The sequence below is a fragment of the Kribbella sp. NPDC023972 genome, assembly GCF_040639075.1.
In the GTDB taxonomy this organism is placed as follows: Bacteria; Actinomycetota; Actinomycetes; order Propionibacteriales; family Kribbellaceae; genus Kribbella.
The window spans coordinates 506,491-602,914 of sequence record NZ_JBEZZH010000005.1; the positions used below are offsets into that span (position 1 = coordinate 506,491).

Genomic DNA, 96,424 nt, shown 5'->3' on the forward strand with positions numbered 1-96,424 from the left:
TGCACACCACGGATCCTCGACACCCAGTCCTGCAGCGACCGTACGCCGATGTCCCCGGCCTGCTGGGCCTCGATCCCCTGGACGGCGGCCGCCAGCCCCTGCACCGTGGTGATGCACGGGATGTTGCGCGCCACCGCCGCACTGCGGATCTCGTACCCGTCGAGGCGCGGCGATCCGCCCTGGGTGATCCCGATCGGGGTGTTGACGATGAGGTTGAGCTCGCCGTCCTGGACCATCTGCACGATCGTCGGCTCACCGTTCGGGCCCGGCCCCTGGCTGCTCTTGCGCACCGTGACCGCCTCGACCCCGTTGCGCCGCAGGACGTCCGCCGTACCTTCGGTCGCGTAGATCTGGAAGCCCAGGTCCGCCAGCCGCTTCACCGGGAAGATCATGTGCCGCTTGTCCCGGTTCGCGACCGACACGAACACCTTGCCGGACCCTGGCAGCGGCTGTGACGCTCCCGCCTGCGACTTCGCGAACGCCGTACCGAAGGTGTCGTCGATGCCCATCACCTCACCGGTCGAGCGCATCTCCGGGCCGAGCACGGTGTCCACCGACCGGCCGTCGATGGTGCGGAACCGGTTGAACGGCATCACGGCCTCCTTGACCGCGATCGGTGTCGAGGCCGGCAGCGTGCCACCGTCGCCCTCGGCCGGCAGCATCCCCTCGGCCCGCAGCTCGGAGATCGTGGCCCCGAGCATCACCCGGGCCGCCGCCTTGGCCAGCGGGGTCGCGGTCGCCTTGGACACGAACGGCACCGTCCGGGACGCGCGCGGGTTCGCCTCCAGGACGTAGAGCACGTCACCGGCGAGCGCGTACTGCACGTTCAGCAGACCGCGTACGCCGACGCCGCGAGCGATCGCCTCGGTCGATACCCGGATCTTCTCGATGTCCGCGTTGCCGAGCGTGATCGGCGGCAGCGCACACGACGAGTCGCCGGAGTGCACCCCCGCCTCCTCGATGTGCTCCATCACGCCGCCGAGGAAAAGCTCGTCCCCGTCGAACAACCCGTCCACGTCGATCTCGACCGCGTCGTCCAGGAACCGGTCGATCAGCACCGGGTGCTCGAAGGCGGCACCGCTACCCAGCCGCTCCAGGGCCGCGTCCAGCTCGGCGGAGCTGTAGACGATCTCCATCCCGCGACCACCCAGCACGTACGACGGCCGCACCAGCACCGGGAAGCCGATCTCCTCGGCGATCCGCTGTGCTTCCCCGGCCGACATCGCCGTACCGTGCTTCGGGGCCGGCAGCGCCGCGTCCGCGAGCACCTTCCCGAACGCACCCCGCTCCTCGGCCAGGTGGATCGCCTCCGGCGAGGTCCCGACGATCGGTACGCCGGCATCCGCGAGCCGCTGCGCCAGACCCAGCGGTGTCTGGCCGCCGAGCTGCACGATCACCCCGGCCACCGGCCCGGCCTGCAGCTCGGCGTACACGATCTCGAGCACGTCCTCACAGGTGAGCGGCTCGAAGTACAGCCGATCGGAGGTGTCGTAGTCGGTCGAGACCGTCTCCGGGTTGCAGTTGACCATCACCGTGCAGTAGCCGGCCTCGCGCAGCGCCAGCGACGCGTGCACACAGGAGTAGTCGAACTCGATCCCCTGCCCGATCCGGTTCGGCCCGGAGCCGAGGATCAGCACCGCCGGGGTCTCGCGCTGCGCGACTTCCGTCTCCTCGTCGTACGACGAGTAGTGGTACGGCGTCTCGGCCTTGAACTCGGCCGCACAGGTGTCGACCGTCTTGTAGACCGGCCGGATCCCGAGCGCCTGACGGACACCCCGGACGACGTCCTCGGTCAGCCCGCGGATCTCGGCCAGCTGCAGGTCGGAGAACCCGTGCCGCTTGGCCAGCCGCAGCACCTCGGGAGTGAGCCGCGGCGCGGCCGCGACCTGCAGCGCGGTCTCGTGGATCAGGTACAGCTGGTCCACGAACCACGGGTCGATCCGGGTGTTCTCGAAGATCTGCTCCGGGGTCGCCCCCGCCCGGATCGCGTCCATGATCGTCCGCAACCGCCCGTCGTGCGGCGTCTTGATTGCCTCCAGCAACGGTTCCAGCTCGGTCGCCGGCGAGCCGGCCCAGGAGAACCTGGCCTCCGGCTTCTCCAGCGAGCGGAGCGCCTTCTGCAGCGCCTCGGTGTAGTTCCGGCCGATCGCCATCGCCTCGCCGACACTTTTCATGTGCGTGGTCAGCGTCGCGTCCGCGGCCGGGAACTTCTCGAACGCGAACCGCGGCACCTTCACCACCACGTAGTCCAGCGTCGGCTCGAAGCTGGCCGGCGTCTGCCGGGTGATGTCGTTCGGGATCTCGTCCAGGGTGTAGCCGATGGCCACCTTGGCGGCGATCTTCGCGATCGGGAAGCCGGTCGCCTTCGACGCCAGCGCGGACGACCGCGACACCCGCGGGTTCATCTCGATCACGATCAGCCGGCCGTCCACCGGGTTGACCGCGAACTGGATGTTGCAGCCGCCGGTGTCGACGCCGACCTCGCGGATGATGCCGATCGCCAGATCCCGCATCACCTGGTACTCGCGGTCGGTCAGCGTCATCGCCGGCGCGACCGTGACCGAGTCGCCGGTGTGCACGCCCATCGGGTCGACGTTCTCGATCGAGCAGATGATGACGACGTTGTCGGCCTTGTCGCGCATCACCTCCAGCTCGTACTCCTTCCAGCCGAGGATCGACTCCTCGATCAGCACCTCGGTGGTCGGGCTGGCCTGCAGGCCGGCGCCGGCGATCCGGCGCAGGTCGGCCTCGTCGTACGCCATCCCGGAGCCGACGCCGCCCATCGTGAACGACGGCCGCACGACCAGCGGGTAGCCGAGTTCGTCCGCGGCGCCGAGGACGTCGTCGATCGAGTGGCAGATCCGCGACCGGGCGACCTCCGCGCCGAGCTTCTCCACGATCTGCTTGAACGACTCCCGGTTCTCGCCGCGCTGGATCGCGTCGACGGACGCGCCGATCAGCTCGACGCCGTACTTCTCCAGTACGCCGTTGTCGTGCAGCGAGATCGCCGCGTTCAGCGCGGTCTGGCCGCCGAGGGTGGCGAGCAGCGCGTTCGGCCGCTCCTTCTCGATCACCTTCTCGACGTACTCCGGGGTGATCGGCTCGACGTAGGTGGCGTCGGCGAACTCCGGGTCGGTCATGATCGTGGCCGGGTTCGAGTTCACCAGGACGACCCGGAAACCCTCCTCCTTGAGCACCCGGCAGGCCTGGGTGCCCGAGTAGTCGAACTCACAGGCCTGGCCGATCACGATCGGACCGGAGCCGATCACCAGCACCGACTCGATATCTGTACGACGTGGCATCAGCTGCGACCTTCCATCAGTTCCACAAAGCGGTCGAAGAGGTACGCCGAGTCGTGGGGACCAGCCGCCGCCTCGGGGTGGTACTGCACCGAGAAGGCCAGCACGCGACCGTCCCGCCCGGTCAGGCGCAGTCCCTCGACCACGTTGTCGTTCAGCGAGACATGGCTGACCTCCGCGGTCCCGTACGGCGTCTGCACCGTCTCCTCGATCGGCGCGTCCACGGCGAACCCGTGGTTCTGCGCGGTGATCTCCACCTTCCCGGTGGCCCGGTCGAGGACCGGCTGGTTGATGCCGCGGTGCCCGTACTTCAGCTTGAACGTGCCCAGTCCGAGCGCCCGGCCGAACACCTGGTTGCCGAAGCAGATGCCGAAGTACGGCTTGTTCCGCTCCAGCAGCTGCTTGAGCAGCGTGGTCGGGTGCTCGGTGGTCTCCGGGTCGCCCGGGCCGTTGCTCATGAAGATGCCGTCGGGATTCACCGCGAGGACCTCGTCCAGTGACGCGGTGGCCGGCAGCACGTGCACCTCGATGCCGCGCTCGGCCATCCGCTTCGGCGTCATCGACTTGATCCCGAGGTCGAGCGCGACCACGGTGAACCGCTTCTCGCCCTCCGCCGGTACGACGTACGGCTCGAAGGTGGTCACCTCGGAGGCGAGGTCGGCGCCGACCATCGGCGGCTGCTCGAGCACCTTCGCCAGCAGCGCGGCCGGGTCGAGGATCTCGGTGGAGATCCCGGACCGCATCGCACCACGCTCGCGCAGGTGCCGGGTCAGCGCCCGGGTGTCGATACCGGAGATCCCGACGATGCCCTGGGCGCGCAGCTGGTCGTCCAGCGAGCGCGTGGCGCGCCAGTTCGACGGCACCCGGGCGGGGTCGCGGACGACGTACCCGGCGACCCAGATCTTCTGCGACTCGTCGTCCTCGTCGTTGACGCCGGTGTTGCCGATGTGTGGTGCGGTCTGGGTGACGATCTGCCGGTGGTACGACGGGTCGGTCAGCGTCTCCTGGTAGCCGGTCATCCCGGTGGTGAACACCGCCTCGCCGAACGTCTCGCCGGTCGCTCCGTACGACGTACCGGCGAACGACCGGCCGTCCTCCAGGACCAGCAGTGCTGGATTATGGGCGGGCTGGCTCATCTTTGCTCGGCTCCGATCAGGGTCGAGATGGATTCGGTCAGGGGGGCGGTGTCTGCCTTCCGGCGGGGCCGGAACCCGGTGTCGAGCTCACGGCCGTCGTGGTTCCAGGTGACCACCACCAGGCCGGACTTCTCCGCGGTCACCTTGCCGGCGATACCGCGGTCGGTCCGGACGCCGGTCAGGTGGTCCGCGGGGATGAACACATCCGCCGCGCCTTGCCGGTGGAAGATCAGGCCGGCCTCGCTGACGGCCAGGTCCGCGGTACTGCGGACGCCCAGTTCGTGCACGGCGATCCGGTCCATCCAGTCGCCTGCTGCCGTGGTGGCGACGTACACGCCCTCCACGCCGTGGGACTTGTCGTCCCCAGGCACCGGTGGGAGCGGCGCCAGGTCGGTCTGCCGGGCCTGGCGGTTCCGCCAGCCCCGGTACATGCCGTAGTAGCCCGCCGCGATCACCAGCAGCGTGCCGAGAATGCCGAGGAACGCCTTCACCGGGCGAGCTTCCCGCCCAGGACGGTCGGCGTACCTCTCAGGAACGTCGCCACCACCTTGCCCGGCAGCGTCATCCCGTCGAACGGCGTGTTCCGTGACAGCGACGCCGACTCCTGTGACACGACCGTCCGCTCCGCCGACGGATCGACGAGCACCAGATTGGCCGGGGCACCGGCTTCGAGCGGCTGCCCGTGCTCCGGCGCCTGACCGATCACGGCCGGGCGGTAGCTCATCCGGTCGGCCACCTCCGCCCAGGTCATCAGCTTGGTGTCGATCATCGCGTGCTGGACCACGCTCAGCGCCGTCTCCAGGCCGAGCATGCCGAACGCGGCCGCGCTCCACTCGCAGTCCTTGTCCTCGACCGGGTGCGGCGCGTGGTCGGTGGCGACGATGTCGATGGTGCCGTCGGCCAGGCCCTCACGGACCGCCTCGACATCCTCCTTGGTCCGCAGCGGCGGGTTCACCTTGTAGACCGGGTTGTAGGAGGCGGCCAGATCCTCGGTCAGCAGCAGGTGGTGCGGGGTGACCTCGGCGGTCACCTCGAAGCCCCGCTTCTTCGCCGCCCGGACGATCTCCACCGAGCCCTTGGTGGACAGGTGGCAGATGTGCAACTTCGAGCCGACGTGGGCGTTCAGCAGGATGTCGCGGGCGATGATCGCCTCCTCCGCGACACTCGGCCAGCCGGTCAGGCCAAGGACGCCGGACAGCGCACCCTCGTTCATCTGTGCGCCCTGGGTGAGCCGCGGCTCCTGCGCGTGCTGGGCGATCACGCCGCCGAACGCCTTCACGTACTCCAGCGCGCGGCGCATCAGGGCCGCGTCCCAGACGCAGTCGCCGTCGTCGGAGAACACCCGCACTCGCGCCGCCGAGTCCGCCATCGCGCCCAGCTCAGCGAGCTGAGTCCCCTGCCGGCCGACCGTGACCGCGCCGATCGGATAGACATCGGCGTACCCGCTTTCGCGGCCGAGGCGCCAGACCTGCTCGACCACGCCGGCGGTGTCGGCGACCGGGTCGGTGTTGGCCATCGCGAACACGGCGGTGAAACCACCCATCGCCGCGGCCCGGGTACCGGTGCGGACGGTCTCGGCGTCCTCGCGACCGGGCTCGCGCAGGTGCGTGTGCAGGTCGACCAGGCCCGGCAACGCGATCAGGCCGTCGGCGTCGATCGTCTCGACCTCGGCTGGAGTGTCGAGGTTGGTGCCGACAGCAACGATCTCCCCGTTATCGACCAGCAGGTCCGCCACCTCACCGCCGACGATGCTCGCTCCGGTGATCAGATACGCGGTCATGCGGTCTGCTCCTCAGTGTTCTCGTTGCTGCCGGACAGAAGTAGGTAGAGGACGGCCATCCGGATGGCGACGCCGTTGGTGACCTGTTCGACGATCACCGAGCGGGTGGAGTCGGCCACGTCGGCGCTGATCTCCATCCCGCGGTTCATCGGGCCGGGGTGCAGCACGATCGCCTCATCCGGCAGCTGGGCCATCCGGTGCACGTCGAGGCCGTAGCGGCGGGTGTACTCGCGGGCGCTCGGGAAGTACGCGTCGTTCATCCGCTCGCGCTGGACCCGCAGCATCATCACCGCGTCACTCTTGGCCAGGCTCGCATCCAGGTCATACGACGTGGCACACGGCCACTTGCTCATGTCGACCGGGAGCAGGGTCGGCGGCGCGACCACGGTCACGTCGGCGCCCAGCGTCGACAGCAGCAGCACGTTCGACCGGGCCACCCGCGAGTGCAGGACGTCGCCGACGATGGTGATCCGGCGGCCCTCCAGCGAGCCGAGGTGCCTGCGCATGGTGAACGCGTCGAGCAGCGCCTGGGTCGGGTGCTCGTGCGTCCCGTCACCGGCGTTGACCACCGAGCCGGTCATCCAGCCCGAGGTGGCGAGCAGGTGCGGCGCGCCGGACGAGCCGTGCCGGCAGACCACACCGTCGGCCCCCATCGCCTGCAGTGTCAGCGCGGTGTCCTTCAGACTCTCGCCCTTGCTGACGCTCGAGCCCTTGGCAGAGAAGTTGATCACGTCGGCGGACAGCCGCTTGGCGGCCGCCTCGAACGAGATCCGGGTCCGGGTGGAGTCCTCGAAGAACAGGTTCACCACGGTCCGGCCGCGTAGCGCCGGCAGCTTCTTGATCGGCCGGTCGGCCAGCGACCGCATCTCCTCGGCCGTGTCGAGGATCAGGTTCGCCTCGTCGCGGGACAGGTCCCCCGCACTCAGCAGGTGCCTCATCACGCCTTCGCCCCCTTCACAACCTCAGTCTGGTCGGCACCGTTGCCCGGGCCCGGAGTGGCCTTGTCGGCGATCAGGACGGCGTCCTCGCCGTCGTACTCGGTCAGGTGGACGGTGACGCGCTCGACCAGGGAGGTGGGCAGGTTCTTGCCCACGTAGTCGGCGCGGATCGGCAGTTCGCGGTGACCACGGTCGACCAGGACCGCCAGTTGGACCGCGCGCGGCCGGCCGATGTCGCCGATCGCGTCGAGCGCGGCCCGGATCGTGCGGCCGGAGAACAGCACGTCGTCGACCAGGACGACGACCTTGCCGTCGATTCCGCCCGGCGGGATGTCGGTGTGCTCCAGGCCGCGGGGTGGTTTGAGACCGATGTCGTCGCGATACATCGTCACATCGAGTGATCCGGTCGGCACGCTCTGCCCCTCGACGGCCGCGATCCGGGCCGAGATGCGGGCGGCCAGGCCGACGCCGCGGGTGGGAATGCCGAGCAGGACGACCGGGTCGGCACCGCGGTTGCGCTCGAGGATCTCGTGCGCGATCCGGGTCAGTGCCCGGGATATGTCGGAAGCGTCCAGGACCGTGCGGCTGCCGCGCTTCGGCGCACCGCTCTGGGCATGGTTCATCGCTACCGTTCCTCCTTTCCCGCCTCACTGGACGGGTCTTTAAAGGACGTTCGGACCACTTGACATGGTATCGGAAGTGACACGCCGTCTTGACGCTGGCCTTTTAGCCGGAATATTGTTACTCTGTGTAATCGAGGGGGGTTTTGCCGGCCGGGCCGTTCCGGCGGTCCGGATCATGAACGACACTAGTCGGAGGGAAGAACCAGCGTGCCTAGCGAATACGCGAAGACACTGGGTGGCAAGTTGCGTGCCATCCGCCAGCAGCAAGGACTGTCGCTGCACGGCGTGGAAGAGAAGTCCAAGGGTCGCTGGAAGGCGGTCGTCGTCGGCTCGTACGAGCGTGGCGATCGAGCCGTCACCGTCCAGAAGCTCGCAGAGCTCGCCGATTTCTACGGCGTGCCGATCCGTGAACTGCTGCCCGGTTCCGCCAGCGCGGCCGCCGCGGCTGCCGCTCCTCCCCGGTTGATCCTCGACCTGGAGGCTCTGCAACACCTCGACGCGAGTGAGGCCGGTCCGCTGACGCGGTACGCGGCCACGATCCAGGCTCAGCGTGGGGACTACAACGGCAAGGTGCTGTCGATCCGGCAGGACGATATGCGCACCCTGGCCGTGATCTACGACGAGTCGCCGACGACTCTGACCGAGCGCTTCATCTCCTGGGGTGTGCTGAACCCGGAGGCCAAGGGCGACGTCGGGGAGTCCGAGGCAGCCGGCGCCTGATCGAAGAAGGCAGCAGAGACGGTCGGGGCTCGTAGCAGCTGGCCCGCGGCCGCCCGCCTTCCACCCAGCGCCGAAGTCCAACGCAGTACGACGAACAGAGCACTACGACGCACGACATGCGCCAGGTATCACCTCACCTGACGCGCCAGGCCGGGTCCGTTCTCCCGCGCCGACACCACCGGGGACGCAGAACCGGCCCGGGACCGTACCGAGACGGTCACCGGGCCTGATCACCAGGATCGTCCTGCTGAGCATCCCGAGAGGGCTCGCCCCCTCGTCCCCGTCCCTAGAACGGACTCAGACCCTCCGGAGTGGGCTCAGACTCCCAGCGTGGGCTTGAGCTGCAGCAGTCTGGCCAGCAGCCCGTTCACGAACGCCGGCGACTCGTCGGTGGACAGATCCCGCGCCAGCGCGACCGCCTCGCTCACCGCGACCACGTCCGGCACCTGGTCGTCGAACAGCAGCTCGTAGCTTCCGATCCGCAGGATGTTGCGATCCACGGCCGGCATCCGGTCCAGGGACCAGCCGACCGAGTGGGTCTCCAGCAACTCGTCGATCACGTCGATGTGCTTCGCGACACCTTCGACCAGCGCCACGGTGAACTCGTTCACCGGCGGGTCGTTGTCGGCCACCCGGTCGGCCAGGGTGCCGCCCACCGGCAGGCCCCTGACCTCCGACTCGAACAGCACGTCCAGTGCGCGCTTGCGGGCCTTGCTACGGGCAGACATGTTCTGTTGTCAGCTCTCCGTGTCAGCTCTTGGCGATCAGGAGGTGACGCGACCGAGGTAGTCACCCGTACGGGTGTCGACCTTGACCTTCTCACCCGTGGTCAGGAACAGCGGCACCTGAATGGTGTAGCCGGTTTCCAGCTTGGCCGGCTTGGTGCCACCGGTGGAGCGGTCGCCCTGCAGGCCGGGCTCGGTGTACTCCACCACGAGCTCGACCGAGGCCGGGAGCTCGACGTACAGCGGCAGGTCGTCGTGCACCGCGACGATGGCGTCCTGGTTCTCCAGCAGGAAGTGGGCGGCGTCGCCGACCACGTCGGGCTGGATCTGCAGCTGGTCGTAGGTGGACTTGTCCATGAACACGTACGACGTGCCGTCGTTGTAGAGATAGGTCATGTCGCGCTTGTCGACGGTTGCGACCTCGACCTTGACGTCCGCGTTGAAGGTCTTGTCGACCACCTTGCCGGAGAGCACGTTCTTCAGCTTGGTCCGGACGACCGCGCCGCCCTTGCCGGGCTTGTGGTGCTGGAACCAGACGACGGACCACAGCTGCCCGTCCAGGTCGAGCACCATGCCGTTCTTGAGGTCGTTCGTCGTTGCCACGCGGATATGCCCTTCGAAATTGATCAGCGGTAACACCGGATTGTAGCGGTCACCTGCCCTTTCCTCCGATTCCGCGGCTCCCGGCCCTGCGGGGGCTTAGGCTGGCAGTCCCGGAGGGCGAGCGTGACGACGGAGGTTGCCGATGCTGGAGTTCGCGATCTTCATCATCGTCCTGATCGTGGCGAGTGTGGCCGGCAAGCTGAAACAGCAGGGGTCCGGGACCGGCAAGCACCCGAATGCTCGCGTGCAGAAGCTGATCGAGCAGGCCCAGGGGCAGTACGTCGGCCAGCCGGTCCAGATCCAGGGGCAGTTCACCCAGCCCGCGCCCAACCAGTACGCCACTCCCCCGCCGAACCAGCCGCCCGCGCAGTACCAGCCGGCCACGCAGTACCAACCGCCCGCGCAGTGGCTGCCGTCGTACGGGCCACCCCAGGGTCACCGCCCGCCGCAGCACAACCTGCCGACCCCGAGGCAGGAGACCGACAAGCGGGTGCGGGAGTTGATGAAGTCCGGCAACGAGGTCGGCGCGATCCGGTTGCTGTGCGACGAGCAGGACATGGGCATCCTCGAGGCGCAGGAGTACGCCCGCGGCCTGGTCGCTCCGGCCGGTTCCACACCGCCTCGGTCAAAGAGGCCGTCCAAGCCGGCCGCCGTACCGGCGCCGGAGCCGGAGCAGGAGGAGGCCCGGTACGTCGGCTCGGCCGCCTTCGCCGAGTCGATCTTCGACCTCGACCGCGAGGAGCACACCTGGGCCAGCGGCTGGGTCGACACCGCCGAGCCCGAAGATCGCTCCGACATCGACGAGCTCTGGCAAACAGTCCGCAACCCACCGCGTCCGGGGACTACCCAGTCCAGTTGACGCCCGGGCGTCGTGTCAGTCCCTTTTGTCACCGAGGGACTCGAGCAGTGTCCGCAACGTGTCCGCGAGCCGCTCCTGCTCCTCCGCCGACAGCCCCGCCAGCAACCGGTTCTCGGTCTCGAGATGGGTCGGCAGTACGTCGTCGATGAGCCGCAGACCCTCCTCGGTCAGGGTCACCTGGACTCCGCGACCGTCGGTCTCGCTGGGCGCCCGTTTGACCAGGCCGCGTGCCTCCAGCCGGTCCAGCCGCTGGGTGATCGCGCCGGACGTCACCATCGACGACCGCATCAGGCCGGCCGGGGTCAGGCTGTGCTCGGCGTTGCTCCGGCGCAGCGTCGCCAGTACGTCGAACGACGCGGAGTCGAGGTCGTGGCGCGCGAAGTTGCGGCGCAACTCGGTGTCGACCAGCAGGGCCAGCCGCTTCAGCCGCCCGAGCACCGCCATCGGCGAGGCATCCAGGTCCGGCCGCTGCTCACCCCATTGCTCGAGCACCAGGTCGACGTGATCAGCCATGCTGCCCAGCCTAATCCAGATTGCTTAGCGGTGAGGGATTGAAGATTGCTTAGTGCTGAGATACTTTATCTTAGTGCTAAGCAATCGACTCTCCCTCATCCTGGTCACTGCGATCACGCCGCTGCTGTGGGGCACCACCTACCTGGTCACCACCGAACTACTCCCACCCGGCCGACCCCTGCTGGCCGCGGTGATCCGCGCGCTCCCGGCCGGGCTGCTGCTCATCGCGATCACCCGGACGCTGCCGCGCGGAAGTTGGTGGTGGCGTTCGCTTGTCCTCGGCACGCTCAACATCGGCGCGTTCTTCGCGCTGCTGTTCATCGGTGCGTACCGGCTGCCTGGTGGTGTCGCCGCGACAGTCGGCGCGATCCAGCCGCTGCTGGTCGCCGTACTGTCGACCGGTCTGCTGCGTGAGCGGCTGTCGACGCGGACGGTCCTGGCGGCGATTGCCGGGGTGTTCGGGGTCAGCCTGCTCGTGCTGCGGGCCGATGCGCGGCTCGACACAGTCGGCGTCGTTGCCGCGCTGGGTGGAGCCGTAGTGATGGCCTTCGGCGTCGTACTGAGCAAGCGATGGACGTCGCCCGCCCCTCTGCTCGCCACCACCGGTTGGCAGCTCGTCGCCGGCGGCCTGGTCCTGCTGCCCGTCGCCTACCTCGTCGAGGGCGCACCGCCGGCAGCGTTGACCGCTGCAAACCTGGCCGGTTACGCGTACCTGACCATCATCGGCTCAGCGCTGGCCTACGCCTTGTGGTTCCGCGGCCTGCGCGGCCTCTCCCCCACCGACGTCACCTTCCTCGGTCTGCTCAGCCCGGTGATGGCCACCCTCCTCGGCTGGCTGGTCCTCGACCAGCGCCTGACCACCGCCCAGGTGGTTGGCGGCCTCATCGTCCTCGCTGCCCTCATCACCGCCCAACTCAAGCGAAAGGTCATCACGTGCGCATCCTCGTCTTCGGAGCCTCCGGTGCTGTTGGCAGCCGCGTCGTCCGGGAAGCAGTTGCCCGCGGCCACCAGGTGACCGGCGTCAGCCGCGCACCGGCGTCCAGCGACCTCCGGCGTGGTGACGCCGGCGATCCGGACGACGTCGCCGTACTGAGCCGGGACCACGACGTCGTCATCAGCGCGACGCGGCCGCGGCCCGGTCACGAGGACGAACTCGTCCAGGCGGCCAAGGGATTGCTCATCGGCCTGAGATCCAGCGGCGTACGACTCATCCTGGTCGGCGGCGCGGGCAGCCTGATGGTCCCCGGCACCGGCCTGACCGTGGTGGAGTCGCCGGACTTCCCACCCGATTGGCGCCCGATCGCCCACGCCTGCAACGAGCAACTCGACCTTGTCCGCGCTGCCACCGACGTGAGCTGGACCTACGTCAGTCCACCCGCTCTCCTTGAACCGGGCACTCGTACCGGCGACTACCGGCTGGGCACTGACCGCCTCGTGACTGCAGCAGACGGTACGTCGTCCATCTCGATGGAGGACTTCGCGGTCGCGCTCGTCGACGAGGCCGAGCAGGCACGTCACGTCGGCACCCGATTCACCGTGGGTTACTGAGGCACCTCGCGGGAAGCGAGCCGGGTTTGCGTTGCGCTAGATCAGGCCCTCGCGGAGGGCGTAGGCGACGGCGTGGGAGCGGTTCCTCAGTTGCAGGCGGCTGGTCACGTCGTGCAGGACGTTCTTGACCGTGCGCTCCGAGTAGGACAGCTCCCGGGCGATCTCCTGAGTGTCCTTGCCGTCGGCCACCAACTGCAGGACCTGCGTCTCGCGGTCGGACAGCCCGGTGTGGGACAGCCCGCGCGGTGCCAGCACGTGCCGCTGCACCCGCGACACCTGGCCGAGCAACCGACCCAGCAGATCTGGCGGCAGGCTGGCGTCACCCGCAGCGGCGGACTTGAGCAAGTGCACGATCCGGTCGGCCGTCGCCTCGGTACGCCGAAGCACCCCGGACACCCCCAGCTCGACCGCGGCCATCAACGCGTCGTCGTCGATCGTGCTGCCGATCAGCACGGCCCGGCGACAGCCGCGTTGCGTTGCCGACCGGAGCACCTGGACCGCTGCCGAGTCGAGCGAGTCGACGGCGATCAACGCGATCACTGGCGGCGCGGTGTGCTGATCGGTCGACTGGCCCTGTCGCGCCGCCAGGTCGGCGTCGGTGAGCAGCGCGATCTCCGGCCGCTGCCTCAGCGCGTGCACCAACCCGACCTGCGACAGCGGGTCGAGGGACTTCACCCAGACAGGAATACGTTGCTGCGTCGGCATACTTGTCACTCCCCCAGAGCGTTGATGAACGGAACGGTCCGAATCCGTAGTCACACGAGCCCCCAAATCGTCGATTCCGATCGTGCACCCGACCCTTCAGCCAGGCTTAAGACCGGTGACGGCCGGATCACGACCCAACGCCAAGCGTGATGCATCGGCGTTCACCGCGATCCCGGGGCCGCATGCGGCCCGGTCGGCCTGCCCTCACCTGCTAGATGCCCGAAAGGGCAGATTGGTTATCAGTCCGCCAGCGAGCTGATCGCGCGCAGGGCCAGCCGGTAGGAGTCGACGCCGAAACCGGCGATGGTGCCGGTGGCCACGCCGGCCACGACGCTGGTGTGCCGGAACTCCTCGCGGGTGGCGGGGTTGGTGAGGTGGATCTCGATCAGCGGCGCGGTCCGCTGGGCGCAGGCGTCGCGCAGGGAGTACGAGTAGTGCGTGAAGGCGGCCGGGTTGAGCACCACCGGCAGCTTGCCGTCGGCCGCCTCGTGCAGCCAGCCCACCAGCTCGGCCTCGTCATCGGTCTGCCGGACCTCGACCTCCAGCCCGAGCTCGGCCCCGGTCTTCTCGCACTCCGCGACCAGGTCGGCGAACGTCGTCGTACCGTACTTCTCCGGCTCCCGCGACCCCAGTCGCCCAAGATTCGGCCCGTTCAGCACCAGCACCCGTCGCCCAGTCACACCCCCACCCTAGTAGAGCGGATCGCGCACCAGGACCAGTTTCGTCGTACGAGCGGTGTACGCGAGTGGCGCGTCCTCCCAGTCGGCGGTCAGCGTCGCCACCAGGACCGGGAGACGCCCCGGGATCGGGTGGATGGCGGTCAGCTCCGATTCCCGGCCCCGGGAGAGGTGAGGGCCGGGAATCGGAGCTGGTCGGGGGTTAGGACCAAGGGGCGCCGGGGCCGCCCATTCGGGTGGCGTAGGGGGTGCCTCGGGTGAGGTCGCCTCGGCGGATTGGCTTGTCGGTGAAGGCTGAGGCGTAGATGGCGGCGGCGAGTTCGATGGTGTTGCGGGCTTCGGCGAGCGGGACGGGTGCGGGTTCGCCGGCTGCCAGGGCGTCCAGGACTGCCGTCAGTTGCGCGGTGTGGCCGCTGGGGACCTCGGGGAGGTTGGTGGACCAGGCTGAGGCGATGGCATCGGAGCCCGGGGCGGGCGTGATCGTCCAGTCGGAGTTCTGGTAGCCGTAGAGGTGTTCGAGTTCGACCGTCGCGTGCTCGTAGTCGAAGCGGAGCTGGGAGGTCTCTCGCGGCGAGACCAGCGAGTTGACGATCGACGCGACCGCGCCGTTCTCGAAGGTGACCAGCGCCATCGACACGTCCTCGGTCTTGGTCGGCCGCGCCTGCCGAGCGGCGATCGCGGTGACCTTCTCCCACGGGCCGAGGATCGACAGCAGCAGGTCGAACTGGTGGATCCCGTGCCCCATCGTCGGCCCGCCGCCCTCGACCTCGAAGGTCCCGCGCCACGGCATCGCGAAGTACTCGTCGTCCCGGTACCACGTCGTGTTGCACAAGGCAACCAACGGCCGGCCGAGCACCCCGTCCGCGGCAAGCTCGCGCAGCCGCACCGCCCCGGATCCGAACCGATGCTGGAAGACACACACCACCTGCGCGGACGAGGCCTGCTCCGCGTCGAGCAGCGCGTCGAGCTCGTCCAGCGACAACGTCGGCGGCTTCTCCACCAGTACGTCGACATTCGCCGCCAGGCACTCCGCGGCCAACGGCACGTGCGAGCCCGGCGGCGTACACAGAAGGACGAGGTCGACGTCACCGGCCGCGAGTAGCTCGGTCAGGCTCGGGTACACGGCGGGAATGTCCCACTTGGTCGCGAACGTGTTCGCCCGGTCGACGTCGACGTCGACCGCACCGACGAGCTCGGCCCGGTCGGGCAGGGCCTTCACCGCCCCGGCATGGGCGTTGGCGATACCGCCGGTGCCGACGATCGCGATCCGGTACGTGCTGTCAGACATACGAGCCCTTTCAGGAGGCTGAGTCGATCTCTTGCTGGAGTTCCGCGATGAAGCCGGCGGCTGCCTTGTCGGCCGGTTGCCGGCCGAACAGTACGTCCTCGGAGTGCCGGCGCAGCGAGTCGTCGATCGCGTTGCCGCCGTTGGGTGTCACCCGCGGCGGGTCGGAGACCTTGATCGCGGCGAGGTAGTCGGCGGCGGCCTTGTCGGTGGAGGCGAGCTTCGGTGCGATCGCCGTCCGGACCGACGTGTTCGCCGGCACGCCCCGGTCGGTGAGCAGGATGTCACCGGCCTCCTGGCTGTTCGCCAGGAAGTCCACGAACAGCGCGGCTTCGGCCGGGTGCTTGCTGCGGGACGAGATCGACCAGAACATCGACGGCTTGTAGTACGCGGCGGGCTTCGCCCCGGTCGACTCCCCCGGCAGCTTGAGCAGCTTGAGGTTCTGCCCACTCGCCTTGGTCAGCGAGGTGAGCTGGGTGTTCCACCAGAACCCGAGCGCCGCCGTGTTGGTCGCCGTCGCCGACTGGTCGAGGGTCGCGGTCGCCTGCTCGATGATCAGACCGGGCTTCGGCGTGACGCCTTCCTTCGACAGCCTCGCACCCTGGCTGAAGTAGTCGGCGACGATCTCCGGCTTGATCACCACCTTGCCGGCCTCGTCGTACAGCGAGTTCCCCTGCTGGCGCGCCTGGATGATGAGGCCGCCGGCGTCCATTCCGTACGACTGCAGACCCGAGATCTTGCCACCGCTCGCCGCCGAGATCCTCGCGCCGAGCGCCCACAGGTCGTCCCAGGTCCACGTGCTGTCGTCCGGGAGCGGTACGCCGTACTTCGCGAACAGGTCCGTGTTGGCCACGAGTGAGTACGACGCGAGCCCGACCGGCACCGCGTACTGCTTCTCGTCGATCACCCCGGTGGACAGCGCCTTCGGGTCGATGCCGTCCAGCTTCAGGTGCTCGCCCTGAGTCTTCAGGTCGAGCAGTGCGCCGCGGTCGGCGTACGACGCCAGATACAGCTCGTCCATCTGGATCACGTCGGGGGCGTCGTTCGCTGCGACCGTGGTGGCGAGGCTGTCCCAGTAGCCGTTCCAGTCCTTGAACTCACCTTTGACGGTGATGTTCGGGTGCTTCTTGTGGAACAGGTCCATCACTTGCTGGGTCCGCTGGTGCCGGGCATCCGAACCCCACCAGGTGAACCGCAGCGTGACCGGCTCGTCGGACAGATCGGTCGAGCCGGACGACCCGCTCGAGCAGGCCGACACCGCCATCACGGCTGCCAGCGCCACCGCCCATAACCGTCGCATCAGGCAATTCCCTTCAGATGCCGTACGAGATGCGTACATCGTCGACGTACGCACTGCCATAGTTGGAACTGTTGGCGTAGAACGCGATACCCGCCACAGCAGGCATGGCGGTGCGGAACCGCTGGTCGTGGCTGATCCGGGCGCCGTCGATGAACAGGTCGAACCGCTCGTTCACCGTGTCCACGACCAGCCGTACGTCGTACCACCGGCCGAGCTCGTACGTCCCGACGGTGCGGGAGGTCGAGCCTTCGTACGCGACGATGTTTCCCTTGTCGAAGGCCAGGCTGACCGCCGCGGCGCCGCTCGAGTTGTAGAGGTAGGGCAGGCCGAACCAGTTGCTGCCCGACACGTACGGCTGATCCCGCATCACCCGCGCCTCGATAGTCACCAGGCCGCGGAGCGGAGTCCCAAATACCTGCGAGACACCGGTCCCGGCGGCTCCTCCCGTGTTCGCCGAGCGCGCGAGTCGCACGCTCCGGTCCGTTGTCGACGGAACCTCGGCGACGTCGACCGCGTTGCCGACGGCACTCACCGTCCATCCATCAGTACCGTCGGGCAGCGCACCAGGGGGCAGACTGTCGAAGTCATGCTCCTGCAACTCGTCGCGCACCGGATCCGCCAGCAGGAACGCACCGGCGTCGGCGGTGGCAGCGGGCAGGACCGAGAGGCCGGAACGTTCCACCGTGTGCCGTCCGTCGAGTTTCGCCACCACGGTGTAGCCGTCGCCCATCGAGACATCCGGCACCAGGAAGCCACCGTCCGCACCCGACTGCGTCGACCCGACGACCTCGCCGCCCGCCAGCACGGTGACAAGAGCACCCGGCAATGCCCCGGCTCGTTGATCGAGCACCCGTCCGGCGATCGACCCATCGGTGTCTTGCAGCCCAATGGTCAGATCCTGCCGAGTGGTGTCCCCACGGCGTACGGCGACGGTCGCAGTGGCGGCGTCATAGCCGTCCTTGCTGGCCGTCACGCTGGCAGCCGTACCGAACGGCAGGCCTGCGATCCGGTAGAAGCCACCCGTTCCGGTCGAGGCACGATAGGTCCGATGTGGTGTCTCCAGCACGACGGTCGCGCCCTCCACCGCATGCCCGAACTGGTCTCGGACAAAACCGTTGACCGACTCCCAGGTCTGTCCCGCCGGCGTCCGGTACTCGAAGGCGCCGAGCTCGGGCAGGCCGCGATAGACCGCCGTCCCGGCGTAGTCGCGGCCACCGTTGTCCGCGATCGCGGCACCGGTACCGACGGCGACTGATCCCGAGGTCGGCAGCAGCGCTAAGGCCCGATCCAGCCGCGGACCGCTCGCCTCGGTGCCGTACGGGCCGGTCAGCGTTGCCTGGAACAACGGGTCTCCCAGCACCGGACGACGGTCGGATGCCGGTACGACGAGGGGCGCGCCGGCGTACAGGTTGTTGTCGTAGGTGATCGTCGGACTCGTGGTCAGCGAGGCGTTGGCACGGGTGGAGTACAGGATGTTGTTCCGGATGTCGTACGTCGCGTTCAGCGAACTGCCGTAGCCGTAGATCAGGTGATCACTGCGATCGCTGTAGATCGTGTTGTTGTAGATCTTCGCTGTCGCCGCGCGGTCGGAGTGCAGGTAGATCTGGTAGCGCGAATTCCCGGCGATCGTGTTGTAGCGGACGACCGTGTCACCGAAGGAGAACTGGCAGATCAGGATCCCGTCACCGTTGTGGTGGACGAAGTTGTACTGCACCAGGATCCGCGTGGTCGCCTTGTCCGGGTCGATCGCGTTGGAGTCCGCGCCGCCGGCCTTCTGCTGCGTCTCGTACACCTCGTTGTGCTGGATGACCACGTCGTCGGCGTAGTACGCCTCGATCCCCGACGTACCGGCGCGGTAGACCACGTTGCCCTCGACCAGGCCGCCGCGGACGTCGGTCAGGTACATCCCGTTGCAGGCATAGTCGTTGCCGTCCTGCTGGACGAAGTTGTTGCGGATGACAACGTTCGTGTGCGGGGTGAAGCGCGGGTCGGTGGCGTTCGCGCGCTCGCCCCAGCCGGTCTTCACCGCACCCTCGGACGAGCCGGTGTGCTGCTTGACGACGATGCCGGCGAAGGACGTGCGCTTCACCGATGAGTTCTGGACCAGGATGTCGTTGAGGACGGTCGGCGTACCGGGGGCGGCGATGTCGGCGACGGTGCCGCGGAAGACGATGCCGCCGGTGTTCTTCGAGCGGTCCCAGCCGGTCTGGAAGGTGACACCGGGCCTGTTGCCGGCCGGGTCGCCGCCGATCCAGTTCACCTCGCCGGTGACGTCATGTACGTCGACACCGTCGATGACGAAGTGGCTGAGCGTGCCACCGGCGTCGCCGGCCACCTCGATACCGCGCAGGTCGCGCAGGTTGGTGCCGGGTTCGCCGGTGAGCGGCTTGGCGTTGGTGACCTCGAGGTTGCGGATCTCCCAGTCGTGCTGGTTGAACAGGCGGACCGTCTCGGCCACCTCACCGCCGCCGTGGATCGCGGGCTTCGAGCCGAAACCGTATTTGTCGATGACGATCGGCCGCCGGGTCGCGCCGGAGCCCTTCGGCCAGAGTTGACCGCCCCAGCTCTGGCCGGCCCGGAGCAGGATCCGGTCGCCGGGCTCGAAGGTGGTCGCGTTGACCTTCTGCAGGGTGCGCCAGGCGCGGGCGGGCGAGGTGCCCTTCGCGTCGTCGGAACCGTGGACGGCGTCGACGTAGTACTCGGTCCCGCCGCTGGACTCCGTCGCGGCGGCGCTGGACGGCAGCAGTCCTACCCCGAGCAACACCACGCCCAGCAGGACGCGCCCCAGCCTTCTGCCCATCGGAAAGCCCTTTCCAAGATGTCTCACAGCATCTTGGAGTGGTTTCCACCGATGAACAAGAGCGAGTCCGACAGGTGACCGCTTCCGGTCAACCCCGTGCGGGAGGCGCGGCGTTCAACCCGGTCATGGGGCCTCCCGCCCTGGACTGAGGAGCGCAGGGAGCGAAGCGACTGGAGCGACGAGGGAAGGGCGGGAGCCAAAGCCCCATGACCCGCCGCGCGGCAGCGCGGCATTCAACACCGTCAGCTGATCTCTGCGTACGCCGCGACCAGCAGGCTCGGGTCCGGTGCCTCGAAGATGGCCGGCTTGGCCAGGCCGTCCAGGACGACGAACCGGAGGCGGTCGGCCCGGGTCTTCTTGTCCAGCTTCATCGCGTCCTGCAGGTGCGGCCAGGCGTCGGCGCGGTACGTCACCGGCAGCCCGAGGGACTCCAGTACGGCGCGATGCCGGTCGGCGGTCGCGTCGTCGAGGCGACCGGCCGCGCGGGCCAGTTCAGCGACGAACACCATGCCGATGCTGATCGCCGCGCCGTGCCGCCACTTGTACCGCTCGACCCGCTCGATCGCGTGGCCGAGCGTGTGGCCGTAGTTCAGCGCTTCCCGGCCGATCGGTCCGCCGGCCGTGGTGGTCCGCTCCCGCAGGTCCGCGCCGACCGTGTCCGCCTTCACCTGAATCGCGCGGGCGATCAGTTCCTCGGTGGCGTCGTACGCCGGGCTCGAGGCGCCGGCCGGATCCTTCTCCACCAGGTCGAGGATCACCGGGTCCGCGATGAAGCCACACTTCACCACCTCGGCGAGACCGCTGACGTAGTCGTTGCGCGGCAGCGTCTCCAGCGCGGCGAGGTCACACAGCACCCCGGCCGGCTCCCAGAACGCGCCGACCAGGTTCTTCCCCTCGGCCGTGTTGATACCGGTCTTGCCACCGACCGCCGCGTCGACCATGCCGAGCAGGGTGGTCGGGATGTGCACGACCTTCACGCCACGCAGCCAGGTCGCGGCGACGAAGCCGGCCAGGTCGGTCGTCGTACCGCCGCCGACGCTGACGATCGCGTCGGAGCGGGTGAACCCGGCCTGCCCGAGCACCGACCAGCAGTACGCGAGCACCTCCGCGGACTTGGCGTCCTCGGCGTCCGGGATCTCGATCGCATGCGCGGTGAAGCCGCTGCCGGTGAGGTCGTCGCGGATCGCGTCACCGCTGGTCCGCAGCGCGCGCGGGTGGATGACGGCGACGCGCTGGACGCCGGCCCCGAGCAGCCCGGGCAGCTCACCGAGCAGGTTGTTGCCGATCACAACGTCGTACGGCGCCGCCGCGGCGACCCGGATCCGGGTGGGTTCAACGGTCACGGGCCCTCCCGGCCTGGACTGAGGAGCGTAGGGAACCGGGAGCCGATGGCCCGGCCAAAAACCCAGTCAACCGAGGTGCTCCAGGATCTCGGCGGCGATCTCGTCCGGCGTGCGGTTGTCGGTCTGCACGGTCAGCTTGGCGACCTCGACGTACAGCGGACGACGCGCCTCCATCAGGTTGCGCAACTGGGTGCGGACATTGCCCAGCAGCAGCGGGCGGGCGACCCCGAGGCCTACCCGCTTGACCGCCTCGCCGAGGCTGACGTCCAGGAAGACGACGTTGTGGCCGGCCAGGTCCGCCCGGGTGTCCGGATCGAGGATCGCGCCGCCGCCGAGCGACAGCACGTCGTCGCCCTGGAGCGCGGCGACGATCGCGGCCCGCTCCAGCGCGCGGAAGTGCGGCTCGCCGTGGTCGACGAAGATGTCCGGGATCGGCTGGCCGGCGGACGCCTCGATGTCGCTGTCGGTGTCGCGGTGCCGCGCGCCGAGGCGCTCGGCCAGCAGTGCCGCGACGGTCGACTTGCCCGATCCCGGTGGCCCTACCAGAACGACGACCGGGCTCACTGGTCCGCCCACTCCCGCGGCGTGATGGTCGACGGCAGGCTGGCCAGGTACGCCTTGTGGTTGCGCGAGGTCTCCGCGACCGAGTCGCCGCCGAACTTCTCCAGCGCGACGTCGGCCAGCACCAGCGCCACCATCGCCTCGGCCACGATGCCCGCGGCCGGTACGGCGCACACGTCCGAGCGCTGGTGATGCGCCGACGCGGCCTCGCCGGTGGTGGTGTCGATCGTGCGCAGCGCCCGTGGCACGGTCGCGATCGGCTTCATCGCGGCCCGCACCCGCAGCGTCTCGCCCGTGCTCATCCCACCCTCGGTGCCACCGGAGCGACCGCCGGTCCGCCGGATGACGCCGTCCTGGGCGACGATCTCGTCATGGGCCTTCGACCCGGGGGTCCGGGCCAGCTCGAACCCGTCGCCGAGCTCGACACCCTTGATCGCCTGGATCCCCATCAGCGCGCCGGCCAGCTTCGAGTCGAGCCGCCGGTCCCAGTGCACGTAGCTGCCGAGGCCTGGCGGGAGCCCGTCCACGACCACCTCGACCACGCCGCCGAGGGTGTCACCGGCCTTCTGCGCGGCGTCGATCTCGGCCACCATCGCCTTGCTCGCGTCCGCGTCCAGGCAGCGGACCGGGTCCGCGTCCAGCTTCGCGACGTCGTCGTACGACGGGATCACGCCGTACGGCGCCTTGACCGTGCCGAGCTCGACGACATGGCTGACGATGGTCACGCCGTACGCCTGGTTGAGGAAGCGGGCGGCGACCTCGCCGAGCGCGACCCGGGCGGCGGTCTCGCGGGCGCTGGCCCGCTCGAGCACCGGGCGGGCCTCGTCGAAACCGTACTTCTGCATGCCGGCCAGGTCCGCATGGCCGGGGCGCGGGCGGGTCAGCGGCGCGTTCCGGGCCAGGTCGGCCAGCGTCGCCGGGTCGACCGGGTCAGCGGACATCACCTGCTCCCACTTCGGCCACTCGGTGTTGCCCACCTGGATCGCGACCGGGCTGCCCAGTGAGAGCCCGTGCCGGAAGCCGCCGACGAACGTCACCTCGTCCCGCTCGAACTTCATCCGGGCGCCGCGGCCGTACCCCAGCCGACGACGAGCCAAGGCGTCGGCCACGTCATCCGTGGTGACCTGGACGCCTGCGGGAAGACCTTCGAGTACGGCGACGAGCGCTTGTCCGTGCGACTCGCCGGCGGTGAGCCAGCGCAGCATGGCCCCGATTCTTCCACGCGCCCCCCACCACCCCGACCCCGGTCTCACCAGCAGCCCGGTGGCTACTGGCGTGGCAGGCAGGCCTGGGCGGTGTCGGGCGAGAGGGCGTCCCGGAAGGACAGGACGACGTCGAACGTCTTGCCGAGGGCTGACTCCGTGCAGCCAGTCGACTCCCGCGCCGCCTGGCCACCGGCGATCGCGGCGCCCGCTAGAGCCACACAGGAGAGTGCCGCCACGGCTACGCGGCCGGCGGTACGGCGGAATGCGGTGGTCATCAGGTCGCTCCTTTCGGTCTCTCAACGACCGTAGAAGCTGATGGCCGAGCGGGAACTGGCCCCGGAACCCGTCTTGGAGGTAGCGCTGACACCACCATGGATAGGGTTTCGCCATGACTCGGGCTGCGGAGGAGACGTGGCGGGCGCGGATTCGCGGCTGCCTGCTGGGTGGAGCGATCGGCGACGCACTGGGCGGCCCGGTCGAGTTCGAGAGCGGGCGGTCGATCGTTGCCGCGCACCCCGATCGGCTGCGGACCTTCGTCTCCGGTTCGGCCGGCTGGCCGCCAGGGACGATCACCGACGACACCCAGATGACGCTGTTCACTGTCGAGGGTCTGATCCGCGCGGGCGTGCGGACCGATCGCGGGATCGGGTTCACAGTGGCCGTCGTACACCACGCCTACGACCGCTGGCTGGACACACAGGAGCTCCGGGCGCCCAGCGGTGAACGCGACGGCTGGTTGCAGGCCGAGCCATGGCTGTACGCGCGACGTGCGCCGGGCAACACGTGTCTCAGCGCATTGCGGGCAGCACGCAAGGGCAGCGCCCGGATCGAGCAGTTCGGTGGGCAGGCCGTGAACGACTCCAAGGGCTGCGGCGGCGTGATGCGGGTGGCGCCGTTCGGGCTGCTGCCGGCGAAGTGGTTCGACCGGGATTGGGTGTTCGACACGGCGGCCGAGGCCGCCGGCTACACGCACGGCCACCCGACCGGCAAGCTGGCCTCGGGCGCCCTGGCCGTGATCATCCGGGAGATCTGCGGCGGCGCCGACCTGAACACGGCCCTGGACACCACCGCCGCGATGCTCGCCGAACGGCCGGACCATCAGGAGACCAGTACGGCGCTCGCGGCCGCACGCCACCTCGCGGCCACCGCGCCCGGGCACGGGCCGGCGACCGTTGAGCAACTGGGTGGCGGCTGGGTCGCCGAGGAAGCGCTGGCCATCGCCGTCTACGCGGCCCTCGCCTACCCCGAGCCCGAGCAGTTCCTCGACGCTCTGGCCCTCGCCGTCACGCACTCCGGCGACAGCGACTCCACCGGCGCCATCTGCGGGAACATCCTGGGCGCCCTCCACGGTGAGACGGCCCTGCCCGCAGAGCTCGTCTTCACCGTCGAGGGCCGTCCGGTCATCCTTCAACTGGCCGACGACTTCGCCCTGGAGTTCACCACTCCCACCCGCCTCCACGGCGATTACGGCCCCCACACCGCCTGGTCCACCCGCTACCCAGGCTGGTGACTTTCACCGAGGCTGGATCGCCAGTTTGTGGTGGAAGATGTTGCGGGGATCCCACTTCGCCTTGATTCGCTGGAGGCGGGGGTAGTTGCCGAGGTAGTAGAGGTCGTGCCACGGCACCCCGGACTTGTTGTACGCCGGATCGGCCAAGTCAACATCGGGGTAGTTGATGTATGACCCCGCATTGATCGCGTTGGGGACCGGCGCCCCACCGGTGTCCTTGTAGATGTCGGCGTACAGCTTGCGCAGCCAGGCCAGGTGCTTGGCGTCCTCCGCCGGGTCGGTCCAGCCGGCGGCCATCACCATCTTGCACATCACGTCGCGCTGCGCCGTGGCGGTCGCGTCGGACGGGACCGTGTTCACCTTGCCGCCGTACGGGACGAACAGAACCGAGGACTGCGGTCCGTTGTACGACGTGTCGGTCAGGCCCCGGTAGAGCGTCACCAGTTGCGCGTCGGTGTACCCCTTCCTCAGGTAGCCGGCCTTGTACTTGCCCCGGCCCGGCGTCGGCGTCTCGGCGATCGACCGCTCCATCGTGGTGTGCAGGAAAGGCCCCTCGCCGACCTCGATCACCTGCGGCTTCGGGTCCAGGCCTTCGACCATCGCCGCGTTGAACGCCTTCATCAACGCGGCCGCGTTCGGCGCCGCGGCGTCCAGCTGCGTCGAGAGCAGGAAGCTCCCGGCCGACGAATGGGTCAGGATCAGCGGGCTGTAGAGCGTCGCGTACGGCGACTCGGCGGTGTTGTTGCGTTCGTAGAAGTCGAAGAAGTTCCGCAGCGCGCGGACGAACTCGGGTTGCCCGATCGTCTTCCAGTCGTACACGATCAGGCTGGACAGCAACGCAGCCGGTGCCTTGGGCAACAGTTCGGACGGCTCCCGGCCGGTCGCGTCCGCACTCCGCATCAGGTAGCGGGTGACCACCCCGAAGTTCCCGCCGCCGCCACCGGTGTGCGCCCACCACAGATCCTGGTAGGCGTTGTCGCGCGTCGCCACCACCGACCGGGCCCGGCCGCGTGCGTCGACGACCACGACCTCCACGCCGTACAGGTGATCCACGACAGATCCGTACTTCCGCGACAGCGGCCCGTACCCACCGCCGCTGAAGTGACCGCCGACCCCGACACCGAGGCAGCCACCGCCGGGCACGGTCACGCCCCAGCCGTAGAACAACTCCTTGTAGACCGTCTCCAGCGTGGCGCCCGCGCCGATCGAGAAGGCCCGGTAGCGGGTGTCGAAGGAGACCTCGTTGTACGTCGACATGTCCAGCAGCACCTCGGTGTCGCTGCTGTCCACGAAGTCCTCGAAGCAGTGACCTCCGCCGCGGACCGCGATCCGCTTGCCGGTCCGAACGGCTTCCTGCACAGCCTGTACGGCGTCCTCGGTCGACGTGATCACGCGGGCGTACTCGGGCTTGGCGACGAAGCGCCGGTTCTGCCCACGGCGCACCAGGTCCTGGTACCGCGCGTCGTCCGGCCGGATCTTCTCGCCGGTGACCAACTTGGTCGTGGCGGCTGACGCCGTACCGGGAACGGCGAGTCCGGCTGCTGCGATCCCGGTCCCGGCCAACAGACCTCGACGGCTGACTGGCATGTCGTTCCTCCCCAGATTCGATGTGCCTCGACCCTAGGCAGCGACGCCGGTGACTCGCGTCCGTCGTCAGGCTGAACGACCACGTCCCCTATCCGACGTACAACTTCGCAAGCGGTCCACCGAGCAGTACGCCGCCGAGCGCGCCGATCAGCATGAACGGCCCGAACGGGACCATCTGCTTGCGCGTCATCACCTTCGCCACGATCAACCCGATCCCGACGACCGCACCGAGGAAGAAACCGCCGTACAGACCGGTGATGAACTCACCCCAGCCCAGCCAGCCGAGCGCGAGCCCGAGCAGCCCCGACAGCCGGACGTCGCCGAACCCCACACCCCGCGGGAACACGAACCACAGCACGTAGAACACCGCGAACCCGATCACGCCCGCAAGGACCGCGCGACGGAACGATCCCCACTCCCCCGACACCACAGCCGCACCGAGCAGAGCCAGCCCGACCAGCACGTACGACGGCCAGATGATCGCCGAGGGCAAGTATCGCGTCCGCGCGTCGATATACCCGAGGACAGCGCCGACCACGACCAGCAAGAGCCAGGCCACCAGCACCGGACTTGTCCCGAGCGCCCACCCGAGCAGGCCCCCGGACACCGCCGCGAGGAGACCACACCAGTACGCCGCCCGCCGGCCGGCCAGGTCGGCGTACGGGATCTTGGTCTCGTCCTCCTCCAGCGACGGCTCGGGGATGCGCCGCATCAGCCATGGCCCCAGCAGGTACGCCGCGGGTCCACAGCAGGCCACCCCGGCCCCTGCGGCGAGCAACGCGTTGTCAGCCGGCACGATCCAGGAGCCTAGACGATTTCGCCCGCCGCTACGCGCGACCTGTGGACGACCGGCGGACCAGGATTCGCGCGACGACCGCGGCGCCGACTCCCAGCAGCAGGACGCCGCCGGCCAGTACGCCGATCGTGCTCCAGAAGCCGTCGTTGCGGGTCACGTACTCGATCCGCTGATACTCCTCGTCGGTCGCGGCCCGTTCGAAGGTGAAGTCGTCGGTGATCCGGCTCGGCTCCCGGTAGGTGACCGAGTACGCCGTCAGGTAATCGGCCGGCGCGGTCAGCGCGTCGTCCCGGACGCGTCCGGCGTACAGCAGCTCCGGCTCGAGGTCGGCGACCGGAAGCTTGGTCGCGTCGACCCGGTGCGCGGCGGCGACGTACACGGTGACCGTCTGCTCGGTGGTCGCGCCCTTGCTGAGGCGCATCGGGTAGACGATCCGGTCCGAGGCGAACGTCAACCGCAGCGGCGGCGTCGCTCCGCTCATGCTCTCGCCGGGCTGCTTCGGCGCGAGTTTCACCGCGACGATCTCCCACTTCTCGGTCAGGTACGGCGTCAGGTTCTCCGCGAGCGTGGGCGGTACGACGTACCCGTTGGTGCGCAGCCAATCGGTCACCGCGGTCCCGCTCGTCCCTTCGAGCCGCGCGACCGAGAACGGTCCGAGCAGCATCTGCTGCCGCACGTTCACACCGGCCCCGGGCTTGGATGCGCCGGCCGAGTCGCGGCCGCTGCCCATCACGCCGAGATCCCGGAACGGCCAGTAGGTCTTGCGGACGACGACCTTCGGCCGGGTCATCCGCGCCAGCCGGTTGAACAGCCCGGTCTCGCCGAGCTCGACCGTGGCCGCGGCGGGCACCGGCATGATCCAGGCCGCCTTCTTCGACGAGCCGTTGATCGCCATCGACAACGTGATCTGCTCGGTGCCGTCGTCGTACCGCACCAGCGCGTTCTCGCCGTACGCCCGGGCCCGCGACCCCGTATCCGGCAGATAGCCGCCGCACGCGCACGCCCAGGCGGGCGTCACCCCTGCCGCGACGAACCCCAGCGCCAGCACCCCTGCGACGACCCGCCAAAACCTCATGGCGGGAGACTAGCTAGACGAGGGTGTAAGCGGTGTGGAAGAAGTTGGCCGGGTCGTACTTCTTCTTGACTGTCCGCAGCCGGGTCAGGCTCGCGCCGTAGTACGTGCTGACCGAGCGGCCGGTCTCGACGTAGTTCACGTAGCCGCCGGCCGAGTACGCCCGGACCGCGCGATGGCCGTTGGTGATGAAGGTCTGCGCGATCTTGAGCTGCGCCGACGTCGGGTGTGCGGGCGTGCCGCAGTACCACTGGATCACGCCGAGCGCCGACCGCCACGGCCAGGACGCGCCGCCGGTGGGCTGCTTGGCGGCCTGTCCGCCGAGCGGGTCGATGATCGCCGTCGCCGGCGTCTTCGCCCGCGCCGCCGCCTTCACCGCACCGAGCAGCGCGGTGATCGTGGCCGCGTTCATCGGGCCTTTCAGTACGTCGGAACCCGCCAGGAACCCGGTCCGCGGGCTGGTCGTCCCGCCACCCAGGTACTTGACCGCCTCCAGGTGCGTCTTCACCGTGATCGATCGTGTCGAGGCCCGCGAGCCGACGAACGACTCCAACTGGGCGGCGGCCGCCGCCGCGTTGCCGGTGGTGGAGATGCCGAGCACGTGGATCGACAGCGTTCCGTTGCTGCGGGCATCGATGTGCAGATTGACCCAGGACGTGATCGGCGCCGACTGGGCGAACTTCTGCCAGCCGCGGACGACCGCGGCGGCCTTCGACTCCGGCCAGGTCAGCCGGAAGAACCCGAGCTTCGTCGCCGGGATGGTGGCGAACCGGAACGACGTGACCACGCCGAGGTTCCCGCCGCCGCTGCCCCGCAGCGCCCAGAACAGGTCCGGATCCACCGTGGTGCTGACGTTGCGGGCGACACCATCGGCCGTGATCACGCCCATCGACAACAGCCGGTCGCAGGTCAGCCCGAAGGCCCTGGTGTGGATACCCAGCCCGCCGCCGAGCGTGAGCCCGGCGACCCCGACCGTCGGACACGTGCCGGTCGGCAACGAGCGCCCGTACTTGTCCAGGAAGGCGTGCACGTCGTACAGCCGTGCGCCGGCGCCGACGGTGAGGACGCCGTTCGTATAGCTCATCCCGCGGATCGCGCCGAGGTCGACCATCAGGCCCTTGCTGATGGTGGACGCACCGACGTACGAGTGGCCGCCGCCCTTCGGGACCATCACCAGCTTGTTGCCGCGGGCGAAGTTGATCGCCTTCTGGACGTCGGTGGCGTTCGCCGCCTTGACCACCGCGGCCGGCTGGACCGAGTCCCAGCGCGGGTTGAAGAGCTGGTGCGCGGCCGCGTAGCCGGCCGTCGAGGGCATGAACAGCCGGCCCTTGAGCGAACGGGAGAAGCTGTTCCAGTTCGGCGCGGCCGCGGTGTTCGCGCCGGCGCTGGCAGGACTCGTGTCAGAGCAGCTGGTCAGTGCTCCGGCGGTGACGACAGCGCCTGCTTTCAGGCCTGCTTTCAGCAGTGTCCGGCGGTCAAACTGGCCCACGATCCTCGAGCTCCTCACGGGCGGCGGCCCTCATGGCCGCCAGAGGTGCCGGCGACCTACCAGTCATCATCTCCACCTGGAGGACCGCCTGATGCACGAGGAGATCAAGTCCGTTCAACAGCTCTGTACCGATCCGGTGCGCCGCGATCGCCAGACCGGTCGGCCACGGGTGGTACGCCACGTCGAACACCACCGGCGCGACCCCGGCGAAGTGCTCGGCCCACGGGTCGACAGCACCACCCGGCAGCGTGGACACGCACAGGTCGAACCCGCCGATCTGCTCCACCTGCGAGAAGTCCGCGACGGACGTCTTCAGGCCGAGCTCGGCCGCGAGGTCCAGCAGCCGCTCGGCCCTCGACACATCCCGCACGACGACAGTCACCTCGCTGACCTTCAGCCCGCGCATCGCGGCCAGCGTGGACGCCGCGGTCGCCCCGCCACCCAGGACCACGGCGCTGTCGGCGGCGGTGATCCCCCGCTCGGCGAAGGCGTTCACCAGCCCCGGTACGTCGGTGTTGTGCGCCGACCGCGATCCGTCCGGCTCGAACAGCATCGTGTTCGCCGCACCGATCAGCTCCGCGACCGGGTCGACCGTGTCCACCAGGTCGAGCGCGACCCGCTTCAGCGGCATCGTCAGGGACAGCCCGCGGACGTCGTCGCCGAGCGAGGCGACGAACTCGCGCAACTCGTCCTCGCCGACCTCGAAGGCGTCGTACCGCCAGTCGAGGCCGAGCGCGGCGTACGCGGCCCGGTGCATCGCCGGCGACAACGAGTGCGCAATCGGCGACCCGAGCACTGCACACCGGGTCAACTCAGCACCGTCCCTTGTGCGCGGCGCACCACGTCTGCAGCTTCTTCACGTTCGCCTGGTGCTCCTCCGACGTACTCGCGAACGCCGTCTCACCGGTGTCGAGGTTGACCAAGGTGAAGTACAGCCAGTTGCCCTGGGCCGGGTTGAGCGCCGCCCGCAGCGTGTCCTTGGTCGGCGAGTTGATCGGCGTCGGCGGCAGGCCCTTGACCTTGTAGGTGTTGTACGGCGAGTCCATGTCGCGCTGCTCCGGCGTGGTGAACACGCCGCCGTCGCGGCCGACCACGTAGTGGACGGTCGAGTCCATCTGCAGCCGCATCCCGACCCGGAGCCGGTTGTAGATCACCCGGGACACCTTGGCGTAGTCCTGCGGCCGGTTCGTCTCGGCGCCGATGATGCTGGCCACGATCACCGCCTGGTACGGGTCCAGCTTCTTGCCCTGCGCGGTCTTGACCAGGTTCAGCTCGGCCGCGGCCTTCGCGTACTGCGCCGTCATCAGCTTGATGATCGAGTACGCCGTCGCACCCTTCGGCACGTCGTACGTGCCCGGGTACAGGAAGCCCTCGGCGTTGTTGCGCGCGTACGGCGGCAGGCCCAGCGCGGCCGGCTTGCCCAGCGCGGTCGCGGCGGCCCCGGCCGGCAGCTTGAGCTTCGGCGACTTCTGCAGCGTCTCGCTGACCTCGGCCTTGGTCAGGCCGGCCCGGAACCCGATCCGGGTGACCAGGATCGACTTGCCGGTGTCGAGCATCAGCTCGAGCGCGGCCTTGGCCGACATCTCCTTGTGCAGGGTGTAGGTACCGGCCTGCAGCTGCCGCGAGCGCGGGTCGTCGCGGGCGGCGCGCTCGAACGCCTTGGCGCTCTTCACCACGCCCTTCTTCTCCAGCGTGTCCGCGATCGCCTGCGCGCTCTGCCCCTGGGTGACCTCGACCACGACCGTCCCGGTGCCGCTGCCCTCGAAGTCGGGGGCGGCGAACATCTGCTCGATCGCGTCCCGGCCCTTGCCGAATCCGATCACGGCCCCGGCCACCAGCGCGCCGACGACGACCAGCGAGATCAGGCCGGCGAAACAGCCGAACCCACGCCGCGCGCGGGCCTTGCGCCGGTTCGCCCGGCGCTCGACCCGGCTCTCCGGCCGGAGCCCGAGGCCGGCGCTGAGATCGTCACCGTCGGTCACGTCGTCATCCACCGATATTCTGTTCACAGGGGCCTCCCGGGTGGGTTCCCAGTCTCACGCTCGACATCGAGCGCGTGTTGCAGAATCACGACCGCCGCGGCCTGGTCGACCACGGCCCGCCGCTTGGAGCCCTTCTTACCCCGTTCCCGCAGCATGCGCTCGGCGGTGACCGTGGTGAACCGCTCGTCCACCAGCCGCACCCCCGTCCCCGAGTTGCCCTCCTGCACCTTTGCCCGCACCAGTTCCGCCGTTTCCCGGATCTTCACCGCGGCCGGACCTTCGCCTCCGGACAGCGAGCGCGGCAGCCCGACCACGATCTCGACCGCCTCCAATTCGGCGACGAGTGCGGCGATCCTATCCAGATCACCGGGCCCCCGGCGGATCGTCTCCACCGGGGTGGCCAGGATTCCGTGCGGGTCGCTGCTGGCGACGCCGATCCGGACGTCGCCGATGTCCAGTGCGAGCCGCACGCCACGCCTCATCTGGCTCTCATCAGGTCTCGTCAGGTCTCGTCAGGAACGCATCAGCCCGTGACGAGCTGGCCGATGGTGTGCTCGACCGCGGCCAGCGCGTCCTCCGCACCGGCCGGGTCGGTGCCACCGCCCTGCGCGACGTCGTCCTTGCCGCCACCGCGACCGCCCAGCTTCTCGGCCGCGACCCGGACCAGGTCGCCGGCCTTCAGCCGCCACTCGCGAGCGGTGTCGTTGAGCGCGATCACCACGCCGGGCTTGCCGTCGTTCACACTCAGTACGGCGACCACGGCCGGCTTGTCGGCGGGCATCCGGCCGCGGACGTCGAGCGCCAGCTTCCGCAGGTCTCCGCCGTTCACACCGTCGGGCGCGCGATGACCGACGTACTGGACACCGAAGACGTCCTTCGGGTTCGCGGCCAGCTCGGCGGCGGCCGCCAGCACCTGGCCGGCCCGCATCCGCTCCAGCTCCTTCTCCGCGGCCCGCAGCCGCTCGGCCAGGTCCGCGACCTTGGCGGGCAGCTCCTCCGGCCGGGTCTTCAGATTCTCGCTGAGCAGCCGGACCAGCGCCCGCTCCTTGCCGAGGTAGCGCAGCGCCTCCAGGCCGACGAACGCCTCGAGCCGGCGGACACCGGCACCGACCGAGGACTCGCCGGTGATGGTCAGCGCACCGACCTGCGACGAGTGCTTCACATGCGTGCCACCGCAGAGCTCACGGGACCACGGCCCGCCGATCTCCACCACCCGGACCTGCTCGTCGTACGTCTCACCGAACAGCGCCAGCGCACCCCACTCCCGGGCCTCCGGCAGCGTCATGTACTTCGCCGACACCGGGAGGTCCCGGCGGACCGCGATGTTCGCGACCTCTTCGATCTCGGACCGGGTCGCCTGGTCCAGCGCCGACGACCAGGCGAAGTCGAGCCGAAGGTAGCCGGGCTTGTTGTACGAGCCGCTCTGCAACGCGTTCGGGCCGAGCACCTGCCGCAGCGCCGCGTGCACGACGTGCGTCCCGGAGTGCGCCTGGCACGCGGACACGCGCCACTCGTGGTCGACCTCGGCGTGCACGTCCAGGCCGGGCTGGAGGACACCCTCGAGCACCTTGACCTTGTGCACGATCAGGCCCTTGACCGGCTTCTGTACGTCGAGCACCTGCAGCTTGACGCCATCGGCGACAATCAGGCCCTCGTCGGCGATCTGACCGCCGGACTCGGCGTAGAACGGGGTCTTCTCCAGCACGACCTCGACGGTCTCGCCCGGCTCGGCCGACGGCGCCACGACGCCTTCCCGGAGCAGGCCGCGGACCTGCGAGTCGGTGGCGAGCTCCTGGTAGCCGGTGAACTCGGTGACGCCCTTCTCGCGCAGCTCCCGGTAACCCGAGGTGTCCGCATGACCGGCTTTCTTCGCCCGCGCGTCCGCCTTGGCCCGCTCGCGCTGTTCCTTCATCAGCGTCTTGAAGCCCTCGGTGTCCACCTGCAGGCCCTGCTCGGCGGCCATCTCGACGGTCAGGTCGATCGGGAAACCGTACGTGTCGTGCAACTGGAACGCCTTCGCGCCCTCGAGCTGCTGCGCGCCGCCGGCCTTGGTCTCGCGGACGGCGATGTCGAAGATGCTCGTCCCGGCCGTGAGAGTACGCCGGAACGCCTCCTCCTCGGCGTACGCGACCTGGCTGATCCGGCCGAAGTCGGACTCCAGCTCCGGGTACGACTTTCTCATCTGCTCCAGGCTGACCGGCAGCAGCTCGACCAGGCTCGGGTCCTCGTAGCCGAGCAGGCGCATCGACCGGATCGCCCGGCGGAGCAGCCGGCGCAGCACGTAGCCGCCCTGCTCGTTGCCCGGGTTCACGCCGTCGCCGATCAGCATCAGCGCGCTGCGGACGTGGTCGGCGATGACCCGGAACCGCACGTCGTCGGTCTGGTCGGCGCCGTACTTGCGGCCGCTCAGCTCCGACGCCTTCTCGATCACCGGGTAGATCTCGTCGATCTCGTACATGTTGTCGACGCCCTGCAGCAGGTACGCCACCCGCTCCAGGCCGAGACCGGTGTCGATGTTCTTCTTCGGCAGCTCGCCGAGGATCGGGTAGCCCTCCTTGCCGCCACCCTCGCCACGGATGTTCTGCATGAAGACCAGGTTCCAGAACTCCAGGTAGCGGTCGCCCGCCTCCCAGTCCCGGTCGGCGCCGAACTCCGGGCCGCGGTCGATCAGGATCTCCGAGCACGGGCCGCACGGACCGGGGATGCCCATCGACCAGAAGTTGTCCTTCATGCCGAGCCGGACGATCCGGTCGTCGGGCAGGCCGGCGACCCGCTTCCACAGGTCGATCGCCTCGTCGTCCTCGTAGTACACCGAGGCGTACAGCACGGACTCGTCGAAGCCGTAGCCGCCCTCGTTCTGCGGCTTGGTCACCAGCTCCCAGGCGTACTCGATGGCCTTCTCCTTGAAGTAGTCGCCGAAGGAGAAGTTGCCGTTCATCTGGAAGAACGTGCCGTGCCGGGTGGTCTTGCCGACCTCGTCGATGTCGAGGGTCCGGACGCACTTCTGCACACTCGTCGCCCGCGAGTACGGCGGCGTCTGCTGGCCCACGAAGTACGGCACGAACTGGGCCATGCCCGCGACGTTGAACAGCAGGTTCGGGTCCGGCGACGGCAGTGGCGCGCTCGGCACCACGGTGTGGCCACGGTCCTCGAAGTAGCGCAGGAACCGCCGCCTGATCTCACTGGTTTCCATGGGTGTTACCGGTAGTCCTCACGCGTGTCCGGGTGGGTTGTGGGTGGGGCCGAAGGCATGGCGCTGTTTGTGTCGATGCCGAGGGCGTCGCGCAACTCGGTCTCCCGCTCGGCCATGCCCTCGCGCACCTCGTCGCCGAAGTGCCGGATCGCGGCAGCCACCTTGGCCGCGGACTCCTGCAGGCTCTCCGGGGCGAGCACCTGGGCGCGCTTCTTCAGCCGGGTCACGGCGTACACCCCGACCGCGACTCCGATGATCAGCCAGAACATCCGCCTCACCGGATGTCACCCCGCTTCCGGGCCTTGCGCTCCGCCTTCATCTCTTCCTTCACTCGCCGGCTGACGTCTTTGCGCTGGCTGTCGCCGAGCGCCTTGCGGACGCCGTACGTGAACGCCGCCGCCTTCACCAGCGGGCCGCCGGCGGTCGCCGAGAACAGCGACATCAGGGCCGCCGCGTTGGTGGTCACCGTGGTCGCGTTGTCGGTGATCGTGTCGACCTTGGCGAGCTGTGCGTTGGTAGTAGCCACGGTACTGGTCACTTCGCCGAGCAGCGGCACGCTGGAGTCGGAGACGCCCTTCACCATGATCCGGGTCTCGTCCAGGACCTTGCCAAGCTTCAGGATCGGATAGGCCAGCAGGCCCACCAGAATGAGCAGCGCGCAGGCGGCTATCAGGCCCGCGACTTCACCGACGCTCATGGGAAACGATCCACCTTCCGTTGCGACCTCGTGGACCGCCCGACCTTATCGCGCGGCGATACCGCAGTCCGCTCCAGGACACCATTCCTCAGATCACAGTCACTCACCAAACCGTGATTGCGGCGCGTCAGCCGACGCTGACGCTCAGGCGCGGCACGACCGGTGGCGCGATACTCGGTAGGAGCTCCGGGAGGGTGATAGTCGGTGACGGCTGCGGCGGGCTGGCACTCGGCGACGGCGCCGGGGTGCTGGGCGCTGTAGGAGTCCGCGGCGGCGTGCTGGGCTTGGTCGGGGTCGGCGACGGCTGCAGAGTCGTGGGTGCCGCCGGCGTCGGCGACGGGGTGAACGGAGGCTGCGTCGTCGGCTGTGTTGCCGTCGGCTGCGGTGTCGACGGCTGCGTCGTCGGCGCGGTCGAGCTCGGGCCAGTTGACGTCTGCGGCGGTGACGACGGAGCCGACCACGGGGCGCCGGCGCGGTCGGGGTCGCCGTCGGCCGGCCGGCAGGGAACCAGCTGCTGGCCGACCCCGGCGTACCAGCGAGCCGGCCACCTGCTGCCAGTTGGTCCGTGGGCTCCTGTGTGGGTGTCCCGGTCGCGTCGTCGGGGGTGGACCCGAGCGGCTTGCCGACCGGCGGCCTGGTCGTCGTACCTCTGGATGCCGACGACTCCCGGGCGGACGGGATGTTCTCGGACGCTGCCGGGACCGGCGGGGTCGTGGTCGCCGACTCCTTCGCCCGGAACGGGACGAAGAAGAGCAGACCGGCCAGCGTCAGCGCGGTCACCACCAGGGCGCCGAGCTTCAGGACGGGCGGACCGCCGTACCTGCCGATCGGTCCGCGCGCTGGCCGGCCGTCCTGGTCGACCCAGAACGACCATCCGGGCGGAGCTTCCGGCCAGGAGCGGTCGGGTTTGAAGTTCTTCGGTGGCCGCCACCGGACGTTCGGCGGTTCCGGCCATCCGGGCGGTGGGTTGAACTGCCTCAATGCAAAACCTTTCACCCCCAGGTCGCCAGGAAGCCTACCTACCTCGGCCAACGACGCAAGGCAGGCACCCATCGACAACTAGTCGAAGGCAACGGTCAGTGCCTGCACCGCGCCATTGGGTGCCCAGCTGAGCTCCATCGTGCCGGTCGCACCACTCGCCCAGCGGAATCGGACCGGCCCGCCAGCATCCAGACCCTCGTCAGCGCCGCCTTCATCGTCGAGGAGGGTCATGGTTTCGGTGGGCGGGTTTTCGCGGTAGGCCGCGGCGATCGCCGTACGCCCGTGGAAAGGACCGGCGGGGACGTTGACGAACGTCATCGAGGCGTCTTGCGCGAAGCGCTGGGCGAAGGTGTCCCAGTCGCCCGTGGTGACGGCGTGATTGAAGGCGTCGACGTGGTCCGACGTACGGCTCACTTGCGGTCCCGCAGGATCTTGCGGATGTTGGCGACGCGGTCCGCGTACGCCGCCTCGCCGCCGCGGCGGGTGGGCTTGTAGTAGTCGGTGCCGTCGATCACGTCCGGCGCGTACTGCTGCGGCACGATGCCGCGTGGGTCGTCGTGGGAGTACTGGTACGACGAGCCGTGGCCGATCTTCTTCGCCCCGGCGTAATGGGCGTCGCGCAGATGAGGCGGGACCGGGCCGACCTTGCCCGCCTTCACGTCCGCGATCGCGGCGTCGACCGCCATGATCACCGCGTTGGACTTCGGTGCCAGCGCGAGGGCGACGACCGCCTGGGCCAGGTTGATCCGGGCCTCGGGCATACCGATCAGCTGCACCGCTTCGGCCGCCGCCACCGCGACGCCGAGCGCGGTCGGGTCGCCCATGCCGATGTCCTCGCTCGCCGAGATCACCAGCCGGCGGGCGATGAACCGCGGGTCCTCCCCGGCCTCGATCATCCGGGCCAGGTAGTGCATCGCGGCGTCCACGTCCGAACCGCGGATCGACTTGATCAACGCCGACGCGACGTCGTAGTGCTGGTCGCCGGCCCGGTCGTACCGCACTGCTGCCCGGTCCACCGCGGTCTCGAGCGTCTTCAGGTCGATGACCTTGGCGGCCTTGGCCCGCGCACCACCGGCGGCGGCCTCCAGATAGGTCAGCGCCCGCCGGGCATCTCCCCCGGCCATCCGGAGCAGGTGGCCGCGAGCGTCGTCCGCGAGCTCGAACTCCCCGTTCAGGCCCCGCTCGTCGGTCAACGCCCGATCCAGCAGTACGGCGATGTCGTCGTCGGTGAGCGATTCCAGCGTCAGCAGCAGCGACCGGGACAGCAGCGGTGAGATCACCGAGAAGAACGGATTCTCGGTGGTCGCCGCCACCAGGGTCACCCACCGGTTCTCCACCCCCGGCAGCAGCGCGTCCTGCTGAGCCTTCGTGAACCGGTGCACCTCGTCGATGAACAACACGGTCTCGACAGCCCCGGTCCCGCGGGACAGATCCCGCCGAGCCGCATCAATCACCTGCCGCACGTCCTTCACCCCCGCGGTGACGGCCGACAGCTCCACGAACCTCCGGTTGGTCTGATGCGAGACCACAGCCGCAATCGTCGTCTTGCCGGTGCCGGGAGGGCCCCAGAGCAGCAGTGACATCGGCTGGTCGCCCTCCACCAGCCGTCGCAGCGGTGAACCAGGAGCCAGCAAATGCTGCTGCCCCACCAGTTCGTCGAGACTCCGCGGCCGCATCCGAACGGCCAACGGAGCCGCCGTGTGGTCCATGTCGGCCAGGCTCCCGCCGCCCCGGGCAGGCGCGGGAGCACCCGGAATCTCGAACAACCCATCACTCACACCAGCAGCCTAACCACCCCCACCGACACTCCCCGCCCGGCCCGCTCACCACCGCCGACCCTGCCGAGTCGTCAATTCCGGCTCACGGCAATCGGTTACCCCAACCGAAACCGACGACTCGAGGCCGGTGGCGCGGAGGGTTACTTCTTGGTGTCTGTGGGTTCGTCGTCGTCCGCGTCGCGGAGCTCGTCGGGCAGGTCCTCGTTGTCGACGTCGCGGAGTTCCTCGGGGAGGTCTTCCTCGTCGAACTCCTCGGGGAGGATCTCCTCGGATTCCGCGCCCGACTGGGGTTTGATGGCGTTGCGGAGGCGGCCGAGGATTCGGTCGGCCTCGGTGCCGAAGGGGTTGTCGTTGACGAGGTAGGTCCAGGTGGCCGTGGGGCGCGGGACGCCGCTGGCGGCCTCGTCGAGGCCGTCCGCGGTGATCTCGGCGGTCTTGAAGGTCTCGGCCGCGTCGTTCCACGCGTCGGCGATCAGGGTGTCGAAGGACGCGATCGCGGACTTGTTGAACTCGTCGATCGGCTTCAGGTGCACGATGCCGCCCGCCAGCGAGCGCAGGTGGATGCCCTCCCGCAGGTCGGCCAGGTACGCCAGGTGGTCGGTCCAGCGCCGGTCCAGGTGGTGCAGCGCGATCCGCCGGGCCGCGTCCTTCACGACGTCCTCGCCGAGCTCCTCGACCAGTTCGTCGTACCGCTCCTTGGCGCGCTCGGCCAGCTCCTCGGCCGCCAGGTCGTCGACCAGCACCTTCTCGCGGGTGTCGAGCAGGATCGCCCGCTGCTGACCGGTCAGCCGGTGGTACGACCAGGTGGTCCGGTGCAGCTCCGCGTTCGCGCCGTCCGCGACGCGCTGGGCGTGCTCGAGTACGCCGATCGACTTGCGATCGGTCAGCCGTCCGGTCGAGTCCGGGTTCGGCCGCAGACCCGACGAGACGGAGTACCGGGTGACGAGCTCGTCGGCCAGGCTGGCGAAGAACAGCGACCCACCCGGGTCACCCTGCCGGCCGGCGCGGCCGCGGAGCTGGTCGTCCAGCCGGCGGGACGCGTGCAGGCCGGTCCCGATCACGTAGAGCCCGCCCAGCTCGAGGGCCTTCTCCTTGTCGTGCGACTCGTCGCGCCCGCCCAGCCGGATGTCCGTACCCCGGCCGGCCATCTGCGTCGACACGGTCACCGTCCCCGGCACACCGGCCTCCGCGATGATCGCGGCCTCCTCGGCGTCGTTCTTGGCGTTCAGTACGACGTGCGGGATCTCGGCCGCCTCGAGCCGGTCACTCAGCTGCTCCGACTCCTCGACACTGTGCGTCCCGATCAGGATCGGCCGCCCGGTCTCGTGCACCTCGGCGATGTGCTCGACCAGAGCGGCGTTCTTCTGCTCGACGGTCAGGTACAACCGGTCCGGCTCGTCGACCCGGATGTTCGGCTTGTTCGGCGGTACGACGGCCACCTCGACGTCGTAGAACTCCTGCAGCGACTCCCCGACGACGACCGCCGTACCGGTCATGCCGCACAGGGTCTTGTAGCCGGTCACCAGCGCCTGGACGGTGATGCTGTCGAGCACCTCACCGGAGTCGCTGACCGGCACGGCCTCCTTGGCCTCGACCGCGGCCTGCAGACCGTCGGGCCAACGCTGCAGCTTGGCGATCCGGCCCCGGTTGTTGTTGATCAGGCTGACCTTGCCGTCGCGGACGAGGTAGTCGACGTCCTTGCGCAGCAGCACCTCGGCGTGCAGCGCGACGTTGATCTGGGTCAGCCGGTCGAGGTGGTCGTCCTCGTACAGGTTGATCCCGCCGAGCGCCTCCTCGACCTTGTCCGTGCCCTTGTCGGTCAGCGCGACCGTGCGGCCGTCGCCGTCGATCTCGTAGTCGACGCCCGCGCGCAGCGTCCGGACCAGCTGTACGACGTCCTCGTCGAGCGCCTCGGTCCGGGTCGCGCCGGCCAGCACCAGCGGCACCCGGGCCTCGTCGATCAGCACCGAGTCGGCCTCGTCCACCAGCGCCACATCCGGCTTCACCGTGACCCGGTCGGCCACGTCGGTCACGAGCCGGTCCCGCAGGATGTCGAAGCCGACCTCGCTCACCGGCACGTAACAGACCTCCGCCTGGTACGCCGTACGCCGTTCGTCCGGCGTGGACGCCTGGCCGATGTGCGACACGGTCACGCCGAGCAGCTCGTACACCGGGCCCATCCACTCGGCGTCGCGGCGGGCCAGGTAGTCGTTGACCGCGAGGACGTGGACCTTGCGTCCGCCGATCGCGTACCCGGCGGCGGCGAACGCACCCGCGAGGGTCTTGCCCTCACCGGTCGCCATCTCGACGACCCGGCCCTGCATCATCGCCAGCGCGCCGACGACCTGGCCGTCGAACGCCCGCTCGCCGATCGCGCGTTTGCCCGCTTCCCGGGCAAGCGCGAGGAACTCGATCTGCTCGTCCTCGTGCAGCCCGCCGGTCGTTCGCAGCTCGGCGACGGCCAGGGTGAGCTCTTCGTCGGTCAGGGACACGACCGATTCCTCCGCCTCGCCGACCAGCTGGGTGAGCCGCTCGTACGGGCCGAGATCGATCGAGCCGGGGCGCTGCAGCAGCCGGCGGAAGCGGGAAGCGATCTTCAGAGCCATGATTCGGCAACGTACAGCCTCAGCGTGTCGTTCCGAACCTCAGGTGGGCGTGTCAGGGCTGCCAGTTGTACGGCGTCGTGGTCGTGACGCCGTACAGACCGAGCTTCTGGAGGATCGGACGTGAGTCGTCCGAGGCGTCCACGCGGAGGAACTCGTATCCGCGTTCCTTCGCGAGCCGGGCCCGGTGCACGAGCAGCGCGCTGTACAGGCCCCGCCGCCGCCACTCCGGCAGCGTGCCACCACCCCACAGGCTGGCGAACCCGGTCCCGGGATGGAACCGGATCCACGCGGCCGACACCGCCGGCCCGTCCGGTCCTCTCAGCGCGTCCTCGACCAGGAAGACGGACAGCCGGTCCGGGAACATCCGCGCCTCGGCCGCCAGCCGATCCTCGATCCGCTCCAGCCCGTTGTGCCACAGCGAGTCCATCAGTACGGCGATCCGGTGGTAGTCGGCCGGGTCGTCGGCCTCCCGCAACCGCAGCTTCGACGGCAGCGCGGACGGCCGCTCCAGGATCCGGTCGACCTCACCGAGGATCAGCGTCTCCGGCTCGTCGGCGGTGAACCCGGCGCGGACCAGCCGTTCACCGAGGTCGGCGGGTTCGTCGTATGCGTACGTCTTCCACTCGAACGGCAGCCCGCGCTCGCGGAAGAAGGCGACCTGGGCCGCGATCACCGCATCCGGGTCGTCGCCCAGGCCGCGCGGAGTCTCGACGAATCCGGCACCGTCCGGTCCTTCGACGTACGAGCGGTGCACCAGGCCGTCGTGCTCCTGCTTCCAGCCGGGGATCGCGTCGGCGTCGGGCAGCCGGATCCGGCGGTGGAACACCTCGAGCAGCTCATCTGGGGTCATCTGCACATCGTGCCCGAACGACTACCAGAAATCACCAGCCCTGAAAGTCAACCAGCTGGTCAATGGTGTCGTCCAAGTAAGTGTCCTGAAAGGGGGGACATCATGAACATCCACCACATCTCACGCAAGACGATCCTCGCCGCCGTTGCCATCATGGCGATCCCGGCGGCCGCGATCGCCGCACCAGCCGTCACCGGCTCCAGCTCCGCCCCCCGAACCGCCTCGACCGCAACCGTTTCCAGCACCTCGTGCCCACGCGGCTGGGGATCGTTGCCCGAGGCAAACAGTCGGATGACCGCCGCACCGGTCACCGACGTCCGGACCGGCCGGCACGCCTGCTTCGACCGGCTCGTCGTCGACATCCGCGGACGTGCTCCCGGATACGACGTCCGCTACGTCACCAACGTCACGCAGGACGGCTCCGGTTTCGCCGTCCCGCTGCGCGGCGGTGCGAAGTTGCAGGTCGTCGTCCGTGCCCCGGCGTACGACGACGCCGGACGGTCGACGTACAAGCCGGCGAACAGCCGTGAGCTGACCAACGTCGCGGGCTACAGCACCTTCCGCCAGGTCGCGTACGCCGGCAGCTTCGAGGGCCAGACCACGATCGGCCTCGGCGTCCGCGCCCGGCTCCCGTTCCGCGTCTTCACCCTCGCGGGGCCTGGCTCCGACTCCCGCCTGGTGGTCGACGTCGCCCACCAGTGGTGACAGACCCCCACCCAGCGGTCGCCCGGCCACCCCGCCGGGCGACCGCCCTACCTCACCAGGTGACGACGAATGTCTAGTGTCCAGGTAGTAATACAGTGTGTGACTATCCGCTGCGAAATGTCACCATCACGGGGTGAAGACCTTACGCAGATCCCTTGCTCTGGGAGTCGTCCCCGCCCTCGCTCTGTCCGCCCTGGTCGCTGCCCCGACCGCGGCCTCGACCAGCACGGTGGATGTCGCACTCGAGTGGTACGACGTCACCGCTGACACCATCACCGCGGCCGGTGCGCCGACGCAGGTGACCAACAACCGCACGTGGGCGATCGCCTGGCTTGCGGCCAGTCGGGCCGTCCTGCGGTCCCCGGCCGGCTCCACGCCGTACGACGAAGCCGCACTGGCCGGCGCGGTCCACGAGACCCTGGTGACCCTCGTGCCGGCCCGCAAGACCGAGCTGGACCAGTCACTGGCCACAACGCTGGCCCGCATCCCCGACGGCCCTGGCGAGAGCGCAGGCGTTGCCGCAGGACGCCAGCAGGCAAAGGAAGTTCTGGCATCGCGTGCGAACGACGGACTGGAGTCGACTTCAGTCAACGCGCCGTTCACTCCACCGCCAGCGGCGCCCTACACGATCGGCAGCCCGACAGCACCCGGCGTGACGCGCACCTACAACAACTGGCACCAGCTCACGGTCGAGAACGTCGACGCGCGGGTCTGGTCCGGCATCCACACCCGTACGGCGGACACCGTCGGAGCGACCCTCGGCAAGCAGGTAGCCGCCAACGCCCTGCGCAACGCGGACAAGCTGTTCCGGTGAACCCACGCTCCGGCGGGCGTTGGCGGACCGCCCGCCGGAGCGTGTCTCCTACAGAACTCGGTTGAGCAGGTCGAAGAAGGTGTTGCCGAGGACCAGCTCGTACGGGTCCTTCAGCAGCGGCGCGAGTTCCGCGATGTCGGACGGTGTCCACGACCACGCGTTGATGGCACCGGCGACGAACAGCGGGCTCGCGCCGTCCCAGCCCGCGATGTGCGCGTCCAGAGCGGCCTTGTACTCAACGGCTTTCCCGGGCGGCGAGAAGTTGCCGATGATCGGCAGGCCTCCTCGTTTCACCAGGAGGTCGCCGCCCTCCCAGGACTGGATGATGCCCTTCAGCGGCGTGTGGTCGGCGTAACCCTGGGCGATCTCCTCCGGGAACGCGACCCAGCCGTCCTCACCTCGGTGGTTGTACGCGTACACGAGGTCCAGGCCGGTACGGCGCATGAACGCTCCGGACAGCTTGAGGTACCCCGTCAACTGGTCGGCCGGCCACGAGCCCGGGTAGGTGTACCCGGCACCGGACGGTCCGCAGATCAGCAGGTCGTTGGCGGTCGCCGTCCGCTGGTAGTGGCTGAACAGCCCCGGCCCGATCTCGGCGAGCAGCGGACTGATCGTCCAGTTCACCATTCCCTCGCCGCGGCGCGGGTCGTCCCAGAGGTCGCGCATCCGCCGCTGGCAGTACTGCACGTTGTCACCCTCGCCGAAGGTCAGCGTGACGTACACCTTGTTCTTCGGCTGCAGCCGCCGTACCGGCCGGATTTTGTCCGAGATCGGCGCGACGAACCCTGAGTGCACGGTGCCGTTCATGTAGAAGTCCGCGGGCAGCACCTCCGAACCACCTTGGGACGCGAGGTCGACACCGCCCCACTCCCCCGCGACGTCGTTCGAGAACCAGCCCGCGTACGGCGTCGTCGGGCCGACCTTGTCGAAGTGCTCGGTCAGCAGCTCGCCGGTCGGGCCGTTCGGTGGTAGCCAGCTCACCAGGGCCTTGCTCGCCACCACGTAGTCGCGGAAGTACGGGAACGGCTCGACCCGGGTCGGCGCGGTGTCGGTGGCGGTGACCAGGTACTGGTTCCACATCTCGACCGTGACAACCAGGCTCGTCGTACCGGCCGGTGGGGCGAAGCGGTAGATGAAGTAGTTGCCGCCGTCGGCGTACCGGTTGCCCTCGCCGCCGATCGACGAGTTCCCGCCCTCGAACAGGTACGGCGCCTCCTCCGGTGTGTTCGGCAGGAAGCGCGCGATCTCGGTGCCGTTCGCCTTGACCGAGACTCCGAGCACCGACGCACCCCAGCCGTCGTCGCCGAACGAGTCACCGAACCGGACGTACACCGCCTCCTTGCCGAGCTTGGCCGAGACGTCGAGGTCGTAGCTGCCACGGTTCGACGAGTCGCGGAGCTGCCGGGTCTCGCGGGCGATCTCCGTCCACTGCACGTTCTCGGCCTGGACGACCATGGTCGGCGGGAGACCGGCCAGGAGCCTCTGGTTGCAGCGCGGGAACAGGTTCTCCAACTGCCAGCGGTAGGTCTTCACCCGGTCGCCGTCGAACATGCCGCGCAGGTCTTTGACGATCCGCAGGCCGTGTGCCCTGGCCTGCTCCGCGTCGGCGACGACCGCGTTCTCCAAGCCGGCCAGGGTGGTGGCGATGTTGAGCGAGTCCGGCACGGCGGGATCGTGGACGATCGCACCCCGGATGCGGTGCCGGTACTTCGCGATCAGGTCAAGTGGATCGTCGTACCGGGTGGTGGGCAGCCCCATGTCGGCGAGCCACCTGGCGTCGGGGCCGTCCGGCGTACCGGGTGAGTAGAGGAAGTAGAGCTCGGGCTTGGTGCGGTTGACGATGCCTTGCAAGGTGGTCAGCAGGGTCTGGTCGCCACCGCTGAGCTTGCTGACATCGCCGTAGTGCAGGCGCCCCGGCCGCTCGAAGGCGGGCAGCAACCGCGCCACCTGTGCGCTGACCGAGGCGCTGGCAGCGTTGTCGGCAGCGCTCGCGGGCAGGGCCTGGAAGACCCCGAACCCACCCGCCGTCACCGCTCCGCTGCCCGCCAGGAACGTTCGTCTCGAGACCATCGTGACCACTCCCCTGTCGTTGACATCGATGTCAAATCAGCGGGGACAGTAGCAACGCCGAGAGAGCGTGTCCATGGCTCGTTACAACGTTGACCCGAGCAATCTGGAATCGTTTCCGACCACGACTGGCGGCTTGTGTGCTGACTGTCGGGTTACAGCACGCCAGCGGCGCTACAACCCTCCAGTGGGTCACCAGGCTTGGCGGAGGATTTCGGTGGCCTCGGAGAGGCTGAGGTCGGCGCGGTGGGCGGCGCGGGCGAAGACGGTGGCGGCGGCCCGGGTCTCCTCGTCGTCGACCCGGCTCCGCGAGGCCAGCACGAAGGTGCCGTTGCGGCCGCGGGTCTCGACCAGACGGTCGGCCTCGAGCTCCTTGTACGCCCGGGCGACCGTGTTCACCGCCAGCCCGAGGTCCAGCGACAGCTGCCGTACCGTCGGCAGCCGAGTCCCTCGGGCCAGCTGGCCGGCCCGGATCAACCCCTCGATCTGCGCCCGCACCTGTTCGTACGGCGGCGTGGCCGCGACCGGGTCCACCGTGATGTCCATCCAGTCACCATGCCCGACTACCAGGCGTCAGGCGAAATCCTCCGGGCTGTATGGCTTCTGCTCGACCAGGACGAGCCAGTTGCCGGAGTTGTCGCGCAGTACGGCCTCGACGCCGTACGGGCGGTCGGACGGCTCCTGGATGTACTCGACACCCTTGGCGACCAGTTCCTGGAAGGTCTTGCGGCAGTCGTCGGTGGCGATGCCGAACCCGTGCATCGTCCCCTTCGCCATCATCCGCCGGATCGCCTCGGTGGCCTCCTCGTCCAGCGGCGGGCCGGGCAGCGCGAGCTGCAGCTCCAGCTCCGGATGGTCGGGGTGGTGCACGGTGCACCAGCGGAAGTCGGGCAGCGAGATGTCGGTCTTCAGCACGAACCCGAGTTTCTCGGTGTAGAAGGCCTTCGCCTCGTCGATGTCGTTGACGAAGACGCTCATCAGGCTGATGTTCGTGATCATGGTTCCTCCTCGTCGGTGCTCTCGGTACGACGGTAGGGCCTGCCATACGCCTGCGGCTTCTCCGGAATTGCGGAGTTCAGCCCGAGCATGAACACGAAGCAGCCGGGCACCCGGGTCCCGGTCTGGGTCCGCTGGTACTGCGACGGACTCATCCCGACCAGCTCGGTGAACCGCTGCGAGAACGAGCCGAGACTGCTGTATCCGACCAGCCCGCACACCTCGGTCACGGTCAGGTTCGTCGCCCGGAGCAGGTCGGTGGCCCGCTCGATCCGGCGCCGGGTCAGGTACTGCATCGGCGTCTCGCCGTACTCGGCCGCGAAACAGCGCAGGAAGTGGTACTTCGACACTCCGGCCGCGGCCGCCAGCGCGGCCAGGTCGAGCGGCTCCGCATAGTTGCGATCAGCAACATCCCGGGCACGCCGCAGGTGCGCCAGCAGCTCCACCGGTACGTCGCCCGCCACCCTCCGAGCGTAGACCGTTGACCCGCGCCGGTGGTGGCGCGACAGTGACGACAGGAGGGGGTGGCCGGTGTGCGGCGGGAAGCGGCGAGCGAGTACCTGCGCGGAGCCCTCTGGGCGATGCCGTCGCTGGCGGTCGGGATCGCTCTCATCGCCGGCTCGAGCCTGTCCTTCGTCGAGGTCGAGCCCGGATCGTGGCGGGACCGTTTCCTGTTCCAGGGCACCGCCGACGACGCCCGTTCCCTGCTGATCGCGATCGCCAGCACGATGGCCACCGTGATCGCGCTGGTGCTCGGCCTCACCGTGGTGGCGCTCCAGCTCGCCTCCACCCAGTTCTCCCCCAGGTTGTTGCGCAACTTCCTGCGCGACCGGGTGAACCAGTTCGTGCTGAGCATCTTCGTGGCGACCTTCACCTACAGCAGCGCCGGCCTCTACACGGTCGGTGTGAAGGCCGGCGAACGGACCGACGAGTACCCCCGGCTCGCGGTCACCGTCGCGCTGGTGCTGCTCTTCGTCAGCCTGCTGATGCTGGTGTTCTTCGTCCACCACCTGACCCACTCGATCCAGATCGACGAGGTCATGCGCCGGGTCGAGCGCACCACCCTTCAGGTCATCGACCGCGACCTGCCGACGGTCGGCGTGACCACCGAGCCGGGTCCGGTGGCACCGGATTGGGCGGTCGACATACCGGCGTACCGCTCGGGCTACGTACAGACGATCCATCCCGAGGCTCTGGCCGACGCGGCAACCGCCGCTGGTGTGACGGCCTCGGTGACGCGCATGGTCGGCGAGCACGTGATCGCCGGCTCCGCGCTCGTGCAGGTGTGGCAGGACCGGCCCGGCCCGCCACCGGCACTGGACCGGCTGGCGTCGGCCGCTCATGACTCCATCCGGATCGGCTTCGAGCGGACCGCCGAGCAGGACGTCGCGTTGGGCGTCCGACAGCTCGCGGACATCGCGGTCAAGGCGCTGTCGGCCGCCATCAACGATCCCTACACGTCGATCCAGGCGATCGAGCACGTGTCCGTCGTCCTGGCCGCGTTGGCCAGGCGTGAGCTCGGCAGCCAATTCCTGCGTGACCAGGCCGGCGCGCTCCGGGTCGTCGTCCCCGGGCGAGACCTCGAGTACTACCTCGATCTGGCCTGTGGACAGGTACGGCGATATGGCAAGGCCGAGCCGAGAGTCGTCCGGGCCCAGCTCCGAACCCTGCACAGCACTGGGCAGTTCTGCACCGACGACACCGGGCGGCGCCTCGTCATCGACCAGGTGAAGCTCCTGATGACGGACGCCGGCGGCGCCATCGTGCAGCCCGCCGACTTCGCCGCCGTCCGCGACCACGCCGACCGGGTGCTCCGCGAGCTCAGTGGTCTTTCGGTGTGAACCGAAAGCTGGCTTTTCAGTGCTCTACGGCTGGGCGAGGGCTTCGAACTGGGTGCGGGTGAGTTGGGTGGTGTCGCCGGCGAGCTTGGCTGGGCGGGTGCACTTGACGCCGCTCGGCACCGACCCGGTGAGGTAGCGGATCGCGTTCTTGAACGAGTCGCAGCGCCGTTGGTCCTCGGTCCCGGCCGGGTACCCGATCGCGGCGTTGACCCGGCCCATGTCGAGGGCGTCGGCGTACGGGTTGATGTTGCGGGCCACCGTCCAGTACCAGCGGGCGATCGGCGCGCTCCACTGCAACGACAGCGCCAGGTCGGGGTTGCCGAGCAGGTCGATGCCGAAGTACCGGCCGGCCGGGCCGTAGTTGAAGTCGCCGGTGAGCTGGATGTAGCCGCGGCCGCCGTACAGCCGGGTGTCGCCGATCTCGCGGATGTTGTACTCCAGTCGCGACTCGTGCACCAGCGTGGCGAGCCAGGCGGCCTTGCGGTACGGCGTGTTCACGTTCGCGTCCCGCATCGCCTGGTTCAGTGACGGCAGGCCGGTCTGGACGATCGACGGGTTCGCGATCCGGCTGCCGAACATGGCCTGGACGTCGGCGAGCGTCACGTCGGCGGCGGGCGGCTCGAGGTCGTCACACTCGGGGACACCGGACAGCTTGGTCTCCGGAGTGTTGAGATAGGCAACGGTCGCGAACCCGTTGTGTGCGGGCAGGTGAGCCCACCAGGTCGTGGTCCGGCCGCCGACGGTGACGGAGTCACCCGACTTCTGGCAGTCGACCTCGACCGACGTCGGGCCGGACAGCACCTTCACCACCGCCGCGGACAGGTACGCGTTGGTGCGGATGTTGAGGGCGGTCGCCGTGGTCTGGTAGGTCCCGGCGTATGCCGGGGTCGCGGCAACCAAACCGATCGTGACAACCCCGGCCAACGCCAGAGCAGACGTGAGGACGCGCTTGAGCATGTGAACTCCCGGGCGGAAGGAGAAATGGGCGATGCCATGACAATCTGTTGCCAGATCATCACGGCATCGTCACTTTCTCACCGTCTTGGCCCGGTTGCTCAAGGGGACAACGCGGACCGCTCGGCTACTGCTTCGCGTCGCCCTTCGACTCCTGCTTGGCGTCGCCCTTCGGCTGCGGAGTGGCGTCGACGCCGGCTTCCTTGCGCTGGGCCGGCGTGATCGGCGCCGGCGCGGACGTCAGCGGGTCGAATCCGCCGCCGGACTTCGGGAACGCGATCACGTCGCGGATCGACTCGGTCCCGGCCAGCAGCGCGGTGATCCGGTCCCAGCCGAACGCGATCCCGCCGTGCGGTGGCGCGCCGAACTTGAACGCGTCGAGCAGGAAGCCGAACTTCTCACTCGCCTCCTCGTCCGACAGGCCCATGACCTTGAAGACCCGCTTCTGCACGTCCTCTCGGTGGATACGGATCGACCCGCCGCCGATCTCGTTGCCGTTGCAGACGATGTCGTACGCGTACGCCAGCGCCGACCCCGGGTCGGTGTCGAAGGTGTCCAGCGAGTCCGGCTTCGGCGACGTGAAGGCATGGTGTACGGCGGTCCAGGCGCCGGAGCCCACCGCGACGTCACCCGCTGCGGTCGCCTCGTCGGCCGGCTCGAACAGCGGCGCGTCGACCACCCATACGAACGACCAGACCGACTCGTCGATCAGGCCACCGCGGCGGCCGATCTCCAGCCGTGCGGCACCGAGCAGCGCCCGCGACGACTTCATCGGACCGGCGGCGAAGAAGATGCAGTCGCCCGGCTTCGCGCCGACGTGGTCGGCGATCCCGGCCCGCTCCTCCTCGGACAGGTTCTTCGCGACCGGCCCGCCCAGCTCGCCGTCCTGACCGACCAGCACGTACGCCAGCCCTCGCGCACCACGCTGCTTGGCCCAGTCCTGCCACGCGTCCAGCTGCTTGCGGGGCTGGTCCGCGCCACCCGGCATCACGACGGCACCGACGTACGGCGCCTGGAACACCCGGAACGGCGTGTTCTTGAAGTACTCCGTGCACTCGACCAGCTCGAGCCCCATCCGCAGGTCCGGCTTGTCGCTGCCGAACCGCGCCATCGCCTCGGCGTACGTCATCCGCGGGATCGGGGTCTGGACGTCGTACCCGACGAGCTTCCAGAGGGCGGCCAGGATCTCCTCGGACAGCGCGATCACGTCGTCCTGGTCGACGAAGCTCATCTCGATGTCGAGCTGGGTGAACTCCGGCTGGCGGTCGGCGCGGAAGTCCTCGTCCCGGTAGCAGCGGGCGATCTGGTAGTACCGCTCCATCCCGGCCACCATCAGCAATTGCTTGAACAGCTGCGGCGACTGCGGCAGCGCGTACCACGAGCCGGGCTGCAGCCGGGCCGGCACCAGGAAGTCGCGCGCGCCCTCCGGCGTCGACTTGGTCAGGGTCGGCGTCTCGATCTCGACGAAGTCGTGCTTCGCGAGGACGTCGCGGGCCGCCTTGTTCACCTGGCTCCGCAGCCGGAGCGCCGCGCCCGGGCCCTGGCGGCGCAGGTCGAGGTACCGGTACTTGAGCCGGACCTCCTCGTTCACCGGGGTCGCGTGGTGCTCCTCGACCGGGAACGGCAACGGGTCGGCGGAGTTCAGCACCTCGACGTCGGTCGCGATCACCTCGATCTCGCCGGTCGGCAGGTTCGGGTTCGCGTTGCCCTCGGGGCGCGCGTTCACCTCGCCGGTGATCTTCAGGCAGAACTCGGCCCGCAGCGGGTGCGCGACCTCCTCGTCCCGGATGACCACCTGGACGGTGCCGCTGGAGTCGCGCAGGTCGATGAACGCCACGCCGCCGTGATCACGCCGCCGCGCCACCCAGCCGGCCAGGGTGACGGTCTGCCCGGTGTGCTCGGCGCGCAACGAGCCTGCGGAATGGGTACGGATCACTGGTTCTCCTGGGGTGTGTCGATACGGGGAAGGAGGTCTTCGGTGGGCGGGGTCCAGGTGGCGGGATCGGCGGGCACCTGCTCACCGCTGCGGATGTCCTTCACCTCGGGACCGTTCTCGGTGCTGAACCACACGAACGGAATGCCACGCCGGTCCGCGAACCGGATCTGCTTCCCGAACTTCGCCGCCGCCGGCGCCACCTCCACCGGAATCCCCCGGCCACGCAGTTGTACGGCGGTCCGCATCGCCTCGGCCCGGTCTTCTTCCGCGGTCAGGGCCACGAGTACGGCGGTCGGCGTACTGCGGGTGCTGCGCACCAGGCCCTTGCCGAGCAGCCGGTGCAGGAGGCGGGACACACCGATCGAGATCCCGACCCCCGGGTACGTCGTCTTGCCGTCGGAGGCGAGCGAGTCGTACCGGCCGCCGGAGCAGATCGAGCCGTAGGCCTCGTCACCGATCAGCTGCGTCTCGTAGACGGTGCCGGTGTAGTAGTCCAGGCCGCGGGCGATCTTGAGATCGGCCAGCAGCAGCCCGGGGGCGTGCTCGTTGGCGGCCGTCATGATCTGCGTCAGCCGCTCGAGGCCCTGGTCGAGGATCTCGTGCTGCACGCCGAGCGCCCGGACCTGGTCGGCGAACGACGCGTCCGTGGTGGCGATCTCCGCCAGCCGCAGTACCTGCTTGGCCGTCTCCGGCGACAGGCCGGGAGCGCCGGTCAGCAGGTCGGTCACCTTGTCCGGGCCGATCTTGTCCAGCTTGTCGACGATCCTCAGGACGCCGGTGATGTCCTCGATGCCGAGCCCGCGGTAGAAGCCCTCCGGGATCTGGCGGGTGTTCACCTGGATCCGGAACGCCGGGATCGGCAGCTTGCGGAACGCGTCCGCGATGACCAGCGGCAGCTCGACCTCGTAGTGGAACGGCAGCTCGCCGCTGTCGACGATGTCGATATCGGCCTGGGTGAACTCGCGGAAGCGGCCCTCCTGCGGCCGCTCGCCGCGCCACACCTTCTGGATCTGGTAGCGGCGGAACGGGAACACCAGTTTGCCGCTGTTCTCCAGCACGTAGCGGGCGAACGGCACGGTCAGGTCGAAGTGCAGACCGAGCGCCGCGTCCTCGGCGCTGTCCGCGGCCAGCCGCCGTACGCCGTAGATCTCCTTGTCGGCGTCCTCGCCCTGGTTGGACAGCCGCTCGACCGGCTCCACCGCACGCGTCTCGATCGACGCGAATCCGTGCAGCTCGAACGTCTCCCGGATCACGTCGAGGAACTTCTGCTCGACGATCCGGTCTGCGGGCAAGAACTCGGGGAACCCACTCAGCGGGGTCACCCGGCTCATCGTCGTCCTCGCTTCGCTGCGGGCGCCGATGAGGCACAAGTTGCGCTGTGTTGAATGATGCCCTCGCGCTGCTCGGTCATTGTTTCGGTATCTCCAGGTCCTGCAAGTAGGGGTTGGTCGCCTTCTCCCGGCCGATCGTGGTCTGGCCACCATGACCCGGCAGGACGACGATCTCGTCGCGCATCGGCAGGATCTTGGTGGCCAACGTATGCAGCATGGCCGGATGGTCGCCGCCTGGCAGATCCGTCCGGCCGATCGACCCGGCGAACAACACGTCACCGGAGAAAAGAATCGCGGGCACGTCTTCCGGCCCGTCGTACGGCGTGGTGAACGTGACCGAGCCCCGGGTGTGCCCAGGGGTGTGGTCGACGGTGAAGGTCAGGCCGGCCAGCTCCAGGCTCAGGCCGTCCTTGAGCTCGGCGACGTCATCCGGCTCGGCGAACTCGTGCTTGCCGCCGAGCAGCATCCGGGCCGACTCCGGGCTGATCCCGGCCATCGGGTCGCTGAGCAGGTACCGGTCGTCCGGGTGGATCCAGGCGGTCGCGTCGTACGTGCCGCAGACCGGGAGTACGGAAAACATGTGGTCGACGTGACCGTGGGTGAGCAGGACGGCGACCGGCTTCAGCTTGTTCTCCCGGACCACCTGCTCGACGCCCGCGGTCGCGTCCTGACCGGGGTCGATGACGAGACATTCCGCGCCCTTGCCGGTGGCGACGACGTAGCAGTTCGTACCCCACGATCCCGCGGGGAACCCGGCGATGAGCACGACTGACCTTCCTGGAACGGTTCGGGACCCACTAAGGCTACCGGTGCCGCGCTGGTGAGTTCGAACCGGATTGTGACGCAACCCCGTTGCGTCACAGCGTGGAGTTTGTGATTGTTCAGGGATAAGCGTCGAGTTAGCGGCTCGACGCGCCCGGGCAGGCCCTGTTCGCGCGGTTGGACCAGTGACTGACCAGAATGGGCACGAGCGCAATACATACCGCCGGAAGGGGCGAGTTGTGGCCGGAGAGAGCTGGGGCCGGGTAGCCGAGGACGGAACGGTCTTCGTACGGACCAAGGACGGTGAGCGGGCGGTCGGCCAGTGGCCGGACGCGAACCCGGAGGAGGCTCTCGCCTTCTACACCCGCCGGTACGACGCGCTGGCGTTCGAGGTCGACCTGCTGGAGAAGCGCGTCCAGGCGGGCACCGTGTCCCCCGACGACGCCCGCGCCGCGGTGAAGAAGGTGACCAGCGCGATCGACGAGGCCCAGGCGGTCGGCGACCTCGACGGTCTGCGGGCCCGGCTGGAGGCGCTCACCCCGCTGGTCGCCCAGCAGCGCGAGAAGCGCAAGGCCGAGCGCGCCGCGAAGGTGGAGGAGGCACGCGCCGCCAAGACCAAGATCGCCACCGAGGCCGAGACGATCGCGGCCGGCACCGACTGGCGTCACGGCGTCACCCGGCTGCGTGAGCTGCTGGACGAGTGGAAGGCCCTGCCGCGACTGGACAAGTCCAGCGACGACGAGCTGTGGCACCGCTTCTCCTCGGCACGTACGACGTACACCCGGCACCGCAAGCAGCACTTCGCCGAGCTGTCCTCCAAGCGGGAGGAAGCCGCCGTGGTGAAGGAGCGGCTGGCGGCCGAGGCGGAGTCGCTCGCGTCGTCCACCGACTGGGGTCCGACATCCGGCCGCTTCCGTGACCTGATGCGGCAGTGGAAGGCCGCCGGCCCGGCACCGCGCGAGGTCGACGACAAGCTGTGGGCGCGCTTCCGGGCCGCTCAGGACACGTTCTTCGGTGCGCGCGACGCCGTACAGGCCGAGGAGAACGCCGAGCAGGTGGAGAACCTCAAGGCCAAGGAAGCCCTGCTGGTCGAGATCGAGGCGATCCTGCCGGTCGAGGACGCGAAGGCGGCCCGCGAGCAACTGCGCGAACTGCTCGACCGCTGGGACCAGATCGGCAAGGTCCCGCGTGACTCCATGCGTGCGATCGACTCCCGGCTGCGCGCCGTCGAGCAGGCCGTCAAGGCCGCCGAGGACGAGGTCTGGAACCGCAGCAACCCCGAAGCTCGCGCCCGCGCCGAGGCCACGGTCAAGCAACTCCAGTCCCTCATCGCCGACCTGGAGAAACAGGCCGCCAAACACGAGGCCCAAGGCAACACCCGCAAAGCCACCGAGGCCCGCGAAGCCATCGCCGCGCGCCGCGAATGGCTGGCCCAAGCCCAGAACGCCCTCTCCGACTTCAGCTGACGCCTGAACGCGTGACGTCTGGCGCCCAACCGCGGGCGGCCGTTCAGTGATCTGAACGCTCTACCGCTACCCATTGTGACGATTCTAGGGCACACTGGGTCCATCGGTTACATAATGTGACCGCCGGGGTGAACGTTGATCCGCTGGGAGTTTGGTCGTCATACGCGGCCTGGCGGGGAGTAAAGGCGAAACCGGCACCCGACCGACCAGTCGGGAGCTTCGCATGACCTATCACTTTGCCCTGCCCGCGCGCCCTCTGCGGTGCCGTCAAACCACCTCCGCCGTCGCCGCGCACCGCCGTCCTCGTCCTGAGCTGTCTGGTCCGGCCGGCTCCACCCGGAGTACTACCGGCTGGGGTTCCGGCTTCCTCAAGAAAGCTGCAGCGCCCGTTCTCGCTGCGGTCATCGCACTGGGCGCATCCATCGTCGGCGCCGGGCCGGCGCAGGCGGCGGAGCCGTCGGGCGTCTGGTATCAGGGATATCAGTTCGCGCGGAAGTCGGTCTGCCTGGAGTCGAACATCCGGAACGCACCCCTCGCCGCGGTGGCTGCCATGTATCAGGTGAACGGAATCCGGGTACACGTCCGGTACGCATTGGGTCAGTGTGCAGCCGCTGGGTTCGCGCGGTCCCAGTACGTGCCGATCACCGCTTACAAGGCGAACAACAACATGTGTGCGGGTGCTCCGACGACCCACTACAACGGTTACATCGTGAAGGCGGCGGTCATCATCAACCTGCAGCCGGACACGAAGATGGCGGACGGCTCAACCCGGTACTACTCAGCGTGCCGCAGTGGGTCGGAGTGGACGGACATGTTCGCTCACGAGGTCGGGCACACGTTCGGGCTGTCGCACAGCCAGCGGTACTCCAGCTCGATCATGAGAGATGGGCACACGACAAGCGCCACCGACCGCGCGCTGCTCGGACTCATCTACGCCAACAACCGGTACTGATCGCGGCCCGGACCGGGTACGCCAGACGGCGTGATCGTGGCCGGCTGGTCAGCGAACCAGGGTGACCCGCCGAACCATCGGCGCGGACCACTGACAAGTCCACAGGCAGGCTCCGCCCCCTGCCTGTGGACAACCGCACGCACGAGCCGCACCATTTCAGCCATCCTGCACGGATGTTCCGCTACGACCTCCCCTACTACTTCGCCGGTCTGCCCTTCACACCGCGGCAGGTCGGACGCAAGCTCGCCTGGCTGCTGGGCGGCAACGAGATCCGCCAAGTGATGAAGGGTGTGTACGTCGACATCCGGATCCCCGACTCATTGGAGTTGCGGGCCGACGCGGTACGTCTGGTGATTCCGCCGGACGGGGTTGCCTGCGGGCGAACCGCCGCCTGGATTCACGGCATCGACACCACGGCCCTGGGTCCCGAGTGTTTGATGGAAGCCCGCTGGACCCGCGATGCGACTGACGTCGTCGAGGTCCGCGACGTGCGAGTCACCAGCCCGGTCGCCACCGCCGTCGAGCTCGCGATGCAACTGCCGAGACCGTTCGCTCTCTCCGCCGTCGACGCCTTCCTCCGCTCAGGCAAGGCCGACCGCTGGATCCTCCGCGCCGCCTCGACGGCCTACGAAGGCCGGCGCGGCTTCCGCCAAGGCGAAGAGATCCTCCGGTATGCCGATCGCCGCGCTGCCTCGCCTGGTGAGTCCTGGCTCCGGCTCCGGCTGATCGACGCCGGGTTCGGGCGACCGGACCTGCAGATCCGGGTGGACGGTGCCGGGCGCTCCTATCGACTTGACCTCGGCTATCCCGATCGGCCGATCGACGGTCGCCGGCTGGGCCTCGAGTACGACAGCGACGCCTGGCACTCCGGCGCCAAAGCCGAGTCCCGCGACGAAAACCGCCGTACCGAACTCGAAGCCCTCGGTTGGCACATCATCCCAGTCCGGCGCCCCGACGTCTGGGGCTCCTACCCCGCCCTGGAACTAGCCGCAGGAGCCTTCCTCTGCCAACACCCCCGCCTCCCCAGACGGTGGTGAAAGCTGGCCCGGTCGGCCTCCCGGCTCACGAACAGAGGCGGCAGTCTGTGTAGTCGCCGAGGAACAGGCCATGGTCGGGACAGCGAGTGAACGCGATCTCGGCCGGATTCGGATCCCACATGCGCGGCAGCTCCACCGGCTGCTCAGGTGGCCGGTATCCGCGGACCACTTCCGCGTACTCCGCCAGATACCGATCCGCGTACGGCGGTTCGTAGCTGAGCAGCTCCCAGCGGAAATGCTTCTGCGCCAGCTCGACCACTCGCAGCAGGAACGCATGCTCTGCCTCCCAGCCGGGCGACCACGGCAGCTCGTCCAGGTCGAAGCTCTCGTTGCCCAACCCGATCCGCGAGTTGCACAACAACAACGCGAACCCACGCTCGAAGGACGTCTCCGCCAGCTCACAAGCAGCCAACGCGAGTACGTCGAGGAACACCTCCGAGCCACCGTTGGACAGCTTCAGCCCCGGCCCGGACGACGAGCCGCCGAACCAGTTGCCCACAGCACCTACTGGGTGACGCGGTAGACGTCGAAGACGCCCTCGACCGAGCGCACTGCCTTGAGCACGTGTCCGAGGTGGGTCGGATCGCCCATCTCGAAGGTGAAGCGGGACTTGGCGATCCGGTCGCGGGTCGTGGTCAGCGCCGCCGACAGGATGTTGACGTGGTAGTCGGACAGCACCCGGGTGATGTCCGAGAGCAGGCGGGCCCGGTCCAGCGCCTCGACCTGGATGGCGACCAGGAAGACCGACTGGGCGGTGGGTGCCCATTCGACCTCGACGATGCGCTCCGGCTGGGTCTGCAGGTTCTCGACGTTGGCGCAGTCGGCGCGGTGCACCGAAACCCCGGCGCCGCGGGTGATCCAGCCGATGATCTCGTCGCCCGGGACCGGCGTACAGCACCGGGCCAGCTTCGACAGCACGTCCGTCGCGCCCTTGACGATGACGCCGGCGTCGCCGCGAGCCGTCCGCTTCCGGCGCTCTCGCGTGGCGGGCAGTCGCAGGCCCTCGGCCAGGTCCTCGGCCGCGCCCTCTTCACCGCCGTACGTCTCGATCAGGCGCCGTACGACGGCTTGTGCGCTGACGTGACTCTCGCCGACCGCGGCGTACAGACCGGTCACGTCCGGGTAGCGCAGCGAGTTCGCGACCGCGGTGAGGGTCTCGTGCGACAGCAGGCGCTGCAGTGGCAGGCCCTCCTTGCGGAGCTGCTTGGCGATCGCGTCCTTGCCGTGCTCGATCGCCTCGTCGCGGCGCTCCTTGGAGAACCAGTGCTTGATCTTGTTCCGCGCCCGGGGGCTCTTGACGAACGAGAGCCAGTCCCGGGAAGGACCCGCGCCTTGCGCCTTCGAGGTGAAGACCTCGACGACGTCACCGTTCTCGAGCGTGCTCTCCAGCGGGACGAGCCGGCCGTTCACCCGGGCGCCGATACAGCGGTGCCCGACCTCGGTGTGGATCGCGTAGGCGAAGTCGACCGGCGACGACCCGGTCGGCAGCGACATCACGTCACCCCGCGGGGTGAAGACGTACACCTCGGAGTTGTTGATCTCGAACCGCAGCGAGTCGAGGAACTCCGACGGGTCGGAGGTCTCCCGCTGCCAGTCGACCAACTGCCGGACCCAGGGCATCTCGTTCGGCCCGCCGATCTCGGTGCTGGGTGGGCCGGCCACCTCGGGCGCCGCCGACGTCGGGTCCTCCTTGTACTTCCAGTGCGCGGCGATGCCGTACTCCGCCCGGCGGTGCATCGCGAACGACCGGATCTGCAACTCCACCGGCTTGCCCTGCGGGCCGATCACGGTGGTGTGCAGCGACTGATACATGTTGAACTTCGGCATCGCGATGTAATCCTTGAACCGGCCGGGCACCGGATTCCATCGCGCGTGCAGGATGCCGAGGGCCGCGTAGCAGTCCCGGACAGACTCGACCAGGACGCGGATGCCGACCAGGTCGTAGATGTCGCCGAACTCGCGGCCGCGGACGATCATCTTCTGGTAGATCGAGTAGTAGTGCTTCGGCCGGCCGGTGACGGTCGCCTTCACCTTGGCGGCGCGCAGGTCCTCGTGCACCTGGTCGATCACGGAGGCGAGGTACTCGTCGCGCGACGGCGCGCGCTCGGCGACCAGCCGGACGATCTCGTCGTACACCTTCGGGTGCAGGGTCGAGAAGGACAGGTCCTCGAGCTCCCACTTGATCGTGTTCATACCGAGCCGGTGGGCCAGCGGGGCGTAGATCTCCAGCGTCTCGCGGGCGATCCGCTCCTGCTTCTCCTGCCGCAGGAAGCCGAGTGTGCGCATGTTGTGCAGCCGGTCGGCCAGCTTGATCACCAGCACCCGGATGTCCTTGGCCATCGCGACGACCATCTTGCGGATCGTCTCGGCCTGCGCGGACTCGCCGTACTTGACCTTGTCCAGCTTGGTCACGCCGTCGACCAGCATGGCGATCTCTTCGCCGAAGTCGCGGGTCAGCTCCTCGACCGTGTACGGCGTGTCCTCGACCGTGTCGTGCAGCAGCGCGGCGCACAGGGTCGGTGCGGTCATACCGAGCTCGGCCAGGATGGTGGCGACGGCGAGCGGATGGGTGATGTAGGCGTCACCGCTCTTGCGCAACTGGCCGGTGTGGTACTTCTCCGCGGTCCGGTAGGCGCGCTCGATCATGCCGAGGTCGGCCTTCGGGTGGGTGGCCCGGACGACCCGGAACAGCGGCTCGAGCATCGGCGCGCGGTTCGGGTGCCTGGTGCCGCCGAGGCGGGCGAGCCGGGCGCGGACCCGGGCCGGCGCGATCCGAGGCGGTTGGGCGGCAGGCGGCGGTGACACGGGAGCGGGGCGCGCCGGTGCCGGGGCGCGCGGGGGCTCCTGCGGTACGACGTTCGGTACCGCTGACGTCATCGCCGGGTCTTCGCCCACGTTTGTGTCCCTCCGCCGACAGACCCCCAGTCTAGGGGGAAGCCTCCAACCAGGTTGACCGCCCCTGTGGACAACACGCCGCGCCAGCTTCCGACGACGTTGTGTAACAGCCCATACCTGCTCGGGTAAGCACTTACCCGGCCCGGGCCGGGTAAGTCAGACCGTGAGGAGGGCGGTGACTTGCTCGTTGGCGAGGCGCTCGCGGCCGGGCAGAAAGGAGAGTTCCAGCAGGACCGTCGTGCCGGTGACCTCGGCGCCGCAGCGGCGGATGAGGCGGAGGCAGGCCTCGACAGTGCCGCCGGTGGCGAGGACGTCGTCGATGACCAGGACCCGGTCGCCCGGCTCGAAGGCGTCCTGGTGCACCTCGATGGTCGCCTCGCCGTACTCCAGCGCGTACGACTCCTCGTACGTCGCCGCCGGCAGCTTGCCCTTCTTCCGCACCGGGACGAACCCGGCGCCGAGGGCGAGCGCGACCGGGGCGGCGAGGATGAACCCGCGCGCCTCGATCCCGACCACCTTGTCGACCATCGGACGGCCGTCGTCGTCCGTACCGGACGCGGCCAGCGCCTCGACCACCTGGGCGAAGCCGTTGTGGTCGGCCAGCAGCGGAGTGATGTCCTTGAACACCACCCCCGGCTGCGGATAGTCCGGGATGTCGCGGATCCCGTCCTTCAGCACCTGCTCGAGCGACCGCATCACTTGCCGCGCTTCGATCGCGGCTTACGCGTCGGCTGCGGCCGCTTGGATCCGGTCGCCTTCATCGGCCGGGCCGCCGGCGTCGGCGCCGTACCCGAAGGCCGGTCCTGCGCCCGAGCGGCCGGCGCCTTGCCCGCGGCGACCACGACCGGCGCACCGGCGGCCGGGGCCCCAGTGGCGGTGGCAGCCGCGGCGGCGGACTGCGCCCGCTTGGCGGTGACCCGGCGGTTCAGCGCCTGCATCCCCGGCTCGCGCTCCTTGAAGACCGCGAGCAGCGCCGGCGCGATGAACACCGAGGAGTACGCACCGACGGCGATACCGACGAACAGCGCCAGCGACAGGTCCTTCAGCGGTCCGGTCCCGAGGACGACGGTGCCGACGACGAGGATCGATCCGACCGGCAGCAACGCGATCAGCGTGGTGTTGATCGACCGTACGACGGTCTGGTTGACGGCAAGGTTGGTCGCATCGGAGTACGTGAACCGGTTCGACCCGGTGATCCCCCGGGTGTTCTCCCGCACCTTGTCGAACACCACGACCGTGTCGTAGAGCGAGTACCCCAGGATTGTCAGTACGCCGATCACGGTGGCCGGTGTGACGTCGAAGCCGACCAGCGCGTACACGCCGACCGTGATCAGCACGTCGTGCAGCAGCGCGACGATGGCGGCCATCGAGGCCTTGGGTTCCCGGAAGTACGCCCAGATGACCAGGAAGACCAGGCCGAGGAACACGACCAGCGCGATGATCGCCTTGTTCGCGATCTGCTGCCCCCAGGAGGCACCGATCTGCTGTGACGTCACCTGGTCGGCCGAGACCCCGGCCTCCTGGGCGATCGCCGCCCGGACCTTGGTGATGTCGTCCTGGGACAGCGGCTTGGTCTGCACCCGCACCTTGTCGGTGCCGACGGTGGTGACGACCGGGTCGCCGAGATCCTTGGCGTTGGTCGCCTTCACCGCGTCGCTGAAGTCCTGGACCGTGCTGTCGGTGACCTTGACGTTGGTCTGGTACTCGACTCCGCCCTTGAACTCGATGCCGAGCGCGAGGCCGCGGGTGAACAGCCCCGCCAGCGAGATGGCGATCAGGATCAGCGACACCACGAACCAGAACTTGCGCTTGCCGATGAAGTCGTAGGAGACCTCACCACTGTGCAGCTTGGCACCCAGAGTCCCGAGCTTCGACATCAGACCTCCCCTCCCAGCGGCTTGCGCGTCGACGGCTTGGCCGGCCGAGCCGAAGGCTTCATCTGACCGGGCAGTCGCTCGACGCCAAGGTGCTCGGGATCCAGCCCGGACAACCTGTGACCGTGACCGAAGAAGTTGGTCCGCGCCAGCAGGGTGACCAGCGGCTTGGTGAAGATGAACACCACGACCAGGTCGATCAGCGTGGTCAGGCCGAGAGTGAAGGCGAAGCCCCGGACGCTGCCGATCGCGAGGATGTAGAGCACGATTGCGGCGAGCAGCGAGATCGAGTCCGCGGCGATGATCGTGTGTTTGGCCCGGGCCCAGCCGGTCTCCACCGACGACCGCAGACTGCGGCCCTCCCGGACCTCGTCACGGAGTCGCTCGAAGTACACGACGAACGAGTCCGCGGTGATGCCGATCGCGACGATCAGACCCGCGATACCGGCCAGCGTCAGGGTGAAGCCGATCGCCTTGCCGAGCAGTACGACGCTCGCGTACGTCAGCGCGGCCGCCGCCGCGAGCGACAGCACCACCACGATGCCCAGGCCGCGGTAGTACAGGAACGAGAAGAGGACGACCAGGGCCAGACCCGCGATACCGGCCCAGATACCGGCGGACAACTGGTCCCCACCCAGTTGCGGCGAAACGGTCTCCACCGAGGAGATGTCGAACGAGACCGGCAGCGCGCCGTACTTCAGCACGTTCGCCAGGTCGCGCGCCTCGGCCTCACTGAACGTTCCGGTGATCTGCGCCTGGCCGCCGGGGATCGCCTGCTCGACGCTCGGCGTCGAGATGACCTCGTTGTCCAGCACGATCGCGAACAGGTTCTGGCCCTGGCCCCGGGCGGCGATGTTCTGGGTCGCCTTGAAGAACTTGTCGCCACCCTCGCCGGTGAACTGCAGGTTGACCTGCCACTGGAACCCACCCTGCGGGATGCCCGCGCTGGCGTCGGACAGGTCCGTGCCCTTCAGGATCGCCGGACCCAGCAGGTACTTGTACGTCCCCTGCCGGTCGCAGGCGAACAACGCCTTGTTCGGGTCGTCGACCTGCTGCTCGTCACCGCACTTGTACGCCGCGAAGGCGGTCTGCGTGGCCGCGTCCGGGACGTATTGCAGCGGATCGGTCGAGGCGGCCGGCGTCGACGGGGTCGCGGCCGGGGTGCTCGGCTTGGGCGTGGTCGCCGCCGGCGTACTGGGCTTCGGGGTGGGCGTCGGGGTCGGGTCGGCCTGTCCCAGCGCACTGCTCCAGGCCCGGCCGTTCGGCGTCGCACTCGGCGTCACCGTGGTGCTCGGCTTGACCGTCGTACTGGGCTTCACCGTGGTGCTGGGCTTGGGCGTCGCACTCGGCTTCGCCGTCGGCGTCCCGGTCGGCGTCGGTGACGGTGTCGCCACCGGTGCTGCCGCCTGGGCGTCGTACACGATCCGGAAGTAGAGCAGGGCGGTCTGACCGACCTGCTGCACCAGACTGTCCCGCGTGGCGCCGGGGACGGCCACGTTGATGTGGTTCGACCCGGAGGTGGTGATGTCGGCCTCCGCGACACCCGCGCCGTTGACCCGCTGGGAGATGATGTTCTTCGCCTCGTCCAGCTGCTCGGCGGTCACCGATCCGCCACCGGCCAGGGACTTCGCGGTCAGCGTGATGGTGGTGCCACCGCGTAGGTCCAGGCCGAGCTTGGGGCCCCACGTCTTGGTGAGTGCCATGATCCCGAACAGCAGGACCAGGATGACCCCCAAGACGATCAGTAACCGCCCGGGGCGGGATGTCGTCGTCGTTGCCACGTCAGATTCAACCTTTGTGCTTCTGGGCGCGCCGCATCGTCTGGTGGACGCCGGTCGGCGCGCCGCAGGCCGTTGGGACTGCTGGTCAGTTCTCGCTGTGCGTCGGCGGCAGCTTGGAGGTGTCCTGCACCTTGCCGTCCGTCTTGTCACCGGCCTTGTCACGGCCCGCGTCCGGTACGTCGACCGGGTCCTTCGCGAGCTCCTCGGCGGAGTCGGCGTCAGTGGAGTCGGCCGGCTCGGCGGTGGTGTCGGCGGCGCCGTCGTCGTCCGGAAGGATCCGGCCGATCGCGGCCTTGACCACCTGGATCAGGACGCCGTCGGAGATCTCCAGCGTCACGTACTCGTCGTCGGTCTCCTCGACGATCCCGACCATGCCACTGGTGGTGATCACCTTCGTGCCGGGAGTGAGGGAGGCGACGGTCTCGGCCTGCCGCTGGCGCTGCTTGCGCTGGGTGCGGCTCATGAACCAGATCATCCCGACGATCAGGATCAGCGGCAGCAGCAGCGTGAAGCCGGAGCCGCCCCCGGAAGAGGCCATCGGTACGGCGATCAGTTGCATCGGGACTCAGAATCCTTCGTCATCGAGAGTACGGGGGCTCCGGCGCGCTCTGCCCAGGCGCGCAGGTCGCAACGGAATGACCTGAGGTCAGGCCACCGGGGAGTCTAACCCTGGGTGGCAACAATCACCTCATGACACCGGGTCACTTTGAATTACTCAACCGGGCGCCGGGCCTTGTTCAATCTGTGTCGTCGGTGTCGAAGAGCGTGTCCGCGAACGTCGCGCCCTTCGGGACTTTCAGGCCGATGTGCCGCCAGGCCGCGGGCGTGGCGACGCGGCCGCGCGGCGTACGAGCCAGATAGCCGGACCGGACCAGGAATGGTTCGGCCACTTCCTCCACGGTCTCACGTTCTTCGCCGACCGCAACCGCCAGCGTCGAAAGACCCACCGGTCCGCCGCCGAAACGACGGCACAGAGCGTCCAGGACGGACCGGTCCAGCCGGTCCAGGCCCATCCTGTCCACCTCGTACAGCTCCAGCGCCGCCTTGGACAGCGCGAGCGTGACGATCCCGTCGGCGCGGACCTCGGCATAGTCGCGGACCCGGCGCAGCAGCCGGTTCGCGATCCGCGGCGTACCCCGGGACCGGGACGCGATCTCGGCCGCTCCCTCGGGGGTGATGTCGACCTCGAGCAGCGCGGCCGATCGGTTCACGATCTTCTCCAGCTCGGCGGCCTCGTAGAACTCCAGGTGACCGGTGAACCCGAACCTGTCCCGCAGCGGCCCCGGCAACAGGCCGGCCCGGGTGGTCGCGCCGACCAGGGTGAACGGCGGGATCTCCAGCGGGATCGCGGTCGCGCCCGGCCCCTTGCCGACGATCACGTCGACACGGAAGTCCTCCATCGCCATGTAGAGCAGTTCCTCGGCCGGCCGGGACATCCGGTGGATCTCGTCGAGGAACAGCACCTCGCCCTCGCTCAGGCCGGACAGGATCGCGGCCAGGTCGCCGGCGTGCTGGATCGCCGGGCCGCTGGTCACCCGCAACGGGGCCGACATCTCGCTGGCGATGATCATCGCCAGCGTGGTCTTGCCCAGGCCGGGCGGACCGGACAGCAGCACGTGGTCCGGCGCCCGGTTGCGGCCGCGAGCGGCGTGCAGGACCAGCTCGAGCTGTTCGCTGACGCGGCGCTGCCCGCCGAACTCGGCCAGCGTGCGCGGCCGCAGCGCGGACTCGATCTTGCGTTCCTCGAGGTCCACCGCATCCGCGGAGACCAGCGGCCGGACGTTGTCGTCCATCGGCTACGCCTTCGACAGCACGCGCAGCGCGGCGCGGAGCAGGTCGGGTACGGACGGGTTCGGGCTGTCGGCAGCCAGCGGCGAGACCGCGGTGACCGCGTCATCCGCATCGCGAGCGGACCAGCCGAGCCCGACGAGGCCGGCGTGCACCTGCTCGCGCCAGGCCTCGGCAGTCTGCAGCGGCCGGCCGGTCACGGTCTTCGACGGGGCGCCGATCTTGTCCTTCAGTTCCAGCACGATCCGCTGCGCACCTTTCTTCCCGATTCCGGGCACCTTCACCAGCATGCCCAGATCCTCGGTGGCGACCGCCTGTCGCAGCTGATCAGGACTCAGTACGGCGAGCGCCGCCTGGGCCAGCTTCGGCCCGACCCCGGACGCCGTCTGCAGCAGCTCGAACAGGCTCTTCTCGTCGTCGTCGGCGAATCCGTACAGGGTCAGCGAGTCCTCCCGTACCACCATCGAGGTGGAGACGCGCGCCTCCTGCCCGGGCCGCAGCCCGGCCAGCGTGCCGGGATGGCAGAACACCTGCAGCCCCACTCCCCCGACCTCGATCACGGCACTGTCCACCCCGATCGCCGCCACCGATCCCCGCACGAACGCGATCACCGCGCACCTCCTCGTCTCACTACACAGTCACACCGCAGCCCGGACGGTTTGCCGGCTTTCGGCCCGGAGGTCGGTGAGGTGCCGGCGATCGGCCAGGCAATTGGAAAGGCGACCGTCCTCATCGCTTGCTCTCCTGGGCTGCCACTGCGGCACGTAGTCGTGCCACCTGCAGGCGGGACTGTGCCTGCGCCAACGCCTCGAGGTTCGCCCGGCTCCCCGCCGCCTCCTGCAGCCGGGACGTCGTACCTCCGCGCCACACCTGGCAGATCGCCAGCGCCAGCGCGTCCGCGGCGTCGGCGGGAGTCGGCCGCTCGGCCAGCTTCAGGATCCGGGTCACCATCGTGGTGACCTGCTCCTTACCCGCCCGGCCGGAGCCGGTGACCGCGGCCTTCACCTCACTCGGCGTGTGCAACGCCACCGGCAGACCACGCCTGGCCGCGACGACCATGGCCACGCCGGACGCCTGCGCCGTACCCATCACCGTCCGCACGTTGTGCTGCGCGAACACCCGCTCCACCGCGACCGAGTCCGGCCGGTACTTCGTGATCCACTCCTCCAGCTCGGCCTCGATCCGGACCAGCCGCTTGGCCACGTCCAGCTCGGCCGGCGTCCGGATCACGCCGACGGCGACCAGCGCCGGCGGCTTACCGGGTGAGCCCTCGACGATGCCGAGGCCGCACCGGGTCAACCCCGGGTCGACACCGAGCACCCGCATGGACCACCTCCGAACGTTTGTTCGACAACCCTAACGGTGTGGCACGCCGCGGCCGAAACCGACGCGCCGGGCGCCGCGCCCGCCCCGGCCGGCGCTTGCCGACCCGTACCGTGCCGGGCCCATCACACCCAGCCGCCCTTTTCAAGGCGGGCTGCAGGAACCTGCAATTTTCTTGCGACGGTCCGATCACTGCCGGTAACTTCCCGGTTGGATGAGGAGGGGAAATCGTTGGGGCGATCATCTGAATTGCGGGTATTCAGCTTCTGCTGGAATCACGAAGGACTCGGCCACGCATCCCGGCTTTCCGCAGTGCATCGCGCACTCCAGGCCCACGGCTGGACGTCGAAATTCCTGGTCGAGCATCCACAGCGCATGCTCGAGGACTACGAATTCGAGCAAGTGGTGATCCCGTCGTACCAGGGTTGTTTACGAGGCGACGGCTGGTGGGGCGGTGACGGCAGTTCGAACCTCTGTACGGCGGTGGTCGATGCGGTGTTCGAGGAAGCACCGGATCTGGTCGTCCACGACGTGGTCGTCCACGACGCGGTGTACGCCGCGGCCGCCCGGTGCGGGATCCGCCAGGTTCTCATCGCCCGTCCACGGGCCGATGTCAGCGATGTTGGAGCCTGGGTCGTCCGGCACGCCCCGGCGGTCGACACCGTCTTCCAACTCGGTGAGCCGTCACTGCGCGACGTCCGTGGCGGCGTCATCATCCGGGGCACCGACGACGTACTCCGGACGCCGGAAGCCACCGGGCTGTGGACCGACGAGCCACGGCCGCGCATCGTCGTGTCACCGGGCGGCGGAGGCCATCGAGGCACCGGAGAGTTCCTGACCGCGGCGCTCGAAGCGCTGGCCCGCACGGGCACGCTGGGAACCGCCACGGTCCAGCTGATCCTGGGTCCGTATCTCCGGGAGTCGCTGCGGGTGCCGGTCGGCGGTCCGCCGCTCACGGTGGTTCCGTACGTCGATGCCAAGACGGATCTTCTCCGCGGGACGGATCTGTTCATCGGCCTCGGCGGCTACAACACGGTGCAGGAGGTCGCCGCGCGTGGCGTGGCCGCCGTACTGGTCAGTGCGCGGCGTGCCGTCGACGACCAGGACGGCCGGCTCCGCCGGTTCTTCGAGCAGACCGAGCAGGTCCAGCTCAGCTCGGCCGCCCCGGCCGAGCTCGCGGCCGCCATCCAGCGTGCACTGGCCGCCCGGCCTACCGCGGTCCCGGCCGGCGCGGGTCCGGACGGGGCGGCGCAGATCGCCGGCTACCTGTCCACGCAGTACGCCGGGACACCGACCGGCCGGAGCGAGTACGAGCGCGGTGCCAGCACGTTCCTCGGTCGCCGATTCGTCGTCGACGAACGCGTCCTGGTCCCGCGCCGGAAGACCGAACTGCTGGCGCGCACGGCGATCGGGGCGGTCACCGAGCGGCCCGGATCCACGGTCGTCGAGATCGGCACCGGCTCCGGCGCCGTGATCTGCAGCCTGGCCGCCGAGTGCGGTGACGCCGCCGAGTACGCCGCGACCGACATCTCGGCCGACGCACTCGAGGTCGCGCGACTGAACGCCAAGGCTCTTGGGGTCGACCGGCGGATCGACTTCCGGCAGTCGGACCTGCTCGACGGCGTGGACCGGGTCCCGGACATCCTCGTCGCCAATCTCCCCTATCTCAGCAGCGAGACGTCCTTGCCGCCGGAGGTCCGGGCCGAGCCGCGGGTCGCCGTGATCGATGCGACGGCGGGATTGCTGCCCGCGTTGTTCCGGCAACTGCGGGCCCGGGACCGGCGACCGGCCACGGCATTGTTCGAGTTCGACCCGGAGCGCATTCCCGAATTGACAGCGGCCGCCCACGACATATTCGACGGAGAAAACATGACGACAACGGTTCATCGCGACGAGAAGGGTCTGGCAAGGGTGGTGCAGCTGACATGGGCCTGAGATCGTACGGCGCGGAATCCATCGGCGAGAATTTCCTCAAATACAGCCAGGTCGTAGTCGACTCAGGCCAGTACGGCCGCTATTACGACCGGGACGGCGTTCCGCGGTCGGGCATGGTCGACTCGTTGGAAGAACGGTTCCGGCAGTGGACCGGACGGCCTTACGCGGTGTGCCAGGTCTCGGCGACCCAGGCTCTGGTCAGTGCCTTGACGGCGGTCGGCGTGGCCGGCGGCGAGGTCCTGGTCCCTGCCTACAGCTTCGTGGCGTGTCCGTCGGCCGTCCAGTTCGCCGGCGCGACCCCAGTACTGGTGGGCTCCGACGAGAACCTGACCATGTCGGTGACGGATGCGCGCCGGCTGGTGTCCCGGAACACCAGGGCGATCATGATCGTCCACATGCGGGGCCGCCCCGCGGACACCGCGGCCTTGGTCCGGCTGGGCCGCGAGCTGGGGATACCGGTGATCGAGGACCTCTCGCAGTTCGACGGCATGGCCCTGACCGGCGACTGCCCGGACACCGGCGTCTCGGACCTGGCCGTCTTCAGTTTCCAGGCCCGGAAGATGCTGAGCGCCGGTGAGGGCGGGATGGTCCTGGCCAACGACGACCGCCACTTCAAGGCCGTCACCCAATTGACTGACTCGGCGTGGTTCCTGCGTCCGCAGTACGAAGACTGGCCAGAACCGACCGGCCCGGGCGTCGTCGGCTCCAGGATGAACGAGATCACCGCCGCGATGGTGCTGTCGCAGTGGGACGACGTACAGCGGCTGGTCCTCCGCGGCCGCGAGGTCGCGGGAAGGTTGCGGGCCAGGCTGACCGCCGCACAACTCGATCTGCCCGGGGTGCCGAACGGGACCGAGGGGCTCACAGTGGGGATCCGGACTCCCAGCGTTGAAGCGGCCCGGGGGCTCGCCCACGTCCTCCGGGCCGAGGAGATCGGTGTGTATCCGGAGAGTTCGGGAACGGCCGAGACTCACTCGTACCCCGGCTGGCCGAGCTACATCAAGGACGCCTGTGTGATCGACGAGACCGCGGCCGGCACGCTCGCGGGCTTGCGCCGCACTGTCCTGTTCCAGGTCCAGCCCGAGTGGAGTGACGACCGACTTGACTCGATCACCGCGTTGATCACGGGCCAGCTGTCGTGAGTGGAACGCACAACGTCCCTCATATGACCGTCTACCTCGGCGCCAGGCCCAACGTCCCCAAAGCATGGACACTCCAGCAAGCCCTCCGCGCGGCCGCGACCGTGGATCCGGCGGCCGGCTTCACCTGGTCCACGGTTCACACCGGACAGCACACTCACCCGCTCCTCGGCCAGGATCTCTGTGACGAGCTGGAGGTCAGAGTGGATCGCAATCTGGGCGTCGCCGGCGGCGAGACCACCGCGGAACGGATCAGTGCGCTGATGATCGCGATCGAGGCCGACATCCGCGCCGATGCTCCGAGCGCCGTGGTGGCGATCGGCGACGTGAACACCGCCCTGGCCTGTGCCCTGGTCTGCGCCCGCGAGCGGATCCCGTTGATCCATCTGGAGGCCGGCCTGCGCAGCGGAGTCGAGACCGTCGAGGAGATCAACCGGCGGATCATCGCCGCGTGTGCCCAGTTCCACCTCGTCACGACCGAGTCGGCCGCGCGGAACCTGCTCGCCGAAGGGGTCCCAGCCGACCGGATCTGGCAGGTCGGCAATCCGATGGCCGAGTGCTTCCTGCGCACCGCGCAGACCGTCGAGGACGAGAAGGTGCTGGCCGAGTTCGGTCTGGTGCGGGACGACTACGTACTGGCCACGCTGCACAAGTCGGACACGCTGACGGCGTCGTCCATCCTCGTCGGGCTGATCAGCGAGATCGCCCAGGACCTGCCGGTGGTGTTTCCCTGCCACCCACAGACTCAGCTGCACCTGACCGAGACCGGCCTGTTCGGCGACTTGCACGAACGGGTCACCGTGTTGCCTCCCGTGCCGTACCGCGCGTTCGGTGCACTGCTGCGATCCGCTCGCGCGGTCGTCACAGACTCGGACGGCGTACAGGAGGAGTGTGCGATCGGGCGGGTGCGCTGCCTCTCGCTGGTGTCCGCCACAGCACGTCCGGAGATCCTCGAGCCTGACCGGCACCTGTCACTGAATGCCTGGATCAGCCGGCCCCGGGAGGCGGTGCGCGAGCGCTGGAACCGGCAAGGCACCCCACCAAGTGGCTGGGACGAGCGCGTCAGCCACCGCATCGCACTGGCGGTGCCGGAGATCCTCCACCAACTGCCGGCCAGGCCGGAGAGCTCACTGCTCGACGGTGTCGGAATGCCCACCCTCAACCACTCGGAGCGGTCATGAGCACTCACCAGGATGTACGCCCCGCGACGGCCGACCCGACGACCGTCCGAGTTGCCTCCGCCGTTGGTCTGTCGGTCACGGAGGTGGCCGACGTCCTGGACGCGTGGCAGTCCTTGGGCAACGTCGACGCAATGCGCCCGGAGGACGGTTTCCACATCACCAGGCTGGTGATGTACGAGCGGATCCGTCAGTTCTTCCGCACCGGTGAGCACCGTGGGGCTGTACTCGAGGTGGGCGGTGGACACGGCGCGATTCACGCGATGTTCGAGCCGGCCGCGATCGAGTACACACCGACCGACGTGCCCCAGGTGGACGTGCACGACCTGCCTTACGAGTCGTCGAGTTTCGACTACGTCATCTGTGACCAGGTGATCGAGCACGTCCGCAACCCGTTCGTGGCGGTCAACGAGATGCATCGCGTGCTGAAGCCGGGCGGCTGGCTCCTGCTCGCCACCTGCTTCCACGTGCCGGTGCACAAACGGGCCGACAACCCGACCGACTACTGGCGCTTCACGACCGACGGGCTGCGGGAGCTCGTCCGCGACTTCAGCACCGTCTACCAGTGCGAGGGCTGGGGCAACCGAGAGGCCATCTCGGTCATCCACTACGGCGGGCCGTACCGCTTCACGCCGGTCCGCGGCCGGGAGCAACTGGAACGGATCGTTTCGTACAACGAGCCCGACGTACCGATCTCGGTCTGGGCCATCGTGCGCAAATGACCGCGACGTTCCAGCTCCGTCAGCCGGCCGGTTCGCGTTCCGACGGCGCCGGCCGGCCACTCGACTGGGAGTCGGCGACACCGCAGCAACTGACGGGCTTCATCGACTGGCTGGACGGATGTGTCCCCGGCGCCACTGCGGGTCCTCGTTTCGTCCTCGAGGCGGAGGGGCAACGGGTCGTGGCGTACGGGTCGTCGTACCTCCGTCAGGACGGCGACCGCACAGTGATGGAATTCCCCCACGGCCCGGCTGCCGAAGACGAGTCCGCGCTGCTCGCGCTGACCCGTCTGCTGCAGCACACCGAGCCGGTGCGCAGCCTCGTGATCGAGCCGTACCTTCCCTACTCCGAGCCACTGCTCGCCGCACTGGCCGAGCAGGGATTCCGGCCGGTCGACCGGCCGTGGGTCGAGTACACGGTGCGCATCGACCTGCTGCCGGACGACGGGGCCCTGCTGGGCTCCTTCGCGCCGAAGGCACGCCGGGCGGTGCGGTACGCCCGGGAACAAGGCGCCGCGGTACGGCGTACGACGGAACGGGACGACCTGGTCTGGTTCGCCGATCGGCACTCCCGGATGGCGGCGGCGGCCGGAATCGCTCCGGCACCGTTGGCCTATCTCGAACGCGCCTGCGTCGACCGCTCGGCGGACGGCGCCTCGCTGTTCGTGTTGACGTGGCGCGGACAGCGCATCGCGGGCGCTCTGGTCCTGCACGCCGGCCGACTCGGCTACTACCAGAAGGGCTTCGCGGAACGGACGTCGCTGGGCACGCAGTACCTGCAGTTCGAGGCCATGCGGTGGCTGTCGGCCCGCGGGTTCAGCACCTACGACCTCGGCGGCCTCCGCGGGCCGGCCACAGCGGACGGCGTCTCACGGTTCAAGCGCGGGATCGCGCCGGACGTCAGCCATTTCCTGCCCACCATGCGATGGGATCCGAACGACGAGACGAGGTCCGCATGACCACCGACACCGTGCACTTCGGGATCCTCGGGGCCCACGCGACCATCGCGGCCAAACATCTGGACGCGATCGCAGCGGCCGGCGGCGCCGTGACCGCGTACTTCGACCCTGGGCCGGAGCCGCCGGGGTTCACCGGAGTTCCCGGCACCCGGTGCCGCGATCTCGGGGAACTGCTCCGCACAGCACCTGACGTGATCGCGGTCCTCAGCCCGTCGAACCGGCACGCCGACGACGTGGAGGCGTGTCTGCGAGCCGAAGCTGACGTCGTCGTCGAGAAACCACTCGCACTCGACATCGGGCGGGCGGCGGATCTGATACGCCTGGCGGATCGCTTGAACCGCCGGCTCGTTGTCTGCCTCCAGCACCGGTTCCGTGAGTCGGTACAGACCGTCCGGGACCTGGTGCGGAGCGGGGAACTCGGTTCGGTTCAGACGGTCCGGCTTCTGGTCTGCGAGCCGCGAACCGCCGCCTACTACACCGGACGCCGCTGGCGAGGCACGTGGGCCGGCGAAGGCGGCGGGGTGTTGATGAACCAGGCGCCGCACTACGTCGACCTGCTCACGGACGTGTTCGGTCTGCCCTCGTCCGTCGTCGCGCGGCGGCGGAGGCAGCAGCACACCATTCAGACCGAGGACACGATCGACTGCCTCATCGACTGGCCGTCGGGATGCGTGGGCAGCCTGCACATCAGTACGGCGGAACGCGGCCCGGCGGAGCTGCTCGAAGTCATCGGCACCGGCGGCTGGATCACCTTGTCCGGGACACAGGTGACGGTCCACCGGTTCGCCACGGCGTTCGACCGGTATCTGGCCGAGCCGGATCCGTTTGCGGTGAGCGCGGCTCGGACCGAGCCGCGGGTGCTGGACGGTGCGGGCGGACACCGTGCGATCTACCAAGAGTTGCTGCGCATCCGCCGCACGGGTGAGCGCAGCCGGATCGAGGCCGTGCACTGCCTCGACGGCCTCCACCTCGCCAATGCGATCACACTGTCCGGACTCGACGACGTACACGTCGAGCTGCCGATCGACGCGGCCGGCTACGCCGAGCGCCTCGCCGTACTGATGACCGGCGAGCGAGCAGAGCAGACGGCGCCATGAACGTCGCGATCACCGGAGGATCCCGGGGTCTTGGTGCCGAGGTCGCGAGGAACCTCAGCCGGACAGGTCATGCCGTGGCGATCAGCTACAAGTCCCGGCGACGGCGTGCCGACCGCGTGCTCCGCGAGTGCGGCGGCGCGGATTCGTTCACGGTTCAGGCCGACCTCGCCGCGGACTCTGGCCCCGACCGGTTCGCCGAGGCGCTCCAGGCCCGCTGGAGGCACGTGGACGCACTGGTGCTGTGTGCGTCCGCCGGCCTCGAGCCGCACCTGTCGGCCGACGCCGTCCGCCGGATCAACCATCTCGGCCAGCTGCGGCTCGTCGAGCTGGTCACGGCCCTGATGCGCCCCGGCGGACGGGTCGTCTACGTGACCAGCCACCCGGCTCACCTGTGGGGCGAGTTCCACTGCCCGGCGGGATACCGGTTGGTCGCCGAGACCAAGCGACGCTGCGAGGACGACCTTCGCGCCCGCTCCGGAGAGCTGGAACGTCGCGGTCTGCGTTTGACCGTACTGTCCGCCGATCTCTTCACCGACTCCCCGGTCGCGGCAGTGCTCGACGACTTCAACCCCGGCCTGGCCGACCAGCGGGCCACCCTGAACGGCTCGGCGCTGACCACCCAGCAGGTCGCCGCCGTCGTCTGTGACGTGCTCGCCGGCCGCCGGCCGGCGCACGGCGGCACGGTGATCGTCGGATCGACGCGATCGTGCCCGTCTCCTTCCACATCGACCGAGACCACGAGGAGCGATTGTGAGTACTGAGAACACGCAGCAGGTCCCGGACATCCTGACCACCGACGACAGGGCGGTGATCAGGGCCGCCGTCTGCGAGATCCTGGAGATCGACGACACCGAGCTGACCGCCGACGACAACCTGGCCGAGGTCCATGAAGCGGACTCCCTCGACCGGATGGAGATCATGTCGCGGATCGAGGAGCACTTCCTGCTCAAGTTCGACCGGTCCGACATCAAGGACGTCGCGACGCTCGCGGACCTGTACCGGCTCACCGCCGACCGTTTGGCCGAGCTGAAGAGCGGTCGCGATGACAGCTGAGCCGCGCCGGGTGGTGGTCACCGGGATCGGCGTGGTCAGCAGCATCGGGATCGGAGTCGACGAGTTCACGGCTGCGCTGCGCGCGGGCAGGTCCGGCGCGCGGCCGATCACGCTGTTCGACGTGTCGAGCACCGATCGCCGGATGGGCTGCGAGGTCGACGACTCGGTCTTCGAGGTTGCGCCGGGTCCCTCGCGCGCGGCCGGCTTCGCGGTACTGGCGAGTCTCGAGGCTGCCCGGCAGGCCCGGCTGGAAGCCCCGGCGAGTCGTGGGATCGTTGCCGTCGGCACCACTGACGGGTGCGCCTACGAGTTCGAGGCAGCGCTGGCCGGCCCATCGCCACAGGTCGAGCACCCGACCCACAGTTCCAGCATGCTCCCGGAGGCCGTCGCCGACGCACTCGGGCTGACCGGCGAGGTCGAGTGCCTGACCATCGGGTCCGCGTGCGCGGCCGGGAACTATGCCCTGACCTACGCGTTCGACTGCCTGCAGATGGGTGACGCCGACTATGCCGTCATCGGTGGGGCCGACGCGATGGCACGCAAGACGTTCCTGGGCTTCGACCGGCTGGGCAGTATCGCCGCGGAGGCGTGCCGGCCGTTCGACCTGGACCGGGACGGCATCCTGACCGGAGAAGGCGCGGGCATGCTCGTACTCGAGACCCTCGAACACGCGACCGGCCGCGGCGCACCCATTCTGGTCGAGATGCGGTCCGGCGCCCTGACCTGCGACGCCGATCACGCCGTCGTACCGAATCGGCAGAGCCTGCGACGTTGCATGGACCTCGCCCTGCGCCGGGCGGACCTGCGACCGGACGAGATCAGCCTGATCAGCGCGCACGGCACCGGCACCAGACTCAACGACAGTACCGAGACCGCCGCCGTCAAGGACGTCTACGGTGCCAACGTCCCGCCGACGATCTCGATCAAGTCCATGCTCGGACACACCATGGGCGCCGCGAGTGCGATCGCGGCCTGTGCCGCTGTACTCGCCATCACCGACGGCTTCATCCCGCCGACGATCAACTTCCGGCGTCCCGACCCCGACTGCGACGTGGACTGTGTGCCGAACCAGTCCCGGCCGGCGCGGGTCACCGCCGTCCAGAACAACTCCGCCGGCTTCGGCGGGAACAACTGCGTCACCATCTTCACCGAACTGGCCGAGGCGCGATGATGACGATGCCCGAGGTACACATCGACGGTTGGTCGGCCGTCCACGGCGCCGAGCTCGGCCGGGACTGGCTGGTCGCGGCCTTGCGTACGTCGCGTACGGATCCGGCGGCCGTGCCTGGTCCACAGCCGATCGGCCTCGACCTGCGAGAGCGGTTGGGCCGGAAGGGGACCCGGCTCTACGACGAGGTGGTCCTGATGACCTCGGCGGTCGTCGGCGACCTGCTGGGCGACCACGACTCCACCGCCGGCAGCGACGCGGCCGCGCTGGTGATCGGCACCACCAACGGAAGCCTGAACAGCCTGCGGAACTTCTGCGAAGGTGCCTTCGCCAAGCCGCCGGTGATGAATCCGGCCGCGTTCCCGGCGACGATCATGAACAACGCCGCCGGCCAGGTCGCGATCCGGTACGGTCTGCGCGGCCCCAACGCCACCGTCTCGGCAGGAGTCCTCAGCGGCGCGACGGCCGTCCGCTACGCCGGCCGGCTGATCCGGCAACGCCGCGCGGAAGTGGCGTGGGCCGGCGGTGTCGAGGAAGGGGCGACGACGGCCACCCGTGGCATCGCCGAGGATCGCGATGGTGCGCGGCCCTGGGCAGCGGGCTGTGCGATGGTCCGCCTGAGTGGCCGACGGTCCGAACGCACCCTGGCCACGGTGACCCACGTGGCGCAGCGCCGATTGCCGGCGACCACGCAATCGGCAAGCCCGGAGACGGCGCTCGCGGAGTGCATCGACGACTGTCTGCTGGCCGGCGGAATCAGTGCCGGGGCGATCGCATCCGTCGTACTGACAGGCTGTGGCTCCGCGACGAGCATCGCGGCCGAGCGTGCGGCCGCGGGCCGGTTCGCGGATGCGATCACCGTCGACCTCGGCGCGGTCCTCGGCGACACCGGCTCCGCCGGATCCGCTTATACGCTGGCTGGCCAGCTCGCGTCCGGAAATCTCCTCGACGATCGGGCAGGTGCCTTTAGCATCGGCCTGGCGGTCGGAGACCGAGCCGTCAACACCACCTTGATCCAGCTGACCCCGGAGAACTGATGACCTCGATCGACGAAGCCCGACTGGTGTTCCGAGCCGACACGGCCCTGGGCACGACCGCCGATGAGTCCGCGTGGGACGAGCTGCCCTCGTTGTCGAAAGTCGGGCGGCTGTTCTCCAGTCCGGAGTGGAGCCGGATGGTGACCAAGTCCGACGGCGAGGCGCCGACGTACTTCCGGCTGTACGACGGAGACCGGCTGGTCGCCGGGGTGACCGGCGACGTGATGCCGCCGGGTATCCCACCGCAATACGATGTCGAAGGCATGCTGCGCGGCAACTTCATCAAGACCGACCTGCCCACGTGGGAGCCACCGGCACCGATGATGCCGTGCCTGACCGTCGTGACCCGGGCCGGCCGGGCTGCCGACTTCCGGATCAGCCCGGCGTTCGAGCGGGCCGATCGCGTTCGGTTGCTCAGGGCACTCATCCGGCACATCGAGCAGTACGGCGAGACCGAGGGCGCGGTGTCGACGGCGCTGCTGTTCACCCCCCATGAAGCATCCGAGCTGGTGGAGGCGGTGTCGGATCGCTATGTCGGCGCCTCGGTCAGCAAGAGCTTCTACCTCGACGTCGACTTCGGTTCGCTGGAGGAGTACTTCGAGCAGTTCGACAGCAAGCGGCGACGCGTCTACCGCGCGGAACGGCGGAAGGTGACCGACACCCCCGGCGTCGAGCTGCGGGTACTGCCGCTGGCCGACCGGATGGACGAGGCCGCGCGGCTGGGCGCGCTCAACTTCGCGAAGTACGGCCAGGTCGACCTCGCCGACGTGGCCGCGATCCGGTCCAGGAACGAACTGATCGTCGATGTGCTCGGCACCGACGCCCGGGTGATGGAGTTGCTCGTCGACGGCGAACTGGTCGCGTCGCTGCAGTTCAACCTGCACCAGCGCGTCTACTACGCCCGCCTGGTCGGCATTCTCGACTCGGCGCCGAAGCCACTCGCGGCGTACTTCAACATGGTCTTCTACGGCCTGATCGACAACGCCCTCGCCGAGGGTGTCGAGCGCATCGTCTACGCCCAGGAGCTGGCCAGCGCGAAGTTGAGTCGTGGGTGCCGGTTCGAGACCCAGGACCTCTGGATCCGGACCGACGATCCGCTGGTCGCCGAGCGGGTGAAGGCACTGCACAGTGCCGTCGATCAGTTCACCTCGATCACCGGGTGAGGTGACGATCATCAAGCCCACCTTGGATGTCGACCTGCTCGACCCGACCTTCTTGAGCGATCCCTACCCGACCTACGTCGCGCTGCGCCACGAGGACGCGATCACGTGGAGCGAGCGTCTCCAGTGCTGGCTGGTGCCCGGGTACGACGCGGTCGAGGCGATGCTGCGCGACAAGCGGCTCGGCAAGGATCCGCGCTATGCCAACCTCTCGGCCGCCGAGTCGGCCAGCGAGATCATGACGATGAAATCGCGCTGGATCCTTCATCGCGACGGCGACTTCCACGCCCGGATCAAGCGCCTGCAGTCGTCGGTGCTCAGTCCTCAGCAGAACGTCCCGCTCACCGACCTCGCCGCCAGGGTCGTCGCCGAGATGCTGCGCCCGGTCCGCGCCGGTGAGTGGTTCGACGTGATGGAGGTGCTCGCGCTGGACCTGCCGTATGTGATCATCTCGACCCTCCTCGGTGTACCGGACCTTGACCGAGAGCGGCTTCGGCTCTGGTCCCGGGATTTGTTCGCCACGCTGGAACCTGGGATGACCCAGGAGAAATGGGACCGTGGCGAGGAGGCCGCACGGAATCTGCGGCACCTGTTCGGGTCGCTGCTGGCCGACGCGCAGGACGATGCGGCTCCACTGATGTCGTCGTACCGCCGGGCGATCGACGCGGGGCAGGCGACGGCCGAGGAGATCGAGGCGACCTGCGCACTGATGTTCGTCGCCGGCCACGAGACGACCAGTCACTTCCTCGGCACCGCGATCGTTGCGCTGGCACGGAATCCCGAGCAGCTGGCCAAGGTGCGAGAGGCGGGCGGCTTCGCGCCGGCGCACGTGACCGAGCTGCTTCGGTACGACGGTTCCGTGCAGAACACCTCCCGGGTCGCGCTGGAAGACGTCGAGGTCAACGGCCACCGGATCAACGCCGGGCAACGCGTCTTGCTGCTGCTGGCGAGCGCCAACCGGGACGACCGCAAGTTCCCAGGCGCCGACGAGCTCGAGCTCGAGCGTCAGGCCGGTCCCCACCTCGCCCTGGGTCTCGGGCCGCACTACTGCCCCGGTGGCTGGCTGGCGCGGCAGCAGTCGCTGGTGGCGTTGAACGCGTTGCTCGCCCTCGGTCCCCGGTGGCAGGTCGACGAGGACACGGTCATCTGGCGCAGGTCGAGTCAGGTCCGTGGCCCCGAGAGCCTCCGGTTGAGGATCGGGACATGACTGCCGACAACTCGGCCCCGCCGGCCGAGCAGGTCACCGCCGACGACCGGAAGATGCCGCGGAGCTTTCTCCAGTTGTCGATCGCCATGGGCGTCTCGATGGTCGGTACGCAAGGTACGGCCTTCGCGTTCAGTGTGTGGACGGTCGAGCGGCCGTTCGGCGCCACCTGGTGGTCGATCGTGCTGTTCGCCAGCTATGCCGGTGCTGCCGGCGCCTCGTTCCTGATCGGCCGCTTCCTCGACTCGTTCGGCTCGGCCCGGGCACTGCACGTCTGTTTGTGGGGCGGACTGATCACGACGTCGGTGGAGCTCGTGCTGCTGGCGATCGGGGTGTTCGAGCCGTGGATGCTGGTCGGCACGACGCTGGTCTCGGGCGCGGTGGCCGGCGTACAGCAACCCGCCTATGCCGCCACGACCGCGTGGATCCTTCCGCGGGCCCAGCTCAGCCGTGGCCAGGGCGTCGTCGGGACCATCAGTTCGGTGGCCCTTGTCGTGGCGCCCGCCTTGGCCGGAGCGCTGCTGGCGATCGGAAGCATTCCGGTCGTGCTGCTGGTCGATGTCGTGAGCTTCCTGATCGCACTCGTCCTGTACGGGCTGCTCAGACTGCAGCGGAAACAGATCGTCACCGCGTCGGGTGACGATGCTGAGTCCGCCAAAGAGTCCCGGTCGATGCGCGTCGCGTGGGACTACATCGCCGGGAGGCGGCACCTGCTCGTGCTGGCGTTCCTGCTGCCGTTCACCACCCTGATGCTCAGTACCCGGTACGTCCTTCGGGCCCCGATGGTGCTCGGACGGGCAGAGGACGGCACCCAGGTCCTGGCTCTGGTGCAGGGCATCGGGGCGATCGGTGGAATCCTGGGCGGACTCGCCCTGGCGTACCGTCCGCCGAAGCGCCTCGACGGACTTGTCATGGGCGCCGGTCTGGTGCTGGCAGGTTTGGCCGGCCAGGCGCTGACCGGGTTGAACCATCCGGTCCTGTGGTGTGTGGGCACCGTCGTCATCAACTTCACCCTGCCCGCGGTCGGTGGAATCGCGATGGCTCTCTTCCAGGCACAGTGCCCGGACAACCTCCGCGGCCGGGTGGCGTCCTTGGTCGCGGGCATGCTGGCAATCGCCAACCCGGTGGCCGTTCTGCTCGCCGGTCCGTTCGCCAACCATCCCGGTCAGGCTCTCGCGGAGATCGCGGTGGACCACGGTGTCACGATCTTCGGCAGCGACCCGATCGCAGGGGTCTCGCTGACCTTGGTCGGCACCGGTGTGGCCGCTGCTCTCGCCGGCGCGGCCGCGCTGACCATCGGCCCGTTCCGTCGTGCCTCGAGTCGCGCCGGCGAAGCCACGGATTGAGGAGAGATGCCGTGCATCATTTCGACTGGTCGCTGAACTGCGGTTTCGAGTCCCTCGACCACCTGCTGCGGTTCCGCGACGGCAAGGACACTCTGCGGCCCATGCTGCAGCCGCTCGGGTTCGGTTTCGAGGTGGAGCTCGGCACCCGGGACTGGTGGTTCGGCGGGTACTCGAACATCCACTACCAGGAACCCAGATTCAATCAGGGCCTGGCCGCCCGGTGGATCCCTCTCGACCCGGCCGACTTTCCGGACCACGTCCGCGCACGCAAGGCGCGTGGCCTGGCCACGATCTTCCAGACCGAGTGGACTTTCGTCGAGTACATCTCCCACTTCGGCTGGAATCTCGGCAGCTTGCATGCCGCGATCGCCTTCGACGCCGGGCCTGACGGTTTCCAGGTCCGGGACCGGATGCACAACAATCATCCATGGTTCACCGAGGACGGCTACGGGACGGTGCCGGCCCGGGTGTACCGACCGGCATTCGACCGGCGCCTGACCGTCCTCGACTACGAGCTTTCCGAACCCGCCGACACCTGGGAGTCCGAGTTCCGCGCCGTTCTCGAGGTCTCCGCGGCGGAGATGTGGGGCGGGCCCGGGTTCCCGGACCATGGCCCCCATCTGCACCTGGCCGGAGGCTTGGCCGGCATCGAGTACGCGATCGACACCTTCGCCCACTTCGCGCCGCGCTACTCGGCCGACAGTCAGGTGCGGATGCTGCTCGGAATCCGGTTGGTCGACTGCATCCGCACGTTGATGGGAGACCGGCTGCGGCTGCTGAAGGCGGCACGCCAACTGCAGCCGGACGATGGGTCCGGACAGCCCGGCGCGGATTTCCTTCGTGCGCTCACCGAGGCCGGCCGCCACTGGCGCCGGGCCAGAAAGGCTTTCGCGGCGGCCGGCGCGGCCGACTCGCCGCGGCTCGATCTGGCCGCGGACGCCCTGCGGGCCGTCCTGCCCTACGAACGCGCTGCCGCGGATGCGGCAGCCGCGTGGGCCAAGGAGTTCCACCACCAGCTCGACACCAAGGGAGAACCGGCGTGACCGAGGTCGTTCCAACCTGGCAACAGCGCGACGCGAAAGCGGTGTGGCATCCCTACACGCAGCAGTACACCTGGCTTGGTGACGACCCGCTCGTCATCGAGCGCGCGGACGGGGTGTGGCTGACCGACGTCGCGGGACGTCGCTACCTGGACGGCGGCGCCTCGCTCTGGGTCACCACCTACCAGCACAACGATCCCCGGCTCAAAGCCGCCATCACCGCACAACTCGACCAGCTGGATCACTCGACCTTCTTCGGTGCCACGCACACACCCGGAATCCAGCTGGCAGAGCGGCTCGTGGCCATGGCTCCCGGCGCGCCGGACGACTGGCGGCGGCTGACCAAGGTGTTCTTCGGCAGCGACGGAGCCTCGATGGTCGATGCGGCGATCAAGCTGGCTCACCAGTTCTCGGTCCAGGCCGGCGACCGCCGGGACCTCGTGCTTCACCTGGAAGGGTCCTTCCACGGCGACAGCGTGGCGGGCAGCAGCGTTGCCGGTGGCAACCTGATGCGCCGGACCTACGGACCACTCCTGCTCGACGTCCGGCGTACCGCGTCCCCGGCACCGGGACGAGGCCAGGATCCGGCAGCCGCCGCTCAGCACGCGATCGAGGCCTTGGAACGCACCCTGGCCGAGTACGGCGACCAGTGCTGCGCGTTGATCGTCGAGCCGATGATCCAGGCCGCGGGCGGTATGTATCCCTACCACCCGAGCTTCCTGCAGGCCTGTCGCCGACTGGCGGATCAGCACGGATTCCTGCTGATCTGTGACGAGATCGCCGCCGGCGTGGCCCGGACGGGGCGGATGTGGGCCACTGAGTACGCCGGCATCACCCCGGACGTCATGCTGTGCGGAAAGGGCCTGTCGGGTGGTGTGCTGCCGATCTCGGCCATGCTGGCCACCGAGCAGGTGGCCAGCGCCTTCGTCGGTCTCGAGCTCGCGCGGACCTTCTTCCACGGCCACACCTTCGCCGCCAACCCGCTGGCCTGCTCCGCGGCCCTGGAGAACCTGCGCATGGTCTCCGAGCTGGACCTTCCGCAGCTCGCCGAATCCAAGGGAGCGATCCTCGGACAGCTGCTCGAGCCCTTGCTCGAACTGCCCGCCGTGGCCGATGTCCGGCGGCTCGGGATCATGACCGGAATCGAGCTCAGTAGCCGCCATCCGCGGGCAGGTTTCGAGCTCTGTCAGCGTGCCCAGTCCCAGGGGATCTGGCTCCGGCCGCTCGGGAACGTCGTCGTTCTGCTGCCGCCGCTGGCCATCTCCTCCGACGAGCTCGGCCACTTGGTCGCCGTGCTGACCGAACTCCTGGAGAAACCCGCCGGCTGACGTGGACCGCCTGAGCGGGCTCAGAAGTAGTCGAGCATGTACGGCGTCGAGCCCGCGAAGGCGGTGTCGATAGTCGCGTCCGCGGCAGTCGATCCACCCGACGCCAGTCCGGCGGTCCGGAGCACGCTCAGCGGCGTACCGGCGTACAGGCCGGCCAACCCGCGCGGTCCGAGCCTGACCGCCTCACCGCCCGACTGTGTGCGCGTGAGCCGGCCCGACCCGTCCGCCACCGACAGATGCCAGTCGCCGGCGTTCTCGGGTACGTCGGGATCCTCGACGCGCAGGTCAGCCTCCAGCACGGCGCCTGGCGCGAATCCGCGCGCCGCAATCGCGGCCTGTGCGTCGAGCAGCCGCAGCATCCAGCGCTGAACCTCGGCCTTCTTGTCCGCTTCCTGCCCGGCCAGGAGATGGACCGGATCCCCCGGCGAGATGTGCGCATGAACCGAGGTGGCGACCGAGGATCCGGAGCCGACGGTGGCCCACAAGGCCCGCGCGGTCTGCTCGGATCCCGCGATCAGCTCGTCGACGGACAGGTCCTCGCCGGACCAGTTGTAGACAACGAAACCGTCGTCGGCCGCGAACGCGAAATTGTCCTCCGCCGCGAGCCAGGCCGCCACCTCGTCCACCGGCCAGACGAGCGGTCCGCTGGAACGCCGGGTCGCGTGCAGCCGGCCGACGATGTCGAGGAACAGCTGGGCGTCGTCCGGACCGGCCCGGCGCAGCTCGACCTCCTTGCCACCGAGAGTGCGCAGATCCGCCGCCGGAAAGGAGAACCTGTAGCGACCGCCGCCGAACTCGTAGCCAAGGTGCCGGTAGATGACGGTCGTCGCCGGATACAGCGCGGTCAGCGGAAAGCTATTCTCGACACTGCGCCGGAGCACGGCACGCATCAGCAGGCTGCCGACCCCACGCCCGCGGTACTCCGGCGAGACGACTACTCCCGCGACTCCTGCCATCGGAACCCGGCGGCCGCCCCACCACTGGTGGAAGGCGCAGATCCGGGCCGCCGCGACGATGTCGTCGCCGTCGGCCACCCCGAGATAGCGGCCGTCCGCGACGAACTTGGCCGCGAACTTCAACCACTCGTCCCGGTCGCGGGCTCCCATCGGGCCGAACGCTGCCATCCGGATCTGCCGCACCGCTTCCAACTGGTCCTCGGTGATGTCCACCAGCCGCAACGCGTCGCTCACGTCGCCGACCCTACGTCCTGCCCGGTCACCCGAGCGACAGCAATACCGGTACGACGTTGGTCGCGCCGTGCACGGTGATCAACGGCCACATCCGGCGGTAGCGACTCCACAGGTAGCCGAGGTACAGACCGAGCACACCCTGGTTGACCAGAGTGGCCGCCAGGTCCACACCGAACGTCCCGGTCCCCTGGATGGACACATGCCACACCGCCCACACGATCGAGGCGATCAGGATGGCCGGCCACGGCCCCAACAACTGCTCCCACCTCGTCTGCAGCCAGCGACGGTAGAAGTACTCCTCGAGCACGCTGTTCGCCAGGAACCCGAGCAGCACGGCAACAGCGAGCTCCAGCGCCGGCAGGTCAGGCCGCTGCCCCTCCGGAGCCAACGGACCCACATAGCTCAACATCAGCCAGGCGACGACCGGGATGACCGGCTCCCACCGGACTGTGGCAGGCCAGCTGGCTGCCGGCCTGCCGCCGTACCACCGGAACAGCACGAGCGGCACGATCAGCAGCAGCACAGCCTTGAGCACTTCGAACTGCCCGGTCAGCTTCAACAGCACCGCGAACGCGACACCCAACCCCAGCAGCACCCATGCTTGCCTACTCTCCGCAGGTCCACCTGCCGCTTGATCGAGTCTCATCGGCAGCAGCCTGATCAGCAGGATGCCGACACCGGCCGGGATCCAGCGCAGCCACATCGGATCGGTGGTCTCGTGATCCGCGGAGTACCGGATCTCCGTGTTGCCCGTAGCAACCAACCAGACAGCGGCCGCAAGCAGGACAAGGATTCCACCAACAAGCACCACACGCCCGTATGGCGCGGTGCGGACAACGGAGGTCGGAGTGCTGCCGGACATAGCCCCGATTTATATCACACGGGTGTGCTATTTCCGATCGGTCACCCAGAGATGAATGGTGCCTTCGACAACAACCGTGCCATCGGCGCGGGTAGCCTTCACCCGCACCGGAACGTCAGGTCCCGCCACCCATGCCTCCGGATCAGTTTCGGCCGAACAGGTGAGATCAGACGTCGACTTCGCCAGATAGGCAACCTCCATCCCCTTCGGCAGCCACCGCTTGCCGGCCGGAACAGTCGCCTCGGCCAACGCCCCCATCGCCGCCTCCAACCCGTTGCAGACAGCAATCGCATGCACGGTCCCGATGTGGTTCAGCACAGCCCGCCGCTTCGGCAACACCAGCGCCGCGAAGTTTGGGCTCACCTGCACAAACCTCGGCCGAACCGACCAAAAATAAGGCGCCTTCCACGCAAACCCGACGGAGAACACCCAGTCCCCACCCGGCACCCCCCGCAACCTCTCCCACAACCCCAACATCTGACTCATACCCGGATGTTACTCATCAGTCACTTACCCTGTCGACCCTTCTCGGGGGTCCATGCCTGGTCCTCGATGGGGTTGGTCCGATGGCGGACTTGGGGAGGGTTTTGCCCCGGATCGGGCGCAAAACTCTCCCCGGTCGGCAGGACCGGACCCGCTGGTCCAGTGATTCGTCCCGAGCACACGGAGCTGGCGACAGGCGACCAGTTCGGATCCCAGACCGGTGACGATCACCCACACATCTGGCATCCGCTCTCACCAAACGCGCGACCACCGCCGGAGGTGGTCCGGAGCCTGGCGCGGGCGGTGTGACCCGGGGGATTTAGACGATTCAATCAGGGCTGGATAAGCTGGTGGTTCTTGTCGGACTGCGACCGCTGTACGAGGGACGATGGCGACGCCCAGCATCAAAGAGGTCGCGCACCGCGCCGGTGTCTCGGTTGGCACGGTCAGCAACGTGCTCAACCGGCCGTGGATCGTGGCCCCGGCGACGCGGCAACGGGTGCAGGACAGCATTCGCGCGCTCGGGTTCGTCCGGAACGAGGCTGCCCGGCATCTGCGGGCCGGCCGCAGCCGGACTGTCGGGCTCGTGGTGCTCGATGTCGCGAACCCGTTCTTCACCGACCTGGCCGAGGGTGCCGAGGCGCTGGCGTACGAGCATGACACCGTGGTGATGGTCTGCAACAGCAAGACCGACCCGGTTCGCGAGGGTCATCACCTCGACCAGCTCGAGCAGCAGCGGGTTCTCGGCATTCTGATCACACCGTTCGACAGCAACGATCCACGGCTGACCGCATTGGTTGACCGTGGTACGCCGGTCGTCCTCGTCGACCGTACGGCGGATCGCGGGCTGTGCTCGGTGTCGGTCGACGACCAGCTCGGCGGTCGACTGGCCGGGACTCACCTGATCGAGTCCGGTCATCGCCGGATCGCCTACATCGGCGGGCCGTTCAGCATGCAGCAGGTGTCCGACCGGATGACCGGCATCACCACGGTGGCCGAGCAGGCGGGCACCGTCGACCTGCAGCTGTTCGAGGTGGACGTGATGGGTGTGGTCGAGGGTCGTGCGATCGGTGAGCAGATCGCCGCGCTGCCGCCGCGGAGCCGGCCGACCGCGGCGTTCCTGGCGAATGACCTGCTGGCGCTGGGCTTCCTGCAAGCAATGGCTGTTGCCGGCCTGCGTGTGCCCCGCGACATGGCGATCGTCGGGTACGACGACATCGACTTCGCCCGCGCGGCCGCCGTACCGCTGTCGTCCGTGCGGCAGCCGGCCGAGATGCTCGGGCGGTCGGCGATGGAGTTGCTGCAGGAGGAGGTCGAGGCGGCCGACCGGCATCGCCATCGGCAGGTGATCTTCCAGCCGGATCTGATCGTCAGGGAGTCCAGTGCCTACAAACGCTCCTGAAGACGCGGCAAACGCCGCTGAGATCGTCTACCGGAATCCGCTGGCGTCGGCCGATGACGTCAAAGGTTTCCGCCTCGAAGGCGATGGCGCCGTCTCCTTCCCGCTCGGCCGGCTCCGGCTGGAGAGCGTGCGCCCGCCCGAGGACGGTCAGGACGCCAACGTGGTGCTGTGGTGTCCGGAGGACTTCCCGCCCGACATCACCGTCGAGTGGGACTTCTGGCCGATCCGCGAGCCCGGCCTGTGCATCCTGTTCTTCCACGCCAAGGGCCGCGCGGGTGAGGACCTGTTCGACCTGGCGCCACGGACAGGGCCGTACGAGCAGTACCACCACGGCGACCTGGACACCTACCACGTCTCGTACTTCCGCCGCCGCTGGCCGGCCGAGCGCGCCTTCCACACCTGCAATCTGCGCAAGAGCTACGGTTTCCACCTCGTCGCGCAGGGACCGGACCCACTCCCCTCGGTCATGGACGCCCAAGGTCCTTACAAACTGAGGCTGACCGTCGACCACGGCCACATCTCGTTCGCAGTCAACGATGTCATCAGCTTCCAGTGGTACGACGACCAGCCGCTGACCGGCGGCAAGATCGGCTTCCGGCAGATGGCGCCGCTCATCGGCGAGTACGCGAACCTGCGAATTTCACGCCCGTAGACGCGACTTCGGGCAGCCCGGCAACGCCCCGGCATCAGTTCATGACCGGTCTCTGACAAACGCTTTCCGAAGCCTTGACATTGAGACGATTCAACCATACGGTCACATCACTTTTCGCCCGAACGAGGCAGGAACTCCCGTGCCACATCGCCACTTCACCCCACGCCGCCGGCCGGCCAAGGAGGCCTGATGTCCTCCACCGGTTGGTCCATCAAGCTGTACGACGCTGCCGACGAGGTCGTCTGGGCGATCAAGCTGAACGCGTTGTGGATCGGCTTCACGATTCTCGGCGGCGTCGCGCTGGGTGTCGGTCCGGCTACTCTTACGGCCTATTCCTTGGCCAGACGCAGGTCTTCCGGTGAATCGTTTCATGCTCTGCCTGCCTTCCTTGCCACGTTCCGGCGCGAGTTCCGCCGCGGTTCGCTGGTCGTGCTGCCACTGGTGGCGGCCGCGGTGGTACTGATCGGCAACTACCTGTTCTTCGCGACATTCGGCGCGAGTGCGTCGGTCGCCCGACTGGCCAGCCTCGTCGCGCTGGTCGCCCTCGGCGTGATCTCCGCCTATCTGCTCCCGATGGCCGTGCACTACGACCTCCGGGTCCGCGAGTTGTTGCCCAAGGCATCGTTGGTCGCGCTCGCGCGGCCGGCGTCGTCCCTTGTCCTGCTCTTCGTCGCGGTGTCCATCGCCTACGTGTCCAGCAAGTTCCCGCTGCTCGGGATCGTGCTGGCCGGCGGCGGCTGGATCCAGCTCAACACCTGGCTCTGCCTGCGCTTCTTCGCCGAGAACGAGGCGCGCCTGCACCTGAAAGGGAACTCATGACCACACCCCCCCGGCTGCGACACAAGATCGCCGCAGTGACCTCGCTGGCGCTCAGCACAGCGCTCCTGGCCGCCGGCTGTTCCAGCGGCGGCGACGACGATCAGCAGGCCAGCATGAACGAGCTGACCGTGATGACGAAGCTGTTCGGCACCGCGCCCGATCCGAACGGCGAGATGCAGCAGGCCGTCGAGAAGCTGATCGGCAAGAAACTCAAGATCACCTGGGTGCCGAACGCGGAGTACGGCGACAAGGCGAACGTGACGCTTGCCTCGGACAACGTCCCGGACATGATGGTGGTCAACGAGAAGAGCCCGTCGTTCGTCAAGGCGGCCGAGGCCGGCGCCTTCTGGGACCTGACCGGCAAGCTGGACAAGTACCCGAACCTCAAGCCGGCCAGCGAGCAGACCGCCAAGAACTCGATGGTCAACGGCAAGACGTACGGCATCTACCGGGTTCGGCCGGCGCTCCGCTCGGGCATCGTGATCCGCAAGGACTGGCTGGCCAAACTCGGCCTGAAGGAGCCGCAGACCGTCGGCGACCTCTACGCGATCGCCAAGGCCTTCACCGAGCAGGACCCTGACGGCAACGGCAAGAAGGACACTTACGGCCTGATCATCCCCAAGTGGCCCGGCAACTACGCCAGCTCCAGCCCGTTCGACGTGATCGAGACCTGGTTCGGTGCACCGAACGGCTGGGGCGAGCGCGACGGCAAGCTGGTGCCGGGCTTCGACACACCGGAGTTCCTGGAGGCCAACCGCTGGCTGCGCAAGTGGGTCACCGAGGGCCTGGTCAACCGCGACTTCGCCACCTTGGACACCGCGAACTGGAACGACCCGTTCGTGCAGGGCAAGGGCGGCATGATCATCGACGTGAACGTGCGGGCCACCCAGTTGCTCGACATGTTCAAGGAGAAGAACCCGAAGGACTTCGACAAGGTCACACTGGTCGGGAACCTGAAGCGTGACGACGGGCAGAAGTTCTCGTATCCCTTCACCGGATACAACGACGTCGTCGCGATCTCCAAGCAGCGCATCCGGACCGAGGAGCAGCTCGACGACGTGCTGAAGACGTTGGACAAGCTGCAGTCGAAGGAAGGTTCGATCCTGCTCACCAACGGCATCGAGGGCCGCAACTTCAAGGTCGAGGGTGAGTACGCCGTCCCGATCAACCAGGACGACCCGAAGGTCAAGACGATCCAGAACGACGTCGACAAGGCCTTCATCCAGCTCGGCACCCGAGCCAGCGTCGGCCTGGGCGCCTACAAGCTGAAGCCGAACGACGAACCGAGCCGCAAGATGCGCGAGCTGTTCGACGTCCTGATGAACGAGGACCTGAAGACCGCGGTGCACAACCCGGCGCTGGGCGTGATCGCCCCGACCGCCGTGGCGAAGGGCCAGACGCTCGACACCATCGTCCCGGACGCCAGGATCAAGTACCTGTCCGGCGCGATCACCGAGGACCAGCTGAAGGCGCAGATCAAGCGCTGGCACGACAGCGGCGGTACCCAGATCGCCCAGGAGGTCAACGACCTGGTCGCCAAGGCCGGCGGCTGACTTTCCCGGTACGGCGTCCGTGCGGTCATCGCACGGACGTCGTACCTCCCCTGTCCCCCATCTCCTAGCCCGAAGGGAGGCCACCGTGGCCACCGATCTGGTGCCGAACCAGGTGGTACCCCCAGCGGCCGAGGCCGCGCCGCAGTCCCCGAAGCGGAAACGCCGGGCCCGGCCGGTCCCGCTGTGGCGCGACCTGGTCCGCTACCGCTGGCTGTACCTGTTGCTGCTGCCCGGCCTGGTGTACTTCCTGCTCTTCAAATACCTGCCGATGTACGGCCTGACCATCGCGTTCAAGGACTACGTGCCGTTCCTCGGCTACTCGGGCAGTGAGTGGGTCGGGCTGAAGCACTTCCAGGACCTGTTCACCGGGCCGGACTTCAACCGGCTGATGTTCAACACCCTGCTGCTCGCCCTGCTCACCGTCGTGTTCGTCTTCCCGGCGCCGATCGTGGTCGCGCTGATGCTGAACGAGCTGCGGATCAACGTGCTGAAGCGGTCGGTGCAGTCGCTCATCTACATCCCGCACTTCCTGTCCTGGACGATCGTCGCCTCGCTGACCTACCTGCTGTTCTCGGTCGACTTCGGCGTGATCGCGAACTGGATCCACGGCCTGGTCGGCGGGGAGAAGACCGACTACGTCGCGCAGGCGGAGTGGTTCCGGCCGCTGATCGTGCTGCAGCTGCTGTGGAAGCAGACCGGCTGGGGCACGATCATCTACCTGGCCGCGCTGGCCGGGATCGACAACCAGCTGTACGAGGCGGCGCGCGTGGACGGTGCCGGCCGGTGGCGCCAGTTCTGGCACATCACCCTGCCCTCGATCGCGCCGACCGTGGTGGTGATGGCCATCCTCACCTCCGGCAACCTGCTGGACTCCGGGTTCGAGCAGATCTGGTTGATGACCACCTCGCTCAACCGCGACGTCGCCGACGTCTTCGACACGTTCGTCTACTACATCGGCATCACGCAGGGCGCGTTCAGCTACGCAACCGCCGTCGGCCTGTTCAAGGGCCTCGTCGGTGTCCTGCTGATCTTCGGCTCGAACTGGCTGGCCAAGCGCCTCGGCCAGCGCGGGCTCTTCTGAGGGGACACTGCAGATGCTGAAGAAACAACAATCCGTCCGGTACTACGACTCACCGGGCAGCCGCGCCTTCGACCTGCTGAACATCGTGCTGCTGACCGCCCTGGCGCTGACCACCGTGCTGCCGCTACTGTACGTGGTGGCCGGATCGTTCGCGACCGAGTCGGAGATCAGCTCGCGGCCATTCTTCCTGTGGCCGGAGAAGTTCGTCACCGACACGTACAAGTACATCTTCTCCACCGACACGTTCATCCGAGCACTGCTGACGACGGTTTGCGTCACAGCGGTCGGCACCGTGGTGCAGTTGATGCTCACGCTGACCATGGCCTACCCGCTGGCCAAGCGTCAGCTCCCCGGCCGGGCACTGGTGCTGAACCTGGTGATCTTCACGCTGGTGTTCAGCGGCGGCATGATCCCGACCTACCTGGTAGTGCGTGACCTGGGCCTGCTGAACAGCTATTGGGCGCTGATCCTGCCGCTGGCGATCAACCCGTTCTACCTGATCGTCGTGAAGACCTTCTTCCAGCAGCTGCCCGAGGCACTGGAGGAGGCGGCCCGGATCGACGGCTGCAACGAGCTGAACGTGTTCCTGCGGATCGTGCTGCCGTTGTCGAAGCCGATCATCGCGACGTTCTCGCTGTTCTACGCGGTCGCGATCTGGAACGACTACATGTCGCCATTGCTCTACATCGACGACAGCAGGAAGTGGACCCTGCAGGTGATCGTCCGGCAGCTGACCGCGGCGAACGCCGACTCCGCGAACGTGCTCCAGCAACTGGAGACGGTGACGTTCCCGGAGCAGGGGCTGAAGTTCGCGGTCGTCGTGGTCGCGACGCTGCCGATCCTGTTCTTCTACCCGTTCCTGCAGAAGCACTTCGCGAAGGGCGTCCTGATCGGATCGGTGAAGGAATGACTGTATTGATGCCACGCCGCCGGCGCGGCGGGCTCCCAGCGCTCCTCAGTCCAGGCCGGGAGGCCCCATGACCACGGTTCAGTGGCTGGAAACCCCTTGTAGACAAGGCGTCTCCTGGGGTGTCCCGTGGCCGCGCGGAACTGTTGCCGAGGGCACCAGCTTCGCGCTGGCCGACGGTACGCCGGTGCAGAGCTGGACGACGGCGACCTGGCCGGACGGTTCGATCAAGTGGTCCGCCCACGCGATCGGGCCGTCCGCCCAGCCGGAGTCGTCGTACGAGTTGGTCACCGGATCTCCTGCCACACCCGATCAGCCTGTGCAGGTCGACCGCTCCGGCGACGAGGTCCGGGTCACGACCGGCGACGTCACCTGGGTGCTCAAGGCACCGCAGCTGATCGCGTCCATCCAGTACGGCGACCAGACCGTCGTCCGCGATGTTCGACTCGTCAGCCTGCGGCAGGACGCGCCGGACGAGGATCTGAGCCGCACCCGCCAACAGACCACCGCGGTTGTCGACAATCTCATTGTCGAGCAGGACGGACCGGTGCGGTCCGTGGTGAGGCTCGAGGGCAAGCACGGTGACTGGTTGCCGTTCAGTGTCCGGCTCTACTTCTACGCCGGTGCGACCGACGTACGGGTCGTGCACAGCTTCATCTGGGACGGCGACCCGGACCGCGACTTCCTGGCCGGTCTCGGCCTCAGCGCTGACGTCGTGATGCGCGACGAGCCGCACAACCGGCACATCCGGCTGGCTGGTCCTTCCGGCTTCCTCACCGAGGCAGTGCGCGGGCTCACCGGCCTCCGCCGCGATCCAGGTGAGGCAGTACGACGTACGCAGGTAGCCGGCCGCATGGTCGAGGAGATCCCGAACCCCGAGGTGTCGGACCGGCTGCACCTGATCCCGCAGTGGAACGACTACACGCTCGACCAGACCAGCGCGGACGGTTTCACCCTGCGCAAGCGGACCGGCCGGGACCACGCCTGGGTGACCATCCCGTCCGGCACCAGGTCACCCGGCTACGGGTACGTCGGTGGTGCCAGCGGCGGACTGGGTTTCGGGCTCCGGGACTTCTGGAAGCTGCACCCGACCCGTCTGGACATCCGCGACGCGGCCACCGACCTGGCCACGGCCACGGTGTGGATGTGGTCGCCGAGTGCACCGGCCATGGACGTGCGGTACTGGCACGACGGCATGGACCAGGACAGCTACGCCGAACAGCTGGAAGGCCTCGAGATCACCTACGAGGACTACGAACCAGGCTTCGGCAACGCACACGGCATCGCGCGTACTCATGAGCTGACGCTGCGAGTTCACGACACCACACCGTCCGCGGACGAACTCGCCGAGCACGCAGCACTGCTCAACTCCCCCGGCCTGCTGACTGTCGCTCCTGCCCGTCTGCTGGAGGCAGGTGTCTTCGGCAGCTGGAGTCTGCCGACCGCCGACGACCAGGACATCGAGGCCCGGCTGAACTTCCTCTTCCAGTACTACGTCAGCCAGCGCGAGCAGCGTCGTTGGTACGGGTTCTGGGACTACGGCGACGTCATGCACACCTACGACCGTGACCGGCACACGTGGCGGTACGACGTGGGCGGCTACGCGTGGGACAACTCGGAGCTGTCACCGGACCTGTGGCTCTGGTACCAGTACCTTCGGACCGGCCGTGCCGATGTGTTCCGGTTCGCCGAGGCGATGACCCGTCACACCGGTGAGGTCGACGTACATCACCTTGGCCGGTGGAAGGGCCTCGGCTCTCGGCACAACGTGCAGCACTGGGGTTGTAGTTGTAAGCAGGCGCGCATCTCCAACGCGATCTACCGGCGCTTCTACTACTACCTGACCGCCGACGAGCGCACCGGCGATCTGATGGACGAGTTGGCGACCGTCGAGGAGACGTATCTGGTCGTCGATCCTCAGCGCAAGGTGCGGCCTGATACCTACGCACCCGACCCGCATGCACTGTCGGTCGAACTGGGCGTGGACTGGGGTGCACTAGCCGCGGCCTGGCTCACCCGGTGGGAGCGGCACGGGGACGAGCGGGCCCGTGCACGGCTGGTCGGAACGATGGCCGACATCGCAGCACTGCGGTACGGCTTCCTGACCGGGAATGCGCGACTGGACCTGTCCACCGGACGCTTCGACACCAGCCGGCGGACCATCGCGGTCTCACACCTGTCCTCGCTCTTCGGACTGCCCGAGATCTGTTCCGAGCTCATCGACCTGGACCTCGACGTACCCGGGTTCGAGAAGGCATGGCTGGACTATTGCCGGCTCTACTTGCTCCCACCCGAGCAGCAGGCCGCAGAGGTCGGCCAGCCGCTGCAAGGCATCTCACTCGTCCAGGCCCACAGTCGGCTCGCCGCGTACGCCGCAGCACGCACAGGCGACGCGGAACTCGCCCGGCTGGCCTGGCGCAAGTTCTTCGTCGACGAAGGCGACCAGCTCAACCGCAACGCCTTGCAGCGTGAGGCGGAGTGGAAGACAACTGCGATCGACGGGTGCCTGATGCCCATCGACGAGGCCGCCTTCGTCAGCACCAACGGCGCGGCCCAGTACGCGCTGGCAGCGATCCAGAACCTGTCCCTGATTCCCGAACACCGAAATGACAGAGGTGGAACGGCGTGGAAAACGGCACAACGGTCTCCCGGAGAACAGTCCTAGCTGGCATGGCCGCCGTACCGGCGGTGTCCTTGCTGGACTCCCCCGCCGCGGCTGCATTCGCGCAGCAGGCCGAGGTACAAGAAGTGAGGCTCACCTGGCTGGAAGGCAAGCCCAGCACCGCGGCCGTCACGACGTGGGGTACGCCATGGCCGAAGGGCGCCCTACCGGCGAACCAGTCCTTTGCACTCAAGGCTGCCGACGGCACCGCCGTACCGCTGCAGAGCTGGCCGACGGCGTACTGGCCGGACGGGTCACTCAAGTGGAGTGCGCACGCTATCGCGGTGGACAGACCAGCCGAGTCCTACACCCTCGGCCCCGGTACGGCGGCCGCACCGGCGCAGGCCGTGACGGTCAAGCAGGAGAAGACGTACGTCGACGTCGACACCGGTGTGATCAAAGCACGGATCCGGAAGAGCGGGTCGGAGCTGATCAGTCAGATCTGGCGTGGTGACGTGGTGATCGCCCGGAAGGGCCAGCTGGTCAACCTCAAGCAGGACAAGATCGCCGAGGACGAGGAAGGCGGCGGGATCCGGGAGCGGTACGAGAGCGACATCACGCGTGTCACCGTCGAGCAGTCCGGGCCGGTCCGCGCGGTGGTACGGATCGAGGGCCGGCACAAGTCCCGCAAGGGCAAGACGTGGTTGCCGTTCTCGGTGCGGCTGTACTTCGCGGCCGGCGCCGAGAACATCCGGATGGTGCACACATTCGTCTACGACCGCGACGGGCAGACGGACTACATCGCCGGCCTCGGGGTGCGTTTCCGGGTGCCGTTGCGTGATGCGGCGTACGACCGTCATGTCCGGTTCGTCGGCGAGGGTCACGGCATGCTGGCCGAGGCGGTGAAGGGGATCACCGGGTTGCGGCGTGACCCGGGCGCCGCCGTACGGGCCGCACAGGTCGCCGGCACCAAGCTGCCCGATCCGTCGACGTGGGACCAGCGGGTGACGACGCGCCTGCAGTACATCCCCGAGTGGGGCGACTACTCGCTCAGTCAGCTCACCGCGGACGGCTTCACGGTGAAGAAGCGGACCAAGAAGGGGTACGGCTGGATCCCGGTCGACCAAGGGCGGCGTGCCTCGGGCCTCGGGTACGTCGGTGGCGTGAGTGGCGGTTTCGCCTTTGGGCTAAGGGACTTCTGGCAACGGCATCCCACCCAGCTGGACATCCGGGGCGCGGCAACCGAGGAGGCCGAGGTCACGGTGTGGCTGTGGTCGCCGGAGGCCGGTCCGATGGACACCCGGTTCTACCACGACGGCATGGGTCAGGACACGTACCCGAAGCAGCTCGAGGGCCTCAACATCACCTACGAGGACTACGAGCCGGCGTTCGGTACGCCGTACGGGATCGCACGCACCAGTGAGCTGACCTTCTGGGCGCTGGCGGCGACCCCGACCGCCTCGCGCTTGGGTGACATGGCTGATCAGGTGCGGACTCCCCCGCAGCTGATCAACCCGGTGGATCAGCTGGTCAGCACGCGGGTCTTCGGTGGGCTCGTCACGCCGGTGGACCGATCGGTGCCGGCCAAGAAGGCGATCGAGGACCACCTGGACTTCCTGTTCGACTTCTACCGGGGGCAGGTCGAGTCGCGGCACTGGTACGGGTTCTGGGACTACGGCGACATCATGCACACGTTCGACGAGGACCGGCTGGTCTGGCGGTACGACGTGGGCGGGTACGCGTGGGACAACTCGGAGCTGTCGCCGGACCTGTGGCTCTGGTACGCGTTCCTGCGGTCCGGACGGGCCGACATCTTCCGGTTCGCTGAGGCCATGACGCGCCACACTGGTGAGGTCGACGTCTACCACCTCGGGCAGTGGGCCGGTCTGGGTACGCGGCACGGCGTACAGCACTGGGCCGACAGTGCTAAGCAGCAACGGATCAGTACGGCGATCTACCGGCGCTTCTACTACTACCTGACCGCCGACGAGCGTACTGGCGACCTGTTGTCCGAGCTGGTCGACTCCGATCGCACGTTCCTGGTGCTGGACCCGCTGCGGAAGATCAGGACCGAGCCGTACGAGCCCGACCCGCATGCACTCGCCATCGGACTCGGCACGGACTGGAGTGGTCTGGCGGCGGCGTGGCTGACCGAGTGGGAACGCCAGGGACCGAAGGCGGACGTTGCGCGCACCAAACTCCTCGGAACCATGGAGACGATCGGCGCGATGCCGAACGGCTTCGTCACCGGTGGTGGGCTGTACGACCTGGACACCGGGCGCTTCGCACCGGTCACCGCGAAGACCGTGAGTGTCTCGCACCTGAGTGCGATGTTCGGCCAGGTCGAGATCTGTGCGGAGCTGATCGACCTGGTCGACATGCCGGCGTTCGAGGCGGCGTGGCTGCAGTACTGCCGGCTCTACAACGCCACCCGGGCCGAGCAGACGGCAGAGTGCGGCGCGCACTTCGGCAACCTCATCCTCCGCCAGGGTCACGCCCGGCTGACCGCGTACGCCGCCGTCCGCCTGGACCGGGACGACCTGGCCGCCCGTGCCTGGAAGGAGTTCTACACCGGCGACGGCTACGGGCCGAACCTCCCGTGGACCGCCGAGGAGGTGAAGACCACGCTGAACCCGACACAGGCGGCCAAGTGGGTCTCCACCAACACCACAGCGTTGTACGGCCTGGCCGCCATTCAGACCCTGGCCCTGGTGGGCGACCAGATCGTCAACCCCTGAGACCGCACGGATGGCGTGGGCCGGGAGCCGAGACGGAGTTGAACGCGCCGCCCACGCCCGCGCACGCAGTACCGGTGAGCGGCAGGACC

Annotated in this window: 87 protein-coding genes (1 of these 87 cut by a window edge); 35 read left to right on the forward strand and 52 right to left on the reverse strand. The window is 68.6% G+C overall.

All coding sequences use genetic code 11. The features are described 5' to 3' along the window. The 6 genes in view from carB to pyrR are tightly spaced (each overlapping or abutting the next) and all read right to left on the reverse strand, a layout consistent with a single transcriptional unit that may run on beyond the window. Positions 1-3,302, reverse strand: the 5' portion of a protein-coding gene (gene carB / locus AB0F43_RS23005; protein WP_360480231.1) for a carbamoyl-phosphate synthase large subunit. The gene continues 4 nt to the left of window position 1, outside the view; the window shows 3,302 of its 3,306 coding nt (coding positions 1-3,302); its start codon is at positions 3,300-3,302; its stop codon lies off the left edge, out of view. Beyond that, positions 3,302-4,435, reverse strand: a complete 1,134-nt coding sequence (carA, locus tag AB0F43_RS23010) for a glutamine-hydrolyzing carbamoyl-phosphate synthase small subunit (protein WP_360480234.1) — start codon at positions 4,433-4,435, stop codon at positions 3,302-3,304. Before carA ends, carB begins: the two co-directional genes overlap by 1 nt. Next, positions 4,432-4,926: a hypothetical protein gene (locus tag AB0F43_RS23015; protein WP_360480237.1), complete on the reverse strand. Its 495-nt coding sequence runs from the start codon at positions 4,924-4,926 to the stop codon at positions 4,432-4,434. The genes carA and AB0F43_RS23015 overlap by 4 nt, the downstream gene beginning before the upstream one ends. Then, positions 4,923-6,215, reverse strand: a complete 1,293-nt coding sequence (locus tag AB0F43_RS23020) for a dihydroorotase (protein ID WP_360480240.1) — start codon at positions 6,213-6,215, stop codon at positions 4,923-4,925. Before AB0F43_RS23020 ends, AB0F43_RS23015 begins: the two co-directional genes overlap by 4 nt. Next, on the reverse strand, positions 6,212-7,153 hold the full coding sequence (locus tag AB0F43_RS23025; protein ID WP_360480243.1) for an aspartate carbamoyltransferase catalytic subunit: 942 nt from the start codon (positions 7,151-7,153) through the stop codon (positions 6,212-6,214). Before AB0F43_RS23025 ends, AB0F43_RS23020 begins: the two co-directional genes overlap by 4 nt. Beyond that, complete coding sequence (gene pyrR, locus AB0F43_RS23030) at positions 7,153-7,776, reverse strand: bifunctional pyr operon transcriptional regulator/uracil phosphoribosyltransferase PyrR (protein ID WP_360480246.1); 624 nt, start codon at positions 7,774-7,776, stop codon at positions 7,153-7,155. Before pyrR ends, AB0F43_RS23025 begins: the two co-directional genes overlap by 1 nt. Before the next feature lie 207 nt (positions 7,777-7,983). On the opposite strand from pyrR, the gene AB0F43_RS23035 reads away from it, so the two are divergent. Next, on the forward strand, positions 7,984-8,496 hold the full coding sequence (locus tag AB0F43_RS23035) for a transcriptional regulator (RefSeq protein ID WP_360480249.1): 513 nt from the start codon (positions 7,984-7,986) through the stop codon (positions 8,494-8,496). A 317-nt stretch (positions 8,497-8,813) separates the two neighbouring features. Here the strand turns inward: AB0F43_RS23035 and nusB are convergent, their stop codons facing one another. Together nusB and efp are read right to left on the reverse strand one after the other, a co-directional pair. Beyond that, a complete protein-coding gene (gene nusB / locus AB0F43_RS23040; protein ID WP_360480252.1) occupies positions 8,814-9,224 on the reverse strand; it encodes a transcription antitermination factor NusB in 411 nt (136 codons plus the stop codon). Between the two features lie 36 nt (positions 9,225-9,260). Then, on the reverse strand, positions 9,261-9,824 hold the full coding sequence (efp, locus tag AB0F43_RS23045; protein WP_360480254.1) for an elongation factor P: 564 nt from the start codon (positions 9,822-9,824) through the stop codon (positions 9,261-9,263). Between the two features lie 142 nt (positions 9,825-9,966). Here efp and AB0F43_RS23050 point away from each other — a divergent pair, with 142 nt between their 5' ends. After that, positions 9,967-10,683, forward strand: coding sequence for a hypothetical protein (locus tag AB0F43_RS23050; protein WP_360480257.1), 717 nt, complete (start codon positions 9,967-9,969; stop codon positions 10,681-10,683). Between the two features lie 15 nt (positions 10,684-10,698). Here the strand turns inward: AB0F43_RS23050 and AB0F43_RS23055 are convergent, their stop codons facing one another. Further along, the gene (locus AB0F43_RS23055) at positions 10,699-11,196 is read right to left on the reverse strand and encodes a MarR family transcriptional regulator (protein ID WP_360480259.1); all 498 of its coding nucleotides are present in this window, start codon (positions 11,194-11,196) and stop codon (positions 10,699-10,701) included. Positions 11,197-11,269: 73 nt separating this feature from the next. On the opposite strand from AB0F43_RS23055, the gene AB0F43_RS23060 reads away from it, so the two are divergent. After that, entirely contained in the window at positions 11,270-12,211 is a 942-nt protein-coding gene (locus tag AB0F43_RS23060) for an EamA family transporter (RefSeq protein ID WP_360480262.1), read from the forward strand. Beyond that, the gene (locus tag AB0F43_RS23065) at positions 12,130-12,744 is read left to right on the forward strand and encodes an NAD(P)H-binding protein (RefSeq protein ID WP_360480265.1); all 615 of its coding nucleotides are present in this window, start codon (positions 12,130-12,132) and stop codon (positions 12,742-12,744) included. The genes AB0F43_RS23060 and AB0F43_RS23065 overlap by 82 nt, the downstream gene beginning before the upstream one ends. Positions 12,745-12,780: 36 nt before the next feature. Here AB0F43_RS23065 and AB0F43_RS23070 read toward each other — a convergent pair whose 3' ends face one another. The 9 genes from AB0F43_RS23070 to AB0F43_RS23110 all read right to left on the reverse strand — a co-directional run bounded on the left by AB0F43_RS23070 (position 12,781) and on the right by AB0F43_RS23110 (position 22,895). Continuing rightward, a complete protein-coding gene (locus AB0F43_RS23070; RefSeq protein WP_360480268.1) occupies positions 12,781-13,449 on the reverse strand; it encodes a response regulator transcription factor in 669 nt (222 codons plus the stop codon). Between the two features lie 239 nt (positions 13,450-13,688). Beyond that, complete coding sequence (aroQ, locus tag AB0F43_RS23075) at positions 13,689-14,129, reverse strand: type II 3-dehydroquinate dehydratase (protein ID WP_360480271.1); 441 nt, start codon at positions 14,127-14,129, stop codon at positions 13,689-13,691. 199 nt (positions 14,130-14,328) lie between these two features. Then, complete coding sequence (locus AB0F43_RS23080; protein WP_360480274.1) at positions 14,329-15,414, reverse strand: Gfo/Idh/MocA family oxidoreductase; 1,086 nt, start codon at positions 15,412-15,414, stop codon at positions 14,329-14,331. A gap of 10 nt (positions 15,415-15,424) precedes the next feature. Then, positions 15,425-16,711, reverse strand: coding sequence for an extracellular solute-binding protein (locus AB0F43_RS23085; protein ID WP_360480277.1), 1,287 nt, complete (start codon positions 16,709-16,711; stop codon positions 15,425-15,427). 13 nt (positions 16,712-16,724) lie between these two features. Then, positions 16,725-19,511: a carboxypeptidase regulatory-like domain-containing protein gene (locus AB0F43_RS23090; RefSeq protein ID WP_360480280.1), complete on the reverse strand. Its 2,787-nt coding sequence runs from the start codon at positions 19,509-19,511 to the stop codon at positions 16,725-16,727. A 242-nt stretch (positions 19,512-19,753) separates the two neighbouring features. Then, on the reverse strand, positions 19,754-20,854 hold the full coding sequence (gene aroB / locus AB0F43_RS23095; protein ID WP_360480283.1) for a 3-dehydroquinate synthase: 1,101 nt from the start codon (positions 20,852-20,854) through the stop codon (positions 19,754-19,756). A 66-nt stretch (positions 20,855-20,920) separates the two neighbouring features. Then, a complete protein-coding gene (locus tag AB0F43_RS23100) occupies positions 20,921-21,418 on the reverse strand; it encodes a shikimate kinase (protein WP_360480286.1) in 498 nt (165 codons plus the stop codon). Beyond that, the gene (gene aroC, locus AB0F43_RS23105; protein WP_360480289.1) at positions 21,415-22,620 is read right to left on the reverse strand and encodes a chorismate synthase; all 1,206 of its coding nucleotides are present in this window, start codon (positions 22,618-22,620) and stop codon (positions 21,415-21,417) included. The genes AB0F43_RS23100 and aroC overlap by 4 nt, the downstream gene beginning before the upstream one ends. A gap of 62 nt (positions 22,621-22,682) precedes the next feature. Beyond that, complete coding sequence (locus AB0F43_RS23110; RefSeq protein WP_360480292.1) at positions 22,683-22,895, reverse strand: hypothetical protein; 213 nt, start codon at positions 22,893-22,895, stop codon at positions 22,683-22,685. A gap of 113 nt (positions 22,896-23,008) precedes the next feature. Here AB0F43_RS23110 and AB0F43_RS23115 point away from each other — a divergent pair, with 113 nt between their 5' ends. After that, a complete protein-coding gene (locus AB0F43_RS23115) occupies positions 23,009-24,130 on the forward strand; it encodes an ADP-ribosylglycohydrolase family protein (protein ID WP_360480295.1) in 1,122 nt (373 codons plus the stop codon). Positions 24,131-24,133: 3 nt separating this feature from the next. Here AB0F43_RS23115 and AB0F43_RS23120 read toward each other — a convergent pair whose 3' ends face one another. The 10 genes from AB0F43_RS23120 to AB0F43_RS23165 form a co-directional block, all read right to left on the reverse strand. Then, positions 24,134-25,717, reverse strand: coding sequence for an FAD-binding protein (locus AB0F43_RS23120; RefSeq protein WP_360480298.1), 1,584 nt, complete (start codon positions 25,715-25,717; stop codon positions 24,134-24,136). An 88-nt stretch (positions 25,718-25,805) separates the two neighbouring features. Continuing rightward, positions 25,806-26,513: an A24 family peptidase gene (locus tag AB0F43_RS23125; RefSeq protein ID WP_360480301.1), complete on the reverse strand. Its 708-nt coding sequence runs from the start codon at positions 26,511-26,513 to the stop codon at positions 25,806-25,808. Positions 26,514-26,544: 31 nt separating this feature from the next. Next, positions 26,545-27,588 (reverse strand): DUF2330 domain-containing protein, encoded by a 1,044-nt coding sequence (locus AB0F43_RS23130; protein ID WP_360480304.1) that lies wholly within the window; start codon positions 27,586-27,588, stop codon positions 26,545-26,547. A gap of 13 nt (positions 27,589-27,601) precedes the next feature. Next, positions 27,602-29,074: an FAD-binding oxidoreductase gene (locus AB0F43_RS23135; RefSeq protein WP_360480307.1), complete on the reverse strand. Its 1,473-nt coding sequence runs from the start codon at positions 29,072-29,074 to the stop codon at positions 27,602-27,604. Next, positions 29,061-29,885: a shikimate dehydrogenase gene (locus AB0F43_RS23140; protein ID WP_360480310.1), complete on the reverse strand. Its 825-nt coding sequence runs from the start codon at positions 29,883-29,885 to the stop codon at positions 29,061-29,063. The genes AB0F43_RS23135 and AB0F43_RS23140 overlap by 14 nt, the downstream gene beginning before the upstream one ends. A 1-nt stretch (position 29,886) precedes the next feature. Continuing rightward, positions 29,887-31,083: an endolytic transglycosylase MltG gene (mltG, locus tag AB0F43_RS23145; protein ID WP_360480313.1), complete on the reverse strand. Its 1,197-nt coding sequence runs from the start codon at positions 31,081-31,083 to the stop codon at positions 29,887-29,889. Next, positions 31,080-31,538: a Holliday junction resolvase RuvX gene (ruvX, locus tag AB0F43_RS23150; protein WP_360480316.1), complete on the reverse strand. Its 459-nt coding sequence runs from the start codon at positions 31,536-31,538 to the stop codon at positions 31,080-31,082. Before ruvX ends, mltG begins: the two co-directional genes overlap by 4 nt. A 41-nt stretch (positions 31,539-31,579) precedes the next feature. Next, positions 31,580-34,249, reverse strand: a complete 2,670-nt coding sequence (gene alaS, locus AB0F43_RS23155) for an alanine--tRNA ligase (RefSeq protein WP_360480319.1) — start codon at positions 34,247-34,249, stop codon at positions 31,580-31,582. A 5-nt stretch (positions 34,250-34,254) separates the two neighbouring features. After that, entirely contained in the window at positions 34,255-34,518 is a 264-nt protein-coding gene (locus AB0F43_RS23160) for a DUF6167 family protein (RefSeq protein ID WP_360480502.1), read from the reverse strand. Positions 34,519-34,523: 5 nt separating this feature from the next. Next, positions 34,524-34,946: a DUF948 domain-containing protein gene (locus AB0F43_RS23165; RefSeq protein WP_360480322.1), complete on the reverse strand. Its 423-nt coding sequence runs from the start codon at positions 34,944-34,946 to the stop codon at positions 34,524-34,526. Between the two features lie 565 nt (positions 34,947-35,511). Between AB0F43_RS23165 and AB0F43_RS23170 the strand changes: the two genes are divergently transcribed. Further along, entirely contained in the window at positions 35,512-36,009 is a 498-nt protein-coding gene (locus AB0F43_RS23170; RefSeq protein WP_360480325.1) for a hypothetical protein, read from the forward strand. Here AB0F43_RS23170 and AB0F43_RS23175 read toward each other — a convergent pair. From AB0F43_RS23175 to AB0F43_RS23190, 4 genes are all read right to left on the reverse strand, one after another. After that, positions 36,006-36,341, reverse strand: a complete 336-nt coding sequence (locus tag AB0F43_RS23175) for a nuclear transport factor 2 family protein (RefSeq protein WP_360480328.1) — start codon at positions 36,339-36,341, stop codon at positions 36,006-36,008. The genes AB0F43_RS23170 and AB0F43_RS23175 overlap by 4 nt on opposite strands. After that, positions 36,338-37,705 (reverse strand): replication-associated recombination protein A, encoded by a 1,368-nt coding sequence (locus AB0F43_RS23180; protein ID WP_360480331.1) that lies wholly within the window; start codon positions 37,703-37,705, stop codon positions 36,338-36,340. Before AB0F43_RS23180 ends, AB0F43_RS23175 begins: the two co-directional genes overlap by 4 nt. Positions 37,706-37,845: 140 nt before the next feature. Continuing rightward, positions 37,846-40,311: an accessory Sec system translocase SecA2 gene (gene secA2, locus AB0F43_RS23185; protein ID WP_360480334.1), complete on the reverse strand. Its 2,466-nt coding sequence runs from the start codon at positions 40,309-40,311 to the stop codon at positions 37,846-37,848. A gap of 52 nt (positions 40,312-40,363) precedes the next feature. Then, positions 40,364-41,161: a GNAT family N-acetyltransferase gene (locus AB0F43_RS23190; RefSeq protein WP_360480337.1), complete on the reverse strand. Its 798-nt coding sequence runs from the start codon at positions 41,159-41,161 to the stop codon at positions 40,364-40,366. A gap of 102 nt (positions 41,162-41,263) precedes the next feature. On the opposite strand from AB0F43_RS23190, the gene AB0F43_RS23195 reads away from it, so the two are divergent. Then, a complete protein-coding gene (locus tag AB0F43_RS23195) occupies positions 41,264-41,866 on the forward strand; it encodes a hypothetical protein (protein ID WP_360480340.1) in 603 nt (200 codons plus the stop codon). A 133-nt stretch (positions 41,867-41,999) separates the two neighbouring features. Beyond that, positions 42,000-42,680, forward strand: coding sequence for a hypothetical protein (locus AB0F43_RS23200; RefSeq protein WP_360480342.1), 681 nt, complete (start codon positions 42,000-42,002; stop codon positions 42,678-42,680). Between the two features lie 48 nt (positions 42,681-42,728). On the opposite strand, the gene AB0F43_RS23205 is transcribed toward AB0F43_RS23200, so the two are convergent. The 4 genes from AB0F43_RS23205 to AB0F43_RS23220 form a co-directional block, all read right to left on the reverse strand. Beyond that, positions 42,729-44,750: a GxGYxYP domain-containing protein gene (locus AB0F43_RS23205; RefSeq protein WP_360480345.1), complete on the reverse strand. Its 2,022-nt coding sequence runs from the start codon at positions 44,748-44,750 to the stop codon at positions 42,729-42,731. Positions 44,751-44,939: 189 nt separating this feature from the next. Beyond that, the gene (locus AB0F43_RS23210) at positions 44,940-45,293 is read right to left on the reverse strand and encodes a GntR family transcriptional regulator (RefSeq protein ID WP_360480348.1); all 354 of its coding nucleotides are present in this window, start codon (positions 45,291-45,293) and stop codon (positions 44,940-44,942) included. A gap of 27 nt (positions 45,294-45,320) precedes the next feature. Beyond that, positions 45,321-45,746 (reverse strand): VOC family protein, encoded by a 426-nt coding sequence (locus AB0F43_RS23215; protein WP_360480351.1) that lies wholly within the window; start codon positions 45,744-45,746, stop codon positions 45,321-45,323. Next, complete coding sequence (locus AB0F43_RS23220) at positions 45,743-46,207, reverse strand: helix-turn-helix transcriptional regulator (RefSeq protein ID WP_360480354.1); 465 nt, start codon at positions 46,205-46,207, stop codon at positions 45,743-45,745. The genes AB0F43_RS23215 and AB0F43_RS23220 overlap by 4 nt, the downstream gene beginning before the upstream one ends. A gap of 69 nt (positions 46,208-46,276) precedes the next feature. Here AB0F43_RS23220 and AB0F43_RS23225 point away from each other — a divergent pair, with 69 nt between their 5' ends. Then, positions 46,277-47,584, forward strand: a complete 1,308-nt coding sequence (locus AB0F43_RS23225) for a DUF2254 domain-containing protein (protein ID WP_360480357.1) — start codon at positions 46,277-46,279, stop codon at positions 47,582-47,584. Between the two features lie 24 nt (positions 47,585-47,608). Here AB0F43_RS23225 and AB0F43_RS23230 read toward each other — a convergent pair whose 3' ends face one another. The 4 genes from AB0F43_RS23230 to AB0F43_RS23245 all read right to left on the reverse strand — a co-directional run bounded on the left by AB0F43_RS23230 (position 47,609) and on the right by AB0F43_RS23245 (position 52,571). Next, positions 47,609-48,541, reverse strand: coding sequence for a glycoside hydrolase family 19 protein (locus AB0F43_RS23230; protein ID WP_360480360.1), 933 nt, complete (start codon positions 48,539-48,541; stop codon positions 47,609-47,611). Positions 48,542-48,665: 124 nt separating this feature from the next. Beyond that, positions 48,666-50,474: an aspartate--tRNA ligase gene (aspS, locus tag AB0F43_RS23235; protein WP_360480363.1), complete on the reverse strand. Its 1,809-nt coding sequence runs from the start codon at positions 50,472-50,474 to the stop codon at positions 48,666-48,668. Further along, the gene (gene hisS, locus AB0F43_RS23240) at positions 50,471-51,805 is read right to left on the reverse strand and encodes a histidine--tRNA ligase (protein WP_360480365.1); all 1,335 of its coding nucleotides are present in this window, start codon (positions 51,803-51,805) and stop codon (positions 50,471-50,473) included. The genes aspS and hisS overlap by 4 nt, the downstream gene beginning before the upstream one ends. Before the next feature lie 76 nt (positions 51,806-51,881). Continuing rightward, complete coding sequence (locus tag AB0F43_RS23245; RefSeq protein WP_360480368.1) at positions 51,882-52,571, reverse strand: MBL fold metallo-hydrolase; 690 nt, start codon at positions 52,569-52,571, stop codon at positions 51,882-51,884. A 235-nt stretch (positions 52,572-52,806) separates the two neighbouring features. Here AB0F43_RS23245 and AB0F43_RS23250 point away from each other — a divergent pair, with 235 nt between their 5' ends. The 3 genes from AB0F43_RS23250 (at position 52,807) to AB0F43_RS23260 (ending at position 56,022) form a co-directional block, all read left to right on the forward strand. Beyond that, entirely contained in the window at positions 52,807-54,033 is a 1,227-nt protein-coding gene (locus tag AB0F43_RS23250) for a DUF349 domain-containing protein (RefSeq protein ID WP_360480371.1), read from the forward strand. 223 nt (positions 54,034-54,256) lie between these two features. Beyond that, on the forward strand, positions 54,257-54,985 hold the full coding sequence (locus AB0F43_RS23255; RefSeq protein WP_360480374.1) for a reprolysin-like metallopeptidase: 729 nt from the start codon (positions 54,257-54,259) through the stop codon (positions 54,983-54,985). 173 nt (positions 54,986-55,158) lie between these two features. Then, the gene (locus AB0F43_RS23260) at positions 55,159-56,022 is read left to right on the forward strand and encodes a hypothetical protein (RefSeq protein WP_360480376.1); all 864 of its coding nucleotides are present in this window, start codon (positions 55,159-55,161) and stop codon (positions 56,020-56,022) included. A gap of 25 nt (positions 56,023-56,047) precedes the next feature. Here AB0F43_RS23260 and AB0F43_RS23265 read toward each other — a convergent pair whose 3' ends face one another. From AB0F43_RS23265 to ruvC, 9 genes are all read right to left on the reverse strand, one after another. Continuing rightward, the gene (locus AB0F43_RS23265) at positions 56,048-56,521 is read right to left on the reverse strand and encodes a hypothetical protein (RefSeq protein ID WP_360480379.1); all 474 of its coding nucleotides are present in this window, start codon (positions 56,519-56,521) and stop codon (positions 56,048-56,050) included. Positions 56,522-56,526: 5 nt separating this feature from the next. Further along, a complete protein-coding gene (locus AB0F43_RS23270; RefSeq protein WP_360480505.1) occupies positions 56,527-58,725 on the reverse strand; it encodes a bifunctional (p)ppGpp synthetase/guanosine-3',5'-bis(diphosphate) 3'-pyrophosphohydrolase in 2,199 nt (732 codons plus the stop codon). Positions 58,726-59,073: 348 nt separating this feature from the next. After that, the gene (locus AB0F43_RS23275) at positions 59,074-59,613 is read right to left on the reverse strand and encodes an adenine phosphoribosyltransferase (RefSeq protein ID WP_360480382.1); all 540 of its coding nucleotides are present in this window, start codon (positions 59,611-59,613) and stop codon (positions 59,074-59,076) included. Next, on the reverse strand, positions 59,613-60,794 hold the full coding sequence (gene secF / locus AB0F43_RS23280) for a protein translocase subunit SecF (protein WP_360480385.1): 1,182 nt from the start codon (positions 60,792-60,794) through the stop codon (positions 59,613-59,615). The genes AB0F43_RS23275 and secF overlap by 1 nt, the downstream gene beginning before the upstream one ends. Then, complete coding sequence (secD, locus tag AB0F43_RS23285; protein ID WP_360480388.1) at positions 60,794-62,572, reverse strand: protein translocase subunit SecD; 1,779 nt, start codon at positions 62,570-62,572, stop codon at positions 60,794-60,796. Before secD ends, secF begins: the two co-directional genes overlap by 1 nt. Before the next feature lie 85 nt (positions 62,573-62,657). After that, positions 62,658-63,131, reverse strand: a complete 474-nt coding sequence (gene yajC / locus AB0F43_RS23290; protein ID WP_360480391.1) for a preprotein translocase subunit YajC — start codon at positions 63,129-63,131, stop codon at positions 62,658-62,660. Between the two features lie 178 nt (positions 63,132-63,309). Continuing rightward, a complete protein-coding gene (ruvB, locus tag AB0F43_RS23295; RefSeq protein WP_360480394.1) occupies positions 63,310-64,365 on the reverse strand; it encodes a Holliday junction branch migration DNA helicase RuvB in 1,056 nt (351 codons plus the stop codon). A gap of 3 nt (positions 64,366-64,368) precedes the next feature. After that, a complete protein-coding gene (gene ruvA / locus AB0F43_RS23300; protein WP_360480397.1) occupies positions 64,369-64,971 on the reverse strand; it encodes a Holliday junction branch migration protein RuvA in 603 nt (200 codons plus the stop codon). A 118-nt stretch (positions 64,972-65,089) separates the two neighbouring features. Next, positions 65,090-65,686 carry a crossover junction endodeoxyribonuclease RuvC gene (ruvC, locus tag AB0F43_RS23305; protein WP_360480400.1) on the reverse strand — a complete coding sequence of 199 codons (597 nt, stop codon included), beginning with the start codon at positions 65,684-65,686 and terminating at the stop codon, positions 65,090-65,092. Between the two features lie 309 nt (positions 65,687-65,995). On the opposite strand from ruvC, the gene AB0F43_RS23310 reads away from it, so the two are divergent. The 15 genes from AB0F43_RS23310 to bioA are packed head-to-tail and all read left to right on the forward strand — an operon-like array spanning position 65,996 to position 82,046. Then, the gene (locus AB0F43_RS23310; RefSeq protein WP_360480402.1) at positions 65,996-67,618 is read left to right on the forward strand and encodes a methyltransferase domain-containing protein; all 1,623 of its coding nucleotides are present in this window, start codon (positions 65,996-65,998) and stop codon (positions 67,616-67,618) included. Next, entirely contained in the window at positions 67,609-68,760 is a 1,152-nt protein-coding gene (locus tag AB0F43_RS23315; RefSeq protein WP_360480404.1) for a DegT/DnrJ/EryC1/StrS family aminotransferase, read from the forward strand. The genes AB0F43_RS23310 and AB0F43_RS23315 overlap by 10 nt, the downstream gene beginning before the upstream one ends. A gap of 23 nt (positions 68,761-68,783) precedes the next feature. Further along, a complete protein-coding gene (locus tag AB0F43_RS23320; protein WP_360480407.1) occupies positions 68,784-69,938 on the forward strand; it encodes a UDP-N-acetylglucosamine 2-epimerase in 1,155 nt (384 codons plus the stop codon). Continuing rightward, positions 69,935-70,657 carry a class I SAM-dependent methyltransferase gene (locus tag AB0F43_RS23325; protein WP_360480410.1) on the forward strand — a complete coding sequence of 241 codons (723 nt, stop codon included), beginning with the start codon at positions 69,935-69,937 and terminating at the stop codon, positions 70,655-70,657. The genes AB0F43_RS23320 and AB0F43_RS23325 overlap by 4 nt, the downstream gene beginning before the upstream one ends. Continuing rightward, positions 70,654-71,613 carry a GNAT family N-acetyltransferase gene (locus tag AB0F43_RS23330; RefSeq protein ID WP_360480412.1) on the forward strand — a complete coding sequence of 320 codons (960 nt, stop codon included), beginning with the start codon at positions 70,654-70,656 and terminating at the stop codon, positions 71,611-71,613. Before AB0F43_RS23325 ends, AB0F43_RS23330 begins: the two co-directional genes overlap by 4 nt. After that, a complete protein-coding gene (locus AB0F43_RS23335; RefSeq protein WP_360480415.1) occupies positions 71,610-72,710 on the forward strand; it encodes a Gfo/Idh/MocA family oxidoreductase in 1,101 nt (366 codons plus the stop codon). Before AB0F43_RS23330 ends, AB0F43_RS23335 begins: the two co-directional genes overlap by 4 nt. Beyond that, positions 72,707-73,471: an SDR family oxidoreductase gene (locus AB0F43_RS23340; protein WP_360480418.1), complete on the forward strand. Its 765-nt coding sequence runs from the start codon at positions 72,707-72,709 to the stop codon at positions 73,469-73,471. The genes AB0F43_RS23335 and AB0F43_RS23340 overlap by 4 nt, the downstream gene beginning before the upstream one ends. Next, positions 73,461-73,763, forward strand: coding sequence for an acyl carrier protein (locus AB0F43_RS23345; RefSeq protein ID WP_360480421.1), 303 nt, complete (start codon positions 73,461-73,463; stop codon positions 73,761-73,763). Before AB0F43_RS23340 ends, AB0F43_RS23345 begins: the two co-directional genes overlap by 11 nt. After that, entirely contained in the window at positions 73,753-74,934 is a 1,182-nt protein-coding gene (locus AB0F43_RS23350; RefSeq protein ID WP_360480424.1) for a beta-ketoacyl-[acyl-carrier-protein] synthase family protein, read from the forward strand. The genes AB0F43_RS23345 and AB0F43_RS23350 overlap by 11 nt, the downstream gene beginning before the upstream one ends. Positions 74,935-74,939: 5 nt before the next feature. Further along, positions 74,940-75,968 (forward strand): beta-ketoacyl synthase N-terminal-like domain-containing protein, encoded by a 1,029-nt coding sequence (locus AB0F43_RS23355; protein ID WP_360480427.1) that lies wholly within the window; start codon positions 74,940-74,942, stop codon positions 75,966-75,968. Next, entirely contained in the window at positions 75,968-77,131 is a 1,164-nt protein-coding gene (locus AB0F43_RS23360) for a GNAT family N-acetyltransferase (protein ID WP_360480430.1), read from the forward strand. The genes AB0F43_RS23355 and AB0F43_RS23360 overlap by 1 nt, the downstream gene beginning before the upstream one ends. 1 nt (position 77,132) lies before the next feature. Further along, positions 77,133-78,335, forward strand: a complete 1,203-nt coding sequence (locus AB0F43_RS23365) for a cytochrome P450 (protein ID WP_360480433.1) — start codon at positions 77,133-77,135, stop codon at positions 78,333-78,335. Further along, positions 78,332-79,678 carry an MFS transporter gene (locus tag AB0F43_RS23370; RefSeq protein WP_360480436.1) on the forward strand — a complete coding sequence of 449 codons (1,347 nt, stop codon included), beginning with the start codon at positions 78,332-78,334 and terminating at the stop codon, positions 79,676-79,678. The genes AB0F43_RS23365 and AB0F43_RS23370 overlap by 4 nt, the downstream gene beginning before the upstream one ends. Positions 79,679-79,689: 11 nt before the next feature. Beyond that, positions 79,690-80,721 (forward strand): hypothetical protein, encoded by a 1,032-nt coding sequence (locus AB0F43_RS23375; RefSeq protein WP_360480439.1) that lies wholly within the window; start codon positions 79,690-79,692, stop codon positions 80,719-80,721. Continuing rightward, a complete protein-coding gene (gene bioA / locus AB0F43_RS23380) occupies positions 80,718-82,046 on the forward strand; it encodes an adenosylmethionine--8-amino-7-oxononanoate transaminase (RefSeq protein WP_360480442.1) in 1,329 nt (442 codons plus the stop codon). Before AB0F43_RS23375 ends, bioA begins: the two co-directional genes overlap by 4 nt. 20 nt (positions 82,047-82,066) lie before the next feature. Here the strand turns inward: bioA and AB0F43_RS23385 are convergent, their stop codons facing one another. The 3 genes from AB0F43_RS23385 to AB0F43_RS23395 all read right to left on the reverse strand — a co-directional run bounded on the left by AB0F43_RS23385 (position 82,067) and on the right by AB0F43_RS23395 (position 84,584). Then, entirely contained in the window at positions 82,067-83,236 is a 1,170-nt protein-coding gene (locus AB0F43_RS23385; RefSeq protein WP_360480445.1) for a GNAT family N-acetyltransferase, read from the reverse strand. Positions 83,237-83,261: 25 nt separating this feature from the next. Continuing rightward, complete coding sequence (locus AB0F43_RS23390; RefSeq protein WP_360480447.1) at positions 83,262-84,044, reverse strand: CPBP family intramembrane glutamic endopeptidase; 783 nt, start codon at positions 84,042-84,044, stop codon at positions 83,262-83,264. 81 nt (positions 84,045-84,125) lie between these two features. Next, positions 84,126-84,584, reverse strand: a complete 459-nt coding sequence (locus AB0F43_RS23395) for a hotdog fold domain-containing protein (protein ID WP_360480449.1) — start codon at positions 84,582-84,584, stop codon at positions 84,126-84,128. A gap of 385 nt (positions 84,585-84,969) precedes the next feature. Between AB0F43_RS23395 and AB0F43_RS23400 the strand changes: the two genes are divergently transcribed. The 8 genes from AB0F43_RS23400 to AB0F43_RS23435 all read left to right on the forward strand — a co-directional run bounded on the left by AB0F43_RS23400 (position 84,970) and on the right by AB0F43_RS23435 (position 96,335). Then, positions 84,970-85,983, forward strand: coding sequence for a LacI family DNA-binding transcriptional regulator (locus tag AB0F43_RS23400; protein ID WP_360480452.1), 1,014 nt, complete (start codon positions 84,970-84,972; stop codon positions 85,981-85,983). Continuing rightward, positions 85,964-86,635, forward strand: a complete 672-nt coding sequence (locus AB0F43_RS23405; protein ID WP_360480455.1) for a DUF1961 family protein — start codon at positions 85,964-85,966, stop codon at positions 86,633-86,635. The genes AB0F43_RS23400 and AB0F43_RS23405 overlap by 20 nt, the downstream gene beginning before the upstream one ends. Before the next feature lie 189 nt (positions 86,636-86,824). Beyond that, the gene (locus AB0F43_RS23410) at positions 86,825-87,454 is read left to right on the forward strand and encodes a DUF624 domain-containing protein (RefSeq protein ID WP_360480458.1); all 630 of its coding nucleotides are present in this window, start codon (positions 86,825-86,827) and stop codon (positions 87,452-87,454) included. Then, on the forward strand, positions 87,451-89,007 hold the full coding sequence (locus AB0F43_RS23415; RefSeq protein ID WP_360480461.1) for an extracellular solute-binding protein: 1,557 nt from the start codon (positions 87,451-87,453) through the stop codon (positions 89,005-89,007). The genes AB0F43_RS23410 and AB0F43_RS23415 overlap by 4 nt, the downstream gene beginning before the upstream one ends. Before the next feature lie 85 nt (positions 89,008-89,092). Beyond that, positions 89,093-90,088, forward strand: a complete 996-nt coding sequence (locus tag AB0F43_RS23420) for an ABC transporter permease subunit (protein WP_360480464.1) — start codon at positions 89,093-89,095, stop codon at positions 90,086-90,088. Between the two features lie 13 nt (positions 90,089-90,101). Further along, positions 90,102-90,998, forward strand: coding sequence for a carbohydrate ABC transporter permease (locus AB0F43_RS23425; RefSeq protein WP_360480467.1), 897 nt, complete (start codon positions 90,102-90,104; stop codon positions 90,996-90,998). A gap of 67 nt (positions 90,999-91,065) precedes the next feature. Beyond that, positions 91,066-93,660, forward strand: a complete 2,595-nt coding sequence (locus AB0F43_RS23430) for a Tat pathway signal sequence domain protein (protein WP_360480470.1) — start codon at positions 91,066-91,068, stop codon at positions 93,658-93,660. Continuing rightward, complete coding sequence (locus AB0F43_RS23435; protein WP_360480473.1) at positions 93,621-96,335, forward strand: Tat pathway signal sequence domain protein; 2,715 nt, start codon at positions 93,621-93,623, stop codon at positions 96,333-96,335. The genes AB0F43_RS23430 and AB0F43_RS23435 overlap by 40 nt, the downstream gene beginning before the upstream one ends. Positions 96,336-96,424: the final 89 nt, after the last annotated feature.

Bases quoted from the DNA above. Each gene is read 5' to 3' on its own strand.
- yajC (WP_360480391.1), bottom strand. From the start codon at position 63,131: ATGCAACTGATCGCCGTACCGATGGCCTCTTCCGGGGGCGGCTCCGGC.
- AB0F43_RS23340 (WP_360480418.1), top strand. From the start codon at position 72,707: ATGAACGTCGCGATCACCGGAGGATCCCGGGGTCTTGGTGCCGAGGTC.
- AB0F43_RS23275 (WP_360480382.1), bottom strand. From the start codon at position 59,613: ATGCGGTCGCTCGAGCAGGTGCTGAAGGACGGGATCCGCGACATCCCG.
- AB0F43_RS23430 (WP_360480470.1), top strand. From the start codon at position 91,066: ATGACCACGGTTCAGTGGCTGGAAACCCCTTGTAGACAAGGCGTCTCC.
- AB0F43_RS23425 (WP_360480467.1), top strand. From the start codon at position 90,102: ATGCTGAAGAAACAACAATCCGTCCGGTACTACGACTCACCGGGCAGC.
- AB0F43_RS23255 (WP_360480374.1), top strand. From the start codon at position 54,257: ATGACCTATCACTTTGCCCTGCCCGCGCGCCCTCTGCGGTGCCGTCAA.
- pyrR (WP_360480246.1), bottom strand. From the start codon at position 7,776: ATGAACCATGCCCAGAGCGGTGCGCCGAAGCGCGGCAGCCGCACGGTC.
- AB0F43_RS23395 (WP_360480449.1), bottom strand. From the start codon at position 84,584: ATGAGTCAGATGTTGGGGTTGTGGGAGAGGTTGCGGGGGGTGCCGGGT.
- AB0F43_RS23360 (WP_360480430.1), top strand. From the start codon at position 75,968: ATGACCTCGATCGACGAAGCCCGACTGGTGTTCCGAGCCGACACGGCC.
- carA (WP_360480234.1), bottom strand. From the start codon at position 4,435: ATGAGCCAGCCCGCCCATAATCCAGCACTGCTGGTCCTGGAGGACGGC.
- AB0F43_RS23230 (WP_360480360.1), bottom strand. From the start codon at position 48,541: ATGCTCAAGCGCGTCCTCACGTCTGCTCTGGCGTTGGCCGGGGTTGTC.
- AB0F43_RS23210 (WP_360480348.1), bottom strand. From the start codon at position 45,293: ATGGACATCACGGTGGACCCGGTCGCGGCCACGCCGCCGTACGAACAG.
- AB0F43_RS23130 (WP_360480304.1), bottom strand. From the start codon at position 27,588: ATGAGGTTTTGGCGGGTCGTCGCAGGGGTGCTGGCGCTGGGGTTCGTC.
- hisS (WP_360480365.1), bottom strand. From the start codon at position 51,805: ATGAGCCGGGTGACCCCGCTGAGTGGGTTCCCCGAGTTCTTGCCCGCA.
- AB0F43_RS23090 (WP_360480280.1), bottom strand. From the start codon at position 19,511: ATGGGCAGAAGGCTGGGGCGCGTCCTGCTGGGCGTGGTGTTGCTCGGG.
- AB0F43_RS23085 (WP_360480277.1), bottom strand. From the start codon at position 16,711: ATGCGACGGTTATGGGCGGTGGCGCTGGCAGCCGTGATGGCGGTGTCG.
- alaS (WP_360480319.1), bottom strand. From the start codon at position 34,249: ATGGAAACCAGTGAGATCAGGCGGCGGTTCCTGCGCTACTTCGAGGAC.
- AB0F43_RS23260 (WP_360480376.1), top strand. From the start codon at position 55,159: ATGTTCCGCTACGACCTCCCCTACTACTTCGCCGGTCTGCCCTTCACA.
- AB0F43_RS23415 (WP_360480461.1), top strand. From the start codon at position 87,451: ATGACCACACCCCCCCGGCTGCGACACAAGATCGCCGCAGTGACCTCG.
- nusB (WP_360480252.1), bottom strand. From the start codon at position 9,224: ATGTCTGCCCGTAGCAAGGCCCGCAAGCGCGCACTGGACGTGCTGTTC.
- AB0F43_RS23370 (WP_360480436.1), top strand. From the start codon at position 78,332: ATGACTGCCGACAACTCGGCCCCGCCGGCCGAGCAGGTCACCGCCGAC.
- AB0F43_RS23335 (WP_360480415.1), top strand. From the start codon at position 71,610: ATGACCACCGACACCGTGCACTTCGGGATCCTCGGGGCCCACGCGACC.
- AB0F43_RS23410 (WP_360480458.1), top strand. From the start codon at position 86,825: ATGTCCTCCACCGGTTGGTCCATCAAGCTGTACGACGCTGCCGACGAG.
- AB0F43_RS23320 (WP_360480407.1), top strand. From the start codon at position 68,784: ATGACCGTCTACCTCGGCGCCAGGCCCAACGTCCCCAAAGCATGGACA.
- AB0F43_RS23205 (WP_360480345.1), bottom strand. From the start codon at position 44,750: ATGGTCTCGAGACGAACGTTCCTGGCGGGCAGCGGAGCGGTGACGGCG.
- AB0F43_RS23355 (WP_360480427.1), top strand. From the start codon at position 74,940: ATGCCCGAGGTACACATCGACGGTTGGTCGGCCGTCCACGGCGCCGAG.
- ruvB (WP_360480394.1), bottom strand. From the start codon at position 64,365: ATGGACGACAACGTCCGGCCGCTGGTCTCCGCGGATGCGGTGGACCTC.
- AB0F43_RS23160 (WP_360480502.1), bottom strand. From the start codon at position 34,518: ATGTTCTGGCTGATCATCGGAGTCGCGGTCGGGGTGTACGCCGTGACC.
- AB0F43_RS23070 (WP_360480268.1), bottom strand. From the start codon at position 13,449: ATGCCGACGCAGCAACGTATTCCTGTCTGGGTGAAGTCCCTCGACCCG.
- AB0F43_RS23215 (WP_360480351.1), bottom strand. From the start codon at position 45,746: ATGATCACGAACATCAGCCTGATGAGCGTCTTCGTCAACGACATCGAC.
- AB0F43_RS23400 (WP_360480452.1), top strand. From the start codon at position 84,970: ATGGCGACGCCCAGCATCAAAGAGGTCGCGCACCGCGCCGGTGTCTCG.
- AB0F43_RS23025 (WP_360480243.1), bottom strand. From the start codon at position 7,153: ATGAGGCACCTGCTGAGTGCGGGGGACCTGTCCCGCGACGAGGCGAAC.
- AB0F43_RS23055 (WP_360480259.1), bottom strand. From the start codon at position 11,196: ATGGCTGATCACGTCGACCTGGTGCTCGAGCAATGGGGTGAGCAGCGG.
- aroC (WP_360480289.1), bottom strand. From the start codon at position 22,620: ATGCTGCGCTGGCTCACCGCCGGCGAGTCGCACGGACAAGCGCTCGTC.
- secA2 (WP_360480334.1), bottom strand. From the start codon at position 40,311: ATGGCTCTGAAGATCGCTTCCCGCTTCCGCCGGCTGCTGCAGCGCCCC.
- AB0F43_RS23315 (WP_360480404.1), top strand. From the start codon at position 67,609: ATGGGCCTGAGATCGTACGGCGCGGAATCCATCGGCGAGAATTTCCTC.
- AB0F43_RS23350 (WP_360480424.1), top strand. From the start codon at position 73,753: ATGACAGCTGAGCCGCGCCGGGTGGTGGTCACCGGGATCGGCGTGGTC.
- AB0F43_RS23110 (WP_360480292.1), bottom strand. From the start codon at position 22,895: ATGACCACCGCATTCCGCCGTACCGCCGGCCGCGTAGCCGTGGCGGCA.
- AB0F43_RS23325 (WP_360480410.1), top strand. From the start codon at position 69,935: ATGAGCACTCACCAGGATGTACGCCCCGCGACGGCCGACCCGACGACC.
- AB0F43_RS23020 (WP_360480240.1), bottom strand. From the start codon at position 6,215: ATGACCGCGTATCTGATCACCGGAGCGAGCATCGTCGGCGGTGAGGTG.
- secF (WP_360480385.1), bottom strand. From the start codon at position 60,794: ATGTCGAAGCTCGGGACTCTGGGTGCCAAGCTGCACAGTGGTGAGGTC.
- AB0F43_RS23165 (WP_360480322.1), bottom strand. From the start codon at position 34,946: ATGAGCGTCGGTGAAGTCGCGGGCCTGATAGCCGCCTGCGCGCTGCTC.
- AB0F43_RS23050 (WP_360480257.1), top strand. From the start codon at position 9,967: ATGCTGGAGTTCGCGATCTTCATCATCGTCCTGATCGTGGCGAGTGTG.
- ruvX (WP_360480316.1), bottom strand. From the start codon at position 31,538: ATGAGGCGTGGCGTGCGGCTCGCACTGGACATCGGCGACGTCCGGATC.
- AB0F43_RS23330 (WP_360480412.1), top strand. From the start codon at position 70,654: ATGACCGCGACGTTCCAGCTCCGTCAGCCGGCCGGTTCGCGTTCCGAC.
- ruvC (WP_360480400.1), bottom strand. From the start codon at position 65,686: ATGCGGGTGCTCGGTGTCGACCCGGGGTTGACCCGGTGCGGCCTCGGC.
- AB0F43_RS23190 (WP_360480337.1), bottom strand. From the start codon at position 41,161: ATGACCCCAGATGAGCTGCTCGAGGTGTTCCACCGCCGGATCCGGCTG.
- AB0F43_RS23270 (WP_360480505.1), bottom strand. From the start codon at position 58,725: ATGCTCGAGCCGCTGTTCCGGGTCGTCCGGGCCACCCACCCGAAGGCC.
- AB0F43_RS23195 (WP_360480340.1), top strand. From the start codon at position 41,264: ATGAACATCCACCACATCTCACGCAAGACGATCCTCGCCGCCGTTGCC.
- AB0F43_RS23080 (WP_360480274.1), bottom strand. From the start codon at position 15,414: ATGTCTGACAGCACGTACCGGATCGCGATCGTCGGCACCGGCGGTATC.
- AB0F43_RS23120 (WP_360480298.1), bottom strand. From the start codon at position 25,717: ATGCCAGTCAGCCGTCGAGGTCTGTTGGCCGGGACCGGGATCGCAGCA.
- AB0F43_RS23115 (WP_360480295.1), top strand. From the start codon at position 23,009: ATGACTCGGGCTGCGGAGGAGACGTGGCGGGCGCGGATTCGCGGCTGC.